Annotated in this window: 117 protein-coding genes, 2 tRNA genes, 2 pseudogenes and 1 riboswitch (1 of these 122 running past the window's edge); of the genes and pseudogenes, 50 read left to right on the top strand and 71 right to left on the bottom strand. The window is 69.3% G+C overall.

Annotated features, from left to right (window positions below; genetic code table 11):
- Positions 1 to 1,363 carry the 5' portion of an alkyl/aryl-sulfatase gene (locus ACQPWU_RS03975; RefSeq protein WP_433436956.1) on the bottom strand. Its footprint begins 437 nt before the window's first position, so the window shows 1,363 of its 1,800 coding nt (coding positions 1-1,363); it begins with the start codon at positions 1,361 to 1,363; its stop codon lies beyond the left edge, outside the window.
- A 133-nt stretch (positions 1,364 to 1,496) separates the two neighbouring features.
- Here ACQPWU_RS03975 and ACQPWU_RS03970 point away from each other — a divergent pair, with 133 nt between their 5' ends.
- From ACQPWU_RS03970 to ACQPWU_RS03955, 4 genes are read left to right on the top strand one after another with little or no spacing between them, the layout of a single operon-like run.
- Positions 1,497 to 2,123 (top strand): HAD family hydrolase, encoded by a 627-nt coding sequence (locus ACQPWU_RS03970; protein WP_433436955.1) that lies wholly within the window; start codon positions 1,497 to 1,499, stop codon positions 2,121 to 2,123.
- 53 nt (positions 2,124 to 2,176) lie between these two features.
- Entirely contained in the window at positions 2,177 to 3,115 is a 939-nt protein-coding gene (locus ACQPWU_RS03965) for a ribose-phosphate diphosphokinase (RefSeq protein WP_433436954.1), read from the top strand.
- Positions 3,116 to 3,163: 48 nt separating this feature from the next.
- Positions 3,164 to 3,892, top strand: a complete 729-nt coding sequence (locus ACQPWU_RS03960) for a nucleotidyltransferase domain-containing protein (protein ID WP_433436953.1) — start codon at positions 3,164 to 3,166, stop codon at positions 3,890 to 3,892.
- Between the two features lie 59 nt (positions 3,893 to 3,951).
- On the top strand, positions 3,952 to 4,590 hold the full coding sequence (locus ACQPWU_RS03955) for a maleylpyruvate isomerase N-terminal domain-containing protein (protein WP_433436952.1): 639 nt from the start codon (positions 3,952 to 3,954) through the stop codon (positions 4,588 to 4,590).
- Position 4,591: 1 nt separating this feature from the next.
- Here the strand turns inward: ACQPWU_RS03955 and ACQPWU_RS03950 are convergent, their stop codons facing one another.
- Entirely contained in the window at positions 4,592 to 5,158 is a 567-nt protein-coding gene (locus ACQPWU_RS03950; RefSeq protein WP_433436951.1) for a TetR/AcrR family transcriptional regulator, read from the bottom strand.
- Between the two features lie 73 nt (positions 5,159 to 5,231).
- On the opposite strand from ACQPWU_RS03950, the gene ACQPWU_RS03945 reads away from it, so the two are divergent.
- Together ACQPWU_RS03945 and ACQPWU_RS03940 are read left to right on the top strand one after the other, a co-directional pair.
- On the top strand, positions 5,232 to 6,407 hold the full coding sequence (locus ACQPWU_RS03945; protein WP_433436950.1) for an FAD-dependent monooxygenase: 1,176 nt from the start codon (positions 5,232 to 5,234) through the stop codon (positions 6,405 to 6,407).
- A gap of 58 nt (positions 6,408 to 6,465) precedes the next feature.
- The gene (locus tag ACQPWU_RS03940) at positions 6,466 to 7,290 is read left to right on the top strand and encodes an NmrA family NAD(P)-binding protein (RefSeq protein ID WP_433436949.1); all 825 of its coding nucleotides are present in this window, start codon (positions 6,466 to 6,468) and stop codon (positions 7,288 to 7,290) included.
- On the opposite strand, the gene ACQPWU_RS03935 is transcribed toward ACQPWU_RS03940, so the two are convergent.
- The gene (locus tag ACQPWU_RS03935; protein WP_433436948.1) at positions 7,251 to 8,327 is read right to left on the bottom strand and encodes an alpha/beta hydrolase family protein; all 1,077 of its coding nucleotides are present in this window, start codon (positions 8,325 to 8,327) and stop codon (positions 7,251 to 7,253) included. The two genes, ACQPWU_RS03940 and ACQPWU_RS03935, sit on opposite strands and share 40 nt — an antisense overlap.
- Here ACQPWU_RS03935 and ACQPWU_RS03930 point away from each other — a divergent pair.
- Positions 8,262 to 8,960, top strand: a complete 699-nt coding sequence (locus ACQPWU_RS03930; protein WP_433445151.1) for a response regulator — start codon at positions 8,262 to 8,264, stop codon at positions 8,958 to 8,960. The genes ACQPWU_RS03935 and ACQPWU_RS03930 overlap by 66 nt on opposite strands.
- Here ACQPWU_RS03930 and ACQPWU_RS03925 read toward each other — a convergent pair.
- From ACQPWU_RS03925 to ACQPWU_RS03905, 5 genes are read right to left on the bottom strand one after another with little or no spacing between them, the layout of a single operon-like run.
- Positions 8,957 to 9,961, bottom strand: coding sequence for an ABC transporter ATP-binding protein (locus ACQPWU_RS03925; protein WP_433436947.1), 1,005 nt, complete (start codon positions 9,959 to 9,961; stop codon positions 8,957 to 8,959). The two genes, ACQPWU_RS03930 and ACQPWU_RS03925, sit on opposite strands and share 4 nt — an antisense overlap.
- Positions 9,958 to 10,932 carry an ABC transporter ATP-binding protein gene (locus ACQPWU_RS03920; RefSeq protein WP_433436946.1) on the bottom strand — a complete coding sequence of 325 codons (975 nt, stop codon included), beginning with the start codon at positions 10,930 to 10,932 and terminating at the stop codon, positions 9,958 to 9,960. Before ACQPWU_RS03920 ends, ACQPWU_RS03925 begins: the two co-directional genes overlap by 4 nt.
- The gene (locus ACQPWU_RS03915) at positions 10,929 to 11,810 is read right to left on the bottom strand and encodes an ABC transporter permease (RefSeq protein ID WP_433436945.1); all 882 of its coding nucleotides are present in this window, start codon (positions 11,808 to 11,810) and stop codon (positions 10,929 to 10,931) included. The genes ACQPWU_RS03920 and ACQPWU_RS03915 overlap by 4 nt, the downstream gene beginning before the upstream one ends.
- On the bottom strand, positions 11,807 to 12,859 hold the full coding sequence (locus ACQPWU_RS03910) for an ABC transporter permease (RefSeq protein WP_360705641.1): 1,053 nt from the start codon (positions 12,857 to 12,859) through the stop codon (positions 11,807 to 11,809). The genes ACQPWU_RS03915 and ACQPWU_RS03910 overlap by 4 nt, the downstream gene beginning before the upstream one ends.
- Positions 12,856 to 14,529: an ABC transporter substrate-binding protein gene (locus ACQPWU_RS03905; RefSeq protein WP_433436944.1), complete on the bottom strand. Its 1,674-nt coding sequence runs from the start codon at positions 14,527 to 14,529 to the stop codon at positions 12,856 to 12,858. The genes ACQPWU_RS03910 and ACQPWU_RS03905 overlap by 4 nt, the downstream gene beginning before the upstream one ends.
- Before the next feature lie 372 nt (positions 14,530 to 14,901).
- On the opposite strand from ACQPWU_RS03905, the gene ACQPWU_RS03900 reads away from it, so the two are divergent.
- Positions 14,902 to 15,456 carry a type 1 glutamine amidotransferase domain-containing protein gene (locus ACQPWU_RS03900; RefSeq protein ID WP_433436943.1) on the top strand — a complete coding sequence of 185 codons (555 nt, stop codon included), beginning with the start codon at positions 14,902 to 14,904 and terminating at the stop codon, positions 15,454 to 15,456.
- 2 nt (positions 15,457 to 15,458) lie between these two features.
- On the opposite strand, the gene ACQPWU_RS03895 is transcribed toward ACQPWU_RS03900, so the two are convergent.
- Positions 15,459 to 16,022 (bottom strand): TetR/AcrR family transcriptional regulator, encoded by a 564-nt coding sequence (locus ACQPWU_RS03895; RefSeq protein WP_433436942.1) that lies wholly within the window; start codon positions 16,020 to 16,022, stop codon positions 15,459 to 15,461.
- 98 nt (positions 16,023 to 16,120) lie between these two features.
- On the opposite strand from ACQPWU_RS03895, the gene ACQPWU_RS03890 reads away from it, so the two are divergent.
- The 3 genes from ACQPWU_RS03890 (at position 16,121) to ACQPWU_RS03880 (ending at position 18,909) form a co-directional block, all read left to right on the top strand.
- Positions 16,121 to 17,029: a zinc-binding dehydrogenase gene (locus ACQPWU_RS03890; RefSeq protein ID WP_433436941.1), complete on the top strand. Its 909-nt coding sequence runs from the start codon at positions 16,121 to 16,123 to the stop codon at positions 17,027 to 17,029.
- A 98-nt stretch (positions 17,030 to 17,127) separates the two neighbouring features.
- A complete protein-coding gene (locus ACQPWU_RS03885) occupies positions 17,128 to 18,660 on the top strand; it encodes an amino acid permease (protein ID WP_433436940.1) in 1,533 nt (510 codons plus the stop codon).
- 54 nt (positions 18,661 to 18,714) lie between these two features.
- On the top strand, positions 18,715 to 18,909 hold the full coding sequence (locus tag ACQPWU_RS03880; RefSeq protein WP_433436939.1) for a hypothetical protein: 195 nt from the start codon (positions 18,715 to 18,717) through the stop codon (positions 18,907 to 18,909).
- Between the two features lie 141 nt (positions 18,910 to 19,050).
- Here the strand turns inward: ACQPWU_RS03880 and lipB are convergent, their stop codons facing one another.
- From lipB to ACQPWU_RS03860, 4 genes are all read right to left on the bottom strand, one after another.
- The gene (lipB, locus tag ACQPWU_RS03875) at positions 19,051 to 19,686 is read right to left on the bottom strand and encodes a lipoyl(octanoyl) transferase LipB (RefSeq protein WP_433436938.1); all 636 of its coding nucleotides are present in this window, start codon (positions 19,684 to 19,686) and stop codon (positions 19,051 to 19,053) included.
- A gap of 171 nt (positions 19,687 to 19,857) precedes the next feature.
- Positions 19,858 to 20,052, bottom strand: coding sequence for a PspC domain-containing protein (locus tag ACQPWU_RS03870; RefSeq protein ID WP_360700543.1), 195 nt, complete (start codon positions 20,050 to 20,052; stop codon positions 19,858 to 19,860).
- A 61-nt stretch (positions 20,053 to 20,113) separates the two neighbouring features.
- Positions 20,114 to 20,620, bottom strand: coding sequence for an HAD domain-containing protein (locus ACQPWU_RS03865; RefSeq protein ID WP_433436937.1), 507 nt, complete (start codon positions 20,618 to 20,620; stop codon positions 20,114 to 20,116).
- Positions 20,617 to 21,534 carry an AraC family transcriptional regulator gene (locus ACQPWU_RS03860; protein WP_433436936.1) on the bottom strand — a complete coding sequence of 306 codons (918 nt, stop codon included), beginning with the start codon at positions 21,532 to 21,534 and terminating at the stop codon, positions 20,617 to 20,619. The genes ACQPWU_RS03865 and ACQPWU_RS03860 overlap by 4 nt, the downstream gene beginning before the upstream one ends.
- Before the next feature lie 75 nt (positions 21,535 to 21,609).
- On the opposite strand from ACQPWU_RS03860, the gene ACQPWU_RS03855 reads away from it, so the two are divergent.
- Positions 21,610 to 22,413, top strand: coding sequence for an NmrA family NAD(P)-binding protein (locus ACQPWU_RS03855; protein WP_433436935.1), 804 nt, complete (start codon positions 21,610 to 21,612; stop codon positions 22,411 to 22,413).
- On the opposite strand, the gene ACQPWU_RS03850 is transcribed toward ACQPWU_RS03855, so the two are convergent.
- From ACQPWU_RS03850 to ACQPWU_RS03825, 6 genes are read right to left on the bottom strand one after another with little or no spacing between them, the layout of a single operon-like run.
- The gene (locus ACQPWU_RS03850) at positions 22,410 to 23,144 is read right to left on the bottom strand and encodes an ABC transporter ATP-binding protein (RefSeq protein WP_433436934.1); all 735 of its coding nucleotides are present in this window, start codon (positions 23,142 to 23,144) and stop codon (positions 22,410 to 22,412) included. The genes ACQPWU_RS03855 and ACQPWU_RS03850 overlap by 4 nt on opposite strands.
- Positions 23,144 to 24,085 carry an ABC transporter ATP-binding protein gene (locus ACQPWU_RS03845; RefSeq protein ID WP_433436933.1) on the bottom strand — a complete coding sequence of 314 codons (942 nt, stop codon included), beginning with the start codon at positions 24,083 to 24,085 and terminating at the stop codon, positions 23,144 to 23,146. The genes ACQPWU_RS03850 and ACQPWU_RS03845 overlap by 1 nt, the downstream gene beginning before the upstream one ends.
- Positions 24,085 to 24,927 (bottom strand): ABC transporter permease, encoded by an 843-nt coding sequence (locus tag ACQPWU_RS03840; RefSeq protein ID WP_433436932.1) that lies wholly within the window; start codon positions 24,925 to 24,927, stop codon positions 24,085 to 24,087. The genes ACQPWU_RS03845 and ACQPWU_RS03840 overlap by 1 nt, the downstream gene beginning before the upstream one ends.
- Positions 24,924 to 25,838: an ABC transporter permease gene (locus tag ACQPWU_RS03835; RefSeq protein WP_433436931.1), complete on the bottom strand. Its 915-nt coding sequence runs from the start codon at positions 25,836 to 25,838 to the stop codon at positions 24,924 to 24,926. The genes ACQPWU_RS03840 and ACQPWU_RS03835 overlap by 4 nt, the downstream gene beginning before the upstream one ends.
- 3 nt (positions 25,839 to 25,841) lie before the next feature.
- Positions 25,842 to 27,449, bottom strand: coding sequence for an ABC transporter substrate-binding protein (locus ACQPWU_RS03830; RefSeq protein ID WP_433436930.1), 1,608 nt, complete (start codon positions 27,447 to 27,449; stop codon positions 25,842 to 25,844).
- On the bottom strand, positions 27,446 to 28,579 hold the full coding sequence (locus tag ACQPWU_RS03825) for a C45 family autoproteolytic acyltransferase/hydolase (protein ID WP_433436929.1): 1,134 nt from the start codon (positions 28,577 to 28,579) through the stop codon (positions 27,446 to 27,448). Before ACQPWU_RS03825 ends, ACQPWU_RS03830 begins: the two co-directional genes overlap by 4 nt.
- A 102-nt stretch (positions 28,580 to 28,681) precedes the next feature.
- Between ACQPWU_RS03825 and ACQPWU_RS03820 the strand changes: the two genes are divergently transcribed.
- Together ACQPWU_RS03820 and ACQPWU_RS03815 are read left to right on the top strand one after the other, a co-directional pair.
- The gene (locus ACQPWU_RS03820; protein WP_433436928.1) at positions 28,682 to 29,563 is read left to right on the top strand and encodes a MurR/RpiR family transcriptional regulator; all 882 of its coding nucleotides are present in this window, start codon (positions 28,682 to 28,684) and stop codon (positions 29,561 to 29,563) included.
- A 39-nt stretch (positions 29,564 to 29,602) separates the two neighbouring features.
- Positions 29,603 to 30,433, top strand: coding sequence for an undecaprenyl-diphosphate phosphatase (locus ACQPWU_RS03815; protein WP_433436927.1), 831 nt, complete (start codon positions 29,603 to 29,605; stop codon positions 30,431 to 30,433).
- Here ACQPWU_RS03815 and ACQPWU_RS03810 read toward each other — a convergent pair.
- Both ACQPWU_RS03810 and ACQPWU_RS03805 read right to left on the bottom strand, forming a co-directional pair.
- A complete protein-coding gene (locus tag ACQPWU_RS03810; RefSeq protein ID WP_433436926.1) occupies positions 30,425 to 31,105 on the bottom strand; it encodes a hypothetical protein in 681 nt (226 codons plus the stop codon). The genes ACQPWU_RS03815 and ACQPWU_RS03810 overlap by 9 nt on opposite strands.
- A 90-nt stretch (positions 31,106 to 31,195) precedes the next feature.
- Positions 31,196 to 32,344, bottom strand: a complete 1,149-nt coding sequence (locus ACQPWU_RS03805) for an MFS transporter (protein WP_433436925.1) — start codon at positions 32,342 to 32,344, stop codon at positions 31,196 to 31,198.
- Positions 32,345 to 32,437: 93 nt separating this feature from the next.
- Here ACQPWU_RS03805 and ACQPWU_RS03800 point away from each other — a divergent pair, with 93 nt between their 5' ends.
- The 3 genes from ACQPWU_RS03800 to ACQPWU_RS03790 are packed head-to-tail and all read left to right on the top strand — an operon-like array spanning position 32,438 to position 35,810.
- Positions 32,438 to 32,776 carry an ArsR/SmtB family transcription factor gene (locus ACQPWU_RS03800; protein WP_433436924.1) on the top strand — a complete coding sequence of 113 codons (339 nt, stop codon included), beginning with the start codon at positions 32,438 to 32,440 and terminating at the stop codon, positions 32,774 to 32,776.
- On the top strand, positions 32,776 to 35,160 hold the full coding sequence (gene hrpB / locus ACQPWU_RS03795; protein ID WP_433436923.1) for an ATP-dependent helicase HrpB: 2,385 nt from the start codon (positions 32,776 to 32,778) through the stop codon (positions 35,158 to 35,160). Before ACQPWU_RS03800 ends, hrpB begins: the two co-directional genes overlap by 1 nt.
- Positions 35,157 to 35,810 (top strand): hypothetical protein, encoded by a 654-nt coding sequence (locus ACQPWU_RS03790; protein WP_433436922.1) that lies wholly within the window; start codon positions 35,157 to 35,159, stop codon positions 35,808 to 35,810. Before hrpB ends, ACQPWU_RS03790 begins: the two co-directional genes overlap by 4 nt.
- Positions 35,811 to 35,860: 50 nt before the next feature.
- Here ACQPWU_RS03790 and ACQPWU_RS03785 read toward each other — a convergent pair whose 3' ends face one another.
- Positions 35,861 to 36,001, bottom strand: a complete 141-nt coding sequence (locus ACQPWU_RS03785) for a hypothetical protein (RefSeq protein WP_433436921.1) — start codon at positions 35,999 to 36,001, stop codon at positions 35,861 to 35,863.
- Between the two features lie 47 nt (positions 36,002 to 36,048).
- Between ACQPWU_RS03785 and ACQPWU_RS03780 the strand changes: the two genes are divergently transcribed.
- Positions 36,049 to 37,491 carry an amidase gene (locus ACQPWU_RS03780; protein ID WP_433436920.1) on the top strand — a complete coding sequence of 481 codons (1,443 nt, stop codon included), beginning with the start codon at positions 36,049 to 36,051 and terminating at the stop codon, positions 37,489 to 37,491.
- A 157-nt stretch (positions 37,492 to 37,648) separates the two neighbouring features.
- Complete coding sequence (locus ACQPWU_RS03775) at positions 37,649 to 37,873, top strand: hypothetical protein (RefSeq protein ID WP_433436919.1); 225 nt, start codon at positions 37,649 to 37,651, stop codon at positions 37,871 to 37,873.
- 12 nt (positions 37,874 to 37,885) lie between these two features.
- On the opposite strand, the gene ACQPWU_RS03770 is transcribed toward ACQPWU_RS03775, so the two are convergent.
- Genes ACQPWU_RS03770 through deoC form a run of 4 tightly spaced genes read right to left on the bottom strand, consistent with a single transcriptional unit; the run spans position 37,886 to position 41,280 of the window.
- A complete protein-coding gene (locus tag ACQPWU_RS03770) occupies positions 37,886 to 38,731 on the bottom strand; it encodes an aldehyde dehydrogenase family protein (RefSeq protein WP_433436918.1) in 846 nt (281 codons plus the stop codon).
- Positions 38,724 to 38,918, bottom strand: a complete 195-nt coding sequence (locus tag ACQPWU_RS03765) for a hypothetical protein (RefSeq protein WP_433436917.1) — start codon at positions 38,916 to 38,918, stop codon at positions 38,724 to 38,726. The genes ACQPWU_RS03770 and ACQPWU_RS03765 overlap by 8 nt, the downstream gene beginning before the upstream one ends.
- Positions 38,911 to 40,335 (bottom strand): aldehyde dehydrogenase family protein, encoded by a 1,425-nt coding sequence (locus ACQPWU_RS03760; RefSeq protein WP_433436916.1) that lies wholly within the window; start codon positions 40,333 to 40,335, stop codon positions 38,911 to 38,913. The genes ACQPWU_RS03765 and ACQPWU_RS03760 overlap by 8 nt, the downstream gene beginning before the upstream one ends.
- Before the next feature lie 3 nt (positions 40,336 to 40,338).
- The gene (gene deoC / locus ACQPWU_RS03755; RefSeq protein WP_433436915.1) at positions 40,339 to 41,280 is read right to left on the bottom strand and encodes a deoxyribose-phosphate aldolase; all 942 of its coding nucleotides are present in this window, start codon (positions 41,278 to 41,280) and stop codon (positions 40,339 to 40,341) included.
- Between the two features lie 186 nt (positions 41,281 to 41,466).
- On the opposite strand from deoC, the gene ACQPWU_RS03750 reads away from it, so the two are divergent.
- Both ACQPWU_RS03750 and ACQPWU_RS03745 read left to right on the top strand, forming a co-directional pair.
- A complete protein-coding gene (locus ACQPWU_RS03750; RefSeq protein WP_360713209.1) occupies positions 41,467 to 41,613 on the top strand; it encodes a hypothetical protein in 147 nt (48 codons plus the stop codon).
- A gap of 115 nt (positions 41,614 to 41,728) precedes the next feature.
- On the top strand, positions 41,729 to 44,584 hold the full coding sequence (locus ACQPWU_RS03745) for an ATP-binding protein (protein ID WP_433436914.1): 2,856 nt from the start codon (positions 41,729 to 41,731) through the stop codon (positions 44,582 to 44,584).
- Positions 44,585 to 44,621: 37 nt separating this feature from the next.
- Here the strand turns inward: ACQPWU_RS03745 and ACQPWU_RS03740 are convergent, their stop codons facing one another.
- The 13 genes and pseudogenes from ACQPWU_RS03740 to ACQPWU_RS03680 all read right to left on the bottom strand — a co-directional run.
- Positions 44,622 to 45,188 (bottom strand): TMEM165/GDT1 family protein, encoded by a 567-nt coding sequence (locus ACQPWU_RS03740; RefSeq protein ID WP_433436913.1) that lies wholly within the window; start codon positions 45,186 to 45,188, stop codon positions 44,622 to 44,624.
- 224 nt (positions 45,189 to 45,412) lie between these two features.
- On the bottom strand, positions 45,413 to 46,450 hold the full coding sequence (locus ACQPWU_RS03735) for a UDP-N-acetylmuramate dehydrogenase (protein ID WP_433436912.1): 1,038 nt from the start codon (positions 46,448 to 46,450) through the stop codon (positions 45,413 to 45,415).
- Between the two features lie 11 nt (positions 46,451 to 46,461).
- On the bottom strand, positions 46,462 to 47,502 hold the full coding sequence (locus tag ACQPWU_RS03730) for a hypothetical protein (RefSeq protein WP_433436911.1): 1,041 nt from the start codon (positions 47,500 to 47,502) through the stop codon (positions 46,462 to 46,464).
- 100 nt (positions 47,503 to 47,602) lie between these two features.
- Positions 47,603 to 48,031 carry a MaoC family dehydratase gene (locus ACQPWU_RS03725; protein WP_433436910.1) on the bottom strand — a complete coding sequence of 143 codons (429 nt, stop codon included), beginning with the start codon at positions 48,029 to 48,031 and terminating at the stop codon, positions 47,603 to 47,605.
- 1 nt (position 48,032) lies between these two features.
- Positions 48,033 to 48,482 (bottom strand): MaoC family dehydratase N-terminal domain-containing protein, encoded by a 450-nt coding sequence (locus ACQPWU_RS03720; RefSeq protein ID WP_433436909.1) that lies wholly within the window; start codon positions 48,480 to 48,482, stop codon positions 48,033 to 48,035.
- A 704-nt stretch (positions 48,483 to 49,186) separates the two neighbouring features.
- The gene (gene rpmG / locus ACQPWU_RS03715) at positions 49,187 to 49,351 is read right to left on the bottom strand and encodes a 50S ribosomal protein L33 (RefSeq protein WP_019632658.1); all 165 of its coding nucleotides are present in this window, start codon (positions 49,349 to 49,351) and stop codon (positions 49,187 to 49,189) included.
- Positions 49,352 to 49,422: 71 nt separating this feature from the next.
- Positions 49,423 to 49,496, bottom strand: a tRNA-Met gene (locus ACQPWU_RS03710).
- Between the two features lie 503 nt (positions 49,497 to 49,999).
- Positions 50,000 to 50,072 (bottom strand) — tRNA-Thr (locus ACQPWU_RS03705).
- Between the two features lie 39 nt (positions 50,073 to 50,111).
- Positions 50,112 to 50,342 carry a transposase gene (locus ACQPWU_RS03700; RefSeq protein ID WP_433436908.1) on the bottom strand — a complete coding sequence of 77 codons (231 nt, stop codon included), beginning with the start codon at positions 50,340 to 50,342 and terminating at the stop codon, positions 50,112 to 50,114.
- Between the two features lie 72 nt (positions 50,343 to 50,414).
- The gene (locus tag ACQPWU_RS03695; protein ID WP_433436907.1) at positions 50,415 to 50,942 is read right to left on the bottom strand and encodes a C40 family peptidase; all 528 of its coding nucleotides are present in this window, start codon (positions 50,940 to 50,942) and stop codon (positions 50,415 to 50,417) included.
- A gap of 54 nt (positions 50,943 to 50,996) precedes the next feature.
- On the bottom strand, positions 50,997 to 51,959 hold the full coding sequence (locus tag ACQPWU_RS03690) for a GH25 family lysozyme (RefSeq protein WP_433436906.1): 963 nt from the start codon (positions 51,957 to 51,959) through the stop codon (positions 50,997 to 50,999).
- Between the two features lie 50 nt (positions 51,960 to 52,009).
- Positions 52,010 to 52,300 (bottom strand): hypothetical protein, encoded by a 291-nt coding sequence (locus tag ACQPWU_RS03685; protein WP_433445606.1) that lies wholly within the window; start codon positions 52,298 to 52,300, stop codon positions 52,010 to 52,012.
- Between the two features lie 29 nt (positions 52,301 to 52,329).
- Positions 52,330 to 52,530: pseudogene (locus ACQPWU_RS03680) on the bottom strand (AAA family ATPase); the annotation flags it as partial.
- A gap of 260 nt (positions 52,531 to 52,790) precedes the next feature.
- On the opposite strand from ACQPWU_RS03680, the gene ACQPWU_RS03675 reads away from it, so the two are divergent.
- The 3 genes from ACQPWU_RS03675 to ACQPWU_RS03665 are packed head-to-tail and all read left to right on the top strand — an operon-like array spanning position 52,791 to position 54,972.
- Complete coding sequence (locus ACQPWU_RS03675; RefSeq protein WP_433436905.1) at positions 52,791 to 53,732, top strand: ATP-binding cassette domain-containing protein; 942 nt, start codon at positions 52,791 to 52,793, stop codon at positions 53,730 to 53,732.
- Positions 53,713 to 54,456 (top strand): ABC transporter permease, encoded by a 744-nt coding sequence (locus ACQPWU_RS03670; RefSeq protein WP_433436904.1) that lies wholly within the window; start codon positions 53,713 to 53,715, stop codon positions 54,454 to 54,456. The genes ACQPWU_RS03675 and ACQPWU_RS03670 overlap by 20 nt, the downstream gene beginning before the upstream one ends.
- A 12-nt stretch (positions 54,457 to 54,468) precedes the next feature.
- Positions 54,469 to 54,972, top strand: a complete 504-nt coding sequence (locus ACQPWU_RS03665; protein ID WP_433436903.1) for an NUDIX hydrolase — start codon at positions 54,469 to 54,471, stop codon at positions 54,970 to 54,972.
- Here the strand turns inward: ACQPWU_RS03665 and ACQPWU_RS03660 are convergent.
- On the bottom strand, positions 54,969 to 55,583 hold the full coding sequence (locus tag ACQPWU_RS03660) for a GNAT family N-acetyltransferase (RefSeq protein ID WP_433436902.1): 615 nt from the start codon (positions 55,581 to 55,583) through the stop codon (positions 54,969 to 54,971). The genes ACQPWU_RS03665 and ACQPWU_RS03660 overlap by 4 nt on opposite strands.
- A 6-nt stretch (positions 55,584 to 55,589) precedes the next feature.
- Positions 55,590 to 55,678: riboswitch (SAM riboswitch) on the bottom strand.
- A gap of 93 nt (positions 55,679 to 55,771) precedes the next feature.
- Between ACQPWU_RS03660 and ACQPWU_RS03655 the strand changes: the two genes are divergently transcribed.
- Positions 55,772 to 56,584, top strand: a complete 813-nt coding sequence (locus ACQPWU_RS03655; protein ID WP_433436901.1) for an inositol monophosphatase family protein — start codon at positions 55,772 to 55,774, stop codon at positions 56,582 to 56,584.
- Here ACQPWU_RS03655 and ACQPWU_RS03650 read toward each other — a convergent pair.
- The 9 genes from ACQPWU_RS03650 to ACQPWU_RS03610 all read right to left on the bottom strand — a co-directional run bounded on the left by ACQPWU_RS03650 (position 56,564) and on the right by ACQPWU_RS03610 (position 65,448).
- Complete coding sequence (locus ACQPWU_RS03650) at positions 56,564 to 57,088, bottom strand: MauE/DoxX family redox-associated membrane protein (protein WP_433436900.1); 525 nt, start codon at positions 57,086 to 57,088, stop codon at positions 56,564 to 56,566. The two genes, ACQPWU_RS03655 and ACQPWU_RS03650, sit on opposite strands and share 21 nt — an antisense overlap.
- 50 nt (positions 57,089 to 57,138) lie before the next feature.
- Complete coding sequence (locus tag ACQPWU_RS03645; RefSeq protein ID WP_433436899.1) at positions 57,139 to 58,971, bottom strand: ABC transporter ATP-binding protein; 1,833 nt, start codon at positions 58,969 to 58,971, stop codon at positions 57,139 to 57,141.
- The gene (locus ACQPWU_RS03640) at positions 58,968 to 59,465 is read right to left on the bottom strand and encodes a hypothetical protein (protein ID WP_433436898.1); all 498 of its coding nucleotides are present in this window, start codon (positions 59,463 to 59,465) and stop codon (positions 58,968 to 58,970) included. Before ACQPWU_RS03640 ends, ACQPWU_RS03645 begins: the two co-directional genes overlap by 4 nt.
- Positions 59,466 to 59,553: 88 nt before the next feature.
- On the bottom strand, positions 59,554 to 59,694 hold the full coding sequence (locus ACQPWU_RS03635) for a hypothetical protein (protein WP_433436897.1): 141 nt from the start codon (positions 59,692 to 59,694) through the stop codon (positions 59,554 to 59,556).
- Between the two features lie 9 nt (positions 59,695 to 59,703).
- Positions 59,704 to 59,886 (bottom strand): hypothetical protein, encoded by a 183-nt coding sequence (locus tag ACQPWU_RS03630; RefSeq protein ID WP_433436896.1) that lies wholly within the window; start codon positions 59,884 to 59,886, stop codon positions 59,704 to 59,706.
- Between the two features lie 74 nt (positions 59,887 to 59,960).
- Complete coding sequence (locus tag ACQPWU_RS03625; protein WP_433436895.1) at positions 59,961 to 62,846, bottom strand: BTAD domain-containing putative transcriptional regulator; 2,886 nt, start codon at positions 62,844 to 62,846, stop codon at positions 59,961 to 59,963.
- 10 nt (positions 62,847 to 62,856) lie between these two features.
- The gene (locus ACQPWU_RS03620) at positions 62,857 to 63,312 is read right to left on the bottom strand and encodes a S26 family signal peptidase (RefSeq protein ID WP_433436894.1); all 456 of its coding nucleotides are present in this window, start codon (positions 63,310 to 63,312) and stop codon (positions 62,857 to 62,859) included.
- Between the two features lie 244 nt (positions 63,313 to 63,556).
- On the bottom strand, positions 63,557 to 64,204 hold the full coding sequence (locus ACQPWU_RS03615; RefSeq protein WP_433436893.1) for a response regulator transcription factor: 648 nt from the start codon (positions 64,202 to 64,204) through the stop codon (positions 63,557 to 63,559).
- Positions 64,189 to 65,448, bottom strand: coding sequence for a sensor histidine kinase (locus ACQPWU_RS03610; protein ID WP_433436892.1), 1,260 nt, complete (start codon positions 65,446 to 65,448; stop codon positions 64,189 to 64,191). Before ACQPWU_RS03610 ends, ACQPWU_RS03615 begins: the two co-directional genes overlap by 16 nt.
- 225 nt (positions 65,449 to 65,673) lie before the next feature.
- On the opposite strand from ACQPWU_RS03610, the gene ACQPWU_RS03605 reads away from it, so the two are divergent.
- On the top strand, positions 65,674 to 66,117 hold the full coding sequence (locus ACQPWU_RS03605) for a hypothetical protein (protein WP_433436891.1): 444 nt from the start codon (positions 65,674 to 65,676) through the stop codon (positions 66,115 to 66,117).
- 33 nt (positions 66,118 to 66,150) lie between these two features.
- On the opposite strand, the gene ACQPWU_RS03600 is transcribed toward ACQPWU_RS03605, so the two are convergent.
- Entirely contained in the window at positions 66,151 to 66,582 is a 432-nt protein-coding gene (locus tag ACQPWU_RS03600; protein WP_433436890.1) for a hypothetical protein, read from the bottom strand.
- Positions 66,583 to 66,795: 213 nt separating this feature from the next.
- Here ACQPWU_RS03600 and ACQPWU_RS03595 point away from each other — a divergent pair, with 213 nt between their 5' ends.
- From ACQPWU_RS03595 to ACQPWU_RS03575, 5 genes are all read left to right on the top strand, one after another.
- The gene (locus ACQPWU_RS03595; RefSeq protein ID WP_433436889.1) at positions 66,796 to 68,178 is read left to right on the top strand and encodes an FAD-dependent oxidoreductase; all 1,383 of its coding nucleotides are present in this window, start codon (positions 66,796 to 66,798) and stop codon (positions 68,176 to 68,178) included.
- A 70-nt stretch (positions 68,179 to 68,248) separates the two neighbouring features.
- Positions 68,249 to 68,623, top strand: coding sequence for a metalloregulator ArsR/SmtB family transcription factor (locus ACQPWU_RS03590; RefSeq protein WP_433436888.1), 375 nt, complete (start codon positions 68,249 to 68,251; stop codon positions 68,621 to 68,623).
- Between the two features lie 84 nt (positions 68,624 to 68,707).
- Positions 68,708 to 69,406, top strand: a complete 699-nt coding sequence (locus ACQPWU_RS03585; protein WP_433436887.1) for a helix-turn-helix domain-containing protein — start codon at positions 68,708 to 68,710, stop codon at positions 69,404 to 69,406.
- Positions 69,403 to 70,041 carry an arsenate reductase ArsC gene (locus ACQPWU_RS03580; RefSeq protein ID WP_433436886.1) on the top strand — a complete coding sequence of 213 codons (639 nt, stop codon included), beginning with the start codon at positions 69,403 to 69,405 and terminating at the stop codon, positions 70,039 to 70,041. Before ACQPWU_RS03585 ends, ACQPWU_RS03580 begins: the two co-directional genes overlap by 4 nt.
- Positions 70,038 to 70,817: an MIP/aquaporin family protein gene (locus ACQPWU_RS03575; RefSeq protein ID WP_433436885.1), complete on the top strand. Its 780-nt coding sequence runs from the start codon at positions 70,038 to 70,040 to the stop codon at positions 70,815 to 70,817. Before ACQPWU_RS03580 ends, ACQPWU_RS03575 begins: the two co-directional genes overlap by 4 nt.
- 250 nt (positions 70,818 to 71,067) lie before the next feature.
- On the opposite strand, the gene ACQPWU_RS03570 is transcribed toward ACQPWU_RS03575, so the two are convergent.
- Together ACQPWU_RS03570 and ACQPWU_RS03565 are read right to left on the bottom strand one after the other, a co-directional pair.
- Positions 71,068 to 71,628, bottom strand: a complete 561-nt coding sequence (locus ACQPWU_RS03570) for an N-acetyltransferase family protein (protein ID WP_433436884.1) — start codon at positions 71,626 to 71,628, stop codon at positions 71,068 to 71,070.
- A gap of 12 nt (positions 71,629 to 71,640) precedes the next feature.
- Positions 71,641 to 71,976 carry an ArsR/SmtB family transcription factor gene (locus ACQPWU_RS03565; RefSeq protein WP_433436883.1) on the bottom strand — a complete coding sequence of 112 codons (336 nt, stop codon included), beginning with the start codon at positions 71,974 to 71,976 and terminating at the stop codon, positions 71,641 to 71,643.
- Positions 71,977 to 72,329: 353 nt separating this feature from the next.
- On the opposite strand from ACQPWU_RS03565, the gene ACQPWU_RS03560 reads away from it, so the two are divergent.
- Positions 72,330 to 73,424 (top strand): hypothetical protein, encoded by a 1,095-nt coding sequence (locus ACQPWU_RS03560; RefSeq protein WP_433436882.1) that lies wholly within the window; start codon positions 72,330 to 72,332, stop codon positions 73,422 to 73,424.
- Positions 73,425 to 73,490: 66 nt separating this feature from the next.
- On the opposite strand, the gene ACQPWU_RS03555 is transcribed toward ACQPWU_RS03560, so the two are convergent.
- From ACQPWU_RS03555 to ACQPWU_RS03525, 7 genes are all read right to left on the bottom strand, one after another.
- Complete coding sequence (locus ACQPWU_RS03555; protein ID WP_433436881.1) at positions 73,491 to 74,195, bottom strand: cytidylate kinase family protein; 705 nt, start codon at positions 74,193 to 74,195, stop codon at positions 73,491 to 73,493.
- Positions 74,196 to 74,348: 153 nt separating this feature from the next.
- Positions 74,349 to 76,499: an RNA polymerase recycling motor ATPase HelR gene (gene helR, locus ACQPWU_RS03550; protein ID WP_433436880.1), complete on the bottom strand. Its 2,151-nt coding sequence runs from the start codon at positions 76,497 to 76,499 to the stop codon at positions 74,349 to 74,351.
- A 192-nt stretch (positions 76,500 to 76,691) separates the two neighbouring features.
- Complete coding sequence (locus ACQPWU_RS03545) at positions 76,692 to 77,930, bottom strand: glycosyltransferase (RefSeq protein ID WP_433436879.1); 1,239 nt, start codon at positions 77,928 to 77,930, stop codon at positions 76,692 to 76,694.
- A gap of 158 nt (positions 77,931 to 78,088) precedes the next feature.
- Positions 78,089 to 79,414 (bottom strand): PLP-dependent aminotransferase family protein, encoded by a 1,326-nt coding sequence (locus ACQPWU_RS03540; protein ID WP_433445150.1) that lies wholly within the window; start codon positions 79,412 to 79,414, stop codon positions 78,089 to 78,091.
- A 98-nt stretch (positions 79,415 to 79,512) separates the two neighbouring features.
- Complete coding sequence (locus ACQPWU_RS03535) at positions 79,513 to 80,310, bottom strand: class I SAM-dependent methyltransferase (protein WP_433436878.1); 798 nt, start codon at positions 80,308 to 80,310, stop codon at positions 79,513 to 79,515.
- Between the two features lie 64 nt (positions 80,311 to 80,374).
- Positions 80,375 to 81,769 (bottom strand): cytochrome b, encoded by a 1,395-nt coding sequence (locus tag ACQPWU_RS03530; RefSeq protein ID WP_433436877.1) that lies wholly within the window; start codon positions 81,767 to 81,769, stop codon positions 80,375 to 80,377.
- Between the two features lie 231 nt (positions 81,770 to 82,000).
- Positions 82,001 to 82,852, bottom strand: coding sequence for an SDR family NAD(P)-dependent oxidoreductase (locus ACQPWU_RS03525; protein ID WP_433436876.1), 852 nt, complete (start codon positions 82,850 to 82,852; stop codon positions 82,001 to 82,003).
- Between the two features lie 256 nt (positions 82,853 to 83,108).
- On the opposite strand from ACQPWU_RS03525, the gene ACQPWU_RS03520 reads away from it, so the two are divergent.
- Positions 83,109 to 84,050, top strand: coding sequence for an RNA polymerase sigma-70 factor (locus ACQPWU_RS03520; RefSeq protein WP_433436875.1), 942 nt, complete (start codon positions 83,109 to 83,111; stop codon positions 84,048 to 84,050).
- An 85-nt stretch (positions 84,051 to 84,135) separates the two neighbouring features.
- On the opposite strand, the gene ACQPWU_RS03515 is transcribed toward ACQPWU_RS03520, so the two are convergent.
- Positions 84,136 to 85,437, bottom strand: a complete 1,302-nt coding sequence (locus tag ACQPWU_RS03515; protein ID WP_433436874.1) for a quinone oxidoreductase family protein — start codon at positions 85,435 to 85,437, stop codon at positions 84,136 to 84,138.
- A gap of 87 nt (positions 85,438 to 85,524) precedes the next feature.
- On the opposite strand from ACQPWU_RS03515, the gene ACQPWU_RS03510 reads away from it, so the two are divergent.
- Both ACQPWU_RS03510 and ACQPWU_RS03505 read left to right on the top strand, forming a co-directional pair.
- Positions 85,525 to 85,998 (top strand): GNAT family N-acetyltransferase, encoded by a 474-nt coding sequence (locus tag ACQPWU_RS03510; protein ID WP_433436873.1) that lies wholly within the window; start codon positions 85,525 to 85,527, stop codon positions 85,996 to 85,998.
- A gap of 174 nt (positions 85,999 to 86,172) precedes the next feature.
- Positions 86,173 to 86,343: pseudogene (locus tag ACQPWU_RS03505) on the top strand (pyridoxine 5'-phosphate oxidase C-terminal domain-containing protein); the annotation flags it as partial.
- Positions 86,344 to 86,417: 74 nt separating this feature from the next.
- Here ACQPWU_RS03505 and ACQPWU_RS03500 read toward each other — a convergent pair.
- Positions 86,418 to 87,182 carry a methyltransferase domain-containing protein gene (locus ACQPWU_RS03500; RefSeq protein ID WP_433436872.1) on the bottom strand — a complete coding sequence of 255 codons (765 nt, stop codon included), beginning with the start codon at positions 87,180 to 87,182 and terminating at the stop codon, positions 86,418 to 86,420.
- Between the two features lie 124 nt (positions 87,183 to 87,306).
- Between ACQPWU_RS03500 and ACQPWU_RS03495 the strand changes: the two genes are divergently transcribed.
- Entirely contained in the window at positions 87,307 to 88,134 is an 828-nt protein-coding gene (locus tag ACQPWU_RS03495) for a LysR family transcriptional regulator substrate-binding protein (RefSeq protein ID WP_433436871.1), read from the top strand.
- A 56-nt stretch (positions 88,135 to 88,190) separates the two neighbouring features.
- Here ACQPWU_RS03495 and ACQPWU_RS03490 read toward each other — a convergent pair whose 3' ends face one another.
- Both ACQPWU_RS03490 and ACQPWU_RS03485 read right to left on the bottom strand, forming a co-directional pair.
- Positions 88,191 to 88,931 carry an SDR family oxidoreductase gene (locus ACQPWU_RS03490; RefSeq protein ID WP_433436870.1) on the bottom strand — a complete coding sequence of 247 codons (741 nt, stop codon included), beginning with the start codon at positions 88,929 to 88,931 and terminating at the stop codon, positions 88,191 to 88,193.
- Positions 88,932 to 89,019: 88 nt separating this feature from the next.
- Positions 89,020 to 89,412, bottom strand: coding sequence for a phosphatase PAP2 family protein (locus ACQPWU_RS03485; protein ID WP_433445149.1), 393 nt, complete (start codon positions 89,410 to 89,412; stop codon positions 89,020 to 89,022).
- Between the two features lie 87 nt (positions 89,413 to 89,499).
- Between ACQPWU_RS03485 and ACQPWU_RS03480 the strand changes: the two genes are divergently transcribed.
- The 4 genes from ACQPWU_RS03480 (at position 89,500) to ACQPWU_RS03465 (ending at position 92,188) form a co-directional block, all read left to right on the top strand.
- Positions 89,500 to 89,934 carry a VOC family protein gene (locus tag ACQPWU_RS03480; protein WP_433436869.1) on the top strand — a complete coding sequence of 145 codons (435 nt, stop codon included), beginning with the start codon at positions 89,500 to 89,502 and terminating at the stop codon, positions 89,932 to 89,934.
- Positions 89,935 to 90,340: 406 nt separating this feature from the next.
- Positions 90,341 to 90,874 (top strand): SigE family RNA polymerase sigma factor, encoded by a 534-nt coding sequence (locus ACQPWU_RS03475; protein WP_433436868.1) that lies wholly within the window; start codon positions 90,341 to 90,343, stop codon positions 90,872 to 90,874.
- A complete protein-coding gene (locus tag ACQPWU_RS03470; protein WP_433436867.1) occupies positions 90,871 to 91,950 on the top strand; it encodes an ABC transporter substrate-binding protein in 1,080 nt (359 codons plus the stop codon). Before ACQPWU_RS03475 ends, ACQPWU_RS03470 begins: the two co-directional genes overlap by 4 nt.
- 64 nt (positions 91,951 to 92,014) lie before the next feature.
- Entirely contained in the window at positions 92,015 to 92,188 is a 174-nt protein-coding gene (locus ACQPWU_RS03465; protein ID WP_433436866.1) for a Tn3 family transposase, read from the top strand.
- Between the two features lie 143 nt (positions 92,189 to 92,331).
- Here ACQPWU_RS03465 and ACQPWU_RS03460 read toward each other — a convergent pair whose 3' ends face one another.
- Positions 92,332 to 93,177, bottom strand: coding sequence for an SDR family oxidoreductase (locus ACQPWU_RS03460; protein ID WP_433436865.1), 846 nt, complete (start codon positions 93,175 to 93,177; stop codon positions 92,332 to 92,334).
- 104 nt (positions 93,178 to 93,281) lie between these two features.
- Between ACQPWU_RS03460 and ACQPWU_RS03455 the strand changes: the two genes are divergently transcribed.
- Complete coding sequence (locus ACQPWU_RS03455) at positions 93,282 to 94,289, top strand: helix-turn-helix transcriptional regulator (protein ID WP_433436864.1); 1,008 nt, start codon at positions 93,282 to 93,284, stop codon at positions 94,287 to 94,289.
- 545 nt (positions 94,290 to 94,834) lie between these two features.
- Here ACQPWU_RS03455 and ACQPWU_RS03450 read toward each other — a convergent pair.
- Positions 94,835 to 95,869, bottom strand: a complete 1,035-nt coding sequence (locus tag ACQPWU_RS03450; protein ID WP_433436863.1) for a DUF2891 domain-containing protein — start codon at positions 95,867 to 95,869, stop codon at positions 94,835 to 94,837.
- The gene (pcp, locus tag ACQPWU_RS03445) at positions 95,853 to 96,497 is read right to left on the bottom strand and encodes a pyroglutamyl-peptidase I (protein WP_433436862.1); all 645 of its coding nucleotides are present in this window, start codon (positions 96,495 to 96,497) and stop codon (positions 95,853 to 95,855) included. Before pcp ends, ACQPWU_RS03450 begins: the two co-directional genes overlap by 17 nt.
- 318 nt (positions 96,498 to 96,815) lie before the next feature.
- Between pcp and ACQPWU_RS03440 the strand changes: the two genes are divergently transcribed.
- From ACQPWU_RS03440 to ACQPWU_RS03425, 4 genes are all read left to right on the top strand, one after another.
- Entirely contained in the window at positions 96,816 to 97,100 is a 285-nt protein-coding gene (locus ACQPWU_RS03440; RefSeq protein ID WP_433436861.1) for a DUF3027 domain-containing protein, read from the top strand.
- Between the two features lie 304 nt (positions 97,101 to 97,404).
- Complete coding sequence (locus tag ACQPWU_RS03435) at positions 97,405 to 98,256, top strand: phosphotransferase enzyme family protein (RefSeq protein WP_433436860.1); 852 nt, start codon at positions 97,405 to 97,407, stop codon at positions 98,254 to 98,256.
- 49 nt (positions 98,257 to 98,305) lie between these two features.
- Entirely contained in the window at positions 98,306 to 98,575 is a 270-nt protein-coding gene (locus tag ACQPWU_RS03430; protein ID WP_433436859.1) for a hypothetical protein, read from the top strand.
- Between the two features lies 1 nt (position 98,576).
- Positions 98,577 to 99,317: a class I SAM-dependent methyltransferase gene (locus ACQPWU_RS03425; protein WP_433436858.1), complete on the top strand. Its 741-nt coding sequence runs from the start codon at positions 98,577 to 98,579 to the stop codon at positions 99,315 to 99,317.
- Between the two features lie 74 nt (positions 99,318 to 99,391).
- Here ACQPWU_RS03425 and ACQPWU_RS03420 read toward each other — a convergent pair whose 3' ends face one another.
- The 3 genes from ACQPWU_RS03420 to ACQPWU_RS03410 form a co-directional block, all read right to left on the bottom strand.
- Positions 99,392 to 99,715, bottom strand: a complete 324-nt coding sequence (locus ACQPWU_RS03420) for a hypothetical protein (RefSeq protein ID WP_433436857.1) — start codon at positions 99,713 to 99,715, stop codon at positions 99,392 to 99,394.
- 306 nt (positions 99,716 to 100,021) lie between these two features.
- Positions 100,022 to 100,477 carry a DUF5990 family protein gene (locus tag ACQPWU_RS03415; protein WP_433436856.1) on the bottom strand — a complete coding sequence of 152 codons (456 nt, stop codon included), beginning with the start codon at positions 100,475 to 100,477 and terminating at the stop codon, positions 100,022 to 100,024.
- A 503-nt stretch (positions 100,478 to 100,980) separates the two neighbouring features.
- Complete coding sequence (locus ACQPWU_RS03410) at positions 100,981 to 101,457, bottom strand: hypothetical protein (RefSeq protein WP_433436855.1); 477 nt, start codon at positions 101,455 to 101,457, stop codon at positions 100,981 to 100,983.
- A gap of 401 nt (positions 101,458 to 101,858) precedes the next feature.
- Between ACQPWU_RS03410 and ACQPWU_RS03405 the strand changes: the two genes are divergently transcribed.
- From ACQPWU_RS03405 to ACQPWU_RS03390, 4 genes are all read left to right on the top strand, one after another.
- Entirely contained in the window at positions 101,859 to 102,116 is a 258-nt protein-coding gene (locus tag ACQPWU_RS03405; protein ID WP_433436854.1) for a hypothetical protein, read from the top strand.
- Between the two features lie 262 nt (positions 102,117 to 102,378).
- Positions 102,379 to 102,687 carry a hypothetical protein gene (locus ACQPWU_RS03400; RefSeq protein ID WP_433436853.1) on the top strand — a complete coding sequence of 103 codons (309 nt, stop codon included), beginning with the start codon at positions 102,379 to 102,381 and terminating at the stop codon, positions 102,685 to 102,687.
- Positions 102,688 to 103,734: 1,047 nt separating this feature from the next.
- Complete coding sequence (locus ACQPWU_RS03395) at positions 103,735 to 105,102, top strand: phenylacetate--CoA ligase family protein (RefSeq protein ID WP_433436852.1); 1,368 nt, start codon at positions 103,735 to 103,737, stop codon at positions 105,100 to 105,102.
- Positions 105,099 to 105,719 carry a TetR/AcrR family transcriptional regulator gene (locus ACQPWU_RS03390; RefSeq protein ID WP_433436851.1) on the top strand — a complete coding sequence of 207 codons (621 nt, stop codon included), beginning with the start codon at positions 105,099 to 105,101 and terminating at the stop codon, positions 105,717 to 105,719. The genes ACQPWU_RS03395 and ACQPWU_RS03390 overlap by 4 nt, the downstream gene beginning before the upstream one ends.
- A 48-nt stretch (positions 105,720 to 105,767) precedes the next feature.
- On the opposite strand, the gene ACQPWU_RS03385 is transcribed toward ACQPWU_RS03390, so the two are convergent.
- The gene (locus ACQPWU_RS03385; RefSeq protein WP_433436850.1) at positions 105,768 to 106,430 is read right to left on the bottom strand and encodes a DUF4097 family beta strand repeat-containing protein; all 663 of its coding nucleotides are present in this window, start codon (positions 106,428 to 106,430) and stop codon (positions 105,768 to 105,770) included.
- A gap of 689 nt (positions 106,431 to 107,119) precedes the next feature.
- Between ACQPWU_RS03385 and ACQPWU_RS03380 the strand changes: the two genes are divergently transcribed.
- Entirely contained in the window at positions 107,120 to 107,656 is a 537-nt protein-coding gene (locus ACQPWU_RS03380) for a hypothetical protein (protein ID WP_433436849.1), read from the top strand.
- A gap of 599 nt (positions 107,657 to 108,255) precedes the next feature.
- Here the strand turns inward: ACQPWU_RS03380 and ACQPWU_RS03375 are convergent.
- Positions 108,256 to 108,819, bottom strand: coding sequence for a dihydrofolate reductase family protein (locus ACQPWU_RS03375; RefSeq protein ID WP_433436848.1), 564 nt, complete (start codon positions 108,817 to 108,819; stop codon positions 108,256 to 108,258).
- Between the last annotated feature and the right edge of the window lie 248 nt (positions 108,820 to 109,067).

Here is a 109,067-nt window from a genome sequence, read left to right as displayed (position 1 = left end):
CGTGGCCGAGCCGGGTGTAGACCTCGGCGAGCAGGTCGCGCGCCTCCTTGTTGCCCTCGTCGGCGAAGACGGCGTGGTTGAGCAACTGGGCGGCGAAGCGCAGGTCGTTCTCATGGATGTAGCGCCTGGCGAACGCGACCACGGCCGAGCCGCCGCCCAGGCATTCGACGTACCGGATCGCGCTCTCTCGCGGCGGGAGTTCCCACAGGTGCGCCGGGTTCCCGTCGAACCACCCCAGGTAGCGCTGGTAGACGGCCTTGACGTTGTGGCTGACCGAGCCGTAGTAGCCGCGCGCGTGCCAGGCCTGTTCCAGCTCGGGCGGCAGGTGCAGGACCTCGGCGATCTCGGGCCCGGTCAGGCCCTTGTTGAGCAGTCGCAGCGTCTGGTCGTGCAGGTAGGCGTACATGTCCCGCTGCTGCTCGAGGAACCGTACGACGCCGTCGCGGCCCCAGGTGGGCCAGTGGTGCGAGGCGAAGGCGACGTCGGCCCGGTCGGCGAACAGCGAGATGGCCTCGTTCAGGTAGCGCGCCCAGACGCGGGCGTCGCGGACCCTGGCGCCGCGCAGGGTGAGGATGTTGTGCTGGTTGTGGGTGGCGTTCTCGGCCAGGCACAGGGCGCGGCGGTCGGGAAAGAGGAAGGTCATCTCGGCGGGGGCCTCAGCGCCCGGTGTGAGCTGGAAGACCATCCGGATCCCGTCGACGGTCTCCTCCTGTCCGGTACGGGTGACGTCCAGCGTGGGCGGGATGAGCGACACGGTGCCCGTCGAGGTGGTCGTGCCGAGGCCGCAGCCGATCTGGCCCTCGGGCGAGCGGGACAGGGCCGTGCCGTACATGTAGACGGCCCGGCGGGTCATGGCGGGGCCGGCGTAGACGTTCTCCGCCACCGCGTGCTCCATGAAACCGGCGGGGGCCAGGATCGGCACGTCCCCCTGGGTGACGCCGCATACGCCGCCGAAGTGGTCCACGTGCGAGTGCGTGTAGACCACGCCGGTGACCGGGCGGGGGCCGCGGTGGTCGCGGTACAGCTTCAGCGCGGCTGCGGCGCATTCGGTGGAGATCAGCGGGTCGATCACGAGGACGCCGCGCTCGCCCTCGACCAGGGTCATGTTCGACAGATCCAGGCCGCGTACCTGGTAAACCCCCTCGGCGACCTCGTACAGACCCTGCCTGGCACACAGCTGGCCCTGCCGCCAGAGGCTCGGATGGGCCGTGTCCGGGCACTCCCCCCGGAGGAAGTCGTAGGAGTCGTTGTCCCAGATGACCCTGCCATCCGCCGTCTTGACCACTGCGGGGCTGAGCTTCCCGATGAAGCCGCGGTCCGCGTCCACGAAGTCGCCCTTGTCGTGAAATGGAAGGTCTGCCATGCCAAGGCGAGTGCCCGAGAATCGGCCCGGATAGGCTCAATGAACGCCCCTAATAGCATGAATCTAGGGCAATAAGGACATTGCGGCCTGAGGTCGGGCTGCCATGTGATTGGCTTGCCGCGTGGAAGCGTGCGTGTTCGACCTTGATGGTGTGCTGGTGGATTCCGAGCCGGTGTGGGAGGAGGTACGGCGGGCCTTCGTCGCCGACCACGGCGGCACGTGGCAGCCGGACACGCAGTCCAGGCTCATGGGCATGAGCACCGCGGAGTGGGCCGCGTACCTGCACTCGCTCGGAGTGTCACTGCCCCCTGACGAGATCGCGCGGGGCGTGGTCGACCAGATGGCCGCCCGCTACCGCGACGGGGTGCCGCTGATGCCGGGGGCGGTGAAGGCGGTGCGGCGGCTGTACGAGACGGTCACGCTGGGCCTGGCCAGCTCGTCCCCGCGTGCGCTGATCGACGCGGTCCTGGACGCGGCCGAGCTGAAGCAGTGCTTCGCGGCCACCGTCTCGACCGAGGAGGTCGCGCGCGGCAAGCCGGCGCCCGACGGATACCTGGAGGCGGCCCTGCGGCTCGGGGTCGATCCCCGGGGGTGCGTCGCGGTCGAGGACTCGAGCAACGGGCTGCGCTCGGCGCACGCGGCGGGCATGCGGGTGATCGCCGTGCCCCATCCGCACTACCCGCCCGCGCCGGACGCGCTGGCCCTGGCGTGGCGCGTCCTGCCCGACCTCGACGCGCTGACCCCCGAGCTGCTCACCTGAACCCGGGGGCGCTTTCGTGAACCCCCAGGCCAGGTGGCTATGCTTACGGAATCGTGCGAGACATCACGGTTTTCAGCGGCAGCGCCCATCCCGAGCTGGCCGAAGAGATCTGCCGCCACTTGGGCACGCCACTCCACCCGGTGAGGATCGAGCGCTTCGCCAATGACGTGCTCGAGGTGCAGCTCCAGGCCAACTGCCGCGAGCGCGACGTGTTCCTCATCCAGCCGCTCGTGCCGCCCGTGCAAGAGCATCTGGTCGAGCTGCTGCTGATGCTCGACGCGGCCCGCGGCGCGTCGGCCGCGAGGACCACCGTGGTTCTGCCTCACTATGCGTTCGCACGATCGGACAAGAAGGACGCCCCGCGCATCTCGATCGGCGCGCGGCTGGTCGCCGACCTGATGGTCACCGCGGGCGCCAATCGAGTGCTGGCGATGACGCTGCACTCACCGCAGGTGCACGGCTTCTTCAGCGTCCCCGTCGACCACCTCCACGCGCTGCGCGAGCTGGCCGCGCACTTCCGCCAGTACGACCTGTCGAACACGGTCGTCGTCTCCCCCGACCTCGGCAACGCCAAGGAGGCCGCCCACTTCGCCCGCCTGCTCGGCACCGGGGTCGCGATGGGCGCCAAGCAGCGCTTCAGCGACGACCGGGTGGTGATCAGCTCGGTGATCGGCGACGTCGCCGGCAAGGATGTGATCATCCTGGACGACGAGATCGCCAAGGGCAGCACGGTCATCGAGCTGCTCGACCGGCTGCGCGAGCGCGGCGCGCGTACGGTGCGGGTGGCGTGCACGCACGGACTGTTCGCGAGCGGGGCGGTCGAACGGCTGAGCGCGCTGCCCGAGGTCGCGGAGATCGTCTCCACCAACACCGTGCCGCCACCCAAGCCCAGCGACAAGCTCACCGTGTTGTCGATCGCCCCCGCGCTGGCCGAGGCGATGCGCCGCATTCACGACGGCGAGTCAGTGAGCGCGCTGTTCGACGCACCTTGATGACCTGACCGGTGGCACCTATGCCGCGAATCGATCATAGTTGCCAATATGCACGCAGCGACCGAACGACTGCTGAGCGACTTTCTCCAGGGCATCGAACCGGCTGTTCCCCTGGTCGCACTTTGGGCGCACGGCTCGCTGGCTGCCGGCGACTACCAGCCCGGGCGCAGCGACCTGGACCTGGTCGCGGTCGTCGACACGCCGGTGACAATGGAGCAGTGGCGCCGTATCAAGGCCGCCCACCGGGCGCTCGACCAGCCCCTGGCGGCCCGGCTGCACTGCTCCTACATGGCCAGGGAAGAGCTGGCCGACCTCTCCACCGAGCATGTGACGTGGGCTCACGAGCAGATCTTCCGCCGACCCGTCACCGCGATCACCCGCCGCGAGCTGCACGACGGGGCTCTCCGGCTCTACGGCCCTCCACCCGCCGGCCTGCTGCCTCCCGTGTCGGATGACGAGGTGGCCGAGTACGTACGGGCCGACTTACGTGACTACTGGCTCATCAAGACGCGCGGGCGGCGGCGCTGGCTGCGCGACATCTGGGTGGACCTGGGCATGCTCACGGTCGCCAGGGCCACGGTCACGCTGCGGGAGGGGCGGCTGATCAGCAAGCGGGAGGCCCTGGACGTGCTCCCCGAGCTGGGGGCGCCGGAGAAGGTGGTGGCCGACGTGCGAGCCCGCAGGTACGGGACGGCGGCACCGGTGCTGAGCCGCTTCAGGAGGGGCCGGCTGGCCCGCGCGTTCATCAGATCGGCGATCAGGAAGGCGCTGACCTGACCGAGCGAACGGATAGTGTGGGCGCGAGTTACCGCCTGAAATCAGGAGAAGGGCAGCAAATGGGGGAAATCAGGCAGTCCTATCTGGTGGCCGCGGAGTCGGCGGTGTCGCTGCTGCGCGCTCCCGCGGTGGCGGCGGCCTGGGACAAGCCGAGCGCGCTCACCGAGTTCAGCGTCGCGGGGCTGGCCGGGCATCTGGCCCACCAGCTCGTCAGGGTCCGTGACGTGCTCGTGCCGAACGGGCAGGTCCAGGAGCCGATCGAGCTCCTGGAGCACTATTCGAGGTCGCCGTGGGTGCAGGCGGGGCTCGACCACGAGAGCAACGTGAGCGTCAGGCGCGGCGGGCAGGCGGCCGCGGCGGACGGACCCGGGGCGCTGGTGGAAAGGACGCAGGCGCTGCTCGACCTGCTGACCGCCGCCCTGCCGGCCGAGCCCGCCGGCCGGGTCGTGGAGCTGCCCTGGTCGGGCTGGGCGCTGCGGCTCGACGACTTCCTGCTCACGCGGCTGGTGGAGCTGGTCGTGCACTCGGACGACCTGGCGGCGAGCGTGGGGCTGAACACGCCGGAGCTGCCCTCGTCGGTCATCGATCCCGTGGTGGAACTGCTGGCCCGGCTCGCCGTCCACCGGCACGGGCCGACGGCGGTCATCCGCACCCTGAGCCGCGCCGAGCGCGCTCCGGCCACCATAAGCGCCTTCTAGCTCACGAGGCGATCATGCGCAGGGCCGTGACGACCTCGCGGCCCGACAGCGCGCTGTCCGGGTCCAGCAGCCACTGCGACAGGAACCCCGTCAGCATGGCCTGGTAGACCGTCCCCACCAGCCGCTCGCGCTCCGGATCGCTCCCGGGCTCAAGCCCCTCGAACAGCTCGGCCAGACCCACCCGCGCCTCCTTGATGGAGCGCACCAGCTGCTCGCGCACCTCGGGCACGTGGTCGATCTGCCCCAGCAGCTCGAACTGCGTCACCCAGAGCGGCCGGAGCCTGGAGAACGACTCCGTCACCCGATCCCAGGCCGCCTCGAACCGCTCCAGCGGCGTCGTGTCCGCCTTGACGTCGGCCGACAGAGCGACCGCCAGCTCGTCCCCCCACTCGCGCATCGCCTCGAAGAGCGCCTCGTTCATCAGCGCTTCCTTCGACTTGAAGTGGTAGCCGATGCCCGCCAGGCTCACCCCGGAAGCGTTGGCTATGTCGCGCGCCGTCGTACGCGAATAGCCCTTCTCGATCAGGCACCGCTTCGCCCCGGCCAGCAGGTCTTCCCTGTTTCCCATGCTCAGAGACTAGCACAACTGTCTTGAAAATTTGTCCTAGACAAGCGTCTGAGACGTATGTACTGTCATGGCCATGACGAACATCCTCATCTCCGGCGCGAGCATCGCCGGCACCGCGACGGCGTACTGGCTCAGGCGACACGGCTTCGACGTGACAGTGGTCGAGCGGGCCCCCGCGATCCGCGAGGGCGGATACAAGGTGGACATCCGGGGCGCCGCCCTCCAGGTGATCGAGCGCATGGGGATCATGGACGCGGTCCGCGTCAGGAGCACGGACATGCGGATCGCCACCCACTACGACGCCAGAGGCAGGAAGGTCGCGACGATGGACGCCGACCTGTTCGGCGGGCGCACGGGCGACGACGTCGAGATCATGCGCGGCGACCTGAACGAGCTGCTGTACGACCTCACCCGCCACGACGTCGAGTACGTCTTCGGCGACTCCGTCACGGGCATCGCCGAGGACGGCACGGTGAGGTTCGAGCGTTCGGCGCCGCGCAGGTTCGACCTGGTCGTCGGGGCCGACGGCGCGCACTCCAACACCAGGAGGATCGCCTTCGGCGAGGAGTCCGAGTACGCCCGCGACCTCGGCTACTACATCTCGATCTGCACGGTCCCCAACAAGCTGGGCCTCGATCGCGAGGAGGCCGTGCACGCGGCCCCCGGCAGGACCGCGAACGTCTACAGCACCAGGCAGGACACCCGCGCCAAGGCCCTGTTCATGTGGTCGTCGGAGCCGCTGGCCCACGACCACCGCGACGTCGACGCCCAGAAGGACCTCCTGATGAAGGCCATGCGGGGCGTCGAATGGGAGGTGCCCCAACTGCTCGAGTCCGTACGCGACGCCGAGGACTTCTACTTCGACTCGGTCACCCAGATCCACATGGACAGCTGGTCGAAGGGGCGCGTCGTGCTCGTGGGCGACGCGGCATACTGCGCCTCGCCCGCCTCGGGGCAGGGCACGAGCCTGGCGCTCGTGGGCGCGTACGTGCTGGCGGGCGAGCTGGCGAAGGGCGGCGGCGCGGAGGGCTACGAGCGCGAGATGCGCCCGTTCGTCGAGGCCAACCAGGCACTCGGGCCCGCCAACGTCAAGGGCATGGTGATCGGGTCGCGTGCGGCCCTCTGGTTCCAGCTCAAGATGATCAAGTTGCTGCCCCACCTGCCCGGCCGCGACCGGATGATCGACAGGATCGCCGGCCCCATCCACCGCGCCGCGAACGCCATCTCGCTCAAGTCATATATGGAATGAAGCGTTCCGTTCTGCTATTCTGAGATCAGAACATTCCGTTCCAATGAAGGGGTTCGCCATGACCATCCTCGTCACCGGAGCCACCGGGACCGTCGGCCGTCTCGTCGTCGAGGAGCTCCTCGCGGCCGGGCAGCACGTACGCGCCCTGACCAGGAACCCCGCCAAGGCCGGACTTCCCGAGAGCGTCGAGGTCGTCGCCGGAGACCTCGCCCGGCCCGAGTCGCTGAAGGACGCCTTCGAGGGCGTCACCGGCGTGCACTTCATCAACTTCGCGGGCGACGACTACGCGGCCCTGCCCGACGGAGCCGCGCTCGTCGCGCTGGCCGTCGAGGCGGGTGTGCGGCGGGTCACCGTGCTGGGCGGCCGGGAGGACGGCCCGCTGGAGCAGGCGCTGGCCGCGACCGACCTGGAGTGGACGCTGCTCAACCCGGTCGAGTTCATGTCCAACACGCTGCGCTGGTGGGCCCACACGGTGAAGACGGAAGGCGTCATCAAGGAGCCCTTCGGCGACCGGCTGAGCGCCCTGGTGCACGAGCGCGACATCGCGGCCGTGGCCGCGACGGTGCTGGCCGAGGGCGGCCACGGCGGCAGGACGTACGTGTTGACGGGCCCCGAGGCGATCACGCTCAGGCAGAAGGTCGAGATCCTGGGGGCGTCGATCGGCCGGCACATCGAGTACGTGGAGCTGACCGTGGACGAGGCGCGGGCCAAGTGGGCCGCCGACGGCATGGGTGAGCAGACCATCGAGTTCCTCGTCCACGCCCTGGGCGACACCCCGGAGGTCGGCTACACGGTGGTCCCGACCGTGCGCGAGATCACCGGCCGGGACGCGCGCGGCTTCGCTCAGTGGGCCTCGGAGAACGCCGACGCGTTCCGGGTGTGATCGGTGACCTCGGGATAGTCCTCGACCGGGGTCCGCTTACCGAGCAGGTGCCGGTCGAGAAAGCTGACCAGGTGAGCGTGGGTGATCCGCAGCGCCCGCGCGCCGTCCAGCTCCTGCGCGGGGAGGCCGAGCCGCGGCCTGAGCACGGCGTAGTCGACGAACGCCGAGTGGTCGGTCCCCGCCACCGTGATCCAGCGCTTCCAGCCCTTCAGGTTGGCCCAGGCCTTGTCCCACGAGCCGTAGCCGGGCGCGTGCTCCGGCGCCCCGACCAGCATGAACGGCCGGTCGAGCGGCTCGTCCAGCGCGAACGTGCCGTCCAGGTTGACGCCGGCCCTGATCCGGGGGTCGGCGAGCATGGTCTGGGCGGTGGCGTACCCGCCCATGGAGTGGCCGGCCATGGCGATCCTCGACCGGTCGACCACCTTGCCCCACCGGCCCTTGACCAGCTCGCCGAGCACGAAGCGCACGTCCTTGACCCGCCCAGCGGCCACCTTGGCGTTGTCCTGGCCCTTCACGCAGGCCAGGCAGGTGGTGGTCCGGCCGTCGGGGAACGTGGTCGCGACCGACTCGTACGTGTGCTCCACCGCCGCCACCAGGTATCCCCTGCTCGCCAGCTCCTCGGCCAGCGAGGTCAGGGTGGCGCGCGGGAAGGAGAAGCCCGGCGACATGACGACCAAGGGCAGCCTGCCCGGGCTCACGGGAGCGTCGAGCCTGGCGTCCGTCCTGGTCTTGGTGAGCGCGTCCGGGAAGACGTTGGGGAAGCTTTTCAGGATGGCGGCGGACTCCTGGGGCGTCACGTACGGCGCCGGGCGCCCCACGGCACTCTTCACCGGGTACCAGAGCGAGACCATCAGCTCCCGCTGGGACGCCTCGGGGTTCCACGGGTCGGGACGGCTCGAGTCGACCAGGTGCAGGCTGGTCGTGCCGACCGGCCGCGGACCGGTCGGCTTCGGAAGGGCGAGGCCGGCGGCCTGCGCCGGGGCGGCTCCGGCGAGGACCGCCAAGGACATCGCGACTGTCGCGAGGGTTCTACGCATGGGGCCAGGCATGCGGTTCGTGCTGCTCGGCGGAGCTGTGTTCGCGGCCTCGCTGCTCGTGACATCGCGGTCGCCGGCGAGGCGCGCGACGGCGCCGAGGCGGTCTCCGCCGTGCGACGGCTGCGGCCCGAGGTCGTGCTGATGGACGTACGCATGCCGGGCATGGACGGCCTGACCGCCGCCGCCCGCCTCATGTCCGAGCCGGACGCGCCCAAGCTGATCATGCTGACGACGTTCGACCTCGACGAGTACGTACACGAGGCGCTGCGCCTGGGCGCTGTCGGGTTCCTGCTCAAGGACACCCCGCCGAGGGAGCTGGCCGCCGCCGTCCGCACGGTCGCCGGCGGTCAGGCCATGCTCTCCCCTTCGGTCACCAAGCGCCTGCTCGCCGCGTACGTGGACCGCGCGCCCTCACGGGCCGAGGCCGCGCGCAGGCAGCTCGCCCAGCTCACCGGCCGTGAGGAGGAAGTGATCAGGGCGCTGGCCCGCGGCCTGTCCAACGCGGAGATAGGCCGCGAGCTGCACCTGACCGAGGCCACGGTGAAGGCGCACGTCAGCCGCGTGCTGGCCAAGCTGGGCCTGGCCAACCGCGTCCAGGCCGCCATCCTGGTCCACGACGCGGACCTCGGCTAGCCGACGGCGTCCGCGTAGTAGCAGGCCGCCTGCGCCTCGGGGACGGCGGGCAGGATGTCCAGCAGATCGGACCGGCACTTGGTGTCCACCCCCGCCTCGGCCGCCTTCCTGGAGGCGAGCACCTGGCAGCGGGCGTGGAAGCGGCACCCGCCGGGGATCCTCGTCGGGTCCGGCGGCTCGCCGGTGAGCACGATCCGCTCGGGAGACTCCGGCAGCACCGACAGCAGGGCCTGCGTGTACGGGTGCCGCGGCGCCGTCAGGACCTGCTCCACAGGACCCGACTCGACGATCCGGCCCAGGTACATGACCGCCACCCGGTCGGCGATGTTCCAGGCCAGGCCCAGGTCATGGGTGACGACCAGCGCCGACAGCCCCAGCTCCTCGCGGAGCCTGAGCAGCAGGGCGAGGATCTCACCGCGTACGGAGGCGTCCAGCGAGGCCACCGGCTCGTCGGCGATCAGCACCTTGGGGTTCAGCGCCAGCGCTCCGGCGATCACCACGCGCTGCCGCTGCCCGCCCGACAGCTCGTGCGGATAGCGCAGGAAGAACCGGTCGGGCGGCCGCAGCCCAGCCCTGGACAGCGCCTCGGTCACGACCTCCCGCTCGTCCGCCAGGCCATGGATGCGCGGCCCCTCGGCGACCGCCTCGTACACGGTGTGCCTGGGGTTGAGCGAGCCCATCGGGTCCTGCAGGACGAGCTGGACCTGCCTGCGGTACGCCTTGAGAGCCTTGGAGCCGTAGCTCAGCGCGGCGCCGCCGTACCGGATCTCGCCCGAGGTGGGGCGCTCGAGGCCGAGCAGCGTGCGCGCCAGGGTGGTCTTGCCGCAGCCGGACTCGCCGACCAGCGCCACGATCTCGCCCTCGCCGATGGCGAGGTTCACGCCGTCCACGGCCCTGGCGCGTCGCCCGCGCGCGGAGAACTCCACGTGCAGGTCTCGGGCCTCCAGCAGGCTCGGCCGGGCCGTCGAGACCGCCTCTGTGGTGGTCTGCGTCTCGGTCATGAGGCCCCCTCCTTCTCGCGTACGTGCACGCAAGCGGCGGTACGGCGCTCGCCCGCGGGCCACAGCTCCACGTCCAGCGTCGCGCACTCGTCCAGCGCCACGGGGCAGCGCGGGTGGAACGCGCAGCCGCCCGGGAGCTGCATCGGGTCCGGCGGGTCGCCGCCGAGGCCCTTCGGCGCCAGCCGCGAGGCCGGGTCGCCCACCGTGGGGAACGCCGCCGCCAGCGCCCGGCTGTAGGGGTGCTTGGCGTCGTGGAACACCTCGGCGGACGGACCGTGTTCGACGACGCGGCCCGCGTACATGACGGCGAGCTGGTCGCACACGTCCGCCAGGACCGACAGGTCGTGCGAGATCATGATCAGCGAGATGCCGTGCTCGGCGACCAGCTCCTTGATCAGCGTCAGGACCTGCGCCTGCACCATCACGTCGAGCGCGGTGGTCGGCTCGTCGGCGATGATCAGCCGCGGCGAGCAGGCCAGCGCCATCGCGATCATCACGCGCTGCCGCTGCCCGCCCGACAACTCGTGCGGGTAGCTGCGGGCCCGCCAGGCGGGCAGGCCGACCTGTTCGAGCAGCTCGGTCACGCGCTTGCGGGCGGCCTCCGGCTTGGCCAGGCCGTGTACGAGCAGCGGCTCGGCGATCTGGTCGCCGATCCTGCGCACCGGGTTGAGCCCGTGCTGCGCGCCCTGGAACACGATCGAGGCCTCGGCCCACCGCACGGCACGCATGCGACCCCACTTCATGGTGAGCACGTCCTCACCGTCGAGCAGGATCCGGCCGCCGACGCGCGCGTCGCGGGGCAGGAGCCGCAGCAGCGCCATGGCCAGCGTCGACTTGCCGGATCCCGACTCGCCGGCGACTCCGAGTGCCGCTCCGGAGTCGAGCGTCAGCGACACACCGCGCACGGCGGGCACCTCGCCCGAGGCGATCCGGTACGTCACCGACACGTCGTCGAGTTCGAGAAGAGTCATGCCGCCCTCCTGAGCCGCGGGTTCAGCACGGCCTCCAGAGCCCGCCCGACCAGGGTGAACGCCATGACGACGACGAGGATGGCCAGACCGGGAATGAGGATGTACCACCACGCGCCCTGCGTGGCCGCGCCGAAGTCGTAGGAGGAGCGCAGCATGGTCCCCCATGACGTCTTGTTCGCGCTGGCGCCCAGGAAGGCCAGCGTGGACTCGGTGACGATCGCGCTGGCCACCTCCAGCGTGGTGCTGGCCAGCAGCAGCGGCGCCACGTTGGGAAGCACGTGCCTGGTCGTGATGTGCCAGTGCCCGGCGCCGAGCGCCTTCGACCGCTCGATGTAGGGCCTGGCCTCGACGGCGAGCGTCTGGGCTCTGATCAGTCGGGCGGTGGACGGCCAGGAGGTGACCGCGATCGCCATGATCACCGTGAACGTGGTGCCGCCCAGAATGGCCGCCAGCACCAGTGCGGTCACCAGCGAAGGCAGCACCAGGAACCAGTCCGTGACCCGCATGAGCACGCCGCCGACCCATCCGCGGAAGTGCCCTGCGGCGATGCCGATGACCGTGCCGATCACGATGCTGAGCAGGGCGGCGAGGAAGCCGATGAGCAGCGACGTGCGCGAGCCCCACCAGACCATCAGCAGGATCGAGCGGCCGGACTCGTCGGTCCCGAAGGGGAAGTCCAGGCTCGGCGCGGCGAATTTGTCGCCGGTGGCATCGACGACGCTGGTCACGCTCTCGTCGATGAACAGCGGCGCGATCAGTGCGAGCACCACGGCTACGAGCAGGACCACCGTCCCGGCGACGCCTGCTCTGTGGGTGCGGAAGCCGGCCCAGAACCGGCTCACGGCGAGCCTTCTGCGGGCCGCGGCGACGCTGGTCATGCCGACCTCACTCTCGGGTCGAGCATGTGGTAGACCACGTCGGCCAGCGTGTTCATGAGGATCACGGCCACGGTGATCAGCAGGAACGTCCCCTGCATGAGGGTGAAGTCAGGCACCTTGATCGCGCGGTAGAACAGCTGCCCCAGCCCGGGCCAGGTGAAGATCGTCTCCACGGTGACCGCGCCGCCGACCACGAAGCCGATGCGCATGAACACCAGCGTCACCGTGGGCAGCAGGGCGTTGGGCACCGCGTGGCGGCGCCGGACCTCGTCGTCCCGGAGCCCCTTGGCCCTGGCCACGGTCACGTAGTCCTGGCTGACCTCCTCCAGCAGCGACGAGCGCATGATCAGCAGGTATTGGGCGTACACCACGCCCACCAGGGTCAGGCACGGCAGGACCATGTGCGAGGCCACGTCCAGCACGTACGCGAAGCCGTCCGGCGCGTCCACGCTCTCGATGCCCCTGAACGGGAAGAGGCCGGGAATGGGCCCGATGCCGACGCCGAGCACCATCATCAGCAGCAGCCCCAGCCAGAACGTGGGCACCGACCAGAGCACCAGCGACACGCCGGTGGAGAAGCGGTCGGACCTGGTGCCCGGCCGCCATCCGGCCCGCGTGCCCTGCCAGATCCCGAGGCTGACGGCGATGACCAGACCCGTGCCCGCGAGGAGCAACGTCGGGCCGATGCGCTCGCCGATCAGGTCCAGGACCGGCCGCTTGTACTCGTAGGACGTGCCCAGGTCGAGCCTGAGCGTGTTGCCCACGAAGTCGAAGAACTGCTGGAGCACCGGCTTGTCCAGGCCGAGCCGGTGGCGTTCGAGGTTGAGCTGGTCCGGCGTCATGTTGCGGCCCTGCGCAAGGTTCCGCACCGGGTCGCCGGGCAGCAGCCGGAACACGAAGAACGTCCCGACGATCACCATGGCGATGCTGAACAGCGCCCCACCGGCCTTGGACAGCGCGTACTGCAGCGTGCCGCGGCGGGTGGAGCGCTCGTCACCAGAGCCCGCCGCCTGGACGGCGGGCTCTGCTGCTTCTAGCGGAGTGGTCATTCGCGTTCGTCTGCGACGCTCTTGCGCCGCCTGCTCAGGAGGAAGACCGCCAGTCCGATGACCACGACGCCGCCCACGATGCCGACGATGAGGCCGGTGTTGGAGCCGCCGCCGCCGCTGCCGCCGCTCGCCGCCGCGGCCTTGACGTCCACGGTGTAGAACGGCCAGTAGCCGCTGCCGCCGTACAGGAGGCCCTTGTCCTCAGGGATCGGGGTGATGCTGGTGATCCGGTCCTTGCGGTAGCCCTCGAGGTCGTTCGGGTAGTAGATCGCGATGATCGGGGCCTCGGTGTAGAGCCGCTCCTCCATCTTCTTGATGGTCTCGGCGCGCTTGGGCCGGTCGAGCTCCTTCAGCTGCTCCTGGTAGAGCTTCTCGAAGGTCTCGTCGCAGAAGAACGACTCGGTGCCGCCGCCCTCGCCGCCCGGGGCCGGCCTGCGGCTGCACAGGTGCGTGGCCAGGACCTCCTCGGGGTCGGGGTTGACCGACCAGCCGCTGATCGCGATGTCGAACAGGCCGGTGACGCCCGTCTCCTCCGTGAACTTGCTGGAGTCGAGCTTCTTGGTGGTCAGCGTGATGCCGATCTCCTTGAAGAAGCCGGTCAGGTACTCGGCGAGCTTGTCCTCGATCGGGGTGTCGGTGTGGATGCTGAAGCGGAACTCCAGCTTGCGCTTGCCGTCGGGCATCGTACGGACGCCGTCGGCGCCCTTCTTGTAGCCGGCGTCGTCGAGGATCTTGTTGGCCTTGGCGGGGTCGTAGGTGACCTTCTCGTCGCCGGAGGCCTCCCAGAAGAAGTCCTTGTACATCGGCGGCACGATGGAGCCGTCGGCGGGCTTGGCCAGGCCGTTCTGGACCTCGTCGACCAGCTTCTGCTTGTCGATGGCGTAGTGCAGCGCCTGGCGCACCTTGACGTCCTTCAGCGCCGGATGACCGTCGCCGACGGGCTTGTTGTCGGTGGTGGTGGCGCCGTGGTTGATCTGCAGGTACGCCGCGCGGCGGCCCTGGGTGTTCCACGCCTCGATGTTCGGGTCGTTCTGGATGGCCTCGAACTCCGGCGGGGCCATGCGGCCGAGCAGGTCGATGTCACCGTTCTTGAGGCCTGCGACGGCGGCCTGCGGGTTGTCGTAGAAGATGACCTGCAGCTCGTCGACCTTGGGCTTGCCCCGCCAGTAGTTGGGGTTGGCCTGCAGCTTGACGTACTGGTCCTTCTTGTGCTCGATCGCGATGTACGGGCCGCTCGTGACGGCCGGGTACTTCTCGGCGTCGTAGTTGGCCATGTCGGTGACCGACTCCCAGACATGCTTGGGCATGATCGGGATCGGGTTTTCCAGCATGGACGCCTGCGGGGCCTTGAGCTTGATCGTCAGGTCCTGGCCGCTGGCCGTGACACTCTCGTAGTTCTCCACCGCCGGACCGTTGGCCGTCTTGGCGGCCTCGTCCGTCATGATCTTGTTGAACGTCCACGCCGCGTCATCGGCCGTGATCGGCTGGCCGTCCGACCACTTGGCCTGGCGGATCTTGAACGTCCACGTGAGCCCGTCGGGCGACGTGGTCCACGACTCGGCCAGGTCCGGGCTGGGCTGCAGCGTCTTGGAGTCGGGCACCGTGAGGAAGCCGTACATCCAGCGGTGGATCGACGTGGAGACCAGACGGACTGCCAGGAACGGGTTCATCGAGTCCATGGACTGTGTGGCCCCGATGCGGACGATCTTCTTCCCCGCCGCAGGTTCCTGAGCATGGGCCGCTGTCGCGCCCTGACCTGCTACTAATAGCGCGACGCCCAGCACAGCCAGGCGCGCGAACCATTTCCTCATAAGTGCCTCACCTTCAGGCGGGGGTTTCCTGTGTAGAGAAAGGCACACCATACGGAGTCCGCGTGTCAACGCGTGGCGGAAAATTGTTTCATTCTCGTTTCCTTTTTCGGTGTAAATTTTCACCAACCTTGGTACCGACGCGGGGCCCGCGCCCCCGCGGACGAGCCTCCCCGCATACATCCGGCCCCCTCGGTTAGGGGGAGAGGAGATGCAGCCCAAGGGGGAGTTCACATGTTGGACGGCAAGACCATCGCATTCCTGGTCGCTCCCGAAGGAGTCGAGCAGGTAGAGCTCACCGAGCCGTGGAAGGCGGTCAAGCAGGCGGGCGGCACTCCCAAGCTCGTCTCCACCCGGTCGGGCCAGATCCAGGCGTTCCACCACCTGGACAAGGCCGACAGGTTCGCCGTGGACGAAACGGTGGACGACGCCGACCCGGGCTCATTCGACGGCCTCGTGCTTCCTGGAGGCGTCGCGAACCCCGACTTCCTGCGCATGGTGCCGCAGGCCGTGCGGTTCGCCCGCGCCTTCTTCGACACGGGGAAGCCCGTGGCCGCCATCTGCCACGCGCCCTGGACCCTGATCGAGGCGGACGTCGTACGCGGCCGTACCGTCACTTCCTGGCCCAGTCTGCAGACGGACCTGCGCAATGCGGGGGCGACGTGGGTGGACCAGGAGGTCATGGTGTGCACGGAAGGGCCGAACACCTTGGTCACCAGCCGCAAGCCGGACGATCTCAAGGCGTTCTGCCAGGCCGCGACCGACGCGTTCGGCGAGGAGCAGCCGTAGTTTCAGGCGAGGAGGGCTTCGGCCAGGCCCCGGACCGAGGACTTGAGCCGGGCCACCCCGCCGTCCGCCATGACGTGCCGGGCCAGGTCGGCGTCGAAGGAGCCGAGCAGCGCGTGGGCGGCGAACTCCGCGTCGAGGCGGCCTTCGCCGCCCGGCCCGGCCTCGGCGATCAGCGCGGTCACATGGGCGTGCCAGCGCAGATAGGTCGGATCGAGATACTTGTCATCGGCGCAGGCCCGCTCGTGGGCGGCGAAGAGGGCGAGATTGCGCTGGGCGAGCTCGGCCAGCTCGTCGAGGAAGGCCATCAGCCGCTCTCTGGGCGGCGTGCCGGGCCCGAGCACCGAGCCGGGCGACTCGATGGCGAGCGCCAGCGCGGCGGCCCGTTCGGCGAGCAGCTCCTGGAAGAGCCCGGTCCTGCTGCCGAAGCGCCGGAACAGCGTGCCCTTGCCCACACCCGCCGCCGCGGCCACCCGGTCGAGTGAGATGTGCTCGGCGCCGTAGGTGGCGAGCAGCTCTTCCGTGGCCCGCAGGATCGCCTCTCGGTTGCGCGTGGCGTCTGATCGCACTCCACTCTCCTCGGTTGCAAACGGACCGTCGGTCCTCATACTATCCCTGCCATCGAAGCGGACCGCTAGTCCGCATCTGTGAGCCAGGGAGGTAGCGCATGCGCGCATTGGTGGCGGGTCCAGGGGCCGAGGGACGATTCGCGGAGGTGCCCGAGCCCGTGCCGGGCCCGGGTCAGGCGCTAGTGGAGATCCACCACGTGTCCGTGAACTTCAGCGACCTGCGGCACATGGGCCGCCTGCCGCAGGGCACGATGCTCGGCTACGACGCGGCCGGGGTCGTCCTGCGGGCCGCCGAGGACGGCACGGGTCCCGGCGTGGGCGCGAGGGTGGCGGCGTTCGGTGCGGGGGCGTGGGCCGAGCGGGCGGCGTTCGACACGGACTCGATCGCCGTGGTGCCCGAGCAAGTGGATCTCGTGCGGGCGGCCGCGCTCCCGATGACCGGCCTCACGGCGCTGCGCTCGCTCCGGGCCGCAGGGCCCGCGCCGGGCTCCCGCGTCCTGGTCACCGGGGCGTCGGGTGCGGTGGGGCGGCTGGCCGTGCAGCTGGCCCGGCGGTCGGGTGCGCACGTCATCGCCTCCGTCAGCAGGCCGGAACGCGCCCACCTCCTGCCCGACACCGCCACCGTCGAGGTGGTCGTGGGGCTCGACGGCGTCGAACCGGTCGACATCGTGATCGAGACGGTCGGCGGTCCGACGCTCGTCACCGCATGGTCCCTGCTGAAGCCCGGCGGCAACCTTCAGAGCATCGGCTGGGCGTCAGAACAGTCCGCCACCTTCCCCCCGAACTCGACCTTCTCCCTGGGCCCGGCCAAGTCGCTCAACTCGTTCGGCGACGTGGCGGCCCCCGCCGCGGACCTGGCCCAACTCCTCGCCCTCATGGCCACCGGCGAACTGTCCGTCGAAATCGGCCGGCACGGCCCATGGGGAGACCTCGAGGGCGCGAAGGCCGCCCAGCTCGACCGTTCCGTCGCCGGAAAGATCACCCTCGAAGTTGGCCAAGCAGCCTGACGAGCCCGAAACCCACCTGTAACGCCTTGTCCTCGAGAGGGAAATGGTCTAGATGTAGTCCAAATGGAGCGTCCTCCGCACCCCCCAGGGAGACCTCAATGACCACTGAAGAGGATTCCAGGCGACTCGCCGAGCTCGGCTACAAGCAGGAGCTGGCCCGCACCTGGAGCGGTTTCTCGAACTTCGCCATCTCCTTCTCGATCATCTCCATCCTCGCCGGTTGCTTCACGACCTTCGGACAAGCTTGGAACAACGGCGGCCCCATCGCCATCTCGTGGGGCTGGCCGCTGATCTCCCTGTTCATCCTGATCATCGGGTTCTGCATGTCGGAGCTGGTGTCGGCGTACCCGACGGCGGGCGGCATCTACTGGTGGGCCGCCACGCTGGGCAAGCCGATCCACGGCTGGTTCACCGGCTGGCTCAACCTGATCGGCCTCATCGCCGTCACCGCGTCGGTCGACTACGGCTGTGCCACGTTCCTCAACATCACGATCAGCCGCCTGACCAGCGGCGGCTGGGAGGGCACGCTCCACCAGGCGTTCCTGCTGTTCGTGATCATCCTGGTCCTGCACGCCCTGATCAACATCTACAGCCACAAGCTCATCTCGCTGCTGCAGAACATCTCGGTCTGGTGGCACGTCGCCGGCGCGGCGGTCGTGGTCGCCATCCTGATCTTCGCGCCCACCCGGCACCAGTCACTCGGTTTCGTGTTCACCGAGATGATCAACAACTCCGGCTTCGGCTCGCCGGACGATCGGGGACTCCCCTTCTGGCTGTACGTGCTGCCGCTCGGCTTCCTGCTCACCCAGTACACGATCACCGGCTTCGACGCCTGTGCGCACGTGTCGGAGGAGACGCAGGGCGCGGCCAAGACCGCCGCCCGCGGCCTGTGGCAGTCGATCTTCTACTCGGCGATCGGCGGCTGGATCCTCCTGCTGTCGTTCCTGTTCGCGGCCACGAATGTCGACGAGATCAACAAGCAACTGGGCTTCGTCGGCGCGATCTTCACGACCGCGCTCTCCTCGCCGCTGGCCACCGCGATCTTCGCGATCTCCACGATCGGCCAGTTCTTCTGCGGGATGAGCTGCGTCACCTCGATGTCGCGCATGACGTACGCGTTCTCCCGGGACGGCGCGGTGCCCGGCTGGCGGCTGTGGTCGAAGGTGGACCGCAACCGCACCCCCGTCAACGCCATCCTGGCCGGCTGCGCCGTGGCCGCGCTGATCACGCTGCCCGCCCTCTACGCCCCTGCCGGCTCGACCACTCCGGTCGCGTTCTTCGCCGTCGTTTCGATCGCGGTCATCGGCCTCTACCTGGCGTTCCTGATCCCGATCTGGCTGCGGCTGCGGATGGGCGACAAGTTCGTCCCCGGTCCGTGGACGCTGGGCAGGAAGTACAAGGCGCTGTGCTGGATCGCGTGCGTCGAGATCGTGATCATCTCGATCTACTTCGTCATGCCGTTCTCGCCCGCCGGGGTGCCCGGCAACAAGGCCTTCACCTGGACCTCGGTCAACTATGCCCCGATCGCGGTCGGAGTCGTGCTGATCGGCATCGCCCTGTGGTGGACGCTGTCGGCCAGGCACTGGTTCACGGGCCCCCGCCGCACCGTCGACGAGGTCCCGGTCTCCTGACCCTCACGTGGGTACGGCTGACGCCGGCCGTACCCACGTGTTAGCAAGTTGCGCATGGCAACGTTCTACATCCGCGATGTCCCAGAGCCGATCGCCGACTTGTTGAAGGAGCACGCGGCTGAAGCGGGCATGTCCCTTTCGGCTTACGTCGCGCGGGAGTTGGCAGTTGTCGCCGCCAGACCGACCAATGCCGAAACAGTCAACCGGCTCAAAGTCCCGGGATCGCTCCCAGGGGCCGTCTACCGCTGACATCCTCGACGCCGTTCATGAGGGCAGATCATCATCGACTCGTCCGCGTGAGTCGAGGCTTTGACGGGATGCGAGGCGGATGTCGAGCTCAACGGCGGCGGGCATGGCGCCGACGTGCAGGTCTTCCCGCGCAGCTGAAGGTCAGGACGCCTCGAAGGCGGCGGCCACGGCCGTGCGGACCTCGTCCATCGAGGCCGTGCCCAGCTCGCGCTTGAGCGAGGTCATGTCCACGTCGGGCATCCCGCAGGCGATCGCCCAGTCCCACGGCGACAGGTCGCCGTCGACGTTGAGCGCGAACCCGTGGCTCGTGACACCCCTGCTCTGCCGCATCCCGATCGAGATGATCTTGCGGTCGGTCTCGGTCGTCCAGACGCCGGTCAGCAGCTCTGAGCCCGGCGGCGTGTCGCGGCGCTCCGCGGGCAGGCCCAGCTTGCCCAGCGCCTCGACCAGCCGCAGCTCCACCTCGCGCACGTAGTCGACGATGCCCTGGTCCTCGGCGAGCTTGACGATGAGGTAGCCGACGAGCTGCCCAGGCCCGTGGTAGGTGAGCTGGCCGCCACGCCCGGTCTCCATGACGGGGATGCCCCGGGAGGGGTCGGGCAGGTGGGCCATCGGAGTGCGGCGCCCGATCGTGTAGACGGACGGGTGGCTGAGCAACCACAACGTGTCCGGCCGCGCGTCCTGCTGGCGCTGGCCGACCATGTCGGTCATCTGCTCCATCGCCGTGTCGTAGTCGACGAGATCGTCCTGAATGAGTGTCAGCGGCCTTGCCCTCATCCTTCGAGGATAAGCCGCATCCCGACCAGCCCGGACTCGGGATCCCAGACGGACCTGCCGCCACGCCGGGGACGAAGTGCGAGCCGGACGCGCCGGCGACTGGCGGTCAGCCGAAGCAGGCCGTCCGCCGGTCCCGTGGCGGGCGGCCCGTCGGCATCCTCGCCGCGCACGCTACGCCGCCGTACGGTAGCCCCTCGGCTCCTCCGGGATGAGGATCCACATGGCGACGTAGACGACCCACAACGGCCCAGGGATGAGCGACAGCAGCAGCCAGAGGATGCGGACGAGGGTGGGCGGCATGCCCAGCTTGTCGGCGAGACCGCCGCAGACCCCGGCCAGAATCCTGTGCTCTCGTGAGCGGTACATGATGTTTCCTCCGTGTGTGACACCTACCTGTGAAACGGACAGCCAGGCCCACGGACTCCCGTCAGGAACCCTGAGAAAACCCTGTAAGGGTCAGCCATTCATGCGCCATGCCCAGATGTCGGCTGGTCAGTCCTGTTCTGGGGTCCACGTGGATGAGGAGGAAATCATCCAGACCCTGATGCACCCTGAGGTACTCCTCGTCCTCCGCCCACACCTGGTCGTCGAACCAGACGAACGGCCGCCGCCCCGCGTACGCGGCCACGTGCGGCGTCTTGAACATCTCCCCGTGCTCGGACGGCACGTCCGGGTTCAGGGAGATGACGGGGAGCGAGGGCAGGCCGATCCTGGGCGCGATCCACTCGTTGGCGTGCTGCTCCCACGTCGTCGCCCAGACCAGCTCCGAGCCGGTCGACAGGGCCAGCTCGAGCAGCCGGCGGCCGTGTCCCGGGTTGAGGTTCACGATGTAGACCTCGCCGCCGATCGTGCACCGGTAGCGCCTGAAGTCGGGGGTGGGCCGTCCCATCGGGTTGAGCACCCCGTCCACGTCCAGCAGGAGGAGAGGTTTCATCCGGCTCGATACTCCTGCGGGCTGATCCCCCGTACGCGCTTGAAGGCCGCGCTGAGCGCGAACGGGCTCCCGTACCCCACCTTCCTGGCCACCGACCCGATCGTCGCGTCGGGCTCGCGCAGCAGGTCGGCGGCGAGCGCCAGGCGCCAGTCCGTGAGGAAGGCCATCGGCGGTTCGCCCACCAGCTCGGTGAAGCGCCTGGCCAGCGATGCCCTGGAGACGCCCACCTGGGCGGCCAGCGCGGCGACCGTCCACGGGTGGGCCGGATTGTGCTGCATCAGGCGCATGGCCTTGCCCACCACCGGGTCGCTCATCGCGCGGTACCAGCCGGGCGCCTCATTCGAGTGAGTGGCGAACCATGAGCGCAGCACCGCGATGAGCAGCAGGTCGAGCAGCCGGTCGAGGACCGCCTCCTGCCCCGGCTCGTCCTTGACGATCTCGGCGCCGAGCCACGAGATGATCGGGTCGCCCGGCTGCGTGAGCAGCGGAGGCAGCGCCTCGAGCAGCCGCCTGCTGACCTCTCCCTCCAGGTTGTACGTGCCGGTGAGCAGCACCGTGCTCCCGTCTGGGTCGTTGCCCCACGTACGGACGCCCAGGTCCATCGCCTGGTGGAGCGACTGACCGTCGGGCGTCGAGCAGTGCTGGCCGGGGTGGATGATGATCTGCGGCGCGATGTCCGGATCCGAGGCCACCGTGTACGGCTCCGGCCCCCGGCTGATCGCGACCTCCCCCGGCGCGAGGCGCACGGGGTCGGCGCCGTCGAGCACGATCCACGACTCCCCGCCCACCTGCGCGATCACCGACAGCGGGGCCTCGTCCTGGATCCGCAGCGACCAGGGCGGATCAAGGATCGACCGGAGCAGGAAGGCGCCGCGGGCTCGCGGGCCGTCGAGTAGCGCCGCGAGGTGGTCCATGGGCTAGACGATCGCATATGCGAATGCGCTTCTCAACCATGGAGAGTCTTATGGGTATGGCGGCTTACTAGGTATATGACGATTCTGGTGCTTGGTGGCACGGGCAAGACCGGCCGCCGTGTGGCTGACCGACTCACCGCTCTCGACCTGCCCGTGCGGATCGGGTCACGACCGCTCTTCGACTGGCAGGACCGCGCCACGTGGCCGAAGGCCCTCGACGGCGTGACGGCCGTCTACCTCTCCTACTATCCCGACCTCGCCTTCCCCGGCGCGTACGACGACATCAAGGCGTTCACGGAGCTGGCCGTGAGCGGCGGCGTGCGGCGGCTGGTCCTGCTGTCCGGGCGGGGCGAGCCGGAGGCGCAGGCCAGCGAGCGCACCGTCCAGGAGTCCGGCGCCGAGTGGACGGTGGTCCGCTGCAGCTGGTTCATGCAGAACTTCAGCGAGAGCTTCCTCCTCGAGCCGGTGCTCCAGGGCGTCATCGCGCTTCCGGCCGCCGACGTGCCCGAGCCGTTCGTGGACGTGGATGACATCGCCGACGTGGCCGCCGCCGCGCTCAGCCAGGACGGACACGTCGGGAAGCTGTACGAGCTGACCGGGCCCAGACTGCTCACATTCGCGCAAGTGGCGAGCGAACTGTCCGAGGCCACCGGCAGGCCGATCTCGTTCGTACGGGTGACGCCGGAGGAGTACGTGGCCGGGGCCAGCGCGCAGGGGATGCCGCGGGAGGAGGCCGAGGGCCTGGCCGCGCTGTTCACCGGCATCCTGGACGGCCGCAACGCCCACGTCGTGGACGGCGTGCGACAGGCCCTCGGCCGCCCGGCCCGCGACTTCGCCGAGTACGCCGCCGCCAACGCCGCGGTGTGGAAGAAGTCCTAACGCCCGGGCCGCGGCACCGAGTCGAGCAGCAGGCGCGTGTAGGAGTGCTCCGGCTCGGCCAGCACCCGCTCGACCGGGCCCCGCTCCACCACCACCCCGCGATGCAGCACCAGCGTGTCCTCGCACAGGTGCCGCACCACGGCCAGATCGTGGCTGACGAACAGCAGCGCGACGCCGGAGTCCCGCCGGACCTGGGCGAGCAGCTCGAGGATCTGCGCCTGGATCGACACGTCCAGCGCGGCCACCGCCTCGTCCAGCACGAGCACGGACGGCTCCACCGCCAGCGCCCTCGCGATGGCCAGGCGCTGGCGCTGGCCGCCGCTGAGCTGGTGCGGCCGGGCCCCGGCCTCGCGGGTGCCGAGCCCGACCTGGTCCAGCAGCTCGGAAACGCGCGATCGGTCCTTGCCGTGCAGTCTGAGCGCGGTACGGAGGCACTCGGCCGCGGTCAGCCGGGGGTCAAGCGAGAGGTAAGGGTCCTGGAACACCATCTGGATCTCTCGCGCCCGCCGCAACCGGGCAGCCTTGCCGCGGCCGGCACGCTCCCGCCCGTTCACCGTGATCGTGCCGGAGTCGGGGGTGACGAGGCCGACGAGCATGCGGGCGATCGTGGTCTTCCCGGAGCCCGACTCGCCGACCAGCCCGAGCGACCCACCCGGGGCCAGCGTGAACGAGACGTCCGCGGCGGCGACCGTACCGCCGAAGGACTTGCGCAATCCCTCTACGTCGAGCATCAGACCTCCACCAGACGGCACGCGGCGAAACCGCCGGACACGGCCACGGGCTCCGGCTGCCAGGACTCACATGGACCGCTGGAGTCGGGGCATCGGGGCGCGAACGGGCATCCGGCGAAGGCGTCGTCCAGCGAGGGCGGCCGGCCCGGAATGGGCCGGAGCGTCCGGGAATCGTCCAGCTCGGGCGTGCAGGCCAGCAGGCCGGCGGTGTACGGATGCCGCGGATCGGCGAAGAGCTCCTTGGCCGGCCGCGACTCGACCACGGTCCCGGCGTACAAGACGTGCACCCGGTCGCAGAACGCGGCCGCCAGGTGCAGGTCGTGCGTGATGAACAACATGCCCAGCTCCCGCTCGGCCTGGACGCGGCGGAGCAGGGCGAGCGTCTCGGCCTGGGTGGTGACGTCGAGCGCGCTCGTCGCCTCGTCGGCCAGCAGCAGCGCCGGGCCGGCGGCCAGCGCGGCGGCGATCACCACGCGCTGCAACATGCCGCCAGACAGCTCATGCGGGTACTGCCGCATGCGTAGCTCGGGCTCGCGCATGCCGACGGCGGCCAGCAGCTCCAGCGCCCGCGCGCGGGCCTCGGCCCTGGGGCGGCCCAGCGTGTGGATCATGCGCTCGGTCAGGAAGTCACCGACCCGGCGGACCGGATTGAGCGACGAGCGCGGGTCCTGGTAGATCATCGACACCTGGGAGGCCCGCAGGTCCCTGAGCGCCGAAGGGCCCATCGCGAGCACGTCCTCGCCCGAGACCAGCACCCGCCCGGACGCCGACGCCCCAGCGGGAAGCAGGCGCAGCACCGAACGGGCCAACGTGGACTTGCCCGACCCCGACTCGCCCACCAGGCCCACGATCTCGCCCTTGCCGACGGTCAGCGACACCTCGCGCAGGATCGGCCGCCGCCCGCCCGCCTCAATCGTCAGGCCCTCCACGGACAACAACATCACGACCCCCTCACGCCCATGCGGTCGGCGAGCCGTACGCCGATCACGTTGAACGACACGACCACCAGAGCGATGGCCGCGCCCGGCACCAGCACCGGCAGGAACGCCCCCTGCACGATCGCCGGCTGCCCCTCCTTGACCATCAGCCCCCAGTCAGAGGACGGCGGCTGCGCCCCGAACCCGAGGAAGCTCAGCGTGGCCAGGCTCATCAGCCCCTCGCCGAACAGCACGACGAGGTAGCCGACGATCGAGCGGGCCATGTTCGGGATCAGGTGCCGCACGCAGATCGCGAACCCGCCCATGCCCTGCACCCGGTAGGCGTCGATGTACGGCTTGCTGCACTCGCCCAGCGCGACGCTCCTGGTGTAGCGGGCGATCGTGGGCGTGTAGGCCAGGCCGAGCGCGATGACCGCCGTGGTCATCCCGTTGCCGAACACCGCCACGATCAGCACCACGAACAGCAGCCCAGGGAAGGCGTACATCACGTCGGTCACCCTGGACACGACGGCGTCCACCCAGCCCCGGTGCCAGGCGGCCAGCGTGCCGAGCGCGACCCCGAGGACGGAGGCGATGGCCAGCAGCGCCAGCGGCCCGATCAGCGAGGTGCGGGCGCCGTACACGACCCTGGAGAGCAGGTCGCGGCCCGACTGGTCGGCGCCGAGCAGGTGATCGGGCGAGAGCGGCGCCAGGGTGGCGGCGAAGTCGACGGCGTCCGGCTCGTACGGCGTCACCAGCGGCGCGAGCACCGCCGCTGCCACGACCAGCACGAGGAACGCACTGGCCAGCCAGTAGCCGAGCGGTCGCGCGCTCTTGGGGGAGAGTGTGGCTACCACGGTGGTCATGCCCGCCTCCTCACCCGCGGATCGATCAGCGGCTGCACGAGCTCGACCAGCGTGGTCACGACGATGTACGCGGTGACCATGAGCAGCATCACCGCCTGCGTCACGGGGAAGTCGTGCGTGTTGATCGCGTTCACCAGCAGCGAGCCGATGCCGTTGAGACCGAACGCGGTCTCAACGGTCACCGTCCCGGCCAGCATGCCGGCCGTGACCAGCCCGCACATGGTCACGATCGGCCCGAGCGCGCCCCTGAACACGTGCCTGACCACGATCAGCCGCTCCGTCAGCCCGGACGCGCGGGCCACGGTCACGTGGTCGAGCTCACGCTGCTCGACCATCGACTGCCTGGTCACCCGGCTGATGATGGCCAGCGCGCCGAGCGCCAGCGTCACGGCGGGCAGCGTCAGGTGCCAGAGCGACCCGCCGCCCATGACCGGGAACCAGCCGAGCTGCACGCCGAACAGCGAGATCAGCGCCGTGGCCACGACGAACGGCGGCACCGAGGTGGCGAACGTCGTGCCCGCCACCACCGCCGAGTCCGTGCGCCCGCCGCGCACCGCCGCCAGCACCCCGAGCGCGACCCCGAACACCACGAACAACGCGGACGCGTACGCCACCAGGCCCAGCGTGCTGGGCAGCCGTGCCAGCAGCAGGTCGCCGACCTGGTCGTTGTACTGAGTCGAGCGCCCGAGGTCCCCGGTCAGCGCGTCGCCGAGCCAGCGCCCGTACTGCACCAGGAACGGGTCGTCCAGGTGGTACTGGGCCCGAATCGCGGCCAGGTATTCGGGTGAGAGGTTCTCCTTGCCGCCCGCCAGGAACGTGACCGGATCGCCGGGCGCCGCGTACGACGCCACGAAGATCACGAAGGAGGTGGCCAGCAGCGTGAGCACGAGGCCGGCCAGCTTGCGCACCACGGCTCAGCCCTTGGCCCCGAGATCGGCCGCCCACGGGTAGCCCATGTGGACCTGGGAGGCCGGCGGGCCGGTCACCTTGCTGCCGAGAACGACCGCGTTGGGCACCTCGACCAGCGAGATCCACACCATGTCGGCGGTGAACTGGCGCTGCAGCTCGATGACGTCCTTGGCGCGGGCGGCGGGGTCGGCGGTCTCCAGCGCCTTGGCCACGAGCTTGTCGTAGGCGGGTGAGCTGTAGCCGACCCAGTTGTTGGCGGAGCCGGTCAGCCCGTTGTCGTAGAAGCCGATGGGGTCGGCCTTGGTGATGTACCAGTCGTCGGGCACGAGGTCGACCTGGGCCCGGAGGGACTTGTCCGTGTAGAAGCTGCCGAACTCGGACGGCGGCACGGTCTTGATCTGCGCCGTCATCCCGATCTTCTTGGCCGCGTCCACGACCGCGTTGGCGATGACCGTGCGGGCCTGCTCGCCGTTGGTCGCCACGATGATCGGCTCCTTCGGCGAGCCGGCCTCCTGCACGAGCTTCTTCGCCTCCTCGAGCCGCGGCGTGTCGGGCGATCCCTGGAGCTGGTCGTAGGCCGCCTGGAACGCCTCCTTCTCGTACGACCAGGCCCCCGCCCCGACCGGCACCTTCCACGGCCTGGCCAGCCCGGCGAACCCGGACTTCGCGATGCCCGCCCGATCGACGGCCAGCGACAGCGCTCGCCTGATCTTCGGGTCCTTCATGACGCCGCGGTCGGTCGGCAGCAGTACGAACACCCGCGTGGTCGCCCCGTACGCCACGCTCACCGCCTGGTTGGCCTGCAACGCGACCGCGGGTCCGGTGTCCGAGAGATAAGCGCCCTGCGCCGCCCCCGTCACCAGGCTGTTGACCAGCGCCGTGTCATCGGCCCACTTGAAGGTGACGCTCTTGGCGAGCGGCTTGACGTCCTTGTTCCAGTAAGCGTCGTAGCGCTCGATCGTGATCTGGCTGCCGGACTTCCACTCCTTGAGCGTGTACGGCCCGCTGCAGGCGTCCGCGGACTCCGGCGTGCCGTACTCCTTGCCCAGCTTCTCCACGACCTCCTTGTTGAGCACGATGCCCGCGCCCCCGGCGATGGCCTGGTCGAACAGCGCGTTGGGCCGCTTGAACGCGACCGTCACCTCGTGGTCGCCGGTCTTGCTGATGGAGGCGACGTCCTCGAACTCGTCGGACTCGTCCATGCCCTCGCCCGAGTGCCTCTTGAGGCTCCACACCACGTCGTCGGCCGTGACGGGTGAGCCGTCGTGAAATGTGGCGTCCTGGCGCAGCGTGAGCACCAGCGTCTTCGGGTCGGGCCGTTCAGCCTTCTCCGCCAGCCATGGCTTGACGGTCATGTCGGGCTGGGTCTGCATGAGGCGCTCGCAGACATTCGCGAGGATCGTACGGTTGTCGGTGCCGCCGTCGGCGTCGAGGTCGAGCGTGCCCGGCTCCTCGCTGAGCAGCCAGACGGCGTTGTCGAGCGGGCCTGCCGCCTTGGCCGTGCGGTCGACCAGGGTGAGCTTGGCGGGGTCAGGAGCCTTGGTGGTGGCGGCCGGGCCGCCACAGGCCGCGGTGAGACCGATGAGCCCTATGAGGGCGAGTGTCTTCTTCACGGGGTCGTTTCTCCATGCGGTCCGTCGTAGAGGTTCCAGGGCACGCGCTCGTACTCGTGGTCGCAGGGCGTGCCGGCCGCGATCAAGTAGTCGCCCGTGGTGAGGTCGACGCAGCTCGACAGCAGGGTCGCCCACCGCTTGACGGCGGGCTGGGTCTCGTCGGGGTGGGTGCAGAGTGACTCGGGATAGCCCAGGTGGTCGGACATGGCGAGCCTGATCCGCTTGCGGGCCTCGTCGGTGCCGGACGCCTCGCGCACGGCCCGCAGCCCGCCCTCGGCCCTGGGCACGCGGAACAGCGAGTCGGCCGAGCTCGGGCGGTAGGTGGCGGCCAGCTGCGGCGGCACGAACGCCTGGTAGTGGTTGCCGTGCACGAGCAGCCCGTCGGCCGGATACATCCAGCCGACCGCGCCCGGCGTGGTCTCCAGGTCGATCGCGAACCCCGCGCGGTGCGTGACCAGCGCGTTGCTCGCGATGTGGGCCCGCGACCTGGTCAGCGCCTCCAGCGCGAGGTGGAGGTGCGCGCTGTCGAGCACCCTCCGCCTGATCAGTGTCTGCGGCACGCCGACCGTGTCGTCGAAGCGCCCGCCGAGGCCGTTGGCGTTGAGCGCGATGCCCGCCGAGTTGGCCCCCTGCCGCCCGACCTGGCCCGCCTCCACATGCATGATCACCGTGGGCTTGCCCGGCTGGATCACCCTCAGCACCATGAGCGTGTCGGAAACGCCGTGCCGCCAGTCCCAGTTCTGCCCGGCGTAGACGTGACCGTCGCCGGAGGCCTCGTCCATCAGCGCGAACGACGTGCAGCCGTCGGGCTCCATGGCGCTGAACGTGGTGTCGTAGATGATCTCGCCGCGCGCGTTGAGCGCGAGGACGTCGAGGAAGCCGACGCCCGCGCCCTCGGCGATGCCCTCCATCTCTTCGACCAGCTCGGGCGCGAACGCCCTGCTCGGCGCCACCCAGCGGGCCGCACGTCCGAGGACCTGATCCCATGACAGCCCGCTGGAGTGCGCGAACGCCTCGGCGTAATAGGTCAGCGCGCGGTGCACGCGGTCGCGGGCCTGCTCGCCGTACTGACGCCCGCGCTCGCGTGGAGCGCCTGAGATCTCGACGATGGGCAGGGATGTGAGGCGCAAGGGAGCTCCTAGCCTGTAACGTTCATTTCAAGGAGGCGGCGAGGCTGTAGCGGTCGTTTCCAAGCCAGAGTAATGAGTGATACAAAAGAGTCAAGGACCGTAATGGAAAATTCACACAGCCCGATCGAGCAGCTCAGAGCCACGGTCAGACAGCTGTGGGACGATCTGTCGCCTGCCGAGCGCGCGGTGTGCCACTATCTGATCTCCACCTCGCCCGAGCAGATCCTCTTCGCGAGCGCGCAGGAGCTCGGCGGTGCGACGGGCACCAGCAACGCCACCGTGGTACGCACGATGCAGCGGCTGGGCTTCGGCGGGCTACCGGGGCTCAAGCGGGCGCTGGCGGCCGAGTTCACCTCGTCCGTGGCTCCCGACGTGCGCCTCAAACAGCGCATCAGCCACGTCGGGCAGGACCTGTCGGGCATCTGGGAGCGGGTCTTCGACGAGGCCCGCGAACGGGTCGACCACTGCCGCAGGCTCTTCGACCAGGAGGCGTTCAAGAAGGCGGTCGAACTGCTGGTCAACGCGCCCGGGGTGCTCGTGTTCGGCGCGGGCGCGTCTGACCCGGCCGCGCGGCACCTGGCGCTCAAGCTGGGCCGCCGCGGCCACCGCGCCCGGTCCACCTCGGCGACGGGGTTCGGGCTGGCCGACGAACTGCTCGCGCTCGCCCACGGCGACGTGCTGGTCATCTTCCAGCCGGGCCGCAGGCTCAAGGAGATCACCGTGCTGATCGACCGGGCGCACGCGGTGGGGGCGGGGATCGTGTTGATCTCCGACGAGCTCGGCGGCGAGTTCGCCGAACGCGTCGACGCGGTGCTCGCGGCCCCCCACACGCCCACCGGCATCACAGCCGAGCCGCTGACCGGCATCATCGTGGGCGACGCACTGCTCCTGGCGCTCGACTCGCTCGACGAGAACCGCTCGGTCGAACATTCCCACCAGCTGAACGCCCTACGCGAGCAACTCATCGGTCCCAGGATCCGCTAGCCTCACCTCGTCAGTGCCGCGTCCTCGGAAGGTGTCGTCGTGATCGGCTGGCTTGAAGCGGTGGTTCTGGGGCTGGTTCAGGGGCTCACAGAGTTCCTGCCGATCTCCTCCAGCGCCCACATCCGGGTGGTCTCCGCTTTCGCCGGCTGGCAGGACCCGGGGGCGGCGTTCACGGCGGTGATCCAGCTCGGCACGGAGGCGGCCGTGCTGATCTACTTCCGCCAGGAGATCTGGGAGATCATCTCCACCTGGGTCCGCTCGCTGTTCGTCAAGGAGCTGCGCACCCACTGGGCCGCCCGCATGGGCTGGTACGTCATCGTCGGCTCGCTGCCCATCGGCGTGCTCGGCGTGGTGTTCAAGGACCAGATCGAGACGGTCTTCCGCGACCTGCGCCTGGTGGGCACGACGCTGATCGTGTTCGGCTGCATCCTGTGGTTCGCCGACCACACCGCCCGCAACAAGCTGACACTCGAAAAGCACCTGAGCTTCGCTCACGCCCTCGTGTACGGCTTCGCCCAGGCGCTCGCCCTCATCCCCGGCGTGTCCCGCTCCGGCGGCACCATCACCGCGGGCCTGCTGCTCGACTACCGGCGCGAGGACGCGGCGAAATACTCGTTCCTGCTGGCCATCCCGGCCGTGCTGTCGTCGGGCCTGCTGGAGCTGTCCAAGATCGGCGAGGGCCCCGCTCCCGCCTGGGGGCCCACGATCCTGGCCACGATCATCTCGTTCATCGTCGGCTACGCGGCCGTGGCCTGGTTCCTGCGCTACATCAGCCACCACCGCTTCACCGGCTTCGTCATCTATCGGATCATCCTCGGCTTCTTCGTCATCCTCGCGGTCAGCACGGGCTGGATCCCGGCCCTAGGCTGACACGGCGACCCTCTCGTGGGCGGGGTAGTAGGCCGCCCACGCCTCGTCGCCCATGCGCAGGATCTTGAGCCCGGTCCAGCCCAGCCCGAGGACGGGCAGGCTCCAGAAGAGCACGGTCACCGGCCCGTACGGGATCGGGAACGAGACGACGTAGCCGACGAAGACGAGCAGCGGCACCCACCACCCGACGAAGCCCGTCCGCCACACGGCCACGGTCAGCAGCGGCAGGCCGAGGACCGCGAAGAACATCCACGGCATCTGGAAGCCGAAGATGACCCCGGGCAGGTTCAGCATCTCGTCGAGGATCTTCTGCGCCTGCTCCGGCGGGTTGTGCCGGCCCAGCCACCACTCGACGGGGTCGATCATCAGCAGGGCCGAGGTGGAGATGTAGCCGACCACCGTCGCGGCGCCCGCGACATGGCCGAGCCTGGTGGCCCTGCGCCTGGTGAGGTGGACCAGGCCCAGGGCCGCGATGGCCATCAGCAGCCAGCTCCAGTGGTAGAGCGCCGATTCGGTCTGCGCGAGCGCGGGGTTGTCGCCGTAGCTGACCGCCTCCCTGTCGTCGCCCCAAGTGCCGGGGTCGACGACGACGGCGACGGCCTGGAGCAGCGGGGCCACGACGAGCAGCACGCCTGCAGCGACGCGCCGGAATGTCACCTGGTTGTTCAACATGGGTGCGACGGTAGGCGCCTGGACCACCGGTAGTCGTCCGCCTGCGGATCGACTGGACGTCACCTGAGCGGCGGAGAAGATCGCGCCGCACTACCCGGCAGGCACGCTCTCCTTGGGGGAGACCGCCGCCGGGCGATAGGTCACCAGCGTGAACAGCAGTCCCACCAGCCCGAGCACGGTGGACAGCACGACCACGCCCACCCGGCCGTACCAGTCGAGCGCGGCGCCGCCGGCCAGCCCGGCCACGAAGAGCCCGATGTACTGCGCGGACGACAACAGTCCCAGGCCGATCGGCACATTGCCGGGCACGGCGGCGACCGTCCTGAACTGCTGGGCCGGGGCCACCAGCCAGCCGAGCGCGCCCCACAGGAACGCCCACAGCAGGGCGACGGGCAGGGCGATGTTGGCGACGGGGATGAGAGCCAGGAACACGGTGCTCGCGGCCAGGCCGAGCACGATCATCCTGCGTGGCCCGTACAGGTCGGTGAAGCGCCCGCCGAGCTGGTTGCCCACGATGCCGCCGAGCCCCCACGCCCACAGCACCGCCGGCAGCGGCAGGTCGAACAGCGACCCGATGTAGGTGTACGCGGTGAACGCGGCCGCGAACATCAGCAGCTGCGTCGTCAGCACCGCCAGCACCCGCCGGTCGCCCAGCGGCGCGAACCGCTCCCGGAGCCGCCCCGACACCGGGATCCGCACCGCGGGCACCACGGCCGCGACACCGATGAACCCGATCACACCCAGCACCGCCACCATCCAGAGCGTGGCCCGCCAGCCGGAGGCCGTGCCCAGCCAGGTGCCCAGCGGCACGCCGATCGCGGATGACACGGTCAGCCCGCCCATCACCAGCGCGAGCGCGCGCCCGCGGCGCTCGGGCTCGGTCAGCGTGTTCGCCACCCCCGAGGCGGTCGGCGTGAACATCGCCGCGCCGGCCGCCGAGATCACCCGGGTGGCCATCACCAGCGGGTACGTCGGGGCCAGCGCGGTCAGCACGTTGCCGAGGACGAACACCCCCATGGCCACCAGCAGCACGTTCTTACGTGACAGGCGGGCGGTCAGGGCGGCGAGGACCGGCGACAGCACCGCGTACGCGAGCGCGAACACGGTCATGAGCTGCCCGGCCGCCGACGACGAGATCCCCAGATCCTTCGAGATGGGCGTTAACAGCCCCGCGGTCACGAACATGCCCGTACCGATCGCGAAATTTCCGACAGCAAGCGGGTAGAGCCGGGAGTTCATAGATCCTCCAGCACGCCACAAAAGTTGGACATGCATCAAACTGTCGTATAGTTGGATTGTTGTCAAACAATAAACCGGAGATAGGGTTTCACCATGCGCCTGCTGCCGCACCCCGCAACGGAGGACATCCAGCTCACGGAGGTTCTGCGGGCGCTGTCCGACCCCGTACGCATGGAGATCGTCGTACGCCTCGCCCTGAGAGGCGAGATGACCTGCGGCGTCGCGGGCGACGACCTCGGCGTGCACAAGTCGACCGCCTCGCACCACTACCGCACCCTGCGTGAGTCCGGCGTGGTTCTCACCAAGCAGGAGGGGCGGCTGAAGTACATGAGCCTGCGGCGCGACGACCTCGAGTCCCGCTTCCCCGGCCTGCTCGACTCGGTCCTCTCCGCCGCCGGGATCCCGAGCCCCGGCGTCCCCACCCAGCGTTGATGCGGCGCGACTCGCTGCCCATCCGGCACGTACTGCCCGAGCTGCTCGCCGTGCTCGACCGGCACGGCAGCGCGGTGCTCACGGCCCCTCCCGGCACGGGCAAGACGACGGTCGTGCCACTTGCCCTGGCCGAGGCGGGCATGCGGGTGCTGGTGGCCGAGCCGCGGCGCCTGGCCGTACGCGCGGCGGCCCGGCGGATGGGCGTGAGCTACACCATCAGGGGCGAGCGGCACACGGGCGCCAATCCCATGGTCGAGGTCGTCACGACAGGCGTCCTGCTCCAGCGACTCCAGCGGGACCAGGAGCTGGCCGGCGTGGACGCGGTCATGCTCGACGAGTGCCACGAGCGCCACCTCGACGCGGACACGGCGCTGGCGTTCCTCATGGACGTTCGCGACACGCTCCGCCCGGACCTGCGCCTGCTGGCCACCTCCGCCACCGCCGACGCCGAGCCCTGGTCCCGGCTGCTCGGCGGCCCCGTTGTCGCGGCCACCGGCGCCACGTACCCCGTCGAGACGGTGTGGGCCCCGCCCGCGCGCCCGGTCGCCCCGCCACACGGCCTCCGCGTCGATCCCGCCCTGCTGTCCCACGTCGCCTCGGTGGTGCGAAGAGCGCTGGCGGAGCAGGACGGCGACGTGCTGTGCTTCCTCCCTGGCGTGGGCGAGATCACCAGGGTCGCGGGGATGCTGGACGGTGTCGAGGTCCTCCAGGTGCACGGCCAGGCCCCGGCCCACGTTCAGGACGCCGTGCTCTCGCCGGGCACAGCCCGCAGGGTGGTTCTGGCCACGTCGGTCGCCGAGTCGAGCCTGACCGTCCCGGGTGTGCGGGTCGTGGTCGACTCCGGCCTGGCCCGCGAGCCGCGTACCGATCACGCCCGTGGCCTCGGCTCCCTCACCACGGTCAGGGTCTCGAAGGCCTCGGCCGGCCAACGCGCGGGCCGGGCCGGCCGCGAGGCGGAGGGCACGGTGTACCGCTGCTGGTCGGCGGCCGACCACGAGCGCCTCGCCGAGCACGCGCGCCCGGAGATCGCGCTCGCCGACCTGACGGGGTTCGCGTTGCAGGCGGCCTGCTGGGGCGCTCCCGACGCCTCGGGCCTGGCCCTCCTGGACCCGCCGCCGCCCGCCGCCATGTCCGCCGCCGCCCGCACCCTGGAGGCGCTCGGCGCGCTCGACGGCGCCTCACGGGTGACGGACCGGGGCCGCCGGATGGCGCTCGCGGGCGTACAACCCCGTCTGGCCCGGGCCCTGCTCGACCTCGGCCCGCGAGCCGCCGAGGTGGTGGCCCTCCTGTCGGAGCAGCTCCCCCGGGACGCGAGCGACGACCTGGTCGAGGTCTGGCGCACGGCCCGCCGCGGCGGCACCGGCTTCGCCGCCCGCTGGCGCCAGGAGACCAGACGCCTCCAGCGAGCGACCTCCGTGAACGGCCGCGATGTGCCCGATGACGCCCTGGCGGGCATGGCGGTGGCGCTGGCGTTTCCCGAGCGGGTGGCGCGCAGGCGGGGCGGCGGCTACCTCATGGCCTCCGGTACCCAGGCCCAGCTCCCGGAGGGCTCCAAGCTGCACACCGCCCCTTGGCTGGCCATCGCGATCGCCGACAGACCGGCGGGATCCGCGTCGGCCCGCATCAGGCAGGCCGTGGAGATCGACGAGGAGACCGCCAGGCTGGCCCATCCCACCACCACCGAGGACGAGATCACCTGGCACGTGCCCCCGGGCGAGCGACGCGGCGACGTGCTCGCCCGCACGGTCGAGCGCCTGGGCGCGATCGAGCTGTCGGCCGCCCCGCTCAAGGGCGCCGACGTCCGCGAGGCCATCCTGTACGGGCTCCGCACGGAGCCCGACGTCCTCACCTGGACGAAACAGGCCAAAGACCTGAAGAACCGCCTGGCGTTCTGCCACCGCGCCATCGGCGACCCCTGGCCCTCGATGGACGCGCTCATCGACCTGGCCGGCCAGTGGCTGGAACCGGAGCTGTCCAGAGTCCGCCGCCGCGCCGATCTCGAACGCATCGACGTGGCCGCGGCGCTGAAGCGCCTGATTCCGTGGAGCGAACGCCTGGAGCAGGCCGCCCCCGAACGCATCGAGGTGCCGAGCGGCTCCCACATCCGCGTGGACTATTCGGGCGACCAGCCGGTGCTGGCGGTGAAGCTGCAGGAGCTGTTCGGCTGGCAGGAGACGCCCGAGATCTCCGGCGTGCCCGTCCTGGTGCACCTGCTCTCCCCGGCGGGCCGCCCGGTGGCCGTCACCGCGGACCTGGCGTCGTTCTGGCGCGACGGCTACCGTTCCGTACGCGCGGAGCTCCGCGGCCGCTACCCCAAGCACCCCTGGCCGGAGGATCCGCTCACCGCGCCACCCACCCGCCGGACCAAAGAGAGACGACCATGACGAACGTGACGGCGGCCGCCCGCGACAACGCCGAGTGGTGTGACGCGATGTGCCGCGCGCACGGCTCGTCCGGCACGTTCACCGCCCAGGCCTGGACCCACCCCACCAGGACCCCGCCCTTCTACCCGGACGCCGTCACCCTCTCTCCCGAGGTAACGGCGGCCGACCTGCTCGGCCACATCGACGCCGGCCCGGGCGCGTCGGTCAAGGACAGCTTCGCCACGCTCGACCTGCCGGGCTTCGACGTGCTGTTCGAGGCGCAGTGGATCCACCGCGAGCCACCGGAGCGGCGCGAGCCCGCGATCGCCTGGGAGCTGGTCAAGGACGCCGCCACGCTGAGCGACTGGGAGCAGGCCTGCTTCGACGGCGAGATCAAGGACCTCTTCCTGCCCGCGATCCTCGACGAGGTCACGGTCCTGTGCGGCCGGCAAGGGGACGCCATCGTCTCCGGCTCCGTGCTCAGCCCGCGTGAACAGGTCGTGGGCGTCTCCAACGTGTTCGGGGACGCCCCATGGGAAGGCACCCTGGCCATGGCGGCCGGCCTCTACCCCGGCCGCCCCCTGGTCGGCTGGGAGATCGACCCGGAAGACGCCGTGCGCCACGGCTTCACCACGATCGGCCCCCTACGCGTCTGGAGCAAGATCGCCTAGAGTCGGGTTCTCCAGAACGGGGAACCGCTCGGCCCCCACCCCCACGTCCGTCACGAGCAGGGCCGCACCCCCGCTGTCCCGCACCGCCACGCCCCCACGGTGCCCGCCCGCGTCAGCGGCGGGAAGAGCGGGAACTCGGTCGCCGGGTCGCCCAGGGAGCGCCGGCTCAGTGCAAGGGACGGTCCGTTCACGCGTACCGACCCTATCGGGGCGGGCGAGCAGGATGCAGACTCTAGTCATGTTGTGGGCAGGCAGGTCCGCTATCGAGATCGCGACGGCTGTCCGGCGTGGGGACGTCACGGCCACGACCGTCGTCGAGGAGCACCTTCACGCAATCTCGGAGCGGGATTCCAAGGTAGGGGCGTTCCGGCTGGTCAGAGAGCAGGCCGTGGAGGAGTCGAAGGCCCTGCAGAAGCGGCGCGACCTGGCGGAGTTGCCGCTCGCCGGTGTGCCGGTCGCGGTGAAGGACAACGTGGAGGTCGCGGGCGAGTCCACCCGCGCCGGGTCCGGGGCCACGGCGGACGCGCCCGCGCGGGACGACCACGAGACGGTGGCACGCCTGCGCGCGGCGGGCGCGGTGGTCGTCGGCCTGACGAACATGCCCGAGCTGGGCCTGACGGCGTTCGGCGACAGCGCGTACGGCATCGTACGCAACCCCTGGAACCCGTCGCGCACGGCAGGCGGGTCGTCGTCGGGCAGCGCCGCGGCCGTGGCGGCGGGCATGGTGCCGATCGCGCTCGGCAACGACGGCATGGGCTCGCTCCGCATCCCGGCGGCCTGCTGCGGCGTGCTGGCCATCAAGCCGGGCGCCGGGCTCGTGCCGGCGCCGGCCGACGACTGGGACCTGCTGTCGGAGAACGGCCCCTTCGCGACGACCGCGTCCGACCTGGCGCTGGCGCTGTCCGTGCTGGCCGCGGACCCGGCGCTGGCGGAGGCGTGGCGCGGCGGCAGCCGCGTCGAGCCCCGGCCGCCCATGCTGCGCTCGGTCTGGGCGGACGACGACGAGATCTGGGAGCCGCAGCCGCCGCAGGACAGCCCGGAGCCGTTCGACTTGCGGGTGGCGTATGCGCCCCAGCCGCTGCCCGCCGGGCTGCCCATGGACAGGGAGTTCCAGGCCGCGGTGCGGGGGGCGGCGGAGACGCTGCGTCTGGCCGGGCACACGGTGGTCGAGCACGGCGCCAGGCTGCCTGCCTGGCTCGGCCCGGCCACGATCGCCACCTGGCTCACCAGGGCCGCGGCCTCGGTGAGCGACCTCGACCGGCGCAGGCTCGAACGCCGTACCCTCGCGCTCGCCCGTGTCGGCCGGGTGCTCGGCGCGCTCAAGCTCGACGGCGTACGCGGCCGCGAACGCTGGAGCGGCTACGGGGCTGACCAGTGGTTCGGCGACGCGGACGTGCTGGTCATGCCGGCCCTCGCCGCCGTCCCGCCGAAGGCCGAGCGCTGGGGCGAGCGCGGTTTCGTCCGCAACGCGCTGACCAACGTCAGGTACGCCCCCGCGACCGGCCCCTGGAACATGTGCGGCTGGCCCGCCATCACCGTCCCCCTGGCCACGCACTCCAGCGGGTTGCCCATCGGCGTCCAGATCGTCGCTCCGCCCGGCGGGGAGCCCCACCTGCTCGGCCTGGCCTCCCAGCTCCAGTCGGCCCACCCCCCGCTGAGACCGCCGGGATTCGCCTTCTGATTCGCGCGCCGATTGTCCGTGCCACCCCCTGACCGAGCTCACGATCGACAAGTGGCAGCAGCTCACCTCGCTCGACGGGCTCGAAGGGCACCCGTCGATCAGCGAGATCAACCTGTGCTACGCCACGACCCTGACCGACCTCTCCGCGCTGGCCCGCATGCCGGCCCTGCGCGAGCTGACCCTCCAGGGCATGGACCACCTCGGCGACCCTCGCGGCCTGCCCGCCCTGCGGACGCTGGAGCTCTGGAGATGCTCCGCGCTGAGCGACCTCGGGTCGGTCGCCGACCTGCCAGGACTGAAGGAGGTCACCGTGGCGGAATGCCCGGCACTGCCCTCCGACATCCTCTCCGATCTACGTGCCCGAGGCCTGCTCAGCGGCTGACGAACGTGCGGCTCAGATCCCGACCGGATGCCAGACGGTCTTGGTCTCCAGGAACCGCGTCATCCGGCCGGTCCCGGGATCGGCCGTCCAGTCCTCGCGGGACGGGCGCAGGACGCGCTTGAGGTTCTCGGCCGCCGCCTGCTCGCAGCTCAGCGCCAGGTCGGCGTCCTCGACCCCGGTCAGGTCGAGCGCGTTGACGTCCATGTGCGCCGCCAGCCAGGGCGCCAGCTCGGCCTGGTGCCCGGTGAGGACGTTCACGACGCCACCCGGCAGGTCGGACGTGGCCAGGACCTCCGCCAGCGTGATCGACGCGAGCGGCTGGCGCTCGGACGCCACGACGACGCACGTGTTGCCCGTCACGATCACGGGCGCCACCACCGACACCAGCCCTAGCAGCGGATCGGCGGGCGCGATCACGGCCACCACGCCGGTCGGCTCGGGCGAGGACAGGTTGAAGTACGGCCCCGCGACCGGGTTGGCCGATCCACGCACCGCGGCGATCTTGTCGGACCACCCCGCGTACCAGACCAGCCGGTCCACCGTGGCGTCCACCTGCTCGAGCGCCGCCTTCTTGCCGCCGCCCAACTCCTCGGCGAACTGCCCGCGCCGCCCCTCCAGCATCTCGGCGACGCGGTAGAGGATCTGGCCCCGGTTGTACGGCGTGGCGCCCGACCAGCCGGGGAACGCCTTGCGCGCGGCCACCACGGCGTCGCGGGCGTCCTTGCGGGAAGCGCGGGACGCGTTGGCGAGAAACTCGCCCTTGGCCGAGGTCACGGGGTAGGACCTCCCACTCTCCGAGCGCGGGAACGCCCCTCCGATGAACAGCTTGTAGGTCTTTCTGACGGACAACCTACTCATCGCCCCGCCCTCTCCACGTGGACTCCTGCGACATCTCGACCGGCACGAAGACCTGGCCGCACCGGCTCACGCCGCAGCGGTGGGCGTACCACCCGGTGCGTACGGGCCGCCCGGCCCTGGCGAAGGCGTGGCCCCTGGTGGCCTGCGCCCGCCGCTTGGCGCGGCGGGGACGGCGATGATCACACATCGAGGTAAGCCTCCAACCCGTGCAACCCGCCCTCGCGGCCGTAGCCGGATTCCTTGTAGCCGCCGAACGGCGAGGTGGGGTCGAACTTGTTGAATGTGTTGGCCCACACGACCCCCGCCCGCAGCTTGTCGGCCATCCACAAGATGCGCGAGCCCTTCTCCGTCCAGATCCCGGCCGACAACCCGTACGGGGTGTTGTTGGCCTTCTCCACCGCCTCAGCCGGCGTACGGAACGTCAGCACCGACAACACCGGCCCGAAAATCTCCTCCCGGGCGATGGTGTGCGACTGCGCCACCCCCGTGAAGATCGTCGGCGGGAACCAGAACCCCCGCTCCGGCAACTCACACACCGGCGACCACCGCTCGGCCCCCTCCGACTCCCCGATCTGCGACAACTGCCGGATCTTCGCCAGCTGCTCAGCCGAGTTGATCGCCCCCACATCGGTGTTCTTGTCCAGCGGATCACCCACCCGCAACCTCGCCAGCCGGCGCTTCAACGCGACCAGCAACTCCTCCTGCACCGACTCCTGCACCAGCAGCCGCGACCCCGCACAGCACACATGCCCCTGATTGAAGAAGATCCCATTGACGATCCCCTCCACCGCCTGATCGATCGCGGCATCGGCGAACACGATGTTGGCCGCCTTGCCACCCAGCTCCAACGTCAGCTTCTTACCAGTGCCGGCCACCGCCCGGGCGATGACCCGCCCCACCTCGGTCGAACCGGTGAAAGCCACCTTGTCCACATCCGGGTGGCCCACCACCGCCGCGCCGCTCTCCCCCGCCCCGGTCACGATATTCACCACCCCCGCCGGCAGATCAGCCTGCCGGCAGATGTCGGCGAACAACAACGCCGTCAACGGCGTCGTCTCGGCCGGCTTGAGCACCACCGTGTTCCCGCACGCCAACGCCGGCGCGATCTTCCAGGCCAGCATCAGCAGCGGGAAGTTCCACGGAATGACCTGCCCCGCCACCCCCAACGCCCTGGTACCGAACCCCGCGTACTCCAGCTTGTCCGCCCAGCCGGCGTAGTAGAAGAAATGCGCCGCCACCAACGGCACATCCACATCCCGCGACTCACGGATCGGCTTGCCGTTGTCCAGCGACTCCAGCACCGCCAACTCCCGCGCCCGCTCCTGAATGATCCGCGCGATCCGGAACAGGTACTTGGCCCGCTCCGCCCCCGGCAACGCACTCCACACCCCGAACGCCTTACGCGCCGCCCGCACCGCCCGATCCACATCATCAGCCGAGGCGGTGGCCACCTCAGCCAGCGTCTCCTCAGTCGCCGGGTTGATCGTCTTGAACGGCGTGCCCGTCCCATCGGTGAACTCGCCGTCGATGAACAGCCCGTACGACGGCTTGACATCGACAATGTCGCGCGCCTCGGGCGCGGGCGCGTACTCGAAGATCGCCATCACCTAGTCCAAAGTGAAGTAGTCGGGACCGGCATACCGGCCGGTGGCCAGCTTCTGCCGCTGCATCAGCAGATCGTTCAGCAACGAGGAGGCACCCAACCGGAACCAGTCCGCAGACAGCCAGTCATCGCCGGCCGTCTCATGCACCAGCACCAGGTTCTTGATGGCGTCCTTGGTCGTACGGATCCCGCCCGCCGGCTTGACCCCCACCTGCCGGCCCGTCACCGCGCGGAAGTCCCGCACCGCCTCCAGCATGACCAACGTCACCGGCGGGGTCGCCGCCGGCGACACCTTACCCGTCGAGGTCTTGATGAAGTCCGCGCCCGCCAGCATCGCCAGCCAGGACGCCCGCCGCACGTTGTCGTAGGTGGCCAGCTCACCCGTCTCCAAGATCACCTTCAGATGGGCGTCCCCGCAGGCGGCCTTGACCGCGACGATCTCCTCCACCACCTTCAGATAGCGGCCGGACAAGAACGCCCCCCGATCGATCACCATGTCGATCTCATCAGCGCCCGCCGCCACCGCCAGCGCGGTCTCGCTCACCTTCACCTCCAGCGAGGAACGCCCGCTGGGGAACGCGGTGGCCACCGAGGCCACCTTGACCCCCGACCCGCCCAACGCCTCGACCGACACCGACACCAGATCGGGATACACGCACACGGCCGCCACGTGAGGGGCGCCGCCACCGGGATGGACGGCCTTGGCGCACATCGCCCGCACCTTGCCGGCCGTGTCGGCTCCTTCCAGAGTGGTCAGATCGACCATCGAGATGGCCAGGTCAATCGCCTGCGCCTTGGCCGTCGTCTTGATCGAACGGGTGCCCAGCATCGCCGCCCGCTGGTCCGCGCCGACCCGGTCAACCCCGGGCAGGCCATGCAGGAAAGCTCGCAACGCCGTCTCCGAAGAGGTCACGTCCGCGAGCGAGGTAGTCACAGTTGACACCATCACAGCATCGCCGACCAGGCCCGTGAGCTCCAAACCGGACCGCCTTAGGCGGCAGGCGCCCAGGTCCTAGGTATGCCGTACGCGTCTGCGTACCGGAGATAGGGCATCCACCCGATGTGCGAGGCGGGGCCTTAGCCCGAGTCTTAAAGGTGTCAGGAAGAAGCACCAAATCTCAGGAGACACCCCATGCACCCCGAAATTGAGTACGAGCTCATGAAGAACCACGCGAACGAGCTGCGCGAGGCCGCCGCCCACCACCGGCGAGTACGCGAGGCGGAGCGGGCCAACAAGTCCGAGCGCCGCTCGGTCTTCGGCAAGCGCCGTTCCTCATGACCACCTCACGAGAGCCCGGCCACCACCTCCCTCGTGGCCGGGCCTCGATGCCCCCTTAAAGGCACGCCCATAAAAGCGTCGAAAGTAATGGAACGGGCATGACATGCTTGATGACATGCGGGGACGTTCTGTCAGTCCCGTCTTCGTCGGGCGGGAAGAGGAGCTGGCGGCTCTGTCTGACAGCTTCGACGAGGCACGAAAAGGGACGGTGACGTCCCTCCTGCTCGGCGGCGAGGCCGGGGTCGGCAAGACCAGGCTCGTCCAGCGGTTCGCCGAGCAGTGCCAGGCCGACGGCGCGCACGTGCTGTTCGGCGGGTGCGTCGAGCTGTCCACGGAGGGCCTGGCGTACGCGCCGTTCACCGCCGCGCTCCGGCAGCTCGTCCGGGAACAGGGCCCGGCGGCCGTCGCCGGGCTGCTGCCGGAGGGGGCCGAGCGCGATCTCGCCCGGCTGCTGCCCGAGTTCGGCGAGCCGAGCGGCGACGGCGAGACCGACACCGGTCGCGCCCGCCTCTTCGAACAGTTCCTCACCCTCCTCGAACGCCTCGCCGACTCCCGTCCCACCGTCCTCATCATCGAGGACATCCACTGGGCCGACAGGTCCAGCCGCGACCTCATCGCCTTTCTCTGCCGCAACCTGCACGCCCCGCAGGTGCTGATCGTCATGACCTACCGCTCCGACGACCTGCACCGCCAGCACCCGCTCCGGCCGGTGCTGGCCGAGCTGGGCCGGGTCAACGGCGTGCACCGGCTCGACCTGCCCCGCCTGTCGAGGGACGAGGTCGCCCAGCAGATGGCCGGCATCCTCGGCGAGGTCCCCCAGTACACCAAGGTCGAGAAGGTCTACGAGCGCAGCGAGGGCATCCCCTTGTTCGTGGAGGCCATGCTGGAGGGCGGCGAGGACTGCACGTTCCCCGAGTCCATGCAGGACCTCATTCTCAACTCCGTCGAGCGGCTGCCCGAGGAGACCCAGCGCGTGCTGCGCGTGGCCGCCGCCGGCGGCATCCGGGTCAGCCACAAGCTGCTGGCCGCCGTGAGCGGCCTGTCCGACGTCGAGCTGGAGACCGCGCTACGGCCCGCCATCGCGCGCAACGTCCTGCAGATCGCCGACAACCGCGCGTACGTCTTCAGGCACTCCCTCATCCGCGAAGCCGTACACGACGAGCTGCTGCCCGGCGAGCACCAGCGCCTGCACGCCAGGTTCGCCGAGGAGATCTCCAAGGACCGCGGGCTGGTCCCGCCCGGCCGTGCCGCCGTCGAGCTGGCACACCACTGGTACGGCGCCCGCAACGACACCTGGGCGCTGATCTCCGCGTGGGATGCGGCGCAGAAGTCGTTCAAGGCGTTCGCCTACACCGAGGCCGTCCCCCTGCTCGAACGCGTACTCATGCTCTGGGACCGCGTGCCCGACGCGGCCGAGCTCATCAGCGCCGACCACACCGCCGTGCTGGAACGGGCCTCCGAGGCCGCGAACGCCGGCGGCGACGTGGACAAGGGCGCCAAGTTCGTCAAGGCCGCGCTGTCGGAGCTGGACGAGACCCGGGAGCCGGCCCGAGTGGCCCAGCTCATCGTGCGGCGGGCCGCGTTCAAGAGCTCCAAGGGCCAGCTCGGCGTCATCGAGGATCTCAGGCGCGCACTGCGGCTCGTGCCCGGCGACGGCCCCGACCGGGCCGAGGTCGTCACGGTGCTGAGTCGCCACCTCATGCTGCGAGGCGAGATCACCGAGGCGAGCGAGCTGATCGCCGAGGGCCTGCGCCTGGCCAGGGAGCACGGCGACCGGTGCCTCGAAGCCGACCTGCTGATGAACCTGGCGCTCGGCCACTCGCTCAACGGCGAGAACGAGTCCACGACCCTCGTCAACCAGCAGGCGCTGGAGATCGGCAAGCAGGAGGGCTCCGGCCGCCTGATCACCAGGGCGATCGGCAACAACATCGACGCGCTGATCGACATGGGCCGCCACGAGGAGGCGCTGCGCCTGTCGGCGGACGGCTGGGAGCTGGCCAAGAAGTACGGCAGGCTGCGCGGCAGCGGCCTGTTCATCAAGAACAACTGGGCCGAGGTCCTGGAGTCCATCGGCCGCTGGGACGAGGCCATCGAGATCGTCGAGGGCGCACTCGGCCACGGGCCCGCGCTGCGCACCAGGTACGCGCTGCTCCGCGTGCGCGCCGACATCGCCCTGGCCAGGGGCGAGCTGCAACTGGTCGAGGGCATCCTGTCAGAGGTCGGCGTGCTCAAGGACCGCCCCGAGGAGTTCGTCCAGGACATCATCAACAACGCCCGCCTGCACATCGGCTGGCACCTGACCAAGGGCGAGCCCGGCGCCGCGCTGGGCGTGGCCGAGCGGGTGCTCTCGCATCACAAGCAGTCGAGCAAGGCCATGCTCGGCTGGCGGCTGCTGTCGCTGCTCCGCACGGTCTGCGACGCCGCCGAGGCCACCGAACCCGAACGGACCGCCAGGGTGCGCGAGCTGGCCGCGGAGGTGGCGGCCGAGCTGTCGGTCATCGGGCCGGTCGTGGAGGCGTACCGGCTGGCCTACAGCGGCGACTTCGACGCCGCGGCAGGGGCCTGGGAGCGGCTCAACCGCCCGCACAACCAGTCCAAGGCCCTGCTGCGGGCAGCCACCGTGGCCGCCCGCGGGGGCGATCGTGAGGGGGCGGCGGCCCGGCTGAAGGTGGCGCTCCCGCTGGCCGAGGCCCTGCGCGCGACCCCGCTGATCGAGGAGATCGAGGCCCTGTCGCGACGGGTGGGCGGGCTCCAACCCTCACAGGAGCCTTCCGAGCTGCTGACGCCGCGCGAGCTGGAGGTGCTGCGGCTGGTGACGCAGGGCAGGACCAACAGGGACATCGCGGCCGAGCTGTTCATCTCGGCGAAGACGGTGAGCGTGCACGTGTCCAACATCCTCGCCAAGCTCGGCGTCACCACCCGCGGTGAGGCCGCCGCAGCGGCCCACCGCCTGTCCCTGCTGTCCTCTTGATCGGTGGCAGCGGGTTTCCCGTTGGCGGCGGGGCCGCTTAGAGGAGCGCCTCGGCCAGCAGCACGACGCCGAACACGGCGAACGCCGCCGCGGCCCCGTACCGGATGAACTTCTCCGGCAGGTGCTTGCCCAGCAGCCGCCCCACCAGGATGGCCAGCGCGTCCGCCGCCACCATGCCGACGGTGGAGCCGATCCAGGTGCCGAACCAGCCGTGCTGCGTCGCCAGAGTGATGGTGGCCAGCATGGTCTTGTCGCCCAGCTCGCTCAGGAAGAACGCCACGGTCACCGCGATCAACGCGTTCCTGGTGGTGCGCTGGGCCTTTTTCGACTCGTCCTCGGTCAGCTCGTCGCCGCGCAACGTCCATGCGGCGAACCCGAGAAAGGCCAGCCCGGCCACCACCGCGATGGCCGTCGTCGGCAACGCGTCCCCGATGAGGCCGCCCACGGCGACGCTGACGAGGTGCACGACGGCCGTGGCGATCGTGATGCCCGCGAGCACGGGCCAGGTCTTGAAACGGGTCGCGAACGTCATCGCCATGAGCTGGCTCTTGTCGCCGAGCTCCGCCACGAAAATGACGGCCAGACTGATCCAGAACGCTTCCAAACGGTCCTCTTCCGCGCGGCCGAGCCGGAAGGCGGGACCCGGGGAGTTTTCGGGCACGGCTTCGGCCCGGCAGCGTCTTGTCGCATAGCTACCAGGCCGAAGGTCTCGTCCGCCCGTGTGAGGCCCGCGTGACCGGGCGCCAGAAGCGCCAGTATGTCGATCACGCGATTGGGACTACTCCCCTTCGGTAATTCCAGACAACCATAACAGCCCGCGGCGGGTGCCTATTCCGCCAGAGAACACCCGACCAGCACGGGCTCGTTGACCAGCGTGACCCCGAACTTCTCCCGCACCCCGTCCCTGACCTCCCTCGCCAGGGCGAGCAGGTCGCCGGTGGTGGCGACGCCGTCGGGGTTGGTCAGCGCCAGCGTGTGCTTGGTGGAGATGCGTACGGGCCCGCGTTCGTACCCCTTCGGGTAGCCCGCCTGCTCGATCAGCCACGCGGCGGGCACCTTGATCGACCCGTCCGGCTGCTCCCAGCGCGGATGCCCGGGGGCGCGGGCCGCCAGCGCCTCCGCCTCCTCGGGCGACAGGATCGGGTTGGTGAAGAACGAGCCGGCGCTACGCGTGTCGGGATCGTCGGGGTCGAGCACCATGCCCTTGCCGCGCCGCAGCGCCAGCACCGTCTCGCGGGCCCGCGCGAGCGGCACCCGGCCGCCGACCTCGGTGGACAGCCGCCCTGCCAGCTCCTCGTACGCCACCGGGCCGGACATTTCCGAAATATCCAGCGCGTACGTCACCGCCAGCACCACATACCGCGCCAGGTCGCGCTTGAAGGCGCTGTCACGGTAGGAGAACCCGCACTGCCGGGCCTCCACATCCACCACCTGCCTGGTGCGGCGGTCGTAAGCACGCACACACCGGATGGTCTGGGACACCTCCTGCCCGTACGCGCCGACGTTCTGGATGGGCGTCGAGCCGACCTGCCCGGGGATGCCCGACATGCACTCGATGCCCGACCATCCCTCGGCCACGGCGCGGGCGACCAGCGGATCCCAGTCCTCGCCCGCCTCGACCGTGACCACCACCTGCTCGCCGTCGCGCGAGACGGTCACGCCCTGGGTCGAGACCTTGACGACCAGCCCGTCGAACCCCTCGTCGGCCACCACGACGTTGCTGCCTCCGCCGAGCACCAGCGTGGGCACTTCCTTCATGTCCGCCTCGGCCACCAGGGACACGAGTTGCTCCGCCGTGGTCGCTTCGGCGAAGTCGCGGGCGGGGCCGCCAAGGCGCAGGGTGGTATACGGCGCGAGCATCTCCATGAGCAACTAGCTTATGAGGTGCCCAGGAGGTGAAGCACGGCGTCGTAGTTCCGCTTGGACTCCCGCTCCTCGTAGCCGGGGTCGACGTCGTGGGATTCCAGGCGTACCACCGGCAGGGGTTCCTCTGGGACGATCAGCTCGCCGTGGAGGGCGAGCGAGAGCTCCAGATCGGCGTTCCTGCCGTAGTTGGCGTCCTCGGGCAGCGCACCCAGCGCCGCGGACCGGCGTACCGCCATGAGCTCCCCTGTGAGCGCCCGCACCTTCCCCGGCCCTGCCGCGCCGTCTCGCGGCCTTTGCGTATCTGGTACGGCCTGCTGCTCGTGCACGGGCTCCATGCCCTGCCACCCGGCCGCCACAGCGCCCTCGACGACGGCCGCGACCAGCGGGGTCAGCGCGTCGCCGCGGAGCACGATGTTCGTCTCCATCAGCACGTGCACTTCCGCCTCGTCGAGCCGCAGCAGCTTGGTACGGCACTCGCCCCAGGTCGCCGTGCCCCCTCGCCAGTGCGGCAACTCGGAGACGTGCCACACGGCGATCCGGTCCGGATACCGGTCGGCCAGTTCGTTCAGCACGTCACCCGAGCCCTCGATGTTGCCCAGGTCGAGGGCGAGCACCTGTGCGTTCGTGTGGTCGATGACCGACTGCACGCTCTTCCTGACGTCCACGGGCCAGCCGTCGACCAGCAGGCTCACACTGACGGTGACGTCCTTGGTCTCCATGCGCCGGCGTTCCTGATCGACGCCGAGCGCGTCGAGGCGGTTGGTGGCCAGCGTGCCGTCCCAGGTGCGCTGGGCGTGCAGCATGGCCTCATCCGTGTCGTCGTGCTGTCCTGGGTCCCCGGAGAAACCCAGCTCGGCGGCGGGCTCGAGCCGAGCGTGCGCCCCCGCCGTCCCGACCCCCGTCGCATTCTTTCCGGCCTCAACGTGGGCACCGGCACCAGCCCCGGTCTTGGCGCTCGCGCCGCCCGCCGTGTCCCGCCCGGTGCCGGAGCCTCCCGCCACCTGCTCGGCCCGCGCGGGCCGCAGGTGCGCGGGCGGCTTGGCATCGGTCACCGCGGAGACCGGAATCGATCGAACCGTGGGCCAGACCTGTCGCGCAGCTTCACTCATAAGCACACGCGCTACCCGGGACCCGCCCGACATATCATCCCGATCAGGACAGCTGGACCACCGCCCGGGCCTTGGACAGCACCCGCGCGTCGTCCGACTTGGCGGTGAGCCCGATGACCACCCGCTTGTCCTCGAGTTTCTCCTCGACCACCCCGCTCACCGTGACGGTCGCCCCCTGATCGTCGTCGGGGACGACCACCATCGACGAGAACCGCACCCCGAAGTCCACGACCGCTCCAGGATCCCCGACCCAATCCGTGACGAACCGCCCGGCCTGCGACATCGTGTACATCCCGTGCGCGATCACGTCGGGCAGCCCCACCATCTTGGCGAACCGCTCGTTCCAGTGGATCTGGTTGAAGTCCCCCGAAGCCCCGGCATACATCACCAGGTTGAGCCGGCGCACGTTGTAGTCCACGGCCGGGATCTCCTGCCCGACCTCAACTTGGTCGTACTTCACCGTGGCGGTCATCTCAACCGGCCCCTCCACGCTCGACGATCGTGTTGTAGGTGACGCAGACCGGCTCGCCGTCGACGGTCGTCACATCGCTCCTGACCGTCAGCAGCTCGTTGCGCCCGGCTGTGCGTATGTCGGTGATCGTCGCCGTCATGACCAGCTGGTCCCCGGCGCAGACCGGCCGCACGTACTCGAAGCGCTGCTCACCGTGGACCACCATGGCGAAGTTCAGTCCGAGATCGGGATCGACGAGCGCCTCGCCGCCGCTCTGCAGGCTGAACACGATGGGGAACGTCGGCGGCGCGATCACATCGGGATAGCCGGCGGCCTGGGCGGCCTCCTTGTCCCGGTAGAGCGGGTTGTTGTCACCGATCGCGGCCGCGAATTCCCTGATCTTCACCCGGCTGACCTCGTACGGCGCGCTGGGCGGATAGGTCCGGCCCACGAAGTCACGGTTCAAGGCCATCAGTGCTCCCTCGCATGTCTCCAACGAGCGCTGCTGAGGCCGACGGTAACAGAACAAGGTTCGGCTGTCGCCGCTGATTATCTTGTCTTTGCCGCTTCTCGCCGCACCGACTCATCCCACCGCACTCGTTCCCAACCCCCATCTCGTACGGCCGCGCCCAGCCAATCGTCCCGCCGCACTCGCTTCCAATCTCATCTCGTACGGCTGCGCCCAGCCGGCCCCACCCGCCATACGTGGCTGATGGCCTCCAGGGTGACGCCCGCTGACCGCCACGTGGTCGGCCGCCGTTACGGCGCCCGCTTAACCGCCTGGGTGGGACAACCCGGCACCCACGGACACACAGCGAGACGACGCCAAAGACACACACCACGAAGGCGACGGCGCGACACAGAGCCAGCGTCCGCCACCAGCGAGCACCCAAACACCGGCGAGCGGCGAGGAACAGGCGAGCCGGGCCAGTCAGCGCGAGCCCGCAGGCTTGGGCCAGTCAGCGAGAAGGCATGAACCGAGCCCAGTCAGCGAGAGCACACAAACCGGACCCGTTGGCGAGAATGCACGACCCAACCCCTTGGCGCGAGCCGGGCTGGGCCGGGCCGGCGAGACAGGGTGCAGGGCCGTGGAGACGCGACGAACCGGCGCCCTGCAGTAGGACGCCGGTTCGTGCGATATGGAGGATAAGCGGGGCAGAAGCCCTGCCCGGAGACCTAGCGGGTCTCGCGGTGCGCGCGGTGGCAGCGGCAGTTGGGGCAGTACTTCTTCAGCTCAAGCCGATCCGGGTCGTTGCGCCGGTTCTTCCGCGTGATGTAGTTGCGGTGCTTGCACTCCTGGCAGGCCAGCGTGATCTTCGGCCTAACGTCTGTGGCAGCCACTTGGGAGTGCCTTTCTACGTTCGGGACATGGACACGCCCGTACCCAGGCCATTCGACCTGGGGATGGGCAGTAGCGGAGGCCGGACTTGAACCGGCGACACAACGATTATGAGCCGTTTGCTCTGCCTGACTGAGCTACTCCGCCTTTGAGCCGGTAACGACCCCGGCCCCGTAGAGGATACCCGACGCAGCGAGCACATTCGTAACTCGCCCGAACGGGTGGGGTGCTCCCAGTATGCCTCAGGAACCCCCGACAACCGAAATCCATTAACAGCCGGCGCCGTCCACCCCCGAACGGCCCGGATCACCTCAAGCCATAGCGAAGGTCAGCGTAGCAGCGACCGGCGATGGGCGCGAAGCCCCAAGCGCCCGCGCACGCGGGAGATCCCGCGGCACACCCGCCCGAGCCGCAACCAGGGCCCATGTGTCTCGAGGTCCACGACCGGCCCCGGCGACCCCTCGGCATCGACCAGCTGGCCGGCCGGCTCGGTGACCGCGTTGAAGGTCGCTTTGCGGGTGCCGCCGCGCCCTCGCCGCCTGCCCGCCAGGCGCCGACGGCGCTGCTCTTTGCCGCGTAGAACTCGCGCAAACGAGAAACGCCCGACTCCGCGTTCCTGCGGGTCGGGCGTTCATCCTGGTCAGTGTGCGAGCCCCCAAACGGAATCGAACCGTTGACCTTCTCCTTACCATGGAGACGCTCTGCCGACTGAGCTATAGGGGCCTGTCCGGCGCTGCGGACAGGTGTAACCATACACGGCACTCACCGATGATGCGAACTCGTTCTGGCCTCCGCGCGCTCCTCAGCCCGCCACCGCAAGGGCAGCTCGATGACCTCGCACAGATCCGCCAGGTCGACGTGCCTGGCCACCTCCGCGACAGAGGTGCAGTCGGCGACCACCCACCCGTGCCGGCGCACCCGCAGCACCTGCCGCCCAGCGCACACCAAGCCCACGACCTCGTAGCCGTCAAGGCCGACCCATCGCCTTTCCATAGCGGCACAGAGTATCCGCCGGGTCTCTCAATTTTTGCCACGCCACACGCGTTACAGACATACCGAATCGGTTCAGAGCCGATAGAAGCCCGCGAAGTCCTTCCTCCGCGCGATGTCGTCGACGCGCACCACGGCACCGGTCTCGGGGGCGTCCATCATCTTCCCGCCGCCGAGATAGATGCCTACATGATGGGTTTTGACATCCTTTTCGGTGATTTTTCCAAAAAAGACCAGATCCCCAGGCATGGCCGCCGCGACCCGGCGCATCCGCCGTACATGATCATTGGTGTTCCCCGGCCCCAGCACGTCAGACCCGTGCGCCAGGGCGTACACCCACCGCGCGAACCCCGAGCAGTCGAGCCCGCGCGTCCACGCGGCCGGGCAGGGCTTGATCTTCCCCTGATAACCCTTGCAGGTCCCCGCCGACGGCCCCGGCTCCGCGTCATGGCCGCCGCCCCATGAGTAGACGATCCCGCGCTGCTCGACCTCGTACGCGATCCGCACGATGTTCGGCGCCACGTACAGCTCGAGCGGCACGGAGGCCGTGGCGGCCACCAGAACCAGCACCGCCACCCCGGCCGCCGACCGCCACCGCCTCATCCCGACCCCCGACAGCTTTCAATAGCTCCAGGAATCATCCTGCCTTACGCCGCTTCATCCCGCTTTGAGGGTGAGCTTCACCGACCCGACAGTGACGTTCATGCCGACCGTGCCCTTCGACCGGGACGGCTTGGTGGTGATCGTGAACGTCACCTTCTTCCCCCGCGCCAGCTCCCCGATCTGGCACAGCACCGCCGTGCCGCTGAACTTGCACCCGGGCGCCTTCACCACGCGCTGCCCGCCGAACGTCCGCCCCGACACCTTGACGTCCTTGACGGGGTGCGGGCCCGTGTTCGAGACGGTCACCGTGTACGTCTTCCTGCTCTTCGCCGCCCCCGAGACCGTCACCTCGGCCGGAGGGTTGGCCAGCTCCTTCAGCTGGGACTCTGAGCCGTTGTACGAGTTCTGGCCGCCGGCCAGCGTGCCCTTCTCCGCCGACTGCCAGAACGTGTGCTTCTTCCAGCTCTTCGGCAGCTCACCGGGGTCGTCGCCCCAGCGGGCGATCCAGAGGGGGTTGGACTTGAACGCGTCGGAGTTCCCCGTGCAGGTCTGCCACCAGCTCGTGGTGGTGTAGATGATCGCGTGGCGCCCGGTCGCCTGACGGTACTTCTTGGTGAAGTCCTTGATCCAGGTGACCATGTCCTCGGTAGACAGGCCGTAGCAGTTGTTCTTGCCGTTCTTGTCCTTGTACGGGTTGTCCTCGATATCGAGCACTCCCGGGAGCGTTTGGCCGTCGCTGCTCCAGTTTCCGCCGTTCTGGAGGAAATAGTCGGCTTGAGTCGTCCCATCGGATTCGTGTGGTTGCGCAAAGTGATATGCGCCCCGGATCAGCCCCGCGCCCGCGGCGCCGCCGAACTGCGCGTCAAAACGTGGGTCCCGGTAGTTCGTCCCCTCGGTGGCCTGGACGAACGCGAATTTCCCGCCTCCTGAGGCGACACTTTCCCAGTCGACGTCGCCCGTCCAGTTACTGACATCGACCCCGGGAACGCCATCGGCCGCTTCGGCGACCCCGCCCATCCCTAAAACGGCAATTACCGCGAATAACCACAGACGTTTCACGCGGGAGATCATTGCGGAACAGCACACAACGCCGCAAGTCTCGAAATATCAACTGCTTTCGACGTATCGACGCAATAGACCGCCCCGAGCCCAAGCGGCCGCGCCCCCGCCACCCACTCCCGCCACCGTTCGTCGCCGAGCTCCACGTCGCCGTGTATCGCATGCCGCACCCGCCGCTCGTAACGGCGCCTGGCCAGCTCGGGCGCCACCTCGCACCAGACCTCGCGCACCTCCGTCCCGGCCTCGACGCCGGCCCGCGCGAGCCCGGCCACCACCGTCGTCGCAGCGGCGCCAGCCACGGACTTTCCAGCACAGCGCCCCGCCCCGCGCTCGCCAGCAGCGTCCACATGCTCTCCCCCGCAGCGGCCCCAAGCCGCCTGCTCCACTCCCGGTCGCCCACCCCGGAAGGCCGGTCGAGCATGTCGGCCAGCGTCTCCTTGAGGTCGTCCTTGCTGAAGACCGGCAAGCCGAGCGCTCGCCCCAGCGCCCGGGCGACCGTGGTCTTCCCGGCCCCAGGCAACCCGTTCACCAGCACCACCAGTCGGCACACGACCAAGCATCGTGCCAGAAGCGGCGGAAAAACTTCCGCGCACCGGGAAACCCGCAGCTCAGCCCTCTGAAATTCGCCGTCGGAGGCAACGGCGAAAGACGGTGTTTCCGCAGGTGGGAGAGGTTCATGAAAGTCACGTTCGCGTTTGCCAAACCGGATTCGGGCCGCACAAACTTGGTTCGATCCTCAATCGCGCCCCCGACCAGGGGTTTCTTTGCCATGCCCGGAGGAGGGCGACCGTGATCCATGCCCGGGGACTGACCCGAGTGTTCAAAGTCAAGAAGGAGAGAGTGGAAGCCGTACGCGGCATCGACCTCGACGTGGAGGCGGGTCAGCTCGTCGCCTTCCTCGGCCCGAACGGCGCGGGCAAGTCCACCACGCTGCGCATGCTCACCACCCTCCTGCCGCTCACCTCCGGCACCGCCACGGTGGCGGGCCGCGACGTGGCGCGGGACCCGGCGGGCGTGCGCGCCCGCATCGGGTACGTGGGCCAGCGCAACAGCGCCGGAGAGAACTTCCTCGTCCGCGAGGAGCTCGTCACCCAGGGCCGCTGCTACGGCCTCGCCGCCAGGCAGGCGGCCGCCCGCGCCGACGAACTGCTCGACCTGCTCGACCTCAGGCCGCTGGCCAGGCGGCGGCCCGGCACGCTCTCGGGCGGCCAGCGCCGTCGCCTGGACATCGCGCTCGGCCTCATCCACCGCCCTGGCCTGCTCTTCCTGGACGAGCCCTCGACCGGCCTCGATCCGACGAGCCGCGCGGACATCTGGCAGCACATCCTCCGGCTGCGGGAGACGTACGGGACGACGCTGTTCCTGACGACCCACTACCTGGAGGAAGCCGACAACATGGCCGAACGCGTGGTGATCATCGACAACGGCCGGATCATCGCGGACGGCACCGCCGAGCAGCTCAAGAACGACCTGGCCGGCGACCACATCACGATCACCACCAGCACGGAGGAGGAGGCGGGCAGGGCCGCCGGCGTCGGCGGCGGCACCGCCGAGGGGACGACCGTGCGCCTTCGCGTCCCCAACGCGGCCGCCGCACTCCCCGACTACCTCAGAACCCTGGACGGCTCCGGCATCAAGGTCACCACCGCCGAGACCGCCCGACCGACCCTCGATGACGTGTTCCTCGCTCTTACCGGGAGAAGCCTCACCGATGACGACATTCCTGCGTGACACCGCCACCGTTTTCTCCCGCGAGTTCAAGCCGGTCGTGCGCGAGCCCGTCAGCCTGCTCTTCGAGATGGGGCAGCCGCTGCTGTTCCTGTTCCTGTTCGGGTCGCAGCTCGACGGGGCCGTGGGGTCGTCGTGGCAGTGGTTCGTGCCGGGGATCCTGGTCATGATGTGCCTGACCGGCCCCATGGGCGCCGGTTACACGCTGCTGGTCGAGCTGATCGGCGGATCAATGGAGCGTCTGCTGGTCACTCCGCTGAACCGTACGGCGATGCTGGTGGGCCGCACCATGAAGGCCATGATCGTCCTCCTGGCGCAAGCCGTCCTGATCATCCTCCTGGCTCTCCCCCTGGGCTTCGACCTGCACCTGGCCGGTGTCCTGGCGGGCCTGGCCCAGCTGGTCGTGTTCGGCGTCGGCCTGGGCGCGTTCTCGTTCGTCCTGGCCATCAAGTCGGCACCCGGCGGCACGCTGTTCTACATCGTCAGCCAGTCGATCCTCTTCCCGCTGCTGCTCCTCTCCGGGGTGCTGCTCCCCCTGGACACGGCCCCGGCCTGGCTACGGGTGCTCGGGCACGTCAACCCGGTCACGTACATTGTCGACGCGCAGAGAGCCCTCTTCGCCGGCAACCTGACGAACCCCTCGATCCTCTACGGGACCGCTGCCGCGTGCGCGATAGCCGCGGTCGGCCTCTATCTGGGCAACCGCGCCATGCGCCAGGGCGTCTGAGACCCTTGATGGGTGACTCATCTGACGGTCCCCTGGATACCCGTGCGCCACCGGCTCGACGTGATCCTCTCCCAATCGCTCCCGCCCTTGGACAAGACCACGTCGGCGTTCGCCTTCGTCTCGGACCAGACCGGCAGAACCCTCATGACCTGCGTGGACAAGGAGGGCCGCGGCTGGGACATCCCCGGCGGCCACCTCGAACCCGGCGAGACGGCGACCGAAGCCGCAGCCCGGGAGCTGTATGAAGAAACCGGCCTCCGCCTGACTCCTTCCGCCCTGTCCCTCTTCGCCTGGCAACGCATCGAGCTCCTCGACGCCGCCCCCGCCGACTACCGTTACCCGCCTCTGACGTACATGGCGATGTTCAGGGCGCGTCTCCCCCACCCGGGCCCGCCGACCCACCCACCGGCGGGCTCGGAAAGCACCAGCGCGGCCTGGCTGCGGCCGTCGGAGATCAACCGCCTGTGCCCCGACCGCACCTGGCTATCCCTGCTGGACGGAGCGGGCCCGCTCTAGACCCGCTGGGCACCGAGCCGGCCGCGCAGCCCCGCCTTGACATCCGGCCACTCCGCGGCGACCACGGAGAACATGGCAGAGTCCCGCAGCCTCCCCGCCTCACCCGGCGCCCACGACGGCGACCAGTTGCGCAACACGCCCTCGAACCGCGCGCCGACCCCCTCGATGGCCCGCCGTGACCGCTGGTTGCGCGCATCCGTCTTGAGGTCGACGCGGGCCACCCCGAACGTCTCGAACGCGTACGTGAAGAGCAGGAGCTTCGCCTCGGCGTTGATCCCCGTGCCCTGAGCGGACGCCGCCAGCCACGTCCACCCGATCTCGACGGCCCGCAGACCGTCCCGCTCCGGCCACGTCCGGGGATCCCAGAACGCCGTGCACCCCACCGCCGCCCCGTCCCGTACGCGAACCTGCGCGAAGGGCGTCAGACCCTCGCGACGGAGCTGAGCCTCCAGGTAAGCCTCCACCTCGGCGGCCCGGGGCACCAACGTGAACGCGTACGACGAACGATCCTCCTCAACAGCCCGCGCCAGATCCGGCGCATGCGCCATCGTGAGCGGCTCCAGCCGGACAAGTGATCCTCGGAGCACGGGAACATCGAGCCGCAGGCTCATCAGGCCTCCTCATCGCTCCTGGCATTGGCACCTTTCCCGCAGGCAGGTTGCCGGACCGTCACAGGGCCAGGTCCCTCGGATCCTCTGGATGAATCTTGGTGAACAGGATCATGCCCGCGCCACCGGGACGGCGTCAACAGGATTCTGGACAAATACAGCATGACTTCCAGCGCCGTTATCCTGCGCACATGTCGATCACGGACGAGGAACTGGCTCTGACGGCGGCGCAAGCAGGAGCCGCCGTCGTGCACGCCAAGTACGGTGCGGCGCTGACGCGCTTCGAGAAATCCGCGGGGGACTTCGCCACAGATGCGGACGTCGAAGCGGAAAAGGCCATCCTCGACGTCATTCGCACCGCTCGGCCGGACGACGCCGTGACAGGCGAGGAGGGCGGACGCACGGGTGGGGACGGTGCGGAGCGCATGTGGCTGGTCGATCCCCTGTGCGGCACGCTGAACTACGCTGTACGGAACATGTTGGTCGCGGTGAACGTCGCCCTGCGCGTGGGCTCCGACATCACGGTGGCGGCCGCGGCCGACCCGTTCGCCGGCGAGGTGTTCTGGACGGATGGCGCTCACGCGTACGTCCGCCGCGACGGCGTGGACGAGCGGCTCACGCCGTCGTCCGGTTCGCGACTGGTGGACGTCAACCTCGATCCGCCGTTCCCGAACGAACCGAGCTTCCGGGCTGTCCGGCTGCTCGCCGACCCGGGATTCGCCGAGCGCTTCCGCCCGCGCGTCGTCTCCACCACCCTGGCGGTGGCGTGGGTCGCCGCCGGTCGCCGGGCCGCGTACGTCACCGACGGCCATCTGCGGGACAGCGTGCACTTCGCCAGCGGGATCGCGTTGTGCCAGGCCGCCGGATGCGTGGTCACCGGCATCCACGGTCAGCCACTGCACACCGGCGCGGGCGGACTCGTCGTGGCGGCCGACCGGGAGACGCACTCCGCGCTGCTTGAACTCATCGGGAGCCGGCTCGCCTCAGGACGTCCGCACCAGTGAGACGAGATCATCCCATCGGGCCATGAGCAGTCCCAGAGCGGCGCCGAAGACACCGGCGACGACGCTGAAACCCGGATCGAAGGAACCGTCCACCAAGGAGCCCGCCAGCCCGAGCAGGGCTGTCACGACCAGAATGACGTTGCGGACCACGTGCTCCACGCCCAAGGGCGTCTGGGAGGCGCCGAAGCACCGGCAGGGAACGGCGGCGCCTCTCCGGACGACCATGGTGACCGCGACCGTGAGGCAGCCGAGCAGCCCCGCCGCGAGGACGAACGCCGCTGATCCGGCCCACCGGAAGGGAAGCACGGCCAGAGCGATGACACCCGCCTCGGCCACCGCCGTCGCCGCTGCGGCCACCGGCACCTTCGCGTCGGCGACCACCGCCATCGCTCTGGTCGACGCGACGAACTCGCTCCAGGCGCCACGGCTGGAGATCTTGCTCCCGAGGGCGAGGGCGAACACCGTGAGCAGCAGCAGCCTGCTCGCGACATCGACGTACTGCATGATCGCAACCTGCCACGGCCGAGCAGATCCGGCAAGAGCACCGCGTCCGGTCACCCGATGTCGGCGCCCTCACGGTAGCCGCTGGCCTGGGTGTCGAAGAGGTGGGCGTACCGGCTGCCCATGGACATGAGCTCGTGGTGCGTACCCTGCTCGACGATCCGGCCGTCGCCGAGCACCACGATCAGGTCCGCGTCGCGGACCGCCCCGAGCCGGTGCGAGACCAGCAGGCTGGTACGTCCCTCGCGGTGCTCGCGCAGCCGCCGGTGCACCTCGTACTCGGCCTGCGCGTCCAGGCCGGAGCTGGGCTCGTCGAGGATGAGCAGGTCGCGGCGCTCGCGTACCAGCGCGCGGGCCAGGGCCAGGCGTTGCCACTGACCTCCGGAGAGCATCACGCCTGCCTGCGGGTCGTCGTCCTCGGGGCCGAAGAAGACGCGGCTCAGCATGGTGTCGTAGCCCCGGGGCAGTGCCTGGACGGTTTCGTGCGCACCCGCCAACTCGGCGGCGGCCTGGATCCTGGCGCGGTCGGACATCGCCTCGATCTCGCCCACCCCGATGTTCTCGGACGCGGTCAGGTCGTAGCTCATGTAGTCCTGGAAGAGCACGCCCATCCTGGCGCGCAGCTCGGCGGGTGGTACGTCGCGAATGTCGATGCCGTCCCAGAGGATCGCGCCGCGGGACGGATCGTAGAAGCGGCACAGCAGCTTGATCAGCGTGCTCTTGCCGGCGCCGTTGAGTCCCACCAGCGCGACGGAGGCGCCGTGGGGGATCGTCAGGTCCACCCCTCGCAACACCCAGGGATGGCTCTCGTCGTACCTGAACCACACGTCGCGGAGCTCGATGCCGCGGCGCAGCGCGGGCAGCGCCTCCGGCTCCCCGGGCGCCGGCAGGTCGCCGGGCGATGACATCACCCGTTCGTGGTGGGCGAAGAGAAGCAGCGCCTGGCGTGCGTTCGCGGCGTTGTCCACGGTGGCGACCAGCGCGGCCTGTGTTCCGGCCACGGCGGCGGCGAAGGCGGTCACGTCGCCGAGGGTGAGCCGGCCGGCCAGGGCGGAGTGCACCGCCCAGAGCAACCCGGCGCCGCTGACCGCGGCGGAGAGCGCCGCGAGCGACGACTGCGTGAACGCCTCCCGCCGGTCCAGCCGCCGCTCCCCTGCCTGCAGGACGGCCAGCTCGCCGAGTACCCGGCGCTTGAGGAAGCCGCCGAGCCCGAAGAGCCGGACCTCCTTGGCGGCCGCCACATCGGTGATCAGGGAGGAGTAGAAGATCTGCCGCCGGGCCGCGGCGGACTGCCCGGCGATCACCTTGATCCGCCGCTTCTCCAGGGACATCCTCGCCGCGAGGATGGGCAGCGCCGCGAGCGCCACCAGGCCCGCCATGAGCGGGCTCAGCACGGCGAGGGCGGCGAGGAGCCCGGCCAGGGAGATGACGTTGCGCCCGAGGTCGAACAGGCCCGAGGTGATCGGCCCCATCGCGTTGCCCGTCGCCTGCGCGGCCATGCGCAGCTCGTCGAGGAACACCGGATTCTCGAACCGCGACAGGCCGTGGAACCCGTTCACCCGCTCGTACAGGCGATCCTGCAGCAGCAGGTCCAGCCGGCGATCCGACTCGGCCCGCAGATACCCGGTCAGATGCGGCAGCACCCCGGCGACCAGCCCCAGCACGACGAGGGCGGCGACCGGCACCAGTACCTGCTCCCGCTGACCTGTCGTCAGCCCGTCGACGAGCGTCTTGGTCGTCCACACGGTGCCCGTGGGCAGCAGCCCGGCCAGGACGGTGGCACCCAGTTGGGAAACCGCCAGCACCGGTCCGGTTCGCCGGCACAGCAGCGCCAGGGCGGCGGCGCGCCGCAGCGGTCCCCGCGTGACGTCCGGGGACTCGGTCACGTCGCCGGCACCACGGCGGCGAGGTCGTCCAGATCCGTGTGCGCGGCCACGATCCTGCCGTCCTGGCCGGTCCTCAGGAACGTCGGGAACGCCTGGACGCCGAGAGCGTGCACGATACGGAGCGCGTCCTCGCCCGTGACGACGGTCGCCACGCCGCCCACCACCTCGACGAGGTCGCCGGCCTCACCGGCGTCGCCGGCGATGACCGCCAGGGCGCTCTGGTCCGCGGCCTCCGCGGCGAACTGCGGCGCGCGCTCGTGACAGGTGTCGCAACTGACGTCGAAGAACCCCACGAGCCGCGGTCCGGCCACGTCCTGCGGCAGCGTGCGCCCGACCAGCACGCCGGGATCGTACGGCATGAGCGTCGACGTCCCCGCGAGGCGCTGCAGCTCGGCGGTGTGCTCACGGAGGCGGCGCAGCACTCCCAAGGTGAGCACCAGGTCGAACAGGCAAAGTATGCCGACCAACACGACAACGGCGATCAGGAAAGACATCGGACAACCCCTATTCAGGCGGTGAACAGCTCCAACAGGTCGTCGAGGCGCACCACGAGCAGAGCGCCCACGGCGGCGGCGGCGAGAGCTACACCGACCGGCCGCGGACCTTCCCCGCGATCGCGAAGACGGCGGCCGGCAGCGCCCGACACGTGATCACGAGATACAGCACGTCGTCACCCTCGTGCCCGGGGGCCGGCGGCGGCGTCCACCGCCGCCGCCGGCTCACGCGTTCTATCTAGCCGCCGCAGATTCTGTACGCGTAGCAGGACCCGCAGCCGGCGGTCGTGCAGAGCTTCCTGTAGTCGGAACGCTCCCTGCAGTAGCAGTGCACGTACCACTCGGCTTCCGCCTTCGCGGACGCCTTCGGCACCAGCCTCTCGAGAATCCTGTCGCCGAGCTTGCCCAAGACAGCAGTCATGTTCGCTCCTTGTGTAGCGATGCGGTCAGGCCGAAACGCTATTTGGAGGAGATACAGCGACCGATACAGCCGCGCTACACCTGGGCGGTGAGCAGCCTCTCCAGCACCGGATCCCGTCGCATCGCCGGATCCGCGAAGAGCTCCTCCGCCCTCCGGGCGTCGCCCGCGGCACGCGGATCGCCCGACGCCGCGCGGGCCCTGGCGAGCTGGCGGGTGCAGGCGGCGTAGCCGTACGCGTCACCGATCTGGGCGGTCAGCTCCAGGGCCCTGGCCAGGTCGGCCTCGGCCGCGGCGGGGGCGTCGCGCCGCAGCCGGATCTCGGACCTGCTGAGCAGCACCTCCCACTCGTCCTCCCTGTTGCCGGTCTGCTCGCAGCGGGCCAGCGCCTCGTGCAGCACGGCCAGCGCCCTGTCCCGGTGGTCGAGCAGGCAGTAGGCGCGGCCGAGCGCCGCCAGCGTGATGCTCTCGCCGTACAGGTCGCGATCGGACCGGCGGACGGTCAGGCAGCGTTCGAAGCGATCCGCCGCCTCAGCGTGCCTGCCCAGCTGGAGCAGGACCTCGCCCAGATTGTGGCCGGCCAGCCCGACGCGTTTCGACCCGTGCGCCTTGAGCAGCCGCAGGCTCGCGCTGATATGGCTGAGGGCGGCGCTGAGATCGCCGGTTCGCATGCTCAGCCAGCCGAGGTTGTGCAGCGCCATCCCTTCCTCCTCGCGGTCGCCCAGGTCGCGCCAGACCTCGAGAGCTCTCCGGAGGAGGCCGTCAGCCGCCTCGATCTGGCCGATCCGCCATTCCAGCAACCCCAATGTCGCGAGCGTGGACGCCTCCGCGCCGCGGTCGCCGTCGCGCCGCGCCACCTCGATGGCGAGCCGCGCGATGGTCTCGAGCTCGCGCCAGTAGCCGCCCTTCATCGCCACGGCCCTGACCAGGGTCATCAGTTCGGTGACGAAGCGCGCCACGTCCGGCTCCCCGCGCGCGGCCTGGACGGCGGCCGCGACCAGGCACCGCAGCTCCCTGTCTAGCCACCGCACCGCCGCGGCGGGGTCACGCAGGAGCGGGCCGGTGTCGCGCCCGCTCTCCCTGCTCCCGTCGCCGGATCGCAGGTGCGGTTGCAGCAGATCGCGCATCTGGTGGCAGAGGCCGAGGTACCAGTCCAGGGCACGCCGTACGGCCAGGGCCGGCTCCTCCGGCGGATCATGGGCGGCGGCCAGCTCCGCCGCGAACAGCCGCAGCAGGTCGTGCATGCGGAACCGGCTCTCGCCGACCGGCTCGATCAGGCGCGCCTCGACCAGCTCGTCGAGCGCGGCCTCGGCGGATTTCCGGTCGGCGTCGATCAGCGCGGCGGCGAGCTCGACGCCCGCTTCCGGCACCTCCAGCACGCCGAGCAGACGGAAGGCAGTCCTCGCGGTGCTCGTCAGGGTCACGTAACCGACCTCGAAGCAGGAGCGAAGGCGCAGGTCGGCCGCCTGCAGCTCGTCCAGCCGCCGCCGCTGGTTACCCAGACGCTCGTTGAAGCTCGCGAGCGACCAGTCCGGCCGGCCCGCGAGGCGGGCGCCGGCGATGCGCAACGCCAGTGGATGGTGGCAGCACCAGCGCGCGATCTCCGCCGCCGCCTCCGGTTCTGCGGCCACTCGCGCCTGGCCGGCCAGCAACGCGAGCATCCGTACCGACTGCTCCTCGTCGAACGGGCTCACGGCGATCGACACGGCGTCCAACGTGGTCAGCGCCGCCCGGCTGGTGACCAGCGCCGCGCAGCCACCGCCCGCCGGCAGCAAGGGGGCCAGCTGGGCGGCGCTGACGGCGTTGTCGAGGACGACCAGGACGCGCCGGTCGGCCAGCAACGACTGGTAGAGGGCGGCCGCCTCTGCCGGCGCCGCCGGAACCTCGCCAGGAGGCACCCCCAGGGCGCGCAGGAAGCGGCCGAGCACTTCATCGGGGCGCAACGGCTGCAGGCTCGGTGTCGATCCCTGCAGGTCGACGTAGAGGTGACCGTCGGGATAGCGGTCGGCCGCGCCGTACGCCGCCTTCAACGCGAGCGTGGACTTGCCGACCCCGCCGGGACCGTGCAGCGCCAGCACGGGCGGCCCCGCATCGGCGCTCAACACCGTGTGGATCCGGGCGAGTTCGGCCGAGCGTCCCACGAACACGGTCGGCGCACGTGGCAACTGGCGTGGCCGGGATCGCCCATCGTCGACGGGGTACTCCGACAGGAGGGTGGAGTCCCTGCGCAGGATCAACTGATGCAACCTGCGCAGGTCAGGGCCCGGATCGATGCCCAGCTCATCGGCGAGGAGACGGCGGGCGGCCCCAAACGCGTCCAGCGCGCCCACCACGTCGCCGCTCTGGTACAGGGCCACCATGAGCTGGCCGTGCAGCCGCTCGCGCAGCGGGTACTGCCCGATCACCTCGCGCAGCCGCTTGGCCGCCGTCGCGTACCTGCCGAGGGCGAGCTGGATCTCCGCGTGCTCCTCCACCACGCTCAGGTAGTGGTCGGTGAGACGGGCGACCACCTCCCGCAGGGTCGGCCCCAGCGGCACGTCCTCGGCCACCATCCCCTGCCACAGCGCGAGAGCGCGGGTGTAGGCGTCCAGGGAGGCGCTGAGATCACGCCTGGCCAGCGCCTGGCGACCGTGCGCGGACAGCGCCTCGAACTGGAAGACATCGAACTCCCCCGGCTCGACCTGCAACAGGTAGCCGGCGTCCGACGTGACCAGGCGCTCGACGGCCGGGTCGGCCGCGGGAGGCACCAGCTTGCGCAGCTGCATGAGGTACGTGCGCAGGTTCGCCACCGCGGAGCGGGGCGGCTGGTCGTCCCAGACCTCCGCCACCAGTGACCGGATCGGGACGACGTGGCCCGCCCGCGCGAGCAGCATGGCGAGGACGGTCCGTTGCTTGGGCGCCGTGATCCTCGCCGGCGAGCCGTCGGCCTCGATCCGCAGCGGCCCGAGAAGCCGGAACTTCACCTCGCGCCGCCTACAGGGCAGACCCACCCAACCGGCGCAGCGCGACCCCGAGCAGGCGATCGGCCGAGAAGAAGCCGCGCTGCCGCGAGTCGACACTGTTGGGGTTGTCGCCGTAGACCACCAGCGCACCCGCGGGCACGCGATCCCCGGCGGCACCGATGCCCGGCGGCACCGGATCTCCCGGGAGGGCGACGGCGCGCTTGATGTTCCAGTGCCGGCCGTCCGCCCCGGGAGGTCCGGGCATGAACCGCCCGGCGGGATCAAGCGGAGGCTCCAGCACCACGACATCGCCCCTGGACACCTGGTCGATCTGGCGCCGCCGTACCAGCACCCGGTCGCCGTCGTTGAGTGTCGGGACCATGCTCGTCCCCTCGACGGTGACCACCACGTAGCGCCGGCGGGCCACCAAGGCGCCGGCCGCCGCCACGAGAACACCGGCGAGTAGCCCCATGCTGATCAGCTTCATCCGCTCTTCCACCGTCGGCCCTTGGCAGGGGTTGATCTTTAACTGGTTAAGATCTCCCTGGCCTCTGGACGCTGTCAACCAACCTCGATCATCGGGAATCAGCGTCGAGACCGGGATGTCGCGTGGCGCTCCTCGGACAGCTCGTTTCGGCCATGCGGCTGTCTTCAGCGGGACAGGCGCCGACTTGAGCGCAAGCAGCGGCAACTGGAACGCAAGCAGTCGCACGCTGGGGCCGAGAAGCGCATCAGGGCTTGTTCAGGTAGGCGAGCACGGCGAGGACGCGGCGGTTGTTGTTGTCGTCATCGGTGATGCCGAGTTTGCCGAACATGGAGGTGGTGTATTTGCTGATGGCGCTTTCGCTGAGGAAGAGCCGCTGGCCGATGGCCTGGTTGGACAATCCTTCTGCCATGAGGCTGAGCACGGAGTATTCGCGTTCGGTGAGCTGGTCGAGTCGCCGGTTGGACGATCCGTTGGACAGCAATCTGGTGATGACGGCCGGGTCCATGGCGGTCCCGCCATTGGCGACGCGTTCCAGGGCATCGATGAACTGATCGGCGTTGAACACGCTCTCTTTGAGGAAATAGCCGATGCCGCCGGCGCCGTCGGCCAGGAGTTCGCGGGCGTACAGCTGTTCGACGTGCTGAGAAAGGATCAAGACCGGCAGTCCGGGCAGTTCGCCGCGGGCGGCGAGGGCCGCCCGCAGGCCCTCGTCCGACTGGGTCGGCGGCATGCGGACGTCGACGACGGACACGTCCGGCCGCCACCTCAGCAGCGCGTCGAGCGTCTCGGGTCCGGTGGTCGCCGTCGCCACCACCTGGTGTCCGTACGCCTCGAGGAGGCGGATCATCCCGTCGCGCAGGAGGTAGAGGTCTTCGGCTACAACGATTCGCATGGCACCACCATCCTCACACGCGTCGGGCCGCCGGCCGGACTGGTGATCTCCAAGGTGCCGTCGAAGACCGCCAGGCGACGGCGTAGCCCATCGAGTCCACCGCCGGCTCGCACGCCGGCCCCACCCCGGCCGTTGTCCTCGACGTCAACGACGATGCCGGCGTCGTCCCGGGCGATGGCGATCCGCGCCCGGGTCGCGTGGGCGTGCTTGATCGCGTTGGTCAGCAGTTCGGCGATGCCGAAGTACACGGCGGACTCGATCGGCGGGTCCAGGCGTAGCTGAAGGTCGGCGTCGACCGTCGCTTCGAGCGGGCTGTCCAGGGCAAGAGCGCGCACGGCATCGATGAGCCCTCGCTCGTTCAGCACCGGCGGGCTGATGCCCTTGACCAGTTCGCGGAGCTCGGTCAGCGACGTGGCGGCGCCGGCGCGCGCTTCCCGCAGCAGCGCCTTGGCCTGGTCAGGGTCGGTTTCCATCAGCTTCTCCGCAGTCGCCAAAGAGAGCCCGAGCGTGACCAGGCGCGCCTGCGCTCCGTCGTGCAGGTCCCGCTCGATCCGGCGGATCTCGGCGGCCTGCGCCACCGTGATGTCCGCGCGCTGGTCCGTCAGCTCCTCCACCCGGCCCGCCAGCGTCATCGCAGGCGACGCGCGCAGGAAGCGGACGGCCACCGGCTCGACGGCCCGCCAGGCGTACGGGGCGCCGGCGATGGCCACGACCGCGCCGAGCACGCCGATGACGCGCATGGCGAGCGACGGCTGGGAGAGCCCGAAGGCCGCTCCCGCGATCCCGACCGGCGGGACGGCGGCGATCACGCCTGCTGTGATCGGCGCGATCGCGACGAACCGCAGATCACGCCAGGTGGCAGGATCGCTCCACCGGGTTCGCCATTGCTGGTCCAGGCGGGCGTCCCGGCTGGTGCGCTCGTAGGAGTACCCGTTCCACCAGTACCCGGTTGCCATCCGTGTCACCGGCCCGACCTGCCGATATCCGGCGGGAATGACGGTGCCCGTCCACTTCGCGACGAGGGAGCGGACCATTCGGCACACCGGACGGGACAGGGCGAGCGTCCCGATACACGCCCACACCAACGGCACCATCCCCGACCACGGATCTCCGCCCCACCACCAGATCCACAGCGCCACGGCAGCGGCCCACACGGCCGGGACCAGCATGGCGACGACCATCACGACGCACGCTCGTACGAAGCCCACGCAGGCGCTCGCCACCCACGACACCAGCTGTCGCATGATTCTTCCTTCTCACTTCACAACCCGACCGTGGCACCCGCAATGCGCCGATCTGGCCGGTACGGCTTGGCGTTTCCACTGTGCACCGCTCGGAGCCTGCTACTCCCCAGATCGGCGCTGGAGTAGGTCTGGCCCCACCGACCCGTACGTCCAGGCCCATACCGCGCCACCCATGCGCTCCCTAACGTCGACACCACGCCAGACAACGCAAGGGACGAAAGAGACATGGGAAGCACCAACCACACCACGGCCGAGACCGCCCACCTCAACCATCCACCACGAGCTCAAGCAGCCTTCGGCAAGGCGAAGATCCTCGTCGCGGCCTACGGCGCGCTCAGCGCCGCGGTCCTCATCACGGTCGCCATCCTCGCGATCAACGAACGAACGGTGACATCGTTCATGTGGGGCCGATCAGCCGGAGTGCTCGCGAGCGCCGCGGTGTCCTACTGGCTGACCGTCCTCGCCTCACGGGGAGCACGATGGGCCTATCTACGCGTGCGCATCATCTCGATCATCATGCCGCCCGCGATCATCGCCATCGACGTGATCCCCGGTATCCTCCCGGCGTGGTTCGTCATGATGCAGGCCACATGCGCCCTTGCGATCGGCGCAGCCGCTTTCGTCATCAACGGATCCCAGCTGCGCGCCGCCTTCTCCAAGGCGCGCTGACCACCTCAGGGGCTAGGCGCGAGTCAGCCGGACCTATCCGTACGGGTTGAAGAACAGATCGTCCTCGTCGTAACGGTCGCATGTGCCGGCGCGCAGCAACCAGCGGGGGGCGTCCCCGGTCATCCGGAACCCGGCGCCATCCTCGATCTCCTCCGCGCGCGGATCGGTCAGTAGGTAGATCGCCAGCGTGTCCAGGTGCGCGACCAGCTCAAGCAGTCCGTCCTCTGCCGGATGCTCCTCGCCGATCTCGATCTCCACCTCGGGGGCGCCGAGCAGGTGCATGCCGCAGCTGTAGAGCACCTGGCCGTCGTAGATCGGCCGTTTCACCCAGGCGGCGACGAGCGCGCCGGCCAGGCCCTCGTCCGTGACGTCGGCCGCCCGATCGGCCGGCGCGAGCCAGCGGTCCCGGCCGTGCGCGATGCCCGGAGCCGAGCACGCACAGCACATGCCGGGGAAACGCTTCACTCATCCCGGCACAGTATCGATCATGCCCGAGGTCTTGTCGGATCCGACGCCCGTCACGTCGTCGGCGCACTCGCCCGCACCTCCGAATTGATTCGATAAAGGTCTAATTTGACATCCCTCTAAGTTCTCAGGCATCCTGCCGATGAGCCTGCTTAGACAGATTTCAAAACAGTGCGGGTCCGGGACCCGCCGCAACTCGCGAGGAGACGCGTCATGAGCGGATGCTGTGGTCCTACCGCCGTCGAGCTCGAGCCCAGCCCACAGGCCACGCCGGCGGACGAGCTGCCGATCGTGGTGATCGGGGCCGGCCCGGTCGGGCTTGCCGCAGCGGCCCACCTGGCCGAACGCGACATCGACTTCCTCGTGCTGGAGGCCGGCGGGCAGGCGGGTGCCTCAGTAGCCAAGTGGGGGCACGTGCGGGTGTTCAGCCCGTGGAAGTACAACATCGACTCCGCCGCCCGCCGCCTGCTGGAGGCCGACGGCTGGAGCGCGCCTGATCCCGAGTGGCTACCCACCGGTGCCGAGCTGATCGGCGACTATCTGGCCCCGCTGGCCAAGCTGTTCGGCGACAAGGTCCGGCTGGGCGCGAAGGCGACCGCGATCAGCCGGCTCGGCTACGATCGGGTCCGCACCGCGGGCCGCGAGCAGGCGCCGTTCCTGATCCGCCTGGCCGACGGCGGAGAGCTGCACGCCCGCGCGGTCATCGACGCCTCCGGCACCTACGCCACCCCCAACGTGCTGGGCGCAAGCGGCCTGCCCGCCCACGGCGAGGACACCGTGGGAGACCTGGTCGACCACGCCCTGCCGGACGTGCTCGGCGCCGATCGCGGCCGGTACGCGGGCAGGCACGTCCTGGTCATCGGTGCCGGCCACTCGGCCGCCACCACCCTGCTCGCTCTGGCGCAGCTGGAGGACACCCCGATCACCTGGGCGATCCGCGCGGGCCACGCCGGCCGCACCTACGGCGGCGGCGACGCCGACGCCCTGCCGGCCCGCGGCGCGCTGGGCACCCGCCTGCACGCCCACGTCGAACGCGGCCGCATCCGCCTGGCGACCGGCTTCTTCACCCACGCGGTCGAGCGCGACGGTGAGCAGGTGCGGGTGGTCAGCCGCGACCCGTCCGGGGCCGAGCAGGCCATCATCGCCGACCGCATCGTGGCCGCCACGGGTTACCGGCCCGACCACTCCATCGCCGCAGAGCTCCGTCTCGACCTTGATGTGATCCTGGGCTCCACCCGGGCGCTCGCGCCGCTGATCGACCCCAACGCCCACTCCTGCGGCACCGTCCCGGCGCACGGCGTGGACGAGCTGGCCCACCCGGAGAGCGGCTACTACGCCATCGGCGTCAAGAGCTACGGCCGCGCCCCCACCTTCCTGCTGGCCACCGGCTACGAGCAGGCCCGCTCGGTCGTCGCCGCGCTGGCCGGCGACTGGGAGGCTGCCCGGGACGTGCAGCTGGAGCTCCCCGAGACCGGCGTGTGCTCCTCCAACCTGGCCGAGGCCCAGGAGCAGCGGGTCGGCGTCGCCACCGGCCTGCTGGCCAGCCCTCTGCCGCTGGTGACCGTCTCGACCTCCGGGGGCGGCTGCTGCGGCTGACGCAACCCCATCCACCCGCCGCCTATCATTTAGACAGACATCGAACTACCGCGCGTTCGGAGGCTCCCGCATGATCGCCACCAGCCCGCCCCTTGCCGAGAGCAGCCAGGGCGCGGCGTGCTGTGCGCCCATCGCCCGCGAGCCCCTGACCGAATCCGACGCCGCCGAGCTGGCCAGGCTGCTGAAGGCGGTCGCCGACCCGGTCCGGCTGCGGCTACTGTCCATGATCGGCTCCCACGCCGGGGGCGAGGCATGCGTGTGCGATCTGACCGACGCCTTCGAACTGACCGCCCCCACCATCAGCCACCATCTGAAGGTACTGCGCACGGCCGGGCTGATCGACGGCGAGCGCCGCGGCACCTGGGTCTACTACCGCATCATCCCTGAGCAGGTGGCCCGGCTCGGGGCCCTGTTCACCCCACTGGCCGAGTCGATCATCGTCTGACACCGGCACCACATCCTGCCTGCAGACCCGCGCAGAGCGGCCGCCTTGACCCCGTGATTTATCTCAGCCAAAATTGAGTCAATTATGACTGAGATACTTGATGTGGCGCGGCGTGCCGCGATGCATGCAGCGCTGGGCGATCCCGTCCGGCTGAGCATGGTCGATGCGCTGCTGCTGGGCGATCGTTCGCCCGGGGAGCTCGGCGAGGCCTTCGGCCTCTCCTCCAACCTGCTGGCCCATCACCTGAAAGTGCTGGAGGAGGCCGGGCTGGTGGTCCGGACGCGTTCGGAGGCCGACCGCCGGCGCAGCTACGTACGCCTGCTGCCGGACGTACTGACCGGGCTCATCCCCACGGTCTCCGTCGCCATGCCGGCTACCCGGGTGGTGTTCGTGTGCACCCGCAACTCCGCCCGTTCCCAGCTGGCCGCCGCCCTGTGGCAGCGCCGGAGCCACCTGCCCACAGCCTCAGCAGGCACCCACCCCGCCGCACACGTGCATCCGCGCGCGCTGGCCACCGCACGCCGCCACCACCTGAGGCTGGACCCGCACGCCACCGCCCACATCCGCGACACCCTCCAGAGCGGCGACCTGGTCGTGGCCGTCTGCGACAACGCCTACGAACACCTCACCACCCGCCCACCGCTGCACTGGTCGGTGCCCGACCCTGTCACCGCCGGCACCGACGACGCCTTCGAACGCACCTTCACCGACCTGGCCGGCCGCGTCGACCGGCTCGCCACCGCCCTCCCCGATGCCCACTCCCCGGCGAAAGGCACACCGTGAGCCTGAGCATCGATCAGCAGCACGCCCTGCTGACCGCCACCCGCAACCTGGCCGCCGAGTTCGCCGGCACCTTCGGCACCGAGACCGTCGAACGGTTCCTGCACACCAGCTACGACCAGCTCGCCATCCGCGCCACCGCGGCCGGCTTCCTGCCCCCGATGGCCGAACGCTTCGCCCGCCAGCGCCTGCGCGCTCTGGCCCGCGTCGAGGGCAAGGACACCACCGGCACGCCGATCGTGCTGTTCTTGTGCGTGCACAACGCCGGTCGCTCCCAGATGGCCCTCGGCTTCCTCACCCATCTGGCCGGCGACCAGGCGATCGGCTGGTCGGGCGGCTCGGAGCCGGGCGAGCGGATCAACCCGTCCGCGATCGAGGCGATGCGCGAGCGCGGCATCGACATCAGCGGTGAGTTCCCCAAGCCGTGGACGACGGAGATCGCCCAGGCCGCCGACGTCATCATCACCATGGGCTGCGGCGACGCCTGCCCGGTCTTCCCCGGCAAGCGCTATGAGGACTGGCAACTGCCCGACCCGGCCGGCCAGTCGGTGGAGGCGGTACGGCCCATCCGTGACGAGATCGAACGCCGCGTACGCGCCCTGCTGGCCGAACTCGGCGACCCTGCGAGCGGCGCATGACCGGCCTGGCCCGGCGGGCGCTGGCCGAAGCCGTCGGCACCGGCCTGCTGGTGACGGCGGTGATCGGCTCCGGCATCATGGCGCAACGGCTCTCGCCCAGCGATGCCGGCCTGCAACTGCTGGAGAACTCCATCGCCACCGCCTTCGCCTTGACGGTGCTGATCCTCATCATGGGGCCGGTATCCGGCGCTCACTTCAACCCGGTCGTCTCACTGGCCGACTGGCTGCTGGGCCGCCGCACCGGCGAAGGGCTGGACGGCCGTACCCTGCTGGCCTATCTGCCCGCCCAAATCGCGGGTGCGCTCGGCGGGGCGGTCCTGGCCAACTTGATGTTCGAGCTGCCTGTCGCCGCTGCCTCCACCCACGAGCGGACCGGTCCCGCCCTGTGGCTGGGCGAGATCGTGGCCACCGCCGGACTCGTCGCTCTGATCTTCGCCTTGGTCCGCACCGGCCGCGCCGCGCTGGCCCCGCCCGCCGTCGGCGCCTACATCGGCGCCGCGTACTGGTTCACCAGCAGCACGAGCTTCGCCAACCCCGCCGTCACCCTGGGCCGCACCGTCACCGACACCTTCGCCGGCATCGCACCCGCGTCCGCGCCCGGCTTCGTCGCCGCCCAACTGATCGGTGCCGCGCTCGGCGTGGCCCTGGTCCGGTTGCTCCACCCCCTCAACACGCCAGAGACCGGGCGAGCCGCCGACCACAGCCCTGAGGAGCACCCCCGCCTTGCCCTGCCCACGAGCCGGCCGGACCAGGAAGGGGCGGCAGGGCTCGGCTGAGTCCGGTCGAAGAGCTGCATTGCGCTTGAGCACGCCGAAGGCCCCGCCGACTGGTGTCGGCAGGGCCTTCGGTTCAACGTATGCGTACCGGTGTGCGTGTCGTCTCTCGGCGAAAGGCACAACGCGGCTCCAGCCGAACGGTAGTCCGCGAAGGCAATAGGTGAGGCCCGGGGACACTGGGCACACCGGCCACGATGTATGTAACCATCGCCGGCCGTTGGATGTTCCCCGTGCCGGGCCTGAGCGACGATTAGGTCCCAGCCACGGCGCTGCGGCGTTCGATCATCAGCACGTCTCGCCAGACACCATAGTGACAGCCGATGCGCTCACGGGTGCCGAGCACGCGGAAGCCTGCCGCCTGGTGCAGGGCCAGGCTGGCGGCGTTCTCGCTGAAGATGCCGGACTGGATCGTCCAAACCCCGGAGTCCTCGCCGGCGGCGATGAACGCCTCCAGCAACGCGCGGCCGATACCCTGCGCCTGGCAACCAGGATGAACGTAGATGCTGTGCTCGACCACACCCGCGTAGACCGGCCGCGCCGATACCCGCGAGGCGGCCACCCAGCCGAGGACCTGGCCGGTCGTGGTGTCAGCGGCGACATAGGACAGGTGCGGCAGCTTGGCGGAGGCGAAGTCCTCCCAGCTCGGGGCGGTCGTTTCGAAGCTGGCCTGGCCGGTGTCCAGCCCGGCCTGGTAGATGGCCAGCACCTGTTCGGCGTCGGTCTCTCGCATCCGCCGAATCTCCACGCCTGGCCCGGCCGCCGCGGCCCGGGCCAGCCCGGAGTAGTGGTCGATGATCTCGTCATGCGCCATGACGACACTCCTTCACTCACAGCTGGACGCGCCGGGGGCGGGGTTGCCCATGACCACATCGGCAGCGGTCGGGAAACAGCTCACGCAGTTCTCATTGATCCGGTACAGGCTGGAGGTCCCCTGCCGCTCGACCAGCACGAACCGCACCTCGGCCAGGATCTTCAGGTGATGCGAGACGGTGGACTGCCCTACCCCCGCGGCCGCCACGATCTCGCCCACGCTCATCGGTGCCCGCTGCCGCGCCAGCAGCGACACGATCTGGATCCGAGTGGCGTCGGCCAGCGCCTTGAACCAGCTCGCGTACTCCTCGGCCTCCGCACGGGGCAGAGGACCTTTCTGCTCATTCATCGTTAATCGACGATAAACGATGAAGCCCTTCGCGGGAAGAGCGTCCCAGCCCCCGGATAGCCGGTCATCACCCCGTCAACGTGGCTGGCTGTCGGCTCTCGAAGAACGCTTTCGCGCCGCCGAACGCACCTCACCACCATGAGATCGTGATCTTTCAACAGCCGTACTGGATAGTCTCCTCAGACCGGGAGGTGAACGAGGGTGGGGGCTTCATGAGGTGGCCGGGCGCAATGGCGGGAGTGGCGCTCGCGCTGGTCTCAGCAGGGTGCACGTCAGGGGTGGGCGATCCGTCAGGCACGTCCACCAAGGCTGTCGCGCCCGTGCTCTCGCCTGCTGGTAGGAGTGCCGAGGCGATGATCGTCTCCCGGAAGGACTGCCCCGAGCCGGCCCGCGCTGCTGACGGGTTCCGGGTGGACGCCGTCCGGCCGAGCTGGAAGCTACTCTCAGTAACCGACGAGAGCGACACCTTCGGCCTGCATGGCGGCGCTGTGGCCTCGGACGGGGCGTTGTGGGCGCTGTACGACGCAGGGGAGGACCCCAAGACACCGGTGCGATGGAAGGGCGGCCGCTGGGAGCGGGTGGCGATGCCGCCCGGAGTGAAGGTCGTCAAGGCCCTGGCGACGAGCCCCGACGGCAGGATCTGGGCGGTCGAGCCGGGGGCGGGGACATGGAAGGGGGGCGTGCGCGAGGGCGACGGGTGGCGGGAACTGGCGCTGACCGTACCGGGCCCCAGGATCGAGGACGGCCCTGCCGGCGCGCACGGCGGCTGGGTCAGCTACGGCGCCACCGCCATCCACTGGGACGGCGCGAGCTGGAAGCGGCTGGATCTGCCCGCCGACGACCAGGTTGGCGGGGATTTCTTCGCCGAATACCGGTTGTTCGGCCCGAACGAAGAAACCTGGGCGGTGCCCGCAAAAGGACCCAAGGCCGTGCGGCTGCGCGACGGCGTGTCGCAAGTGGTGGAGTTCGCGCTGCAGATCGAGGCGAAGGAGGCCATCCACGACGTCCAAGGCGGCGCCTTCCATCCACAGGCCGTCGCGGTCGTCGGCGAGGACGAGACGTGGGTGCTCGGGACGGCGGCGTTCGGCACCCACTACCTGGACGAGGACGAGGACACCGATGCCGGACGGCTGGTGGCGCTGCGCCACGCACACGGTACCTGGACCTGTACGTGGGGCCCCTTCCACCGGGAGAACTTCACGGATGAGTTCACGGACGCAGTGCCGGACGGGAACGGCGGGCTCTGGGCGGCGATGCCTCACTGTTATTACTGCCCTTCAACGCTCTGGCACCTCAGCGGCGGGCACTGGACCGCGGAGCGCCTGCCTGTTGACAAGGGTGCGATGCCGCACGTCACAGACCTGGTGGCCACTGGTCACGAGATCTACGCGCTGGGTTGGATCCGCTCGAGGAATCACTACCACGGGGCGCTCTGGCACACCGGTTAGAGCCCACGAATCCCGGCCGTGCATGTGAACCTCTCCGGCCTGGAGGAGCTCGAACTCGAGCAATTGTCAAATCCTGTGTATCGATGAGTGTGGTCGCACTTCCCAGGTCGGCCGTTGGAGCTGATCGTTGTACACGATGATGTCGGCGTGGTCGGTTGGGCGGGCTGTGGCGAAGTAGAGCTGTTGGGAGGGGATATAGCGGTCGCGCCAGGACCGTTCGATTTCGGCGGTGTCGGCGGTGGATCCGGTCAGCGCTGTGCCTCGGTCCAGGGCGCGATCTACCGTCTGCTCGAATGGGACGGACACGAAGATGCGCAGGTCCCACCGGTCGATGAGTTCTGGGCGCAGGAGGAAGACGCCGTCGAAGAGCAGTACGGCGTCTACGGGGGCGGTCGTGGCCGGCGGGGACGATGGGGTGTCGGTGTCTCTGTCGTAGACCGCGTGTTGGAACCTTCGGTCTCCGCCTGGGCCCAGCGGATCGAGCAGGACCCGGCACAGCGCGGCGTGGTCGTGAGCGTCGAAGTAGCAGCCTTCGGCCGAGTACTGGCCGCGTCGGTAGCGCTGTGCACGGGGGAAGAGGAAGTCGTCGATGGTCGCGCGGATGACGTCGCGGTCCTGCGCGCGCAGGACGACGGCGAGCTCGTCGGCCAGCGTGGTCTTGCCGGCGGCGGGTGGCCCGTCGATGGCGACCCGCAGCGGGTGCGCGGTCGTGACGGACCTGATCGCCTCGGCCAGCCGACTGATGAGCTCGCCGCGGGTGCCTTGGTCCATTGCTGTCTCTCTCACAGTGTCTCTGTTTAGCACCGCACGTCAGGCTGCGGTCGTCGCCTCGATCGCCACCCGGGCGACGTCCTACCAGACGCTGCTGCCGACGCCCAGGAACGCCACCGACTCGGCCGGGAGCGGGCGTTCGTCCGGCCGACGTCAGGAGCTCGTGAGAATGACGAGTTGCTGGGTCGCTCGGGTCATCGCGACATAGCGGTCGACTGCTCCTTCGATGCCCTCGCCGAACCCCTCTGGGTCGATGAGGACGACCAGGTCGAACTCGAGCCCCTTCGACAGCTCCGGGGTCAGCGACCGGACGCGGGACGTCGCCCGGAACGTGGGATCGCCGATGACGCAGGCGATCCCTTCGGCATGTGCGGCGAGCCAGGTGTCGAGGATCGAGCTCAGATCCGAAACGGATCCGTGTACGACGGGGATGTCGCTGCTGCGGATGGAGGTCGGCACGTTGGCGTCCGGGAGCACGGCCCGGATGACCGGCTCGGCTTCCGTCATGATCGCTTCCGGCGTCCGGTAGTTGACGGTCAGGGAGGCCAGGTTGATCCGGTCGAGCCCGACCCGCTCCAGCCGTTCCTGCCACGACTCCGTGAACCCGTGCCTGGCCTGGGCACGATCCCCGACGATGGTGAAGCTCCGGGACGGGCACCGGAGCAGCAACATCTGCCACTCCGCGTCGGTGAGTTCCTGAGCCTCGTCCACGACGATGTGCGCGAACGGGCCGGCGAGCCGGTCCGGTTCGGTGCTGGGCGATGCGCTCTCGTCGACCAGGGCATCCTGTATGTCCCGTCCGCGCAGCATCGTCACCGCACCTTCACCGTCGTCATCGGCCTCAAGCAGGTCGTCGACGACCCTGGCCATGCGCTCGCGTTCGGCGGCGACAGAGGCGTCATGCCGACGCTTGCGCCGCGACGCCTCCGGGTCGCCGAGCCGCTGCCGTGCCGCGTCCAGCAGCGGCAGGTCGGACACCGTCCAGGCCTGGGCGTCCCCGCGCTGCAGCTTCCGAACGTCGTCGGGGCTGAGCCAGGGAGCGCACATCCGCAGGTAGGCGGGCACCGACCACAGGTCTCCGACGAGGTCAGTCGCTTCGAGCAGCGGCCACGCGCGGTTGAAGGTCGTGAGCAGTTCCCTGTTCTGCAGCAGCGACTTGCGGAGCAGGTCAGCCGAGATGTCGTCATCGTCGTGTTTGTCCGCCAGGATCGTGAGCAACTCCTCCCAGATCTGGTCGCGCGCCTCGTTGTGCGGAGTACCGGGTTCTGCTGCTTCGAACGCCTCGGCCCAATCGTCGGGGCTCAGCCAGATGTCGGACCAGTGGGTCGTGACCGTCATCCCCTTGGTGGGCGGGTTCTCGTAGAACCTGACGGCCGGCTCGATCGCCTTGACCAGGTTCGCGGACGACTTCAGGCAGGCCACGTCCGGGTCGGTCTCGATCGCTGCCGCGGCTCCCTCGGCGACGAGGTCCCGCAGGGTGCAGGTCTGCACGCCCTCCTCCCCGAGGCTGGGGAGGACGTCGGAGACGTAGGCCAGGTACGGCTGGTGCGGGCCGACGAACAGCACGCCGCCCCGGCGGTGACCGAGGCGGGGGTCGGAGTAGAGGAGGTAGGCGGAGCGGTGCAGAGCGACGACGGTCTTCCCCGTACCCGGACCGCCGTCGACGACGAGAGCGCCCTGCGATCCCGCGCGGATGATGGCGTCCTGGTCGGCCTGGATGGTGCCGAGCACGTCTCGCATCCGTGCCGACCGGTTGCTGCCCAGGCTGGCGATGAAGGCGGACTGGTCGTCGAGCGCGGCGTGCCCTTCGAATCCGTCAGCGGTGAACACCTCGTCCCAGTAGTCGCTGATCCGGCCGCGGGTCCAGCGATACCGGCGGCGGCTTGCCAGACCCATCGGGTTGGCGTGGGTGGCTCCGAAGAACGGCTCAGCCGCGGGGGAGCGCCAGTCGAGCAGCAGCCGACGACCCGCGCTGTCCGTAAGGCCGAGTCGTCCGACGTACACGGGCTCGGGGTTGTCCGCGCTGACCATGTGTCCGAGGCACAGGTCCAAACCGAAGCGACGCAGTGCGCGCAGGCGAGCCGTCAGCCGGTGGATCTCCATGTCCCGGTCCAGCGCCTGCCGGCCTTTGCCGCCGGGCGCCTTCCGCTCGGCATCGAGGCGGTCGGACAGCTCGGCGATCGACTGCTCAAGGCTCGCCGCGATGGCCGCGAAGTGCTGCTCATCGCCGGCGATCAGCGTCGGGTCGGCCTTGGGGGCGAGGTTGTCGGGAAGGTCAAACGCGCTGGTAGTCAGTGGGTTCACGTCTTTAGCTCCGATCTGAGGTCGCTTGCGACCATTACGCGCAGCAAGGCGTCTGGACCGGCGTGACGGACCCGGTGGCCATGACGAGCAAACGCTCCGCCTGACGTGGACACCGTGGCCGTTGCCGGTTCAGGTCGCCAGCGTTTGCACGTTCTCGTGTTCTGGGTCCTGACATCGACGATCCCGCGTGGTTCACGCGGACACTGGCGGCCTTTCCCGGCTGATCGCGTCGAGCAGCAGTTTCGCGGCCACCGCCGCCCCGTCGGTGCGGATCGTGCCGGCCACTGCCATCGCTCGTGCGCCGGCCTCGGGGGCCAGGGCCGTCTTGAGCGCGGCCGACAAGGACTCGAAGGTCGGAGCCGGACCGTCGTGTGCCGCGCCGATGCCCAGCTCGGCCACCCGGCCGGCCCAGTACGGCTGGTCCGCCGCCTGGGGTACCACCACCTGAGGCGCGCCGGCCCGGGCGGCCGTCGACGTCGTGCCCGCGCCACCATGGTGCACGACAGCGGCCACCCGGCCGAACAGTGCCTGATGGTTGACCTCGCCGACGACGAAGCAGTCGTCCCGGCCGTCGATCAGAGCCAGGTCGGCCCAGCCGCGCCCGACGAGTGCGCGGCGGCCCTGCGCGCGGATCGCCTCGATGGCCACCTGGGCGGCGTCCGTCGATGCGCGCATGGGCATGCTGCCGAAGCCCACGTACACCGGTGGTGCGCCGGCGTCCAGGAACGCCACCAACTCGGCCGGGAGCGGGCGACCGTCGGGCAGGATCCACGCGCCGGTCTGTACGACGTCGAGGTCCGGCGTCTCCTGCCACGGGTCCAGGGTCGGGTCCGACGCCAGCCACGGCTGGTCGCCGATGACGTAGTCGCGGACGTTGTCCACCGGTGGCAGTCCGTTCGACGTCCGGTTGGTGTTGAGCGCCTCACCGAACAGCGCGTTGATGCTCTGGGCGTCCAGGTCCCACAGCGCCCGGTTGCCGGTCACCTCCGGCGGGAACGGCCGGCCCGGGTACGCCAGCGGCGGGTGGTGCGGCGACGGCAGGGTGAGCTGCTGGAAGGTCACGGACACGGAGCGGATGCCCAGTTTCTCGGCCACCGACCGCGCGCCGGCCGCGGCCGGCATCATGCCGGTCGCCACCAGCACGTCACATCCCTCGGCCGCCGCGGTGACCGCGTCGAACTGGCTGGCGATCAACTCGGCCGCGCGCCGGGGCAGGTCCGCCGGCGACGGCGGCGCCCCGGTCGTCAGCGCGCGCGCCGACTGGCCGACGGGCACCATCGCCACGCCGACACCGGCCAGCCGCTGCGCGAAGTCCTCGTCCGGCGGCGCGCACACCCGCACCTCCGCACCGAGTTCCCGCAACCGCACCGCGAGTGCCACGAGCGGTTCGACGTCCCCGCGCGACCCATACGTCGACAACAACACACGCACTTCGCGTACTCCATTTCCGCAGGTTCTGGCCTCGGCCGACGATTCTGCGGCATGACCGGGGTCTTGCCGCAAGCCCCCCGGTGCGCTATACGTTGAGAGTGGAAAGGAGCGGGTGCTCCCCCTTTCCCTTCATCGTCCGCTGTTGACGGACAACCTTCTCACGGGGTACACAACCCGGCCGATGGCCGTTCGCGGAGGGTGCGTACCGCGGCCGCCAGCGCCGCCACGCCTTCGGCGATCCCGCCCTCGGCCAGGCCCCCGTAGCCGAGGATCAGCCCCTGCCGCCCCGGCCCGGCCAGCCGGTACGGCCCGACGCCGGCGACGCGGACGCCGGGCGCGGCGACCGCCGCCACCACGTCGTCCTCCCGCATACCGTCCGGTAGCCAGACCACGACATGTAGCCCGGCCGCCACCCCGGTGGGTTCGAAGCCGGGCAGAGACACGGCGAGCCGGGCGAGCAGGACGTCGCGGCGGCGCCGGTAGACGGGGCGCATCCGGCGCAGGTGGCGGTCGAGCTCGCCGCGTACGAGGAAGTCGGCGAAGGCGAGCTGTTCGATGGCCGGCGAGCCGCGATCGGCCAGCAGCTTGGCCTCGGCGACCGCGCCGGCCAGGTGCGCCGGCACCACGAGCCAGCCCAGGCGGAGCCCAGGAGCGAGGATCTTGCTGAGTGAGCCCGCGTAGAGCACCACGTCGGGCGCGAGGCCCTGCATGGCTCCGATGGGGGCGCGGTCATAGCGGTATTCGGCGTCGTAGCCGTCCTCCACGACGACCGCGCCGCGGGCCAGGGCCCACCGAACCACCTCCGTCCGTGCCCTGGCCGGCAGCACGCCGCCGAGGGGCCACTGGTGCGAAGGGGTGAGGACGACCAGATCGGCATCCGCGCGCTCCAGCGCGGCCGGCTCGATGCCCTCGCCGGTCACCGGCAGGGGAACGACGTCCAGCCCGTGCAGGTGCGCGAGCAGCCGGACGTCGTCGGCCGACGGGTCCTCCACGGCGACCCGGCGCGCGCCGCGGCCGGCCAGTACGCCGGTGATCAGTGCGGCCGCCTGCCCGTAGCCGCTGGTGATGAGCACCTGCGAGGGGTCGGCGGAAGTGCCGCGGACGCGGTTGAGGTAGTCGGCCAGAGCCGTGCGCAGCTCGGGCAGACCGTACCCGTCGAGGTAGTTGAGCCGGCTGTGCGGCGCGTCGGTCAGCACCCGCCTCAGCGAGCGCAACCAGGCCGCGCGAGGGAAGCTGGCCGGGTCGATGCGGCCGTACCCGAAGTCGATGTGCGGGCGGGCGGTTTGCGGCGGCGGGGGTACGGCGGCGGCCTGCCCGTCTACGGCGGCCACCCGTGTGTAGGAGCCGGGCGTGCTGGTGAGGTACCCCTCGGCGACGAGCTGGTCGTAGGCCTCGACCACGACGCCCCGGGAGACGCCGAGCTCGGTGGCGAGCCGGCGCGAGGAGGGAAGCGAGGTGCCGTGGCGCAGACGGCCCGCGCGGATGCCATCGCGCTGCTGGCGGATTGGATTGAGGGACAGGGCCGATTTCGGTCTGCGATGGAGGTCCGATTTTGCATGCAGCCGCGGCCCTTACCTCAACGTCACAGGCGTCGGCCGATGGTGAGTACGGCCGACCAGTGGCGGGTGAGTCGTCCGCCCGGGCGCGCGGCGAGGCGGCGGCGTATCTCCTGGTAGAGGTGTTCGCGCTTGGCCGGCTCCATGGCGATGTGGCCGGAGAACGTGTCCAGCAGGGCGATGTATTCGTCTGCCGTGTAGCGCAGGGCCCATACGTAGAGCTTCGTACCGACGACCGTGAAGTGTCCGGAGGCTTCGAACTCGGCGGCCATGGGGTCAGGCTGGTCCTCGGGCGGCGGTGGGGGCCACGGGCCGTCATGGCCTTCGCCGATCTCTTCATAGACCTTTTGGATCTCGGTGAAGAAGGGGTCGAAGCCTGCCGGCATTGCGTGGTCGGCGTTCCATACGGCCAAGTGGCCGCCTGGGGCGAGCAGCTTGGCTGCTTTCGCGTACTTGACCTCCGGATCTACCCATTTCCAGGCCGTGGCCGCGTAGGCGAGATCGAAGCGGGCCCCTGTCGGCGGCTCCCAGCCTTCGAATGACGACGAGATCACCGAGACGTCGGAGAATTCGGCGAGGCGGTGCCGTGCCTCCGCCGCCAGTGCATCTCCGAGTTCGACCGCGGTGATCCGGAAGCCCATCCGTGCCAAGGGCAGCGTGGCTTTCCCCGGGCCGCATCCGACTTCGAGCAGGTGCGCCGGCGGCGTAACCCCGGTGATCGCAAGCAGGTCGGAATACAGCTCGGCCGGGTAGTCGGGGCGCGCGTCTTGATAGAAGGCGGCCGCTTTGTCGAAGGTGGCTCGCAGCCGAAGATCGCGGGACATGCGCCAATCCTGGCAGCGCCGCAACACCGCGTCGCCCGTACCGGCCTTGCGCGGCCTGAAATGATCAGTCGGCCGGCGCGGTGATGGCCAACTCCCCCTCGTGATCTTCTTGGTCGGATCGATCGTGGAACCCGCCCTGTGCATTCCGGACGATCACTCCGCTCTCCGGTCCGTGCTCGTTGCTGTGCCGATCTTGCAGTTGTAGACCCAGGCAGAGCCGATGGGTCACCCAGAAGGCGATGACCGGGCCGATGACCACGGCGAACCTGAAGAAGATCGTTACTGCCTCCACCGACAGCTGGAACTCGTGGGCCAGTTGGTCGTTGGCCGCGGCGGCCCACAGCAGTCCGTAGAAGACGACGCCGGCGGCTGCGATACCGGTTTTCACCGGCGCCTCGCGCGGCCGGTCGAGTACGACGGGGCCGGTCCACTCGTTGGCCATGCGGCTCTTGGTCTTGGGCCGGCCGAGCGCGTCGTACCGGGCAAGGCGCCGGACGATGAGGCGCTCCGCCATGGGGTAGCCGGCCAGGACGGTGAAGAAGAGGCCGGGCACGACCAGCGCGGGAACCAAGACCGCGAGGCTGAGCGTGTATCCCCCGAGGGTGAGCTCCCACCCCGGCATGATCCGCAGAGCGCCGTCGAGGAAACCCATGTACCAGTCGGGCACCGACCCCGCCGAGATCTGGCCCGGGCCCGCCGGGCCGTACAACCAGATCGGTGCGATCTGAAAGCCCATCCCGAGAATGACGAGCACCCCGATCGTCGCGCCCGCCATCAGGGGGCGTGCGGCCGTTCGCCCCGACACCGACGCGGCGAACCGCGAATGTCCGTGCCGTCGCACCAGCCACTCGCGGGCGACGAGAAGGACGGCGACGGCGGCCGGAATCACCAGCACGTGCGCCCAGTGCATGATGGGAATGATGCTTTCCCCGGGAAACGCCGGGCCGAAAAGCAACTGCACCGCGTAGGAGCCCACCACGGGGATCGACAGGAGAACCGACTGGATCAACCACAGGCTCCCGCCGGAAAGCATGTCGTCGGGCAGGATGTTGCCGGTCTCCCCGGCGGCCATTCCCAGCGGTAGCAGCGTCACCCAGATCAGCCATTGCAGCATGCGTGGGCGGCGGAACGCACCGGTGAGGAACACTCGCAACAGCTGGAGCGCGACCGCCGCCACGAACACGAGCGCCGCCCAGTGATGCACCTGCCGGACGAAAAGACCGCCGCGCACCTCCAGGCTCAGGTGCATCGTCGAGTCGAATGCCTTGCTGACCGGAATGCCTCGCAGTGGCGTGTACACACCCTGGTAAAGCACCGGAGACATGTCGGGGTCGAAGAACACCATGAGGAACAGTCCGGTCACCACCAGGACGACGAAAGACCAGATTGCCACTTCGGCGAACATGAACGACCAATGACCGAACCGGAACGACTGACGTTTCAGCACCAGCGCGCGCATCGGGCCCCCTCCTCGTTTCGACTTCACCTCCTAGACGACATTGGCCGGGGCAATGTGACAGCCGACGGGCCATTGGCGAGGGTGAGCTTGGTCATATCCTCCGATCCACTGCTTGCGGGCCCAGCTGGTGAAGTCGCGCCAGGGGATCCGCGAGTAGGAGGCGCGCAGCCGTACAGCTCACGCACTCGCGACCCCGAACCGGGGGCGTCCGCAAGAAGCTCAGACCGGGGGTCACCGACCTTCTTGATCGAGGTTGCCGTGAGCCTCCGCCGAAAGGTCCTGCCAGTCGGCCCAGGTCTTGAGCCGGTCGGCGTAGACCTGCTGGAGCATCGGGTAGAAGCCCTGGCCGAAGAGCACCCGCAGGGGTGGGTTGTCGGAATCGACGATCTTGAGGAGTGCCTGCGCCGCGGCGGCCGGGTCGCCGGCGGGCTTGTTTCCCGCGAACCCGGCGAGGCGCCGGCGGAGGCCGTCGTAGATCGGGTTGGTTTCGGCCAGGTGGCCGTTGTTGAGGGGATCGGGGTTCTTGCCGGACCGGGTGGCGAAGCCGGCGGGCTCGACCACGGTCACCTTGATGCCGAAGTCGGCGACCTCCTGGGCGAGGGATTCATTCAGGCCTTCGAGGGCCCACTTGGAGGCGTGGTATGCGCCGCCGAGCGGCATGGCCATGAGCCCGGCCGCCGAGGACAACTGGACGATGTGCCCTTCACCCTGCTCGCGCAGGTAGGGCAGCGCGGCCTGGATCACCCACACCGCACCGAACACGTTGGTCTCCATCTGGTCTCGCAGTTCCTGCTCGGTCAGCTCCTCGATCGCGCCGACCTGGGCGTAGCCGGCGTTGTTCACGATGACGTCCAGACGGCCGAAGTGTTCCTTGGCCCGCTTCACGCTCTCGAAGACGGCGGCCTTGTCGGTCACGTCCATCTCCAGCGGAAGCACCGCGTCACCGTATGCGGCGACCAGGTCATCGAGGCTTCCGGTGTTGCGGGCGGTCGCGGCCACCTTGTCGCCGCGCGACAGGGCGGCCTCGACGAAATTGCGGCCGAGGCCGCGGGACGAACCGGTCACGAACCAGACCTTGCTCATGATGTCTTACCGTTCTTTCTGCGGCGGCGGTTGCGCGGCGGTCACCACGCAACGGGGCCAAGGCGATCACTCGCGGAGCTGTGTGCCGCGCGGATCGTTCGCGCGGCGTCCTGACGACCATTCGGCGTCGGCGCCCCGAACTTTGTGACAGTGCGGTCATGTGACATGTGTCACCGATCACGGGTGTCACACAGCGGTGGGCGCCGGCGCCTTGTGCATGGAGCAGGAGCTGAGGGTGAACAGGCAGGAGCCAGGTATGAACGAGCGCAGCGAGCCAACGACGGGCACAGCCGAGCCGCTCGCCGGTGGCGGCCGGATGGACTCCGCCACCGAGGCGTTCGTCGCCCACCGCAACCTGCTCTTCACCGTCGCGTACGAGATGCTCGGGTCGGCGGCCGACGCCGAGGACGTCCTGCAGGAAACCTGGCTGCGGTGGACGAAGGTCGACGTGGGGCAGGTGCGCGACCAGCGCGCCTACCTGGTCCGGATCGCCACCCGGCGGTCGCTCGACCGGCTGCGCACCATGAGGCGCCGCAAGGAGGCGTATGTCGGCCCCTGGCTGCCCGAGCCGCTGCTCACCGCGCCGGACGTGGCCGAGGACGTCGAGCTCGCCGAGAGCGTGTCGATGGCGCTCATGCTCGTCCTGGAGACGCTGTCGCCGACCGAGCGCGCCGTCTTCGTGCTGCGCGAGGCCTTCGACGTCGGCTACGACGAGATCGCGACCGCCGTCGACAAGAGCCCGGCAGCCGTCCGCCAGATCGCGCACCGCGCCCGCCGGCACGTCGAAGCCCGCCGCCCTCGCGAGGCGGTCTCCCCGAGCCAGACCCGGGCGGCTCTGGAGTCGTTCCAGCGCGCTCTCGAAGCCGGGGACCTGCAGGGTCTCCTTGACGTGCTCGCCCCTGAGGTCGTCCTGGTGAGCGACGGCGGCGGCGTCAAGCAGGCCGCGCCGCGGCCGATCACCGGCGGCGACAAGGTGGCCCGTTTCATCGTCGGCGGCCTCCGCAAGGCGGAAGTCGTGCTCACCGGTGACCCCACCGTGGTCAACGGCAACCCGGCACTCGTCCTACGCGTGGACGGCGAGATCGACGGCGTCATAGCGATCCGTGTCGAGGACGCCCGCATCACCGGCCTCTACTACGTCCGCAACCCGGAGAAGCTGACCCGCATCGACTCCGAGACCCCGCTCACCCTGCGGTGAATGCCGGTGGATGGTGTGTCCGTGCCGGTAGAGGGCGACCACGTCCGGTGGGGTAGGTCAGACCTTGGAAACAGACGACCGCCCGTCACTTCCCCGCGGCCAGGTCGCGATCCACGATCACCGCCACCTTGCCCGGTACGCCACGGCCCGCCTTCAGCGACTGCAGTCCCGCATTGATCGCCTCGACGGTGCTGTCAATCGTCTGGCTGACGTGCGGGACCACAAGTTCCTGCGTCGCCCATTCCATCGCCAGAGCCATCCCGCGCTGGAGAAAGGCATGCGCCTCGCTGTCGAGCGTGGCGGGTTCGGAGAAGTAGCGCAGCAGATTGACGTTGACCTGCTTGGCGCCCCGCTCGGCCAGGATGGCACCCACCGGGCTGTGCGTTTCGGCCAAGCGTGTCGTCTTGCCGGGGCCGACGCCGAGCACGATCCAGCTGCCACCCCGCCGGACGGTCTTCGCGGTCTCGACAAAGCCGTGCTCGCTGTACGTCGCGTCGAAGACGAGGTCAACGCCCCGCCCGCTGGTCAGCTTCGCGATTTCGGCGGCGATGTCGTCGCGCTTGTAATTGAAAACGTGATGGGCGCCGGACTGCTGGGCCAGCGCCAGCGATTGTGGCGTGCTGCCGCTGCTGATGACTAGTCCGGCCCCCAGGGCACGCGCCGCCATTTGTACGGCGAGATGCCCGACGCCGCCCCCACCGCCCGGAATATAGATCGTGTCACCGGACTGGACGGCCCGGTAAAGACCCACGAAAGCGGACAGGAAGCACATGGGAAGCGCCGCCGCATCGCGGAAGCTCAGAGACGGCGGCTTGGGGACGGTGAGGAATTGGCGTGCGACGGCATAGCCGCCTTCCCCTCCGCTCCCACCCGTTGCGACCCAGCCGCCATCACCGTTCAGATCGGCCATGGCGGCCACCGCGTCGCCGACGGCTACGCCATTCACACCATTGCCCACAGCGACCACGACGCCAGCGAGATCAAGACCGAGAACGACGGGGGGCGTCCGTCCCATGAAATTGAGGTCGGCCAGCTTGTACTCCAGCGGGTTGAGCGACGAGGCGGCGACGCGGATCAGAACCTGGTCGGCCGCCGGCTGCGGGACGGGAACACGCACCGCCTCAAGCGGCAGCCCAGCTCGGTCTCTTGTGTAACCGACCCCGAGAAACGTCTCCGGAATCGTCTGAGTCTGCTTCATGTTTCGCTCCCATCTGATGACATGCCGGCCCGCGACGGCCGGCAGGACGGGCGCGATTTCGCGTTGGATCTCGTCCTGGTCAGCGTCGCGGGCATCCTCCGTGACCGGGTGATCGTCAACATGACGGGCTTGATGTGGTCGTTCGGGCTCGAAGAGGATGCTCGGTTCCGGGGTGTCCGGCACGTTCACGAAGCGGCGATACCCCCCGCGTTGCCTGCTGTGCCGATGCCAAAGGCAAAGGTTCGGTGTCGGCGAGACAACCCCTAATGTTCTCGCATGACTGAAAGCCTCCGCCTTGTGCCTGTCACGCCTGCCAACATCGAGACCGCGCTTGCAGTGAAAGTCCGTCCCGACCAAGAGCGCTTCGTCTCACCGGTGACGAAGTCGCTGGCCGAGGCTTACGTCCACCCGAATGTGGCCTGGCCACGCCTCATACTCGACGGTGACCGTGCCGTGGGCTTTCTCATGGCCTTCCTCGATATCGACTGGAACGGCAAGGGAGTCGACTTCCGGTCCGGCTTGTGGCGTCTCAATGTGACACCCGACGCACAGGGGCGCGGTGTCGGCCGCTTCGCCGTCGAATCAGTGGCCGCCGAAGTAAGGCGCCGTGGCGGCAAGCGGATGTATGTCACATGGGAGCCGGGAGAGGACGGGCCCGAGGGCTTCTACCGGAAGCTCGGGTTCCACCTCACAGGCGAGAAGAGCGGGGGCCAGACGGTCGGGGTGCTGGATGTGACGAACCCCGCGTAACGACCAGCACCATAGCCACAATCAGACAGAGATTCCGTTTGTGCTACTGGCCCCAGCTGGGCCGTCAGATCCGCATCCGCGGAGCCGCCGCACCAGCCGGCGCCGCCGACTTCCTGGCCCGCCCGGCGGGCTCGCGCGCCGAGGCACTCATCGGCCGCCAGTCCGAAATCCTCGATGACCCGGCCGATCTCGACGTCGCCTTCGAGCAGGCTCAGGCGAGAATCGCCGCCGGCCCCGGCCTGGACCCTGTACGCCGTCACTGCTCAGGACGTCGAGTTCTGGCAGGCCGATCACGACCGCCGTCATGTTCGCCTGCACTACCAGCGCACCGAACTTGCCTGGTCCCGCCGGCGGCTCGGCCGTGATCGCGTAACTGGCGGACGCCGGCGCAAGTCACGGCCGATGGCCGCAGGCTCAGCTCACGGCTGTCCGACGATGAGCCTGAGCGAGCCGAGGAACTCGGGTTGCTCGCGCAGGTGGCCGAAGCGATCGTCCCAGACGCCGCTGTCGAGGTCGCGCCGCAACGTGTCGACGGCACGGGCCTCAGCGGCGTCGTCGACGAAGCCCCACGCCGACTGCGACGCGCGGACCTGCGGGTCGAGGAAGCGTTCCGGACGGGCGTAGTAGGCCTCGGTGAAGCCGTCGACGCAGTCGATCGGGATCGCGATCGGCAGGACGTCGGCACGGCTGCCGACGTGGGAGGCGATCAGGTCGATCGGCGGATAGCGGCGGCGTTCGGCGGTGATCAGCTCGGGCGCGTACTCGGCGAGCCAGAGCAGGTCCAGGGCGTCGCCGTCGAAGGTGAGGATGACTACCGGGCCGCGGCTGACCCGGCGCAGCTCGCGCAGGCCCCGTTCGGTGTCGCTCCACTGGTGGACGGTGACGGTGGCCATGGCTGCGTCGAAGGCGTCGTCGTCGAAGGGCAGGTGCTCGGCAGTGGCGTCCAGGGCGGGAGCCAGGTGGCGGGGGCGCTGGGCGCGCATCGCCGCCGAGGGCTCGACCGCCACGACGTGGCGGTCGTCCGGCTCGTAGGAACCCGCGCCGGCGCCCACGTTGATGACGGTCCGGGCCTGGCCGAGCGCCGCGTGGACGTGGGCGGCGATGCGCGGATCGGTACGGCGCTGCACGGCGTAGCCGTGGCCGTGGCGGTCGTAGTCGAAATCTCCGGCGAGCGTGGCGGGCAAAGGACCTCCAAGCGACGTTGAGGAACGTTCAGGCGGGTTCGGACGTGAGGGTACGCAGTGCGCCGGCGATGGCAGGAACAGCTCCTGGCCGATGCCGACGCCCTGCGCTCAGGACCTGTCCAGGATGCGTGAGGGATTGTCGGGCACCTTGCGGATGGGGGCGATCCCGACCGCGCTGACCGCCACCTCGTTGCTGACCACGCCGTTCTGCGGGCGCTACCCGCATGTCCGGGTGCTGCTCACCTCGCTGTCATCCCGGGAGATCGCGCGGCGGCTGGCCGAGTTCGAGATCGACATGGCAATGACGTACCTCGACGACGAGGAGGACCTCGGCGAGGTGCGGACCAGCCCGCTGTACGAGGAGCGCTACCTGCTTGCCGGTGGTGTGCCGGTTCCCGTCTGGCACTCGCCCCCGCGATCACCCCGCAGTCGGAGCGCACCCGCCCGCGGCGTGATCGTTCAGGGTCACGCCGTAGAGGTGCTGAACCACTGTGGGGTCGTTCTCCAAGATGTGATCGATGGTCTCCCAGTAGTCGGAGAGCCATGGGTGCGTGAGGGCTTCCTCTCGGGCCAGTTTGCGTCCGTAGTACGGTTCGTCGGGTGCGACTGCCGCGCCCGTCACCAAGGTGCAGGCTGGCGCGGGCGAGTTTTCTACCGGACCGATACGGCATCCGAACGTGACCCGGTTGGGGCCGGGACGGCTGACCGGCTCGTCAGGCACCCAGGCGTCATCGATGATGACGTCGACCCACGCTTCGTGGATTCCGTCGTGGTGGTAGCAGGACGCGTAGTAGATCGCGTAAGCCCCGTCGTCGTTGTTGATGAAGCCTGTCACGCGTTCGAAGGGGGTCTGGCAGCAATCGCAGATGCCAGTCTGAATGTCTCGGTCCGGATCGATTCGGAGTCTCACGCTCGCATTATGGGGCGTAGCGGCGGCGTGGCCCACATGTGATGGGGCGCACAGGTACGGCGGGGCCGGTCGGCGGCGAGTGGCCCGCTGTCCCCGTCCTAGGCGAAGCCACCGTTGCTCATCAGCAATTGCCCGTTGATCCATTGACCCTGTAGTGAGCATAGGAAGCCCACAAGGTTCGCGGTGTCTTGCGGCGTACCAAGGCGGCTGGACGGCGTCTGACGGAGCACGTGCTCTCGCACTTCGTCGGACATCCAGCCAGTGTCAACCGGCCCCGGATTGATGACGTTGGCGGTGACACCGAGGTGAGCGAGTTCGTGCGCGGCGGCCAGGGTGATGCGGTCCAGAGCCCCCTTGCTCGCGCCGTAGGGGAGGTTTCCGACGGTGTGGTCGCTGGTGAGGCTGATGACTCGTCCGGTTCCTGGTGTGCCGTTGAAGCGCCGACCGTACTCGCGGATCAGCAGCCAGGTGGCGCGCGCGTTGACCGCGAAGTGGCGGTCGAAGCTTTCGACGGTGGTGTCGAGCAGGCCAGAGTCGACCGATTCGCAGTGGCACATCACCAAGGCCGTGATCCCACCGAGGAGGCGTTCAACTTGGTCGAAGATGCGCGCGGGGCTCCCTGGGTCGGCGAGATCCGCCTCGATGGCGGCAGTGGCGGCGCCGCATTCGGCGAGGGCGTTGGCGATGGCGTCTGTCGCTCCTTGCTCGATGCCCCAGCTCATGCGCTGGTCATAGGGAGTCCAGTAAGTGAATGCGACATTCCACCCCGTAGAGGCCAGTTGGCGAGCGATGCCCGCACCGATGCCGACGGTGCGCCCGACGCCGGTCACCAGCGCCAATGGGCGGGGAACGTTCGAGGAATGCTTCTCATCAGCGGCTATCACGGGACGTGATCATTCGGGATGAGCGCCGACACGGCAACCGCTTTTATGCATGCGAGCTATGCCCCTGCTGAGCTGACCTATGCGACGAAGGTTGAGCGTCTCCCATCGCCTGGGGCGAGCAGGCTGGTGACCAGCGTGACGGACGCCCGGTGCTCGGCAAGGTGGCCCCGCGCTGATACGACAGCGATGGAGACGGCCGGCAACACGGCGCTTCCGGCGATGTCGAGCGCGTATGGTTCCCCGTGATGCGCACGACTGCCGCCATATCCAGCGGAAAGATCCACGACAGCAACGCCGATCGCGGATGGGAGTCCCGCAGCGCATACCACACGGCATACGCGCACCACAACGACCACCCCACGTGCAGCTTCTCGATCTGGCGGGCAAAGGACCTTCGACAAGCCCCACCCTCCAGCTCAAGAAGCGCGTTTCTCATACAGCTGATCAACTTGCGCGAAATTCGCCGCGAAAGCCCGCGTTCAGGGGTGCGGTTGGCCACCACGGCGCGGAGTAGCGTGATTGCATGGAACAGCGAATCACTCTGGTCACGCTGGGGGTCTCGGATCTCGCGCGCGCCAAGGGCTTTTACGAGGCCCTGGGCTGGCGGGGGCAAGAAGTCGAGGAGACCGTCTTCTTCCAGGCCGGGGGTCTGGGACTGATCCTGTGGGGTCGCGACAAACTTGCGAAGGACTGCGGCCTGGAGCCTGGGCCGGCGGGCGGTTTCGGCGGGATCGCCCTGGCACACAACGTCCGGTCCGATGCGGAGGTTGATGCTCTGCTCGCGGCAGTGGAGCAGGCTGGTGGGACCATCACCAAGCGCGCGACCATCAACGCCATTGGGTTCTACTCCGGCGCCTTCGTCGATCCAGACGGCCACGCCTGGGAGATCGCGCACAACCCCGGGATCCCCCTCGCCGATGACGGTTCGATCACCCTTCCTGATTTCGGCAGCCTCTAGCGATCTTTGGTCGGCTGGTGAGGGCCGGCCGAAGCGATGTTCGAGCGGAAGTTCACCACCACCACGGCGGTGGCCGCGTTAGAGGAGCTTCATCGCGGTCCCCGATCCGGACTCGGACGGTGAGGGTAGGCGGCGGCGTAGCTTCCAGCAGGAGTGGAAGGAGGACCCGGGGCCGCTGCAGCTCGAGACGTCGCTGGCCGAGATCGTCAAGCTGGAGCGGGTCAAGGCGATCGGCCTACCTGTTTCTCGCTACCGCTCCATCCCACCAATCATGCTCGCCACCACCGCACCCATACGCGAACTGCCGCAGGGCGGTGTGCCTGTCACTTCCGTACGCCGCTTCTCAGGAGTGCCAACCTTTTGCCGCGCCCACGGCGTCTGGAGGGTACCGACATGAGGAGAGACGTTGGATCGCGATGCCAGCTTCCAGGCGTTCGTGGATGCTCACCAACGCCCGTTGATGCGCCTGGCATACCTGCTCACAGGAGAGGTCCACCTCGCAGAGGACCTCCTACAGAGTGTGCTGGTCCGCATGATCGGGCGGTGGTCGAAATTACGCCACATCCACAACCTTGACGCTTACGCGCGCAAGACCATGGTGAACCAGTACATCTCGTGGCGGCGGCGCCGCGGCTCCGGCGAGGTGCCGAGCGCCGAGCCGCCTGACCGCACCTACTCGTCCGAGGACTCCGCCGTCCTCCGGATCGTCCTGCGCCAGGCGCTCATGCGGCTGACGCCCAAGCAGCGCGCGGTGCTCGTCCTGCGCTTCTACGAGGACCGGACAGAACGTGACGTCGCCGACCTGCTGGGATGCTCCGTCGGCACCGTAAAGAGCCAGGCGCACCACGCCCTGGCCCGGCTGCGTGCGCTGGCGCCTGAGCTGGCGCCGCGGCTGCCCGTACTGGACGACCCGGCCCATAATGAGGGGGCACGCCGATGACCTGGCTCGGAGAACAGCTCGGCCGCATCGCGGACGACATGCCGGAGCGCGACCTGGGCGCCAGGGCGATCGAGATCCATCAGCGCAGGCGGCGCAATTTCATGGCGCTCGCCGCCGCCGCGGTGGTCGTCCTCACCGTGCTCGCCGCCACCGTCGGGGTACGGGCACTGCCCGCGGAGCCGCGCGCCGCCGCCCGCCCGTCCAGCCCGCCCGAGCAGTCCACCATCAAGGTCGGGGTGGTGCCGAGTGTGGAGTCGGCGCCCGTGTTCGTGGCCTTGGCCAAGAACTACTTCGAGGAGGAAGGGCTGACGGTGAAAACGTGGATCATCACCGGCGCGGCGGCCGCGGTGCCCCTGGTCCAAAGTGGCGCGCTGGACCTGACACAGACTGACTATGCCACGGTCTTCAGTGCGAACAAGGCAGGCAAGGAATTAAAGATCGTCTCCAGCCTGTACCAGGCCGCGCCAGGAAGTTTCGCGGTCGTCGTGAACGCCAAGTCGAAGATCAGGACGGCGACCGACCTCAAGCGCAAAAAGGTCGCGATCACGAACCTTGCGGGGCTCGGGCCCTTGGCATTGGCAGCCGTGCTGAAGCGGGCTGGGCTGACGCTGAGGGACGTCGTGCTGGTCGAGAAGCCCTATCCCGAGATGCTCAACGCGATGGACAGTGGGCAGGCCGATGCCGCCCTGCTGGCCGAGCCGTTCGTCACTGTTGGCCGCGAGACCAAGCACACGCGGATCGTGGAGGACGCGATGACCCGGGAGTTCGCGAACCTGTACACCGCGGGCATGACCGCCACCGACGAGTGGATCCGGCGAAATCCTCACACGCTGGCGGCCTTCCAGCGCGCGCTGTCCAAGGCGCAGCGCCTGATCGCGAGCGATCCCCAACAGGTGCGCGACGTGCTGCCCACCTACACGAAAATCCCCAGGGAGGTGGCCGCAGGCGTTGCGCCCGGCTCCTATCCCGCCAAGCTGGACCTGACAGAACTCCAGCGGGTCGCCGATCTGGCCCGCGCGTACAAGTTGCTCAGAAGCCCAGCGGACCTGGGTAGCGCCGTGGTGAAGGGTGGGTGAGCCCGGCCGGCGGGACGAGCGTGACCCTGGAGGTCATCACCCACATGAGCGTCAGACCGCGCTGGTGTTCATCAACACCCTGCTCGTCCAGTCCGTCCTCAAGGACACCGCCTGGCAGCAGAAGATGACCGATGCCGACAAGCGGGGCCTGTCGCCCCTGTTCTGGTCCAACGCCAACCTCTACGGCACCATCGATATCGACATGGGCCGCCGCCTCGACCTCGACCTCGCTGGCTGACCCCCTCCGTCCCCTGATCAGGTCGATCGAGGGGACGGGACCGGCCAGCGCGGTCCGCACAGGCTCAGTCCTGGCAGCTCACGATGGTCGGGCGGATTCGGTTTCGGCGGCTCCTGCCCGACCATCGCGTCTGCCCGGTCCCGTCAGGCGGCCTCGAAGTCGGCTCGGTGGTCGGCGGCCCACTCTGCCAGAGCGCGGCCCGGCCGCCCGGTCACTACGGTAACGGGACGTGGGACGTCCGGGACGGTGAGGGTGTCGTGCCAGTAGTCGAGCAGCATCTTCATCACGGGCTCGGGGATGAACTGTGCGGTCTCGGTGCGGAACTCCTCGGGCGTGATCTCCACCAGCGGGATTTCCCGTCCCAGGGTCTCACCGATGATCGCCACCTGCTCGGAGCGGGGCAGGGCTTTCGGGCCGGTGAGCGGGATCGCCTCACCCAGATGATTGTCGGAGAACAGGGTCTCGGCGGCGGCCTCGGCGACGTCGTACTCGTGGATCGGGGCCTGTGCCGATGCGAGGTATGGTGCCCGGATCGGTGCGCCGGAGCGGATCTGCCAGGCCCAGGAGAGCAGGTTGTTGGCGAAGGTGCCGGGCCGCAGGATCGTCCAGGCATCGGTGCGGTCGGTCACGGCGGCCTCGACCGCGGTGTGGTGGAGCTGACTCGCCGAGCCGTGGTCGCGCTGGAACTCCTTCGCGGCAGCCAGGGAGGACAGCACGGTGAAGCGGTGAACGCCGTGGGCGGTGGCCGCGGTGACGAACGCGTCGACGCCCTGGGCGGGGAAGACGAAGGCACGATCGACATCATCGAACACCTTCGACCCGAGCGTGGTGGCGTCGGCCAGGTCACCTGCGACGACCTCGACCCCGGCCGGCAGGTCTGCGTCATCAGGCTTGCGGGTCAGCGCACGTACGGCGGCGCCGCGGGCGAGCAGGGTCGTGACGAGGTGACGACCGACAGCGCCGGTCGCGCCGGTAACAAGGATGGTCAAGATGGCTCACCTTAGGGAAGTAGTGCCGGTCCGCCCGGCTTGAACTCCAGCCTAAGGAAGGTTTAGGTCATTTTCTGTCCGTATTTTTACTAGACTTGATGAGCATGTCGGAACAGACCACGACTGAGCGGGCGCTGCGCCTGCTGGAGCTGCTGCAGGCCCGCCGGTCCTGGAGCGGCGGCGAGCTCGCCGACCGCCTCGGCGTCGACGGCCGCACACTCCGGCGGGACGTGGAGCGGCTGCGGGGCCTCGGCTATCACATCGAGGCACGCCGCGGCCCCGACGGCGGCTACCGACTGTCCACGGGCAGCGACCTGCCGCCGCTGGTGTTCACCCCGGATGAGGCGCTCGCCGTGGCCGCCGCCCTCGCCTCGTCGGCTGCTAACGGCGCCGCCGGCGGGGGCGAGGTCGCGCTCACCGCCCTGGCCAAAATGGAACAGGTGATGCCCCTGGCGGTGCGCCGGCGGGTGCGGGCGCTGCGCTCCTCGGTCGCCCTCGGCGGCACACCGAATGCAGTGGCCGGCGCGTATCCGGCTCCCATGAACGCCGACGTGCTGGCAGTCCTGGCGCTGGCATGCCGGGATGCGGAGCGGGTCCAACTGCGCGTGATGAGCACCGGGGGTGCCGACGCCGGACGGGAGTCCCCGCGCCACGTCGAGCCTGCCGCCCTGGTACCCCGGCAGACCCGGTGGTTCCTCGTGTGCCGCGACCTCGACCGTGGCTGGCGGGTGTTGCGCGTCGATCGGATCACGCGAGCATCAGCGACGGGCGTGCGCTTCGAGCCGCAGGAGGTCCCCGGAGGCGACCCGGTCGCGTTCGTCACCAGCCAGCTCGGCGCCCCGCCTCGGAAACATACAGCGACGATCCTGATCCACGCCCCGATCGAACAGGTACAGGCGTACATGGGTGGCTTCGCCGCGGACTTCGCGCCGACGACAACCGCCACCGGTCAAGCAGCGACACACTGGCGCATCGCCGACGTACGTCTCGAGGTCCTCGCCGGCGGCCTGCTCTGGGTGCGATGGCCCTTCGAGGTGATCGACTCTCCCGGGCTCGCCGCCCTGCTGCGGGATCGAGCCGCAGCCTTCGCCTTCGCCGCCGACCCGCGCTGAAGCCGACTCACCAGGCCGTCACGACTGAGGGTCTCGCGCGAGCAAAGGGACACGCATTCGGAGTGGAGGGCCAGGTCCGACGACCTCGACCATCCCGTCGAGCACCACCATCGGCAGCCGGCGGCGGGGGCGTCGCCCTCGCGGGTGTGGGCCTTCTCGCGGACCAGAAGCTCGTCACGGGCGGCCTGCCAGGTGGCCAGGTCAACGACGGGCGGGCGCCCGGGCAGCGCGGTGGCCGGGTCGTCCGGCGCGGTCGTCACTACCGGCGGCCACCCACAGTCCCGAGAACAGGTGACGGCCCAAGTGCTCATGCCGGCCAGGTTCGTCCGACTCCGTGGCCGCCATGGCTTCCCGCTCGGAATCCAAGCGAGTGGGCCGCCGCGCCCCGCTCGGCAGGTCCTGAGCGATCACGACCAGGCTGCGGGAAGCCGAGCACGCGCATCGGCGCGGCGGCCTGTTCGTTGCCGCCGATGGCGTAGACGTTCTGCCCGAAGCCGGTTCACTGCAGCACGACCATTCCCACGACGGACCACGCCAGGCAGGCATCACACCGCATCGGCGGCGTCCAAGGCGAGCACGGCGAACGTGGCGAGCCAATGATCGCTGACGAAGTCACCGGCGATCACCTGGGGCAGAGCGGCCTTCAGCTGCGCCTCGGCGGCAGCGGTGAGCCGCGGACGCCGCCCATCGTCCGCTGGGAGCGCGGCGGCGATGGCCCACAGCGCCGCCGCGCGGCTGAGCGCGAGCCCGATCAGGTGCCCGATTTGCGGATCGCGACGATCGGACACGATCGGCGGCTCCAACAGAGCCTGCGGCTCACCGTGTGCCAGCCCCGGCAGGAACGCCGATAGCCACGCCGCGAACTCCTCGCGAGTCAGTACCCGCCGCATCAGATCCGCCTCGGTGAGGGCCGGCGACACGAAGTCCTGCCCGGACGGTTCCCAGGCCGCCGGATAGTCGCGATCGGTGCCGAACCAGCGCCGGGCGGTCTCGGTGACGGCACCCGCGAGTGCCGCGCACCCTGCCGGCTCGGCCGAGTCCAGTGCCAATCCCAGCGCGAACGCGCTGTTGGCATGAACGCCATGGCGGACCGGATAGGTGGCCTTGGCCAGCCACCCCTCGACGAGTTCGGCGACGGCCGTCACCGCCGGGCGCAGCGCGCCCGCCCACCGAGCACCGTCGCCGCCGGCCGATTCGCATTCAGCCGCCAGCGCGAGCAGCCAGGCCCAGCCGTAGGGCCGCTCGAACGTCGGGTTGGCCCGCAGGTAGACGGCCTCGGTCATCAGGTGCTCGGGCGTCAGGTGCCGGTCCAGCACCTCGCGAACGGCGGCCTCGTCGATCTCCGCCCGGTTCCGCCGCAGCAGCCGGACCAGCAGCCAGTGCATGTGCACCGCGGAGTGCCAGTCATAGGAGCCGTAGAAGGCCGGATGGTGGACGCGCGGCAGCACGGTGTCGCCCGGACCCGTGACGAGGTGCTGCGGAGCGTTCGGGAACTCCCGCGTCACGTTCTCCAGAGCGAGGCCGGCGAAGCGGTGGGCGAGATCGGCGACGGTCGGCAGTGGATCAGTGGAGAGAGCCACCGGTCTCCTTCAGATCTGCGGTCGTGGTGACCGCCACGGACACTATCGCCGTCAGCGCTTCGGCGATCGACTGGACGGACATCGACGGCGCGTCGCCACCCGGGACCTGTTCGGGAAGGTGAGGCACGTGCACGAAGCCACCGCGCACCCCCGGCCGGCCGGACTCGATGAGATGCATCAGTCCGTAAAAGACATGGTTGCAGAGGAACGTGCCCGCCGTGTGCGAGACGGACGCCGGCAGGCCGGCGTCGCGGACGGCGGCCACGCACGCCTTCACCGGGAGGGTGGAGAAGTACGCTGCCGGGCCGTCCATGACGACGGGCTCGTCGACGGGCTGGGCGCCCTTGTTGTCGGGGATGCGAGCGTCATCGAGGTTGATGGCGACGCGCTCAACCGTGATGCCCGGTCTCCCGCCCGCCTGCCCGACACAGACGACGACCTCGGCACCGGACTCCTCGACGGCCGCGCGTAGCCGTGCGATGGCGTCGTGGAAGACCACCGGCAGCATCACTGTCGTCAGCGACACCCCTTCCGGCGGCGTGGTCGCGGCCAGTTGCACCGCCTGCCACGACGGATTGACGCCGGAGCCGTCGAACGGCTCGAATCCGGTGAGCAGCACGTGGGTCATGGGTCTCCTCTCATGCGCCGGTCAGCGGTGCAGGGGTCAGCGGAGACTATCGGCAGCCTCGGCTCTGCCGTTTCCCGGCCCCGGCCCCGGCTGGGCCGGGAGGGGTCGTGTCGACGGAGGTCCTGGTCCCGGTCGGGGTGGTGCTCAGAAGGCGATCACGACCTGCTGACCTTGATCGTTTGGGAACGTATAGGAACGATCAACCGTAGTCAGCCGTAGAGCCGCACCCTGCGGCTGCTGATCAAGTTGCGGAGGCCGCCTTCTCACGCGGCCCCGCCCCCGGAGCTGACGGTCACGAGTTGAGACGGGGCACCGAGAATGGCCACTGGTGAACCTTGGACGGGTAACGATCGAGGTCACAACGATCAGTGCCATGCGCGGTGGGGTGCGTCGTTGAATCGCTCCACCGCCCAGCCTGGGTATCTGGACGAGTGGTACTACGCCCAGTGCGGAGGATGCCGTTTCTGGATCGCCTTGAGCGGTCAGCTCGGCCTGGACTACGGGGCCTGCACCAACCGCGCCTCGTCGTTTGACGGGCGGGTGCGTTTCGAGCACGACGGCTGCGTGCGGTTCGTCGGCCGCGAGGACGGCTCGTTCGGGTAGCAGCCCCGGTCAGGCGGCATGAAGCTGGATCACTACGTCGCGCAGGGCGCGAGTGCGCGGCGTGCATCTCCGCGGAGCCCATACGGCCACCGCTGCCCTCGGTGGATGGCCGACTAGGCACACATCCGCGCAGATCACCGACTGCATAGTCGCTTCGAACTGACGGCCGAAGGAGGCCGATCGACGATTCGGTCGCGCTCCGCCCGTCGCACTACCGCGGCTCTCTATCGACAACTTGGTATGGTGCCCAGATTGCACCGCTCGGAGAGTATGGCAGCGCTCGAGGGAGAGGGGCCAGGCGACGATGCAGGCGTCAGACGTCCGGCGTGCGGTGGCTGCGGCCATGTCGACCGCCTCATCACTTGACCTGGCGGTCGACGACGCGATCGTTCTTCACGACTCGAACAAGCTCACTCTGCGTCTGCTGCCTTGTGACGTCCTGGCCCGGGTGGCACCTGTAGCGCATCAGGTCGCACAGTTCGAAATCGAGCTTGCTCAACGGCTCGCCGAATCCGGGGCCCCTGTGGCTGCTCTCGAGCCTCGAGTGGAGCCACGCGTCTATGAGCGTGATGGCTTCGTGGTCACGCTGTGGACCTACTACGAACCTGTGACACCTCGAGAGGTCTCACCAGCCGAATACGCCAATGCGCTCGAGCGGCTGCATGCCGGCATGCGCAAGCTCGATGTCCCGACGCCGCATTTCACGGATCGAGTCGAGCAGGCTCAACAACTCGTGGCGAGCCGCGATCACACTCCGGCGCTCGCCGACGCGGACCGGGAGCTGCTCGGCGACACGTTACGAAGCCTGAGACGAGTGATCGGCGAGCGCGGCGGCGCCGAGCAGCTGCTGCACGGCGAGCCGCACCCGGGCAACGTCCTCACCACGGAGAACGGGCTGCTGTTCATAGATCTCGAGACGTGTTGCCGAGGGCCTGTCGAATTCGACCTCGCCCATGCGCCCGAAGAAGTCAGCGAGCACTATCCGGGTGTCGATCAAGCCTTGCTGCGCGAGTGCCGGATCCTCGTGCTGGCGATGATCACAACCTGGCGCTGGGACCGAGGCGACCAACTCCCGAACGGACGCCGGCTGGGCACAGAGTGGCTCAGCCAGATCCGAGCAGCGCTCGATCGCAAAGGGCTGGATACCCATGGCTGATCCCGGGCCTTCGAGGTCGTAGCCGGCCACGCCGCTATCTCTTCACGGGGTGCGCTTCAAGCAGCCTCCGGCGGGGGCCTCAGACTCCGAGATGATCGCGACCAACACGGGGCAGTGGGTGGCTGAGGCGGGCCGGATCTTCCTGTCGGGATACGGGCGTGTACGTCTACAGAAGATCAGACCCGTGATCGCGTGCCAGATGCGACAGGAAACCAAGGGAAATCAGGGGCACTTACGGATGATCAACGAGGCTCGACCGGAGAACGTCGCCCTGATCGGCGCGATCCTCGACGGAGGTAGTGGTTGTGACAGGTTATGACGTGCTTGCCGAGGTGTACGAATGGCTCATCTCGGATGCAAAGTTGCCTCCAGCCGAGTTCGCTGCGTCGTTCGACGACGTCCTCAATCTCCTGCCGTCGAACGCTCACGTCCTCGACTGTTCGTGCGGAACCGGACAGTTGGCGGTTGGCCTCGCCGGTCGTGGCATGCAGGTTGTCGCAACTGACGCCAGCGAGGCGATGGTTCGTCGGACTGCAGAGTTGTCTGAGGAGTTCGGGGCATCCGTCCGGGCAGTACGGGCGAACTGGGAGGAGTTGCCCGACCATTTCCAGGACAACACGTTCGACATGGTGTTCTGCGTTGGCAACTCGCTTCACCATGCCGCGGGCGCGACAGGCAGGGCTGCTGCTCTGGAGTCGATGTCACGGCTTCTGCGCCCTGGCGGGCGCTTGGTACTCACATCCCGCACTTGGGAACTCGTGAGGGCCAGAGGTTCCCGGCTGGACATCAGTGACCGACTCGTCCGCCGGAACGGTCGCGATGCCGTCGTGGTCTACCGCTGGGAGATTGCGCCGCATTGGGAGGAGGAGCACCACATCGAGATTGCGATCGCGCAAGTTGATGCGACCGGGTTGGTTCTTGTCCGCTCGGAACTGCTGTCCTGCTGGCCCTACCGGTACGAGGAACTCGAAGTCGAGTTGCACCGGGTCGGACTCCAGACGGAACTGAGCACGTTCGATCTTGAGGCCGAGAACTACATGGTGGTCGCGAGCAAGGTATAAACACCGGACTCTCAGTCCCTGGCCGGACCACGCGGTTGCTCGCAGGACGCTTGCGCCCTCTCATCGGTGCGGGTTCAAGTGGTCAACGCAACGCCTCGGACGAGGAGTGCTCGTCGATCAGACGGCGGTAGATCCGGGGTGACGGTGTGGCGCTGTTTCCTGGTCGCGTCCAGATCAATGAGCAGGATCTCGTCGATCAGCAGCTTCAAAGGATCCAGCTTCGACGGCCCCGCCGAAGCGGTTGTCGTGCGTGGCTGCGGCCAAGCCGAGGTCAGGGCCTTGTTGACCGTGCTCCAGGTGACGCCGTACTTGCACTGCAACGCCCGGTTCGACATGCCATCGCGGGAGTCGCGCCGCAGCGCAGCGTACAATTCGATCTTCGACTGACCAGGCGGCATCGGGGGTGCTCCTTTACTGAGCACATCCAGCTTGACACCGCAACCCCGATGGTGACGTCAGAATTCGCGAACATCTTTCTGGGCCATCACCTGGTGCCGTCAGCTTTCACGAACAACTGACGTCACCAACTACCGACAGAACCACGGGAGTCCACATCCCCGTGGACGCCGGTTTCCGCGTCTTGTCCGGCTGAGCGCGGTCAGGAACGGGGCGAGAGGCAGAAAGCGCCACACCAACCCCATCGACTGCTCAGCCGAGCAGATATGCATCATCCTGGCCGCCGCCACCCGGCCCGTGACAGCAGGTCACACCGAGGTAGCCGACCACTCGATCAAAGGCGGGCGGACCGCCGCGCACAACGGATGACCACGCCCGTCCGTCAGGCCGAGCCGGCCCACCAAAACCCCGCCCCGCACCGCGGCGTCCAGGATGTCCGGGGCGACGCCGTCGAACCACAGCTTGGCCCGCCGGAACATCGTGAACACCTCGCCCTCCACCACCCCCCACGACACGTACACGAACCGGCCGCCCGGCCGACCCTGCACGTACGGGCCACGAAGATCCCACCCCGTCTCGGCGGGCGTAGCGATGACCTCCAACTCCCACACCGCCGAGGCGGCATCGCCCGGACACAGACCGAGAATCTCCTGGCGACGGTCCCGCCGCTGCACCCCCACATGGATATTGCGATAGCCCGGGAACCCCGGTGCTTGACCACACTCCCGACCGGGCAATTGCGACGCCTCAATGCGAACCAGCACCCCACCATCCTCCCCTGGCCACCCCCAGAGGGAAGCAGCGCCTGCACCATGTCAAGTCGTCCGCTGCGCGAGGCCGTCTATCTCGCGGTCATCGCCTTGGCTGGCGGCCGTCCACGCCCGTCCGCCGCCTGACCATCGCACTGGATCGCTGGATGGCTCAACCGTCGCTAATCGCACTCGTTCGTGCTCGCGGTTGCACTCGGGGCACCACGCTCAGTCCGCAGGCCAACAGGCAGCCCAGATCGCTGCGGATGCTGCCGACAGTCAGCGCGCTGGGACGCATCCGCGATCCGGTCTCGCCACCACGGTTCTTGCCATCCCATCCCGATGGGAACGTGGCCGAGAAGCTGGACGAAGATGTCGTGAAGCTGCTCCTCTGTCAGCCGCCCCAAGCCTTCCAGAACCATGAGACCAGGGCCTTCTCGCCGGCCCTTCCATTCCTGCAGCAGATCATCTGCGACTCCAACCGGCCGCTTACATCAGGAGCTCCAGCAATAGAGCAACTAATCTTCGCGACGGGCGCGGCGGGCCAGGTCCCGCAGCTCCGCGATCAGTGTGGACAACTCCCGGGGATCAGATCTGGGCAAGAAGGAATCGTCACCCGCGGCCCATTGCTCGCCGAGCTCGACGAGCCTCGCGTCGGGGACATCGGCCAGAGTGTCGCGGACGTCCGCCGGCAGCTCTTCGATGCCCGGCCCCACAAAGTACGGCGAATCCTCAGGAAGGGCATCCCACTCCTCATCTGTCTTCGGTGCACCGTCCGGGGGCGGGTAGAGGTCAACCGTTTGTACGAGGTCATCGGCGTAGGGCACGTTTCTGATCAGCGCGATCAGTTGTGCCAGCGAGTCGGATGGAATGATCCACTTGGTCTCCACGGCATCGAAGGCAGGGATGCCGGGAAGGGGCTTCTCGACCGCGCGGGGGTAATCCGGCTTGACTACGGCGGCATGCCTATCCGCGGCGCGGAAGTACTCGTACATATCGCCCACCCGGATCCTCCCGTACTTCGTATTGCGTCTCCCGAGCTGGCGACAGATTAGAGGCTTGGATCCGTACGTGGAAGTAGAGGCAGCCCGTCACTCACAGCACTCACCTACCTGATCATCCTGTCTGCTATCGGTTCGCCCACAGTGGAAGCAGGCCATGGCCACGGATACCAGATGGAGCGCCCCCTGAACGAATGATCTGGCATCCGTGGCCCTGGTCTGCTCGGCTTGTCCCGGGTCGATAGTGAGCGGGATGATCGGGCTTCCACCTCTGCCACCTACGGACCTGGACCTCGAGGATGGGTGATCATCCCGGAGCCTGAGGCCCCTGCCGGAGGCAATGGTTTGGAGCAGGCGCGGGATGGGTGCTTGCTCGCATGTGGTCGGAGACACGAGTGGCGGATCATCGAAAGACATGGGGCCGGGAGGCGCGTAAAGCCCTGCTGGGCTGGACCAGCTGGGTGGTGGGCTGCTTCTTGGCGATGCTGGCCTCAGATCTCATCAGCGAAGGACCGGAGAGGATCACGACGGCGTATCTCATCGCGCGGCCCGTTGTGTTCGGGGCCGGCTGGTTCGGCGGGGTGCTGGTCATTCGCTGGTGGGCACGTCGAGCGACCGATGATCCGGATGGGGCGGACGATGGCGGCTCATAGGCTGTCGCTTCGGGACTCGGCGGGTGACCTGGCGGCGGCGCGGCGCCCGGGTCGGCGACATGGGTGGGTACGGTGGCGCGTGCGTGCGGCGATGCCCCGCGTGACGCCCGTGCCGTGACCGGCCCCCAGGCCGCAGCGCGGCGCGGGAACGCTGGCACGGGGCGTACGGCGGCGCGGCGCGCCGCCGCTTGACGGCAAGGCGGCGGCCTCCACAACCATCACCCGCAAGCGCGCCGTCTTCCACGCCCTCTTGGAGTACGCGGTGGAGCTGGAGGAACTTTCGGCAAATCCGCTGCACAAGATCAAGTGGAAGCCGCCCAAGACGACGGAGACGGTGGACCCTCGCATTGTGGTGAATCCGCGTCAGGCGCGGGAGCTGCTGGCCGCGGTGACCTACGTAGGACAGCGAGGCAGGGGCCGGCGCCTCATGTCCCTCTTCGCCTGCATGTACTACGCCGCCCTACGTCCGGCCGAAGCAGTCGGCCTGCGACTGCAGGACTGCCGCCTGCCCGCGTCCGGCTGGGGACGGCTGAGGATCGATGTGTCCCGGCCAGAGGTCAACACCCAGTGAACCGACAGTGGAGACGCCCACGAAGAACGCGGCCTCAAGCACCTGGGCTGACAAGGCGTCCGCCCGGCGCCCATCCCACCGGAACTGGTCAAGATCCTTCGCGAGCACATCGCGGAATACGGCACTGCCAAGGACGGCCGCATCTTCAGCAGCGAACGCGGCGGCGTCGTGGTCTCAACCGCCTAAACCGAGGTCTCGCAGGACGCCCACCTCCTGGCCTTCACACCCGCCCAGGCCGCATCTCCGCTCGCCAAGCGCCCATACGATCTCCGGCATGCGGCCATCTCACTCTGGCTCAACGCGGGCGTCCCAGCCCCGGACGTGGCCGAACGAGCCGGCCACAGCGTCGATGTCCACCTGAGGGTCTACGCCAAGTGCATCGACGGCCAACAGGAGATCGCCAACAAGCGGATCGGCGACGTCTTCGCCGCATGACCACGTACCAACCGCACCCAGAGCCCCGGCCCACCACCGGGGCTCTTCCGCTTGGCCGCGTATCGGCCGAATCCAGCCATCGACCTGCGGAAACACGCTCAAGATCATTGCACGTATATTGGTGGACCAGCGACAACGGTCCGCTCAAAGCGACATCCGGCTGCACACCCCTGAAATGCAGAGAGGCCCCGTAGGGCCTCTGAGCTGCGCTAACTGCGTGTGGCAGGTGCAAGGTTCGAACTTGCGCAGGCTGAGCCGACGGTTTTGCGGCGGGCCGACGTTCCTGACTGCATCAGGCCCCTGACCTCGGGCTACGGCTCTCACCTTCCCCTACCCGGGAAGATCATCCCGCGTATATCCCGCGAGGCAGGGCCAGCCACGATCGCTCCCGGGACCTGCGGATTAAAAGATCCAGTTCGAGCCGTTCCGGATCGTTCAATGCAGGTCAACGCCTGCGCTCGATCCGTCCTGAACGGCCTCGTATTGCAACCCTGCTGACTGACCCCCCTTCATCAGGGCCGCCAGGATCGGGAGCACGATCTTCCTTGACCACTGGGACAGTCAAATCTGTCATAGGGCTAACATTTGACATCCGTGTGACAGAATGTCGGCATGAAGGAAAGCGTTCCACGGCTGCTGCAAGACGCACGCCGCACCAGAAGGCACCAGGAGTGGGCGACAGTCCAGCGACGGCGGCTCGCCGAGATCGTCGAGCACGCCCGCGCCCGCTCGCCCTACTACCGGGATCTCTACAGCGGCCTGCCTCCCTGCGTCGACGACTCTGCATCGCTGCCCGTCACCGATAAGAAGGCGCTGATGGCGCACTACGACCATTGGGCCACCGACGGCGAAGTAACGCTGGCACGGGCGCGCGCCTTCGCCGCGGATCCGCAACTGGTAGGTGGACGGTTCCTCAACCGCTACCTGGTGGTCACCACCTCAGGCACCACAGGAAACCCCGCGATCTTCGTCAAGGACGATCGGGACATCGCCGTCAACTACGCCCTCAGCATGCGGATGATGGGCTCCTGGCTGGACCTCGGCGATATCACCCGGATCGTGGCAGGCGGCGGACGGATGGCCATCGTGGCCGCGACAAACGGTCATTTCCTGGTCTCGGCTGGCGCCGCCCGCATGCGCGCACACCGGCTCCAGCGCAAGACCATCCGCCTCTTCTCCGTGCACACCCCTCTTGGTGCACTGGTCGGGGCGCTCAACCAGTTCCGCCCCGCCCTCCTGCTCGGATACGGCAGCGTCCTTAGCATGCTCGCCGCCGAGCAAGAGTCGGGACGGCTGCACATCGCGCCGGTAGTGGTTGAACCTGCCGGCGAGACGCTGACCAGCGGTGATTACGCGCGGATGGCCCGCGCCTTCGAAGCCAAGGTACGCGACACCTACGGCGCCAGCGAGTGTCCCTTCCTCACCGAGGGCTGCGCGTACGGCTGGTATCACGTCAACAGCGACTGGGCCCTGGTCGAACCGGTCGAAGCCGACTACTCCCCGACCCCGCCGGGCAGGCAATCCCACACCGTTTTGGTGACCAATCTGGCCAACCGAGTACAGCCGATCCTGCGCTACGACCTCGGCGACAGCGTCTTACAACTGCCTGACCCATGCCCGTGCGGCAACCCCCTGCCAGCCATACGGGTACAGGGACGCGTGGCCAACGTGCTCACGTTCGCCACCGGGCAGGGCGAGGTTGTCATCGCGCCGCTGATGCTCAACACGCTGGTGGACCGCACGCCGGGAGTACAGCTGTACCAGATCGTCCAAACAAGCCCAGCGAGCCTGCGCATACGGATGCGGCCCTCGCCTGGGGCGGACCCGGAAACGGTGTGGCGGGCGGTACGTGACAGGATCGGCGCCCTGCTCGCCGACCACAAGCTGGATCATGTCATCCTGGAACGCGCTGAGGAGCCGCCGCAGCAATCCCCCGGCGGAAAGTATCGGACGGTCATCCCGCTGAAGGATTTCGCATGATGTCAGATTCCGAGCAGCCCGGGCTGCGGGAGCGCAAGAAGGCCGGCACTCGCGCCGCCATTCAGCGGCATGCGCTGCGCCTGTTCCGTGAGCAGGGTTACGACGCCACCAGCGTCGAGCAGATCGCCCAAGCGGCCGAAGTCTCGCACCGGACGGTGTTCCGCTACTTCCCGACCAAGGAAGCGCTGGTCACCCTCGATGACTACGACAGCCTCATCGCCGAGGCGTGCGCGGCCCAGCCGCCGGAACTCGGCCCGGTGCCGGCGCTGCGCAACGCCTTCCGGGCCGTGTTCACCGACCTGACCGACGCAGACGTAACCGCGAAGCGGGAGCGCCAGGCGCTGGTGCTCAGTGTCCCCTCACTGTGGGCGGCCAGCCTCGCCAACATCAGCAGGACCAAGCAGACGCTCACCGAACTGGTCGCAGCCAGGCTCGGCCGTCCGCAACACGACGACCGAGTGCGGGCCGTCGCAGGCGCGGTGTTCGGCATCCTGCTGTCGGTCTGGCTGGACTGGGCCAAGGACCCGGAGATGGACGCCCCGGCGGTGTTGGACAGCACGCTCGCCCACCTGGAGAGCTCTGTGAACTACAGCTGTCACGACAGCCTTCGGTCTTGAGGTGGCTGGCGTAGCACGGGCATCTACCTCCCCTTCGGAGGCTGCGGGTCACAGGCTGCGGGCGGTGATGTCGCCGTTGGAAGTGGTGGCGTGGATGTCGAGTTCGGCGGTGCCGTCGTTCTTGAGAGCGTTGGTGATGCGGCCGTGGCTGGTGCCGGCGTCCAAGGCGGCCGAGACTCCGGCGGCAGCGGCGATCGAGATGTCACCGGACTGGGTGCGGAGCACGACCTTGCCGCTGATGGCCTCGGCGATCCGGATTGCGCCATTTGCGGTGCTGATCTCCGCCGGGCCGCCCAGGCGGCCGACCTCGACGTCGCCGTCGGTCGCGGTGAGGCGCAGGCTCGCGGTCTCGTCGAGCTTGATCTGGCGGTACGCGCCTTCGAAGGCGACGTCGCCGAGGCGGCCGACGGTCCGGAGTTCGGCGCTGGCGGCTTTGGCCTCGATGCGGGAGCCGGCGGGCAGCTTGACCGTCACCTCGATGGATCCAGACGGGCCGAAGTACTGGTTCTTCACCGAAGTCTCGATCCGCAGGACGCCGTCGGCGTATTCGACCCTGGTCTGCTCCGCTGCCGTCACATCGCGGCTCTTTGAGGCGTTCGCGGGCCGGACCTCGACCGCGGTGTCGGCGCGGTCGGCGGCGACGAACTGGACGCGTCCCGCGGGGATGTCCAGGACGGCGGAGATCGGGGCGGGGGTGTCGAACTTCTGCATGATGTGCTCCTTGTGCTTGCGTTGTTTCGATACCCACCATCGCCAACCGCTCTGATACCGGGCCGTCGCCGTCCTGACGCAGCCGCTGACATACGGCGGGAAGTAGCCGGCGGGGCAGGACCCCCATGGCCGCGTAGTAGTCGATGAACGTGGTGCTCGGCCCCGGGCACGATGAGCAGCTGAACGTCCTTATGGTGCTCTGGGAGATCCGGAGCTACGTATCCCGAGGCCCTCGGTCGGGAGCGCGAACGCACCCTGGCCAGGACCGAGCTGCAGGACCGGTACGGCCGATTGCGGCGGTGGAAGGCCACTCCCCGCCGGCATGACCCAGAGCAGTGACAGCAGGGCGTGTGCGACCACGGCGAATCGGTCGGTACCTCCGGGCGCGCCGCAGGCGGCTGGGCCGACCACGTTTCCACCGTCTGACCGCGATTTAGCTCGGCACGATGCTGCGCGAGTACGACACTGCGCCGGGACTGGCGTGAGGTGGCGACCATCATCTACAGGTGCTTCCTCTGCTCCGATCAGGTGCTGCGGCACAGCGTCGCCAGACCCGACTGGAAAACCGCCCCGGTTCGATCTATCGCCGAGTGCCGGACGCTCGCAGGGATCCGCATGGAACGGGATGGAACGCATAATGGTAGACGGCCGGATCGGCGGCTTCGGGGCCTGACTGTGAAGGAGCCTCTATGGGCGCCAACCACTGTGTCCTTCCTTCCCTGATCCAGAAGAAGCGGTTCGGCCGCATCGGCCGGATGCTGATCGTCACCTCGGCGGTTCTCGTGGCCGCCGTCGCACTGGCAGGCCCCGCGTCGGCCGACCCCGTGAACAAGTGCACGGGCGGCACGGGCTACACGATCTGCTTCAGCCTCGACCGGCAGGACGACGGGAACATCGCCGTCCACCTCGGCATCGACGTGGCCATGAGCCGCGCGGACGCCCAGGCCATCATCGATCACCCCGGCGAGGAGTTCTCCGCGAAGATCTTCGGCGACGACCCCGTCTACGACAACGGCCTGGTGTCCGTGCCGGTTACCTGGAGCGCCGCGTGGGACGGCGGGCTGTCGGCCGAGTTCGATCGGCTGGCGACCTTCGCCCAGCTCAACGAGGACGACGGATACTTCGACGGTTACGTCGACGAGCTCTACGGCCACATCGACCTGGTCGACTTCCGCAGCGGCCAGACGCGCGGCTTCAACTCCGCCGTCATCAGCGGCTACTACTGATCGGAGCCTCGCACGCCCACCGGCCGCGGGTGCAGCTCTACCCGGGCGACATCGACGATCGCTCCCAGATCGCCGGTGGATACCACCGAGGCCATACGCATCAGCGACAGTGGCCAGGTCCGGCGGCTATTTCGTCAATGACCCGACGGCGGCTGCCCGGCCCGACGGCATCCGGTCATTGAAGGACACGTGGTCAGGTCTGTCACTACTACGCGGATGACTACCGGCCGGGTGCTGGCCACGGGGTGGATGTCCTGCTCCGCGTCAATGCGAAGTGCATCGACGGTCAGGAGGAGATCGCCAACAAGCGGATCGGCGAGGCACTGGCGGCGTGATACGCAGCCAACCCACAGGGCTCCGGACACCAGCCGGGGCCCTTCGCCGTTCCATGACTCGCTCGCACTGGCCGGGTCTGGACCTGCGGCCCCGTGACCCCCAGACCTCGGCAATCGAGCGATCATTCGAACGGCTCAAGGTTGCGGGATCGTCGGCGTTCGCCGGAGTTCGCTGACGATCCCGCCGGTTGCTGTACTTCTCGGCTGTACCGTGCGCCCCTTCCCTGGGTGGCCCGAAGCACGGGCCGATCCGAGGTTGGGTACTCAGCGCCTGGTCTCGTACCTGGTCAGGAGTACGCCGCCGGGGAACGTCCGGGTCTCCATCAGGGTCAGGTTCACCCAGTTGTCCAGGGCCGTAAAGAACGGCGTGCCGCTGCCCAACAAGACCGGTGCGGTGACCAGCACGTACTCGTCGATCAGCTCGGCCCGTGTGGCCGCTGCGGCAAGTGTGGCGCCGCAGATGTCCATGGGGCCACCGTCCTCGGCCTTGAGCCGGGTGATCTCGGTGACCGCGTCGCCAGTGACCAGGCGGGTGTTCCAGTCGACCGTGCTGATCGTCGAGGAGAACACCACCTTCGGCATGTCCCGCCAGCGGCGGGCGTACTCGATCTCCGCCGGTGTGGCGCCAGGCTGCTGGTCGGCGGTCGGCCAGTGGGAGCTCATCGTCTCCCACAGTTTGCGCCCGTACAGCGCCAGGCCCGTCGCGCCCACCCGGTCGGACCACCACTGGAACAGCTCGTCGCTCGGCACGCTCCAGCCGAGGTCGTCGCCGGGCGCGGCGATGTAGCCGTCCAGGCTCAGGTTCATGCCGAAGGTCAGTTTGCGCATGGCGTCAGCCTCCTGTAAGTCGGTACTCGGCGTACAGACCAGCACGGCGCGGAAAAATCATCGGTCAGGCCACACCGATCTATGCCGAAGTGCCGGAGCAGGTGGGACGGGGCGCGCGGACGAGCGTACGCGCGGGCCTGGAGTCCCCGAGGTGGATAACCGACCCTCGGCCCAGACAGGTGGGACAGCCGGGCAGGTCGCGCGCACCGATCTGATCCCAGTCAAGTGCGCTACCCAAGTCCCCAAAT

It is taken from the genome of Nonomuraea sp. CA-141351 (assembly GCF_050944675.1).
Classification (GTDB): Bacteria; Actinomycetota; Actinomycetes; order Streptosporangiales; family Streptosporangiaceae; genus Nonomuraea.
This window is presented reverse-complemented; position numbering and strand designations above follow the sequence as displayed.

Bases quoted from the DNA above. Each gene is read 5' to 3' on its own strand.
- ACQPWU_RS03960 (WP_433436953.1), top strand. From the start codon at position 3,164: ATGCACGCAGCGACCGAACGACTGCTGAGCGACTTTCTCCAGGGCATC.
- ACQPWU_RS03955 (WP_433436952.1), top strand. From the start codon at position 3,952: ATGGGGGAAATCAGGCAGTCCTATCTGGTGGCCGCGGAGTCGGCGGTG.
- ACQPWU_RS03950 (WP_433436951.1), bottom strand. From the start codon at position 5,158: ATGGGAAACAGGGAAGACCTGCTGGCCGGGGCGAAGCGGTGCCTGATC.
- ACQPWU_RS03945 (WP_433436950.1), top strand. From the start codon at position 5,232: ATGACGAACATCCTCATCTCCGGCGCGAGCATCGCCGGCACCGCGACG.
- ACQPWU_RS03940 (WP_433436949.1), top strand. From the start codon at position 6,466: ATGACCATCCTCGTCACCGGAGCCACCGGGACCGTCGGCCGTCTCGTC.
- ACQPWU_RS03935 (WP_433436948.1), bottom strand. From the start codon at position 8,327: ATGCGTAGAACCCTCGCGACAGTCGCGATGTCCTTGGCGGTCCTCGCC.
- ACQPWU_RS03925 (WP_433436947.1), bottom strand. From the start codon at position 9,961: ATGACCGAGACGCAGACCACCACAGAGGCGGTCTCGACGGCCCGGCCG.
- ACQPWU_RS03920 (WP_433436946.1), bottom strand. From the start codon at position 10,932: ATGACTCTTCTCGAACTCGACGACGTGTCGGTGACGTACCGGATCGCC.
- ACQPWU_RS03915 (WP_433436945.1), bottom strand. From the start codon at position 11,810: ATGACCAGCGTCGCCGCGGCCCGCAGAAGGCTCGCCGTGAGCCGGTTC.
- ACQPWU_RS03910 (WP_360705641.1), bottom strand. From the start codon at position 12,859: ATGACCACTCCGCTAGAAGCAGCAGAGCCCGCCGTCCAGGCGGCGGGC.
- ACQPWU_RS03905 (WP_433436944.1), bottom strand. From the start codon at position 14,529: ATGAACCCGTTCCTGGCAGTCCGTCTGGTCTCCACGTCGATCCACCGC.
- ACQPWU_RS03900 (WP_433436943.1), top strand. From the start codon at position 14,902: ATGTTGGACGGCAAGACCATCGCATTCCTGGTCGCTCCCGAAGGAGTC.
- ACQPWU_RS03890 (WP_433436941.1), top strand. From the start codon at position 16,121: ATGCGCGCATTGGTGGCGGGTCCAGGGGCCGAGGGACGATTCGCGGAG.
- ACQPWU_RS03885 (WP_433436940.1), top strand. From the start codon at position 17,128: ATGACCACTGAAGAGGATTCCAGGCGACTCGCCGAGCTCGGCTACAAG.
- ACQPWU_RS03880 (WP_433436939.1), top strand. From the start codon at position 18,715: ATGGCAACGTTCTACATCCGCGATGTCCCAGAGCCGATCGCCGACTTG.
- lipB (WP_433436938.1), bottom strand. From the start codon at position 19,686: ATGAGGGCAAGGCCGCTGACACTCATTCAGGACGATCTCGTCGACTAC.
- ACQPWU_RS03870 (WP_360700543.1), bottom strand. From the start codon at position 20,052: ATGTACCGCTCACGAGAGCACAGGATTCTGGCCGGGGTCTGCGGCGGT.
- ACQPWU_RS03865 (WP_433436937.1), bottom strand. From the start codon at position 20,620: ATGAAACCTCTCCTCCTGCTGGACGTGGACGGGGTGCTCAACCCGATG.
- ACQPWU_RS03860 (WP_433436936.1), bottom strand. From the start codon at position 21,534: ATGGACCACCTCGCGGCGCTACTCGACGGCCCGCGAGCCCGCGGCGCC.
- ACQPWU_RS03855 (WP_433436935.1), top strand. From the start codon at position 21,610: ATGACGATTCTGGTGCTTGGTGGCACGGGCAAGACCGGCCGCCGTGTG.
- ACQPWU_RS03850 (WP_433436934.1), bottom strand. From the start codon at position 23,144: ATGCTCGACGTAGAGGGATTGCGCAAGTCCTTCGGCGGTACGGTCGCC.
- ACQPWU_RS03845 (WP_433436933.1), bottom strand. From the start codon at position 24,085: ATGTTGTTGTCCGTGGAGGGCCTGACGATTGAGGCGGGCGGGCGGCGG.
- ACQPWU_RS03840 (WP_433436932.1), bottom strand. From the start codon at position 24,927: ATGACCACCGTGGTAGCCACACTCTCCCCCAAGAGCGCGCGACCGCTC.
- ACQPWU_RS03820 (WP_433436928.1), top strand. From the start codon at position 28,682: ATGGAAAATTCACACAGCCCGATCGAGCAGCTCAGAGCCACGGTCAGA.
- ACQPWU_RS03810 (WP_433436926.1), bottom strand. From the start codon at position 31,105: ATGTTGAACAACCAGGTGACATTCCGGCGCGTCGCTGCAGGCGTGCTG.
- ACQPWU_RS03805 (WP_433436925.1), bottom strand. From the start codon at position 32,344: ATGAACTCCCGGCTCTACCCGCTTGCTGTCGGAAATTTCGCGATCGGT.
- ACQPWU_RS03800 (WP_433436924.1), top strand. From the start codon at position 32,438: ATGCGCCTGCTGCCGCACCCCGCAACGGAGGACATCCAGCTCACGGAG.
- hrpB (WP_433436923.1), top strand. From the start codon at position 32,776: ATGCGGCGCGACTCGCTGCCCATCCGGCACGTACTGCCCGAGCTGCTC.
- ACQPWU_RS03790 (WP_433436922.1), top strand. From the start codon at position 35,157: ATGACGAACGTGACGGCGGCCGCCCGCGACAACGCCGAGTGGTGTGAC.
- ACQPWU_RS03780 (WP_433436920.1), top strand. From the start codon at position 36,049: ATGTTGTGGGCAGGCAGGTCCGCTATCGAGATCGCGACGGCTGTCCGG.
- ACQPWU_RS03775 (WP_433436919.1), top strand. From the start codon at position 37,649: ATGCCGGCCCTGCGCGAGCTGACCCTCCAGGGCATGGACCACCTCGGC.
- ACQPWU_RS03770 (WP_433436918.1), bottom strand. From the start codon at position 38,731: ATGAGTAGGTTGTCCGTCAGAAAGACCTACAAGCTGTTCATCGGAGGG.
- ACQPWU_RS03765 (WP_433436917.1), bottom strand. From the start codon at position 38,918: ATGTGTGATCATCGCCGTCCCCGCCGCGCCAAGCGGCGGGCGCAGGCC.
- ACQPWU_RS03760 (WP_433436916.1), bottom strand. From the start codon at position 40,335: ATGGCGATCTTCGAGTACGCGCCCGCGCCCGAGGCGCGCGACATTGTC.
- deoC (WP_433436915.1), bottom strand. From the start codon at position 41,280: ATGGTGTCAACTGTGACTACCTCGCTCGCGGACGTGACCTCTTCGGAG.
- ACQPWU_RS03750 (WP_360713209.1), top strand. From the start codon at position 41,467: ATGCACCCCGAAATTGAGTACGAGCTCATGAAGAACCACGCGAACGAG.
- ACQPWU_RS03745 (WP_433436914.1), top strand. From the start codon at position 41,729: ATGCGGGGACGTTCTGTCAGTCCCGTCTTCGTCGGGCGGGAAGAGGAG.
- ACQPWU_RS03735 (WP_433436912.1), bottom strand. From the start codon at position 46,450: ATGGAGATGCTCGCGCCGTATACCACCCTGCGCCTTGGCGGCCCCGCC.
- ACQPWU_RS03725 (WP_433436910.1), bottom strand. From the start codon at position 48,031: ATGACCGCCACGGTGAAGTACGACCAAGTTGAGGTCGGGCAGGAGATC.
- ACQPWU_RS03720 (WP_433436909.1), bottom strand. From the start codon at position 48,482: ATGGCCTTGAACCGTGACTTCGTGGGCCGGACCTATCCGCCCAGCGCG.
- ACQPWU_RS03700 (WP_433436908.1), bottom strand. From the start codon at position 50,342: ATGGAAAGGCGATGGGTCGGCCTTGACGGCTACGAGGTCGTGGGCTTG.
- ACQPWU_RS03695 (WP_433436907.1), bottom strand. From the start codon at position 50,942: ATGAGGCGGTGGCGGTCGGCGGCCGGGGTGGCGGTGCTGGTTCTGGTG.
- ACQPWU_RS03690 (WP_433436906.1), bottom strand. From the start codon at position 51,959: ATGGGCGGGGTCGCCGAAGCGGCCGATGGCGTTCCCGGGGTCGATGTC.
- ACQPWU_RS03670 (WP_433436904.1), top strand. From the start codon at position 53,713: ATGACGACATTCCTGCGTGACACCGCCACCGTTTTCTCCCGCGAGTTC.
- ACQPWU_RS03660 (WP_433436902.1), bottom strand. From the start codon at position 55,583: ATGAGCCTGCGGCTCGATGTTCCCGTGCTCCGAGGATCACTTGTCCGG.
- ACQPWU_RS03655 (WP_433436901.1), top strand. From the start codon at position 55,772: ATGTCGATCACGGACGAGGAACTGGCTCTGACGGCGGCGCAAGCAGGA.
- ACQPWU_RS03650 (WP_433436900.1), bottom strand. From the start codon at position 57,088: ATGCAGTACGTCGATGTCGCGAGCAGGCTGCTGCTGCTCACGGTGTTC.
- ACQPWU_RS03640 (WP_433436898.1), bottom strand. From the start codon at position 59,465: ATGTCTTTCCTGATCGCCGTTGTCGTGTTGGTCGGCATACTTTGCCTG.
- ACQPWU_RS03630 (WP_433436896.1), bottom strand. From the start codon at position 59,886: ATGACTGCTGTCTTGGGCAAGCTCGGCGACAGGATTCTCGAGAGGCTG.
- ACQPWU_RS03620 (WP_433436894.1), bottom strand. From the start codon at position 63,312: ATGAAGCTGATCAGCATGGGGCTACTCGCCGGTGTTCTCGTGGCGGCG.
- ACQPWU_RS03615 (WP_433436893.1), bottom strand. From the start codon at position 64,204: ATGCGAATCGTTGTAGCCGAAGACCTCTACCTCCTGCGCGACGGGATG.
- ACQPWU_RS03610 (WP_433436892.1), bottom strand. From the start codon at position 65,448: ATGCGACAGCTGGTGTCGTGGGTGGCGAGCGCCTGCGTGGGCTTCGTA.
- ACQPWU_RS03605 (WP_433436891.1), top strand. From the start codon at position 65,674: ATGGGAAGCACCAACCACACCACGGCCGAGACCGCCCACCTCAACCAT.
- ACQPWU_RS03595 (WP_433436889.1), top strand. From the start codon at position 66,796: ATGAGCGGATGCTGTGGTCCTACCGCCGTCGAGCTCGAGCCCAGCCCA.
- ACQPWU_RS03590 (WP_433436888.1), top strand. From the start codon at position 68,249: ATGATCGCCACCAGCCCGCCCCTTGCCGAGAGCAGCCAGGGCGCGGCG.
- ACQPWU_RS03585 (WP_433436887.1), top strand. From the start codon at position 68,708: ATGACTGAGATACTTGATGTGGCGCGGCGTGCCGCGATGCATGCAGCG.
- ACQPWU_RS03575 (WP_433436885.1), top strand. From the start codon at position 70,038: ATGACCGGCCTGGCCCGGCGGGCGCTGGCCGAAGCCGTCGGCACCGGC.
- ACQPWU_RS03570 (WP_433436884.1), bottom strand. From the start codon at position 71,628: ATGGCGCATGACGAGATCATCGACCACTACTCCGGGCTGGCCCGGGCC.
- ACQPWU_RS03565 (WP_433436883.1), bottom strand. From the start codon at position 71,976: ATGAATGAGCAGAAAGGTCCTCTGCCCCGTGCGGAGGCCGAGGAGTAC.
- ACQPWU_RS03560 (WP_433436882.1), top strand. From the start codon at position 72,330: ATGATCGTCTCCCGGAAGGACTGCCCCGAGCCGGCCCGCGCTGCTGAC.
- ACQPWU_RS03555 (WP_433436881.1), bottom strand. From the start codon at position 74,195: ATGGACCAAGGCACCCGCGGCGAGCTCATCAGTCGGCTGGCCGAGGCG.
- ACQPWU_RS03535 (WP_433436878.1), bottom strand. From the start codon at position 80,310: ATGTCCCGCGATCTTCGGCTGCGAGCCACCTTCGACAAAGCGGCCGCC.
- ACQPWU_RS03530 (WP_433436877.1), bottom strand. From the start codon at position 81,769: ATGCGCGCGCTGGTGCTGAAACGTCAGTCGTTCCGGTTCGGTCATTGG.
- ACQPWU_RS03525 (WP_433436876.1), bottom strand. From the start codon at position 82,852: ATGAGCAAGGTCTGGTTCGTGACCGGTTCGTCCCGCGGCCTCGGCCGC.
- ACQPWU_RS03520 (WP_433436875.1), top strand. From the start codon at position 83,109: ATGAACGAGCGCAGCGAGCCAACGACGGGCACAGCCGAGCCGCTCGCC.
- ACQPWU_RS03510 (WP_433436873.1), top strand. From the start codon at position 85,525: ATGACTGAAAGCCTCCGCCTTGTGCCTGTCACGCCTGCCAACATCGAG.
- ACQPWU_RS03495 (WP_433436871.1), top strand. From the start codon at position 87,307: ATGCGTGAGGGATTGTCGGGCACCTTGCGGATGGGGGCGATCCCGACC.
- ACQPWU_RS03485 (WP_433445149.1), bottom strand. From the start codon at position 89,412: ATGAGAAACGCGCTTCTTGAGCTGGAGGGTGGGGCTTGTCGAAGGTCC.
- ACQPWU_RS03480 (WP_433436869.1), top strand. From the start codon at position 89,500: ATGGAACAGCGAATCACTCTGGTCACGCTGGGGGTCTCGGATCTCGCG.
- ACQPWU_RS03470 (WP_433436867.1), top strand. From the start codon at position 90,871: ATGACCTGGCTCGGAGAACAGCTCGGCCGCATCGCGGACGACATGCCG.
- ACQPWU_RS03455 (WP_433436864.1), top strand. From the start codon at position 93,282: ATGTCGGAACAGACCACGACTGAGCGGGCGCTGCGCCTGCTGGAGCTG.
- pcp (WP_433436862.1), bottom strand. From the start codon at position 96,497: ATGACCCACGTGCTGCTCACCGGATTCGAGCCGTTCGACGGCTCCGGC.
- ACQPWU_RS03440 (WP_433436861.1), top strand. From the start codon at position 96,816: ATGGCCACTGGTGAACCTTGGACGGGTAACGATCGAGGTCACAACGAT.
- ACQPWU_RS03435 (WP_433436860.1), top strand. From the start codon at position 97,405: ATGCAGGCGTCAGACGTCCGGCGTGCGGTGGCTGCGGCCATGTCGACC.
- ACQPWU_RS03420 (WP_433436857.1), bottom strand. From the start codon at position 99,715: ATGCCGCCTGGTCAGTCGAAGATCGAATTGTACGCTGCGCTGCGGCGC.
- ACQPWU_RS03410 (WP_433436855.1), bottom strand. From the start codon at position 101,457: ATGTACGAGTACTTCCGCGCCGCGGATAGGCATGCCGCCGTAGTCAAG.
- ACQPWU_RS03395 (WP_433436852.1), top strand. From the start codon at position 103,735: ATGAAGGAAAGCGTTCCACGGCTGCTGCAAGACGCACGCCGCACCAGA.
- ACQPWU_RS03390 (WP_433436851.1), top strand. From the start codon at position 105,099: ATGATGTCAGATTCCGAGCAGCCCGGGCTGCGGGAGCGCAAGAAGGCC.
- ACQPWU_RS03385 (WP_433436850.1), bottom strand. From the start codon at position 106,430: ATGCAGAAGTTCGACACCCCCGCCCCGATCTCCGCCGTCCTGGACATC.
- ACQPWU_RS03380 (WP_433436849.1), top strand. From the start codon at position 107,120: ATGGGCGCCAACCACTGTGTCCTTCCTTCCCTGATCCAGAAGAAGCGG.
- ACQPWU_RS03375 (WP_433436848.1), bottom strand. From the start codon at position 108,819: ATGCGCAAACTGACCTTCGGCATGAACCTGAGCCTGGACGGCTACATC.